Origin of the sequence: Paraburkholderia dinghuensis (assembly GCF_003837865.1) — a bacterium.
In the GTDB taxonomy this organism is placed as follows: domain Bacteria; phylum Pseudomonadota; class Gammaproteobacteria; order Burkholderiales; family Burkholderiaceae; genus Paraburkholderia; species Paraburkholderia dinghuensis.
The window spans coordinates 1-94794 of the sequence record NZ_RQIS01000022.1; the positions used below are offsets into that span (position 1 = coordinate 1).

Below are 94794 nucleotides of genomic sequence, written 5' to 3' on the forward strand. Positions count from 1 at the left end.
CATCGCTTGATGTCTTCTTCCATCTTCACGCTCATCGCCACGTTCCTTCAATTATGACTTGAGCAGGTTTTCACTGGGTCAATACACGCTCGCGTATTGCAGATTTCCGGCCTTCGGCAGATGCTGCGGCAGACTCCCTTTTGGCTGTACGAATGTCGATTGCAGCACCATCGACCAAGGGAGCCTCAACGCCAAGATAGAACCCAGCGTGGACAACGCAGCTTGCCGCAATCGCCATCGCATCAAACGCAGCCGCACCCTCGTTATTCCTTACATATGTAAGCGTGTGATCGACACGAAGCAATGCATGGGCATATAGCGTTAGCGCGACGGCCCGCTCCGGCCACTGCCGAAGCTGCCCCAGCAAGACGGCATTCCGCACTCGCCACTGACCATCGATGATGAATTTTCGCTGCTGAAGGTAATCGACGAGGTTATCCGCAACGCCGCCGGTGAGCGCGAGATATTCGTCCAGCGGGACGCCTTGGCGGCTGGCCCGTGTCTCCTCGTCGAGTACCGAAGCTGAAAAGGTCACAAGGTCTTCGACATCATCCGCTGTCAAATCAGGATGTCTGAACCGGAGGCCATGACCAATGGCGTTCACGAAATCTCGGATCGCTGGGCGGCTATCAGGGCGCAGGATAGTAAACGCGCTCGACGCGAAAGCGATGTTCTGTAGCAACGGTTCCACCTTATATGACTGGGTTTACAACGCTAGACGAATGCGAGCGCATCGATCCAGCTAACGGGCGATGGAGGTCAAAACTTTAGAGGTGGAAACAACGGGAGACGCCACAGAAAGCGCTTTTCGGTGGGGTAAATTCGCGGTGGGGTAAAAAGTGGGGTAAAAATCGACACAAAGAAAAACGGGTTACAGACTTTCATCTGTAACCCGTTGATTTCCTTGGTCGGGGCGAGAGGATTTGAACCTCCGACCACCTGCACCCCATGCAGGTACGCTACCAGGCTGCGCTACGCCCCGAGAGCTGAACAGTATAACAGAGCCTCGCCCCGATTCAAACTGCCGGCGAGGAGATTTGCAGCGGCACCATCAATGCCCGAGCAGATCGAGCACATGCAGCAATTCCTTGCGTAACTGATCGACATCGACCAGTGCCATCGTGTCTTGCTCCGCAACCTCGGTCTCCGCACTCACGGCCGGCGCGGCGTCGTCAATCACCGCTCCGCGGGAATCCAGACGGTTGCGCGCGCCATTGATCGTGAACCCCTGCTCATACAGCAACTCGCGTATGCGCCGGATCAACAGGACCTCGTGATGCTGGTAGTAGCGGCGGTTGCCCCGCCGCTTCACCGGCTTCAACTGCGTGAACTCCTGCTCCCAATAGCGCAGCACGTGAGGCTTCACGCCGCACAGCTCGCTCACTTCGCCAATCGTGAAGTAGCGCTTGGCGGGAATCGGAGGCAAGACGACCTTCTCGATTGTCTGTGTCATCGCCGGAGTGCTGTCGTGATGGTTGCGCAATATTGCGTCACCGTCGCCGCGCTGCCCGCCTCATTACCACCGCGTGCCACCGCGGCGGAGGCGTCGCATCGGGTCAGCGGCTGAAGCTCGCTTCGGCGCCGCTTTCCACCAGCGCCTTCAATTTCTGGCTCGCATGGAACGTCACGACGCGGCGCGCCGCGATCGGAATCGCTTCGCCCGTCTTCGGATTGCGACCAGGTCGTTGCGGCTTGTCGCGCAACTGGAAATTGCCGAAGCCCGACAGCTTCACGCTGTCGCCGCTTTCGAGCGCATCGCGAATCACTTCGAAGAACGCTTCGACCATGTCCTTCGCCTCGCGCTTGTTGAGCCCGACATTGTCGAACAGCAGTTCCGCCAGCTCGGCTTTGGTCAGCGTCGGCGTGTCCGTCGTGGCGCTCGACATGGAGGCAGGAAGATCGCGGGTCATGTGGCTACGCTGTGCCGCAAGAAGGGCTTCGAAATCACTCGAGTTCATTTCGTTCATCTATCTATGAAATGGCGCGCTTCCGGTAACAACCGCACTGCAACCGGAAGTCTCTCAACGCTAAGCGTCAGCCTTGGGTCTTATCCACGCAGCCGGGCGCCATACACTCGAGCCAGGCGATCCACCAGGGACTTGATGGCCGCATCGACCGTCTCGTCCTGCAGGGTCCCGCCAGTATCTTGCAGGGTCACCCGGAAGGCAAGGCTTTTCTCGTCTGCGCCAAGTCCGGAAGTATTTGATTTTGCACGAAATTCATCGAAAAGTGCAACCTTCTGAACAATCCGGCAGGCGTCGTCTTGCGCGCCCTTCTGGAACTCGTCCAGCAGCGCCTGAACCTCGATTTTCTGATCCACCACAAGCGCGATGTCACGTCGCACAGGCGGGAATTTCGAGACATCGGACGGAGCCGGCAGATCGCGGGCCATCAGCGCGTCGGCCTCGATTTCGAACAGCATCGGCGCATGCGGCAGATCATATTTCTGCATCCAGCGCGGGTGCATTTCACCGATCCAGCCCACAGCCTTGCCGCCCACTTCGACGCGCGCGCTGCGGCCCGGATGCAGTGCCGGATGTTCGGCCTTCACGAAGCGCGGCGCATTGGCCGCGCCCAGCGACGCGAAAAGCGCTTCGAGGTCGCCCTTCACGTCGAAGAAGTCGACGGCCCGCGCCGACGCACCCCACTGCTCCTCGAGCGCGGGACCATAGGCAAGCGCGCCGATCATCTTCGGCTGCTCCAGGCCTTCGACAGTCAACTCGCCCGCCCTGATCGACGGATCGTTCAGGAACACGCGGCCCGCCTCGAACACGCGCACGCGATCGGCGCGGCGGTTGAGGTTGTGGCGCAGCACATTGACGAGGCTGCCGAAGAGCGTCGTGCGCATGACCGAAAGCTGGCTCGCGATCGGGTTAAGGAGTCGCACGGGCGCATCGTTGCCGGCGAAGTCCTGCTCCCACTCTGCATCGACGAAGCTGAAGTTGACCGTTTCAGCGTAGTCGCGCGCCGCGAGCGCGTGACGGATCGCGTGAATCGAGCGGCGCGTCTCGTTGGTCGCGCGCATCTCGCTCTTTGCAACGGGCGGATTCGCCGGAATCTTTTCGAAGCCGTAAATGCGCGCGACTTCTTCAATCAGGTCTTCTTCGATTTCGATATCGAAGCGGTACGGCGGCGGCGTCACGCTAAACGTTTCGCCGTCGCGCTCGAACGCGAGGCCAAGGCGCGTGAAGATCTGCGCGATCTCGTCGGCGCCGATCTGCACGCCAATGATGCGTGCGGCGCGCGCCACGCGCATTTTCACCGGCTCGCGCTTCGGCACGTTGACGGTCTGATCGTCGATCGGGCCTGCTGCACCGCCGCAGATGTCGAGGATCAATTGCGTGATGCGCTCGAGGTGCTCCACGGTCGTCGACCAATCGACGCCGCGCTCGAAACGATGACCCGCATCGGTCGAGAAGTTGTAGCGGCGCGAGCGGCCACGAATGCTGTCCGGCCACCAGAAAGCGGCTTCGACATAGATATTCGTGGTGTCGAGCGAGACGGCCGTGCTGTCGCCGCCCATGATGCCCGCGAGGCTTTCGATGTGGCGGTCGTCGGCGATCACGCCGACGGTTTCGTCGACTTCGACGGTGTTGCCGTTGAGCAGCTTGAGCGTTTCGCCCTTCTTGCCCCAGCGCACGTCCATCGAGCCGTGGATCTTGTCGAGATCGAAAACGTGCGACGGACGGCCCAGTTCGAGCATCACGTAGTTCGAAATGTCGACGAGCGCCGAGATGCTGCGCTGGCCTGAGCGTTCGAGACGCTGGACCATCCATTGCGGCGTCTTCGCGTGCGCGTTCACGCCGCGGATCACGCGGCCCGAGAAGCGGCCGCACAGATCGGGCGCCGAAACCTTCACGGGCAGCCGGGCGTTGTCTCCGTCGAGCTTCACTTCGACCTGCGGATACACGGGCGCCGTGAGCGGCGCGCCGGTGATCGCGGCGGTCTCGCGCGCGACGCCGTACACCGAAAGGCAGTCGGCCTTGTTCGGCGTGAGCTTGATTTCGAAGATGGTGTCGTCGAGATTCAACGTTTCGCGGATATCCTGACCGATCGGCGTGTCTTCCGGCAGGATCAAGAGACCGCTGTGGTCTTCGGAGAGCTTCAGTTCGCGCGCCGAGCACAGCATGCCCTGGCTTTCCACGCCGCGCAGCTTCGAGAGCTTGATCGCGAACGGCTTGCCGCCTTCTTCGGCCGGAGGCAGTTCCGCGCCGACGAGCGCTACCGGCACCTTGATACCGGGAGCCACGTTGGGCGCGCCGCAGACGATGTTCAGCGTAGCTCCCGTGCCGGCATCGACCTGACACACGTTGAGCTTGTCCGCGTCCGGGTGCTTGACGACTTCGAGCACGCGGCCGACGACGATCTTCGACGTCGGCGGCGCAGCCGGGCTCAAGCCCTCGACTTCGAGGCCCGCCATGGTGAGCGCGTGGGCCAGTTCATCGGTCGTGAGCTTCGGATCGACAAAGCTTCTCAGCCAGGATTCGGGGAATAGCATTTCGTTTTACGTTCCAGACAGATTGAGACCGTCACGAAGCGGGTTCTCGCGCACCGTCATTCAGTGCCGCGTCCGTTTCGTGAAGCGCAGATGCGTCGAGTGCTTGGTCGGCGCGTCAGGCGAACTGGCGCAAGAAGCGCAGATCGCCTTCGAAGAACAGACGCAGATCCTGCACGCCGTAGCGCAGCATCGTCAGGCGTTCGAGACCGCTGCCGAACGCGAAGCCGATATAGCGCTCCGGGTCGAGGCCCATGTTGCGGATCACGGTCGGATGCACCTGGCCCGAACCCGAGATCTCGAGCCACTTGCCCGCGTTCTTGCCCTGCTCGAACATCATGTCGATTTCGGCCGATGGCTCCGTAAACGGGAAATACGAAGGACGGAACCGCACCTTGATATCGTCACGTTCGAAGAATTTCTTCAGGAAATCGGTGTAGACGCCCTTCAGGTCCGCGAAGCTGATGTTCTCCTCGATCCAGAGACCTTCGACCTGGTTGAACATCGGCGAGTGGGTCGCGTCGCTGTCCACGCGATACGTGCGGCCCGGCACGATCACCTTGATGGGCGGCGTATGCGTGCGCGCGTAGCGCACCTGCATCGGGCTCGTGTGCGTGCGCAGCAGCAGCGGCCGGCCTTCCGCATCCTTGCCGTCGACGTAGAACGTGTCCTGCATCGAACGCGCCGGATGGTTTTCCGGGCTGTTGAGCGACGTGAAGTTGTACCAGTCGGTCTCGATCTCGGGACCGTCTGCGACGTCGAAGCCGATCGAGCCGAAAATCTGCTCGACGCGCTCCCACGTTTGCATCACCGGGTGCAGGCTGCCCGTGCCGTATCCACGGCCAGGCAACGTGACGTCGATCGCTTCGGCGGCGAGCCGCTGGTTCAGGAGCGCGTCGGCCAGCGCCTGGCGGCGCGCGGTGAGCGCGGCCTCGACCTGCTGCTTGACGGCATTGATGCGCGCGCCTTCGGTCTTGCGCGTCTCGGGATCGAGCTTGCCCATCCCCTTCAGCAGTTCGGTCAGCGCACCCGACTTGCCGAGAAAGCGCGCTTTCTCGTTTTCGAGCGTGTTGACGTCAGGGGCGGCAGCGAAGGCGCTTTGCGCGTCGGCGACAATCTGGTCCAGATCCATTGATCCCATCTTTTCAGCGTCAGTGTTTGAGTCTTGTGCGATACCGCTCGCGCATGGCGGGCGACACAGCATGATAGCCACGCACGGAACGTACCAACAAAAACGGGGCTCGGTGAGGAGCCCCGTTTTTGTTGCAGCATCACCGAAACGACCGGAATGTCTGCTGCAACGAACCTGCGCAATACCTGTTCAATCAGGCAGCGACGGCGGCCTTCACCTGCTTGACGATCGCAGCAAATGCAGGCTTGTCGAACACCGCCATATCGGCCAGGACCTTGCGGTCGAGTTCGATCGACGCCTTCTTCAGGCCGTTGATGAACACGCTGTAGGTCATGTCGTGCTGACGCACCGCCGCGTTGATACGCGTGATCCACAGTGCGCGGAACACACGCTTCTTGTTGCGGCGATCGCGGTAGGCGTACTGGCCTGCGCGCATGACCGCCTGCTTGGCGATGCGATAGACGTTATTGCGACGGCCGCGGTAACCCTTGGCCAGGTTGATGATTTTCTTGTGGCGGGCCCGTGCGGTAACCCCACGTTTGACTCGAGGCATGTTTAGCTCCTATGAGTTGTCGGTTGAGGATTACGCGAACGGCATCATTGCGCGCACGGATTTCACATCAGCATCGTGAACGGCCGTGGCACCACGCAGATGACGCTTGTTCTTGGTGGTCTTCTTGGTCAGGATGTGACGCTTGAAGGCTTGACCGCGCTTGACGGTACCACCCGGACGCACCACGAAGCGCTTTGCAGCGCTCTTCTTGGTCTTCATCTTGGGCATGACGAAACTCCATTATTTGATGGATATGGGTGTGCGGCTGGCTCTCGCGCATTGTGTGATACACCCTGCGCTTCGCCCTATGACCGCCCTTCGAAACCCACTCCACTTGTTTTCGCAGCTGGCTGCTTCAGTCGACTGTTTCGACAGACTTCGCTCACCGCCGCTTTCAGGAAAAACGCCCGTCTGCCGCACGTGAGCGCACTCTCGTGCGGCGCGCGGGCGCCGTTCCGGAACCTGCTTTCCACCCCGGCCTTGAACGCCGCCGGAGCGCACTTCTCAAACCTGCTCACACTCGCCGCGCCGCCAGAGCGGTGCTACGTATGCTTACTTCTTTTTCTTCGGAGCGAGCACCATGATCATCTGGCGCCCTTCCATTTTCGGCATCTGCTCGACCTGACCAACCTCGTCGAGGTCGGTGCGCAGACGCTCGAGCATCCGCATGCCGATTTCCTGGTGGGCCATTTCGCGGCCCCGGAAACGCAACGTAATCTTCGTCTTGTCGCCGTCTTCGAGGAAGCGGACGAGATTGCGCAGCTTGACGTTGTAATCGCCGTCGTCGGTACCCGGGCGGAATTTGACTTCCTTGACCTGGATGACCTTCTGCTTGAGCTTGGCCTCGTGCTGCTTCTTCGCCTCCTGGTACTTGAACTTGCCGTAGTCCATCAAACGGCAGACCGGGGGCACTGCCTGCGGGGCAATTTCAACCAGATCGACGTCCTGTTGTTCCGACAGACGGAACGCATCGGCAAGTTTCACGATGCCGAGCGGCTCGTTCTCGATTCCGACGAGACGCACCTCGGGTGCAGTAATTTCACCGTTGATGCGATGCGGCTTTTCAGTAGCGATGTTACGTTTCCTCTAAAAATTAAAAAGAGCCGCCGACCACAGTGGCTGATCGAGACGACTAGCGGAACGTCTTCACGTCCTCGCTCAGGCGCTCGGAGAAGGCGCCGACGGGCATCACACCCAGATCGACACCGCCACGGGCACGCACGGCTACCGTTTGCGCTTCACGCTCCTTGTCGCCTACGACAAGCAGGTACGGGACCTTTTCGAGCGTGTGCTCGCGTATTTTATAGCTAATTTTCTCGTTGCGCAAATCAGCCTCCACTCTAACCCCTTGTTTTTGCAACGATTGGGCCAGATTGGCGGCATATTCGGCCTGACTTTCCGCGATATTCATCACGACAGCCTGCACCGGAGCGAGCCACGACGGCATCGCACCAGCATGGTGCTCGATCAGAATCCCGAGGAAACGCTCCATCGAGCCGAGGATCGCACGGTGCAGCATGATCGGGCGGCGGCGGCTGTTGTCCTCGGCCACATACTCGGCGCCGAGGCGCTCCGGCAGCACCATGTCGAGCTGCAGCGTGCCGCACTGCCACGAGCGGCCGAGCGCGTCCTTGATGTGGTACTCGACCTTCGGGCCATAGAACGCGCCCTCGCCCGGCAGCTCTTCCCACTGCAGGCAGCACGCCGTCAATGCGTCGCGCAGGCCCTGCTCGGCGCGGTCCCACGTCTCATCCGTCCCCGCGCGCGAGTCCGGGCGCAGCGACAGCTTGATGTCGATGTGATCGAACCCGAAATCCTTGTAGACGCTCATCGCGAGCGTGTTGAAGGCAATCGACTCGCTGATGACCTGGTCTTCCGTGCAGAAGATGTGCGCGTCGTCCTGGACGAAGCCGCGCACGCGCATCAGGCCGTGCAGCGCACCCGACGCTTCATTGCGATGGCACGAGCCGAATTCCGCATAGCGCAGGGGCAGATCGCGGTACGAACGCAGGCCGTGGTTGAACACCTGGACGTGGCCCGGGCAGTTCATCGGCTTGACGGCGTAGTCGCGCTTTTCCGACTCCGTCGTGAACATGTTTTCACGGTAGTTCTGCCAGTGGCCCGACGCTTCCCAGAGGGAGCGATCCATGATCATCGGCGTCTTGATCTCGTCGTAGCCGGCTTCGCGCAGACGGCCGCGCATGTACTGCTCGACTTGCTGCCAGAGCGTCCAGCCCTTCGGGTGCCAGAACACCATGCCCGGCGACTCGTCCTGCATGTGGAACAGGTCGAGCTGCTTGCCGAGCTTGCGGTGGTCGCGCTTTTCCGCCTCTTCGAGCATGTGCAGGTAGGCGTCCTGATCTTCCTTCTTCGTCCAGGCCGTACCGTAGATGCGCTGCAGTTGCTCGTTCTTCGAGTCGCCGCGCCAGTAGGCGCCCGCAACCTTCATGAGCTTGAAGACCTTGAGCTTGCCCGTCGACGGCACGTGCGGACCGCGGCACAGATCCGTGAACCCACCGTGTGCGTACAGCTTGATTTCTTCCGCGCCCGGAATCGACTCGATGAGCTCGGCCTTGTACTTCTCGCCGATGCTCAGGAAATAATCGACCGCCTCGCCGCGCGAAACAACGCGACGCGTGACCAGTTCATCCTTCTTCGCGAGTTCCTGCATGCGCTTTTCGATCTTTTCGAGATCTTCGGGCGTAAAGGGACGGCTGTAGGCGAAGTCGTAGTAGAAACCGTTGTCGATGACCGGTCCGATCGTAACCTGCGCTTCCGGATACAGATCCTTCACCGCGTAGGCGAGCAAGTGCGCCGTCGAGTGACGAATGATGTCGAGGCCGTCTGCGTCCTTGTCGGTGACGATGGCAAGCGATGCGTCGCGATCGATCAGCGTCGACGTATCGACCAGTTCGCCGTCGAGCTTGCCGCCGAGCGCCGCCTTGGCGAGACCCGGGCCAATCGAGGCCGCCACTTCGGCGACCGTCACGGGATGATCGTACTGTCGAACCGAACCGTCAGGCAGACGTATCGCAACCATTGCATTCTCCAAAAGAGGCTGGCTCGAGGTGAGCCAGTCGCACGTCGTACAAGCAGACCCTCGCCGCAAACCCCGGAGCGCTTGCGGCGAACTTGCGGCGAAAAAAAATGCGGCCCCGCTTTCGAGGGGCCGCATTCACATGATCAAACCAGACAGCAGGGCGAAAGTGGTCCTCGACTAGCGTCGTTCCGAAGTAGTTTCGGTGAACGTTCGCGGTGTCATAACCGTATCCGCCTTATAGCGCTTTGCGCCCTTACTGCAGTTGAAGCCTCGGTAATGCGAAAGCAACACCGAAAGCTTCGATTTCGTTGGTAGGCTCGATTGGACTCGAACCAACGACCCCCACCATGTCAAGGTGGTGCTCTAACCAGCTGAGCTACGAGCCTGAAGAAGCAAGATTGTATGATGCACTGGCTGACTTGGCAAGCAGTTTTTTGCGGTGCGGAAAAACGCCGCGCGAACTCGCCCCAATCAGGCCTTGCGTGACGCCTTCACCACACCGCCCACCTCGCCCAGCAGCACACAGGCACGCTGGATCTGGGCGGAAGTCGACACCTCAACCGTAAACATCATGTACGCCGCATTGCGCCGCGATTGGGTCTTCACACCGATCACGTTCATCTTCTCGCGAGCGAACACCTCCGAGATGTCTCGCAGAAGACCCTGGCGGTCGGTGGCCTCGATCGAGATGTCCACCGGGTAGACCGACTGTCCGCGCCCGCCCATCACGTCGGCGGACCAGGTGGTCTGCAACACGCGTTCGGGCGATCGGCCCGCCATGCGCAGGAACGTTGGACAGTCGCTGCGATGGATCGACATGCCCTTGCCGCGCGTGATGAACCCACTGATTTCGTCCGGGGGCGCCGGGCGACAGCAGCGTGCGAGCTGCGTGAGAAGCGCGTCGACGCCCACGACCAGCACGCCCGACGACGCCCCATGCGCCACGTTCGCCCCGCTCGCGCGTTTGGTGAGTTGCTCGGGCGTCTCTTCTTCCGGCTCGACGGCGGGCGCATCATGCAACGCCTGCTCGACCTGGCGCAGACTGAACTCTTCCTTGCCGACCACCGCGAAGAGGTCGTCAGGCGTCTTGAATCCGAGCCTGGTCGCAAGCTGATCCAGGCTGACCGACGTGCGGCCCTCGCGCTGCAAGGTCTTTTCGACCATCGCCCGGCCGTTCGCGATGTTTTCCTGCGCATCGATCGCGTTGAACCATGCACGCACCTTCTGCCGCGCGCGGTGGCTTTGCAGATAGCCGAGCTGCGGATTGAGCCAGTCGCGCGACGGACCGCCCTCTTTCACCGCGACGACCTCGACAGTCTGGCCGTTGCGCAACTGCGTGTTGAGCGGCACCATCGCGCCGTCCACACGTGCGCCGCGACAGCGATGCCCCAGTTCGCTGTGCAGGTGATAGGCGAAGTCGAGCGGCGTCGCCCCCACAGGCAGCGCGATCACGCGCGCCTGCGGCGTCAAGACGTAGATGTGGTCGTCGTCGAGCGTGGTTTGGCGCAGTTGCTCCCAAGGCTCACGGCTGTCCGCAACATCGTCCTTCCATGCGAGCAACTGCCGCAGCCACGCGATCTTCTCGTCATAGCTGCCGCTTGCACTGAACTGCCCGCCGTAACCCTTCGACCCCGCTTCCTTGTAACGCCAGTGCGCGGCCACACCGTACTCTGCGAACTGGTGCATCTCCCGCGTGCGGATCTGCACCTCGAATGCGCGAGCGTCGTCGCCGATCACGACCGTGTGCAACGACCGGTAGCCATTGGGCTTCGGCCGCGAGATGTAGTCGTCGAATTCCTTCGGCACCGGTTGCCACAGGTTGTGCACGATGCCGAGCACTGTGTAGCAATCCTTGATGTCCGGCACGATCACGCGGAACGCGCGAACGTCATAGAGTTCGGAGAAGTCGAGGTCCTTGCCCCGCATCTTCTTCCAGATGCTGTAGATGTGTTTGGGCCGCCCACTGACCTCCGCCTCGATGTGTGCCGCCGCGATCTCGCGCTGCAGTCGCGCGATCGCCTCCGAAACGTAGGACTCGCGCTCGGCACGCTTCTCGTCGAGCAGCTTCGCGATGCGCTTGTACGTGGCGGGTTCCTCGAAGCGAAATGCGAGGTCTTCGAGTTCCCACTTGAGTTGCCAGATACCAAGCCGGTTGGCGAGTGGCGCATAAATCTCGAGCGTCTCGCGCGACACTTCCGGCGCGGGCGTGATCTTCGCAGCAGCGTAGTAGCGCAGCGACTGCACCCGCGACGCGAGCCGGATCAGCACCACACGAATATCGTGAGCAAACGCGAGCAGCATCTTGCGCAGCGATTCGACCTGCGCGCGGCGCTCGGACTGCGCGTCGCGGCCCGTATCGGCCGCCGCGTTCTGGGCCGCGCGCAGGCTCACGGTGCCAAGACGCAGGAGCTTGCGCACATCGAAGACGAGCTTCGTCACATCCGGGCCGAAACGCGCTTCGAGCGTCGTTTCGGGGTCATCGAGATGCGGCGCGATATTGAACAGCGCCGCCGCAAGCACCGCAGGCGGATCGACGTTCAGTCCGCCCATGATCGCTGCCGTGCCCTGCGCGTGCTCGATGAGCATCTCGCCCGTAGACAGGCGTGCGTCGCGCGCGTGCTCGCGCACGAACGCAAGCGCGTCGTCGATCGACGGTAACGCAACCGGTACGGCGGGCAAGGGTAGGCTTTCGTTACTCATGAGACAGTGCCCTCCGGCGCACCGGACGGGCTACAACAAAACGGAATAAACAACCGTTGGACGCGTTACAGAGGGTTAGCTGCGCTGGGCAGCCACCACGACGATTTCGACGCGGCATTCTGGATTCGCGAGCTTCGCCTCGACCGTCGCACGCGGCGGCGTCGCGCCCTGCACGACCCACGTATCCCACACGGCGTTCATGCCGGGAAAATCCTTCATGTCCGCGAGATAGATCTGCACGGAGAGCAACAGCGACTTGTCGCTGTTCGCTTCGCCGAGCAGGCGGTCGATGTGACCAAGGACTTCGCGCGTCTGACCCGCGATGTCCTGCTTCGTGTCTTCCGCGATCTGGCCAGCGAGATAGACGGTGCCATTGTGGACCGCCGTTTCCGAAAGGCGCGGCCCAACGTGGTGACGAATGACTGCCATGAAGATTCCTGTAGAAGTTGGACGCGGGCATTGGCCGGGTCGCGTCGGGCAATCTCATATTATGACGCGTCGGCGTCCCCAGCGCACAGGAAACGCCGTGCCAGTGCGATCTGGTCGTCGGACAGAAACGCCGGCGCATGGCCAACGCCCGGGATTTCGACGCTCGACAGATCATGGCCCGCCTCGACCATTTTCGCGACGGTCTCGCGCGAGAGCAGGTCCGATTGCTCGCCGCGCACAACGAGCGCCGGCCCCCTGAACGCCGCCAGCGAACGCCACAGCAATTGCTCGCCCAGTTCGCTCTGTTCGGGCGTGATCGTCTTGAACGGCTCGGCGATGCGCGGGTCATACCGGAAACGCCACTCGCCATCCACTTCGCGCAGAAGCGGCGTGTTGATCTCGCGCCACTCGTCGTCCGTGAGCGGTCCGAACGAGGCAGCGAGCCGTGCCGCGCAATCGACGCCCGCCTGCAGCGACGGGAATCGCTCGTCGCGCCCGACGTATTCACCGATGCGTGCGAGAGCGCCTGGCTCGATGCGAGGGCCGACGTCGTTCAGCACCATGCGGCCAATCGGCGCGTCGGGCAACCCCGCGAGCGACATGCCGATCAGTCCGCCCATCGACGTGCCGAACCAGTCCACCTTCTCGACACCGGTACGCGCGATCAGCGTGACCATATCGGCGACATACTGCGCAATACCATAGCTGCGAGAGTCCACGAGCCACGACGACAGCCCCCGCCCGACGACATCGGGACATACGACGCGATACGCGGCCGACAACGCGGCGGCGAGCCCGTCGAAGTCGCGCCCCGAGCGCGTGAGCCCGTGCACGCAAACGAGCACGCGCGGATTGCCGGCGTCACCCCACTCCGTGTAAGCGATGCGATGCAGGCCCGAGGGGCTGACACACTGGACGTAGTGTTGACGTGGCACGGCGGACGGCAGGCTCATCGCTGGTTCCTCGTGGAAGGTTGTCCGGCGATTGTAATCGGCTTTGCGCCTCTGGATAGCCACGCGCCGCCCGGCGTAACGGTATCGGCAATCCACTGCACACCGCCGGAAACCGCGCACAGCAAGGCGGCGCACGCACGAGACCTGGCGTTCCGGCCTATGCCGCCCGGACGACGTTTCACCCGCGCCACGAAACGCGAAAATACACGTACCCAAACAAAACGGGCGAGACCGAAGTCCCGCCCGCCCAGGTCATGCTCCACCAGCTACAACATTCAGTTGACCGCGCTCACATCGAGCGCCGCGCCCGTCTTCGCCTTGATTTCGTCCACGGTCACCCCCGGCGCCAGCTCGGTCACCACGAGGCCTGCGTCCGTCACCTCGATCACGCCAAGATCGGTGATGATGACGTCCACTACGCCCACACCCGTGAGCGGCAGCGTGCACGTATCGAGAATCTTGTGCTGGTCGCCCTTCGCGACGTGCTCCATGAGCACGACCACGCGCTTGACACCCGCGACGAGGTCCATCGCGCCGCCCATGCCCTTGATCATCTTGCCCGGGATCATCCAGTTCGCGAGGTCGCCCTTTTCGCTCACCTGCATCGCGCCGAGGATCGCGAGATTGATGTGGCCGCCGCGAATCATCGCGAACGAGTCCGCCGACGAGAAAATAGACGAACCCGCCAGCGTCGTCACGGTCTGCTTGCCGGCGTTGATCATGTCCGCATCGACCTCGTCTTCGGTCGGGAACGGTCCGATGCCGAGCAGGCCGTTCTCCGACTGCAGCCACACCTCCATTCCCGCGGGTACGTGATTGGCCACGAGCGTCGGCAAGCCGATGCCGAGGTTCACATAAAAGCCGTCCTGCAATTCCCGCGCCGCGCGCGCAGCCATTTCGTCACGATTCCATGCCATGGTCGGTCTCCCTCAAGCGCGTACTGCAGCGCGCACGGTACGTTGTTCGATACGCTTCTCCGGGTGCGCATTGAGCACGATGCGCTGCACGAAGATGCCCGGCGTGTGGATCGCATCCGGATCGAGTGCGCCGTTCTCGACGATCTCCTCGACCTCGACGACCGTGATCTTGCCCGCCATCGCGCACATCGGGTTGAAGTTGCGCGCCGTGCGACGGTAGATGAGGTTGCCAGACTTGTCTGCCTTCCACGCCTTGACGAGCGCGACATCGGCCGTCAACGAGTGCTCCAGCACGTAGTGGTTTTCGCCGAACTGGCGCGTTTCCTTGCCCTCGGCGATCAGCGTGCCGTAGCCGGTATTGGTGAAGAACGCCGGAATGCCGGCGCCGCCCGCGCGCAATTTCTCGGCCAGCGTGCCCTGCGGCGTGAATTCAAGTTCGAGTTCGCCCGAGAGGTACTGGCGCTCGAATTCCTTGTTCTCGCCCACATAGGACGAAATCATCTTCTTGATCTGGCGCGTCTCCAGCAGCAGGCCGAGACCGAAACCGTCCACGCCCGCGTTGTTGCTGATGCAGGTGATGCCCTTCACGCCGGTGTCACGCAGCGCGCCGATCAGCGCCTCGGGAATGCCGCACAGCCCGAAACCGCCAACCGCGAACGTCTGGCCGTCCTTGACGATGCCTTCGAGCGCGGCAGCCGCGCTTCCATAGACCTTGTTCATCAGTGTGTCCCTTCCTCGAATGGAAATCCGGATTCCGGTGCTTGTTCCGGCTCGTTCCGGCCGTGCGCGGGGGTGCCCGTCACGTCCCGGGAAAGCCTCATTCTAGTCACGCGCCGACGGCGCCGCTGTCAAGCAGTTCGCCCCGGGCGATCGTGCAACCGGCCCTCTGATGGGTGCAAAGCGTACGCTGGGGCCCCGATGCGGCACAATACGCAAAACTACATAAAGCAATACCCGCATCGCCGCCATGTCCGACACGCCTGCCCGTTCCGCGCTCGACTACCAGACCGCCTTTCATCTTGCACCGATCGGCCTCGTGCTATCGCGCGAACGTATGATCGAAGACTGCAACGACCAGGTCGCGGCAATCTTCCGCTGCCCGCGCGAAGCGCTGATCGGACAGTCCTTTCAGGTGCTGTATCCGTCCGCAGACGAATTCGAACGCATTGGCGCACGCATTTTGCCGATCATGACTGCCCAGGGCAGCTACGCCGACGACCGCATCATGAAACGGGCCGACGGCGATCTGTTCTGGTGCCACGTGACCGGCCGCTCACTCGACCGCGCGACGCCGCATGCGGCGGGTATCTGGACGTTCGAGGATCTGAGCGCGACACGACGCGTCGCAATCGAATTGACGCCGCGCGAGCGCGAAATCGCCGCGCAACTGGTGACGGGAAAAACGAGCAAGCAGATCGGCCGGATTCTCGACATCAGCTCGCGCACGGTGGATGTCTACCGTGCGCGGTTGATGCGCAAGTACGACACCGGCAACGCGACCGAACTGTTGCAGCGGCTGCTCGGCCAATGACGGCCGGCGAACGCGTCCCGCCAGGCTCAGCCGGGGCGGCTAGCCTTGACGAGCGGAGCCTGCTCGATCGTGACGCGCAGCGTGTCGGGAATCGGCACGGATTTGCCGGCGGTGTAGTCGATCCATACGCAACGCGCATTGCCTCGCGCGTAGAGCGTTTCGGGATCGTCGGCGCGGCGTAGTTCGAAACCGGTGTCGAAGCTGCTGCGGCCCGGCTCGCCGACCGTCATCGTGCAAACGATGTCGCCCGGATAGTGCAATTGCCTCAAAAACTCCATCGATGCATTGACGATCACTGGCCCCTGCCCTTTGGCGTCGGGGCCGGCCATGTCCAGTTGCTCGAACCAGGAAATCCGCACCTGCTCCATGTAGCGAAAATAAACCGTGTTGTTCACGTGTCCGAAGGCATCCATGTCGCCCCAGCGGATCGGCATGGTCATTTCAAAAACGGGGTGGTAATCACTCATTACACTTCTTCTTGCGTCAATACGAGGCGCCGGGTCCCGGCCCCGGGCTCGCTCATGGGGCGAGCCCAAAGCCATCATCGGCGGAAATGATCGAGCCGTTCATGAAAGCGGACTCGTCGGCGGCCAGCAACAGCAGCAGGCCGTCCAGATCTTCAGGCGTGCCGACGCGATGACGCGGCAGCATCGAGATGAGCTTCTGGCCCTGTTCGGTCGCCCAGTGGTGATGGTTGATTTCGGTGTCGATGTAGCCCGGGCAGATCGCGTTCACGTTGATCCCGTAGCGGCCCCATTCGAGGGCCATCGACTTCGTCATATGCACGACGGCAGCCTTGCTGATCGAATAGAGGCCGATCTGCGGCAGCACACGCAACCCCGCCACGGACGCGATATTGATGATCCGGTACGCCGGCTTCGGGCCGCCGCCGTTACCGCGCATGATCATGCGCTTCGCCACTTCCTGCGCGACGAAAAATGCGCCGCGGGTATTGGTGTCGAACACGTACTCGAAATCGGCGGGCGTCACGTCCGCCAGCTTCTGCGTGGTCGAAACGCCGGAATTGTTGACGAGGATGTCGATGGTCCCCGCCTCGGTCTCCGCATGCGCAACGGCCGACCGGATGCTCTGGTAGTCCGTCACATCGAGCGAAACGACATGCGCGGCACCGCCGTCCGCCTCGATCTCGGCGCGTAGCTCCTTGAGCCGCTCGACGCGCCGACTCGCCAGCACGACCTTCGCGCCGGCCTGAGAGAGCACACGGGCAAAACGCTTGCCGAGCCCACTCGACGCGCCGGTGATCATCGCCACCTTGCCTTCCAGATTGATCGAGCGGCCCATTTGCGGTTCCTGTTCAAGTATGGAGAAACGCCCATGCCGGCTATCGGCGCCAGGCGGGCGTTTCTGGAAAAAATAGAACGGTCGTGCTAATGTCGGTATCTCCGGTTGCAGCCCGGGGTGGGTTACCCGACAATACGAACCCGAAAAAAGCATTCTAATGGCAAGAGGAGCACTGATGACCCCTGCAAGTCTTTTGGAGCAATACGGCCCGCGTGAGTCGATGGAATACGACGTGGTGATCGTAGGCGGCGGCCCGGCGGGCCTGTCGGCGGCGATCCGCCTGAAGCAGCTGGCTCAGGAAAAAGGCGTCGAGATCGGTGTCTGCGTCCTCGAAAAAGGCTCGGAAATCGGGGCGCATATCCTCTCGGGTGCGGTCATGGACCCGCGCGCGCTCAATGAACTGATCCCCGACTGGAAGGAACAGGGCGCGCCGCTCACCGTGCCTGTCACCGAAGACAAGTTCCTTTTCCTTTCGGAAACCGGCGCGAAAGCGGTGCCCAACTGGGCGTTGCCGGAGAACTTCAAGAACCACGGCAACTACGTCATCAGCCTCGCGAACGTCACCCGCTGGCTGGGCCAGCAGGCCGAGGCGCTGGGCGTGGAGATCTTCCCGGGCTTCCCGGCCGCCGAGGTGCTCTATAACGACGACGGTTCGGTGAAGGGCGTCGCCACCGGCAACATGGGCATCGGCAAGGACGGCGAGCCGACCGAGAACTTCCAGCTCGGCATGGAGCTGCACGCGAAGTACACGCTGTTCTGCGAAGGCTGCCGCGGACATCTGGGCCGGCAGCTCAACGAGAAGCTCAAGCTCGGCAAGGATTCGGATCCGCAGGTCTACGGCATCGGCATCAAGGAACTCTGGGAAATCGATCCGGCGAAGCACCAGCCGGGCCTGGTGGTCCACACGGCCGGCTGGCCGCTGGAATCGGACACCTACGGCGGCTCGTTCCTCTATCACATCGACAACAACCAGGTGATGGTCGGTTTCGTCGTCGGCCTCGCCTATACGAATCCGTACCTCTCGCCGTTCGAGGAATTCCAGCGCTACAAGACGCACCCGGCAATCCGCAAGTTCCTCGAAGGCGGCAAGCGCGTGTCCTATGGTGCGCGGGCGATCACGGCGGGCGGCCTGACGTCGCTGCCGAAGCTCACGTTCCCGGGTGGCGCGCTCGTCGGCGACGATGCGGGCTTCCTGAACGCCTCGCGCATCAAGGGCAGCCACGCCGCGATCAAGACCGGCATGCTGGCCGCCGAGGCGGCGTTCGACGCCGTGCAGGCCGGCCGCCAGCACGACGAACTCACGGCCTACCCCGAAGCGTTCCGGCAGTCGTGGCTGCACGACGAGCTGTACAAGGCGCGCAACTTCAAGCAGTGGATGAGCAAGGGCCTGTACCTCGGCACGCTGATGGTGGGCATCGAGCAGAAGCTCTTCGGCGGCAAGGTGCCGTGGACGCTGCATCACCAGCATCGCGACAACGAGATGCTGAAACCGGCGTCGCAGTGCAAGCCGATCGAGTATCCGAAGCCCGATGGCAAGCTCACCTTCGACCGCCTGTCTTCGGTGTTCATTTCCAATACGAATCACGAGGAAAACCAGCCGGCGCACCTGACGCTGAAGGATACGAGCGTGCCGGTCGATGTGAACCTGCGTACGTATGCGGGCCCCGAGGCACGATTCTGCCCGGCGGCGGTATACGAGTTCGTGAAGAACGACGACGGCAGCGACCGTCTGCAGATCAACGCGCAGAACTGCGTGCACTGCAAGACCTGCGATATCAAGGACCCGACGCAGAACATCGTGTGGGTCACGCCGGAAGGCGGCGGCGGGCCGAACTACCCGAACATGTAATTCGCCTGCAGTTCGGGCATCGACGCTGTTGCGATGCCCACGACGCTCTCCCCATAAAAAACGCCGCATTACGCGGCGTTTTTCATTATCGGCTCAAGCGTGGCTCATTCGTCGCTGGCCGCGATCTTCGGCGTCGTCACGACGACGTCACCGCACTGCGCACGATGGCGCAACGCATGGTCGATCAGTACGAGCGCGAGCATGGCCTCGGCGATCGGCGTAGCACGGATGCCCACGCACGGATCGTGGCGGCCGAACGTCTCGACGCTCGCGGCCGTACCCGCCTTGTCGATCGAACGGCGCGGCGTGCGAATGCTCGACGTCGGCTTGATCGCGATCGAGACGGTGATGTCCTGCCCAGTCGTTATCCCGCCGAGGACGCCACCCGCGTGGTTGCCGTGGAAGCCGTTGGGCGTGAGTTCGTCGCCATGGACCGAGCCGCGCTGCGCGACGCTCGCAAAGCCCGCGCCGATCTCGACACCCTTCACCGCGTTGATGCCCATCATCGCGTGCGCGATGTCGGCGTCGAGGCGGTCGAAGAGCGGCTCGCCCCAGCCCACCGGCACGCCCGATGCCACCACGTTGATGCGCGCGCCGATCGAATCGCCGTCCTTGCGCAATGCATCCATGTAGTCTTCGAGCTGCGGGACGATGTCGGCGTTCGGCACGAAAAACGGGTTCTCCGGCACGTGCTTCCAGTCGACGAACGGCACGTCGATTTCGCCGAGCGCCGCCATGTAGCCTCGCACTTCGACGCCAAAGCGCTCGCGCAGCCACTTCTTCGCCACGGCGCCCGCCGCGACAGTCGGCGCCGTCAGGCGCGCCGACGAGCGGCCGCCGCCGCGATAGTCGCGAATGCCGTACTTCTGCCAGTACGTGTAGTCGGCGTGGCCAGGCCGGAAGGTCTCGGCGATATTGCCGTAGTCCTTGCTGCGCTGGTCCGTGTTGCGGATCAGCAGCGCGATCGGCGTACCGGTCGTCGTGCCTTCGAACACGCCCGACAGGATCTCGACCTTGTCCTCTTCCTGGCGCTGCGTGACGTGACGCGACGTGCCGGGGCGGCGACGGTCCAGGTCATGCTGGATGTCGGCCTCGGTTAGCGCCATGCCGGGCGGGCAGCCGTCGATGACGCAGCCGATGGCCGGACCATGGGATTCGCCAAAGGTGGTGACGGTGAAAAGCGTACCGAGCGTGTTGCCGGACATGGCAGTCGTCCAAAGAAAATCGGGGAATCCAGCATTATGCCAGCCTGAGCGGCCCGCCGCCCGCGCTTCAGGCCGGGGCGGTCGGTGCCTCTTCCCTACCGCCGCGCCCCGCGCAATTCAGCGACGGTTTCCTGCAATCGTTCGAGCGTCACTTCGTCAGGCGCAATCGGCTCGCCCACCGCCAGCGTGAGGCGGCTAGCCAAAGCGCGCCGCGCCGGACGCGGCTGATCCGAAACCGCCCCGCGCGAAAACACGCTGCCCCACAGCCCGCGTAGCGCCATCGGCACGACGGGCACCGGCGAGCGCCTGAGCACCTCCGTCACACCGTGGCGGAACGGGTTCATATCGCCCGTCTTCGTGAGTTTGCCTTCGGGAAAGATGCAGACGAGGTCGCCGTCGGCCAGTGCCGCAGCGCACGCGTCATAAGCTGCCGTGAGTTGCGCGGCGTCCTCGTGCGCGGGCGCGATCGGAATCGCCTTCGCGTGCCGAAACACCCAGCCGAGGAACGGGTTCCGGAAGATCTGGTGATCCATCACGAAGCGGATCGGTCGCGGGCTTTCGGCCATGATGACGATCGCATCGACGTAACTCACGTGGTTGCAGACCAGCACCGCCGGACCCTTGACCGGAATGTGCTCGGCGTGGACGAGCCGCACGCGATAGAACGTATGCACGAGCACCCACGCGATGAAGCGCAGCAGGAACTCCGGCACGAGCGTATAGATGTACGCCGCGACGACGATGTTCAGAAGCGCAGTCGTGAGAAAGATGCCCGGAATGCCGACGCCCGCGTTGCTGAGCGCCATCGCCATCAGCGCGGACACGATCATGAAGAGCGCGTTGAGAATGTTGTTCGCGGCGATGATGCGGGCGCGATGGCTCGGCTCGCTGCGGCTCTGGATCAGCGCGTAGAGCGGCACGCTGTAGAAGCCGCCGAACATCGCGAGCAGGAACAGATCCGCGAGCACGCGCCAGTGCGCGGCGACGCCGAGAAATTCGCCGACCGACAGCAGATGCGGCGCCGCGGGCAGCGCATGACTCGCGAAAAAAAGATCGATGCCGAACACGCTCATGCCGATCGAGCCGAGTGGCACGAGCCCGATCTCGATGCGCCGCCGCGAGAGCCGCTCGCAGAGCAGCGAGCCGAGGCCTATACCCAGCGAGAACATGGCGAGCAGCACCGTCACGACGCCGGAGTCGGCCGACAACACGTCCTTCGCGAAATTGAAGAACGACGAGAGAAACGTCGCGCCGAAGAACCACAGCCACGAGATACCAAGGAGGCTCAGGAACACCGTGCGGTTGCCGTGGGCGAGTCGCAGGTTACGCCAGGTTTCGGAGACCGGATTCCAGTTGATGCGCAGTCCCGGCTGCGAAGGCGCACAGGGCGGCACGAATGCCGACGCCACGCGCCCGACGATCGCCACGCCAATGCACAACGCACCCAGCCACACGGCGCCGGCGGGCGTGCCGCCGCCCGCGCCGGCATCCGTCGCGCCGATTCCGGCCGCCACGCCACCGATAATCGTCCCAAGCAGTATCGCGACGAACGTGCCCATTTCGACGAGCCCGTTGCCGCCGACGAGTTCATCCGTGCTGAGATTCTGCGGAAGATACGCATACTTGACGGGCCCGAACACCGTCGAATGGACGCCCATCAGGAACGTGCATGCGTAGAGAAGCGGCGCACTATGCAGCCAGAAACCCGTTGCGCCGACCAGCATCACGGCGATCTCGAAAGTCTTGACCCAGCGCGCGAGCATCGCTTTGTCGTACTTGTCGGCGATCTGGCCCGCGGTGGCGGAAAAGAGCACGAATGGGGCGATGAAGATCGCCGAAATGAGGAATGCAACGGTTTTCGGATCGACGCCGGAAAACCGCGCCGCCTGATACGTGACGAGCGACGTGAAACCAATCTTGAACACGTTGTCGTTCATCGCGCCGAGGAACTGTGTCCAGAAGAAAGGCGCGAAGCGCCGCTCGCGCAGCAGCGTGAATTGCGACGCATGCCCGGTGCGTTCGCGCGTGGCGTCGCTCGTAGCAGGGATCGGACGATCGTTCATCGAAAGCAGCCCGGATCTGACAGAAGTTAAGGGGGCTCAGACGCGAAAAAGCGCGCCTGACGCGCGCTTTTTCATGTTCGAAGCGAAGAACGCTTGACGCCGATTATCGCGCCACGTGGCGCTCCTCCTCGGGCCAGTCGCGGATATACGCTTTCAGCAGACGATTCTCGAAGTCCTGCGCCTCCACCACCGCCTTCGCGACGTCGTAAAACGAAATCACGCCCATCAGCGCACGGCTCTCCATCACCGGCAGATAGCGCACGTGATGCTCGAGCATGATGCGGCGGACTTCGTCGACATCGGTTTCCGGCGTGCAGGAGATGGGATGATCGTCCATGACCTTGCGGATCGTCGAGGTGCCGACCGTGCCGCCGTTCGCACGCAACGTGAGGATAACCTCGCGGAATGTCAGCATGCCGACAAGATCGCCATACTCCATCACGACCAGCGAGCCGATGTCGTGCTCGGCCATGGTCGTGACTGCGTCCTGCAACAAGGTGTCGGGCGTGACGGTGAAGAGCACGTTGCCCTTGACCTTGAGGATGTCGCTCACGCGCATGATGTGTCTCCTGGAAATGCCGCGTAAATAGGGGGAGATGCTGAATAGATACCTACCTGTTTTCGATCCTAGCGGAAAGGCTGCCAAAAGGAAAGCAAACGGGCTGCGGCATGCAAACCTGATCAGAACCGCGCCACTAGCCCATCCGTCCCGAAAAATCCGCCACGCGGAACCCATCTGCAGGCCGTCGCGCGAGGAAAGCCCCTGGCCGCGCGCCCAAGCGATGTTACGATTGCCTCACCTGATCTCCGACGCCGGCCAGGCGCCGGCCGCGCCGCCACGATGCCCGATACCCGTTTCGATACGCTCGCGCTGCATGCCGGCGCGGCACCCGACCCCGCCACCGGCGCCCGTGCGACGCCGATCTACCAGACCACCTCGTTCAGCTTCCGCGATACCGACCACGCCGCCGCGCTCTTCAACATGGAGCGCGCGGGCCATGTCTATTCGCGGATCTCGAACCCCACGGTCGCCGTTTTCGAAGAGCGCGTCGCCGCGCTCGAGGGCGGCGCGGGCGCGATCGGCACCGCGAGCGGCCAGGCCGCACTGCATCTCGCGATTGCCACGTTGATGGGCGCGGGCGCGCACATCGTCGCGTCGGCGGCGCTGTACGGCGGCTCGCACAACCTGCTCGATTACACGCTGCGTCGCTTCGGCATCGAGACGACCTTCGTCAAACCCGGCGACCTCGACGCGTGGCGCGCCGCGCTACGCCCCAACACGCGACTTCTCTTCGGAGAGACGCTCGGCAATCCGGGCCTCGACGTGCTCGACATCGCCGCCGTCGCTCAGATCGCGCACGATCATCGCGTGCCGCTCCTCGTCGATTCCACTTTCACGACGCCCTGGCTGCTGCGCCCCTTCGAACACGGTGCCGACTTCGTCTATCACTCGGCGACGAAATTCCTCGGCGGCCACGGCACGACGATCGGCGGCGTGCTCGTCGATGGCGGCACGTTCGACTTCGAGGCGTCGGGCCGCTTTCCGGAGTTCACCGAACCGTACGCAGGCTTTCACGGCATGGTGTTCGCCGAAGAGAGCACGGTCGCGCCTTTCTTGCTGCGCGCGCGCCGCGAGGGCTTGCGCGACTTCGGCGCGTGCCTGCACCCCCAGGCGGCGTGGCAATTGCTTCAGGGTATCGAAACGCTACCGCTGCGCATGGAACGGCACGTCGCCAATACGCGGCGCATCGTCGAGTTTCTCGTCGCGAACGAGGCGGTCGAATCGGTCGCGTATCCCGAATTGCCGGACCACCCCGATCACGCGCTCGCACAACACATGCTGCCGCGCGGCGCAGGCGCCGTGTTCAGCTTCAACCTGCGTGGCACACGCGAGGCGGGCAAACGCTTCATCGAATCGCTGTCGCTTTTCTCGCATCTCGCGAACGTCGGCGACGCGCGTTCGCTCGTGATCCATCCCGCCTCGACGACGCATTTCCGCATGGACGCGACCGCCCTCGCCGCGGCTGGCATCACGGAAGGGACGATCCGCCTCTCAATCGGACTTGAAGATCCCGACGACCTCATCGACGACCTCAAACGCGCGCTCAAGGCGTCGCAGAAGGCCGCGTCCAGCGCACGCGCGAAGACGGCTGGCAAGGAGGTGTCATGATCGTCGATGTGCAAGGCAAGCCGGTCTACGCCTACACCGGTACGCGAGCGTTCGATGCGGCGCGGCCTGTCGCCGTGTTCGTCCACGGCGCCGAGCACGATCACAGCGTCTGGGGCCTGCAATCGCGCTACTTCGCGCATCACGGCTTTTCCGTACTCGCCGTCGATCTGCCCGGCCACATGCGCAGCGCGGGCCCCGCGCTCACGAGCATCGGTGCGCTTGCCGACTGGCTCGCCGCGCTGCTCGATGCACTCGGCGTGCGCGAGGCGTTCGTCGCGGGACACAGCATGGGCTCGCTCGTCGCGCTCGAATTCGCGGCACGCCATCCGGAGCGCGTGCGCCGCGTGGCGCTCCTCGCCACCGCGTTTCCGATGACGGTATCGCCGATGCTGCTCGATGCCGCCCGCGAGCGCGAGCCCGAAGCGATCGCGCTCGTGAACCAGTGGTCGCATTCGACGCTTGCTGCGAAGCCGTCCAGTCCTGGCCCGGGCTTCTGGCTACGCGGCGTGAACCAGCGGCTGATGGAGCGCGTTTCGGCGCGCGGCGAGCCGCAACTCTTCCATACCGATTTCGCGGCCTGCAACGATTACGCGGACGGACTCGCGAGCGCGGCGAAGGTGCGCTGCCCGGTGCGGTTCGTGGTGGGACGGCTCGACGCGATGACGCCGCCGCGCGCAGCGCGCGCGATCGCCGATGCGCTCGCACAAGCCGGCGTGCCGGTGGACACGGTAACGCTCGACGCGGGCCACGCGCTGATGACCGAGCAGCCGGACGCGACGCTCGACGCGCTCTACACGTTTGCCGTGCATCCATAGGCCATCGAGCACGGGAAAGCATGGAGGCGTGCGAGCCGCCAGGTCGGCTTGCGCCACCCGACAGATCGCCGGAAAATGGGGTTGCCTTGCAGGATGGTTGCCGCAGCGTCCGGACAGCGCGCGAAGCACGCCGCCGCACAAAGGAGGAGACGATGAATCACGCAACCCACACCGAGCACTTCGCAAATTTCGCGGAGTTCTATCCGTACTATCTGAGCGAACATCGCAATCTCACGTCGCGGCGCCTGCACTTCATCGGCTCACTGGGCGTGATCGGCTGCCTCGCCATGGCCATCGCCACCGGCGTGTGGCTCTGGCTGCCGGCGGCAGTCGTTTGCGGCTACGGGTTCGCCTGGGTGGGCCACTTCGCGTTCGAGAAGAACCGCCCGGCCACCTTTCGTCACCCCATCTACAGCTTGATGGGCGACTGGGTGATGTTCTCGGATATCTGCCGCGGAAAGATCTCGCTCTAGATCTACAGGCCGCCAGCACTGCGGCCGCGCAATCGCCGCAATCGCCGCAATCACATCAAGCCGCCTGATGCGGCATCGATGGACGCGGTTGCGCGCTCTCCTCTACCGCGCTGTCCGCCTCGGCGCGCGATGCTGCCAGCAGCGTGGCAAGCGAGACGGCGAGCTTATCGTTGTCGAGTGCGTCAAGCAGCGTGCGCGCGTCGATGACGCTCGACTTCGCCTTGAGCTGATACGCGAGTTCCTTTCGATCGATCACGAAGCGGTCGAAGAGTCTCGCCACCGGAATGGCCGCGGGATTCGCGATCAGCAGGTAGTGCGGTTTCGCCCCGTCATTTTCCAGACGCCCGACGAGCAAGTCCTGCTCCATGCGGTCGATGAGCCACGTCACGGTCGCAAGGTCGCGCCGTAACGTCTGCGCAAGCTGCTCTGCACTGCGCCCTGGCTGGCCCGCCTCACGCGAGTGGGCAAGCTGCGCCAGCAGTTCGAGCGCATCGAGCAGGTCACTGCCGGCAAAGCGCGGCCGGTCGAAACGCCCGGTGCGGATCTCCGGCAGGGCTGACGTGATCATCGCGCCCACGAGCGTGATGAACCAGCTCAGATACACCCAGAGCAGGAACATCGGCGCGGCCGCAAACGCGCCGTAGACAGCGGTGTAGCTCGGTATGCGCCGCACGTAAAAACCGAAGCCGCGCTTCGCGCATTCGAACGCGACGGCCGCCGCGATGCCGCCCACCAGCGCGTCGCGCCACGCGACGCGACAGTTCGGCATGTAGACGTAGAGCATCGTGAACGCAAGCGCCGTGAGCGGCAGCGTCGCGACTGCAAGCGCCCAGTCGAACAACCCGGAGACGTGCTGCTCGGTCGCGATGGCGAGCGAACGCGTGAAGAAGTACGACGAGATCGAGAGACTCACGCCGATGAGGATCGGACCGAGTGTGAGAATCGACCAGTAGACGAGCACGCGCTGCGCGAAAGGCCGTGACTTGCGCACGCGCCAGATCAGGTTGAACGCCGATTCGACCGTCATCATCGTCATCACCGACGTGACGAACAGCACGATCATGCCCATCGTCGTCAGGCCCTTGGCCTTCGACGCGAACTGGTTGAGGTACCGGAAGATCTGGCTGTTGATCTGCGCAGGCATCAGGTGATCGGCCAGAAAAGCCTGCAGCGAATTCTGGAACGACGCGAAGTCGGGAAACGCCGTGAAAAGCGCGAACGCGACCGTCGCAAGCGGCACGAGCGAGAGCAGCGTCGTGAACGTGAGGCTGCCCGCGACCTGCGGAATGCGATCTTCACGGCTGCGCCGCACGGCGAAGCGCGCGAGCCGCTTCACGATGTCCAGATCAATGCGAATCCTCGACAACACGTCCATCTGCCCGCCTTCCCGAAACGATGCGCCGCATGAGCGGGCAACCCAGCCTTATATAATATCGCGACCACCGACGAGGCCTATGAAACCCATCCTTGTGCTTTATTACAGCCGGCACGGCGCGACGCTCGACCTGGCGCGCGCGATTGCCCAGGGCATCGACAGCATCCCCGGCGCGGAGGCCCGCGTGCGGACCGTCCCCCCCGTTTCGACGGTCTGCGAAGCCACGCAACCCGATATCCCCGACGATGGTCCGCCCTACGCTGAACTGCGCGACCTCGAGGAATGCGCGGGACTCGCGCTCGGCTCGCCGACGCGCTTCGGCAACATGGCCGCGCCGCTCAAGTACTTCCTCGACGGCACGACGCCACAGTGGCTCTCCGGCGCGCTCGCGGGCAAGCCGGCCTGTGTGTTCACATCGACGGGAAGCCTTCACGGCGGCCAGGAGAGCACGCTGCTTTCGATGATGCTGCCGCTCCTGCATCACGGCATGCTGCTCCTCGGCATTCCTTATACCGAGAGCGCGCTCACGACCACGCAAGGCGGCGGCACGCCCTACGGCGCGTCGCACCACGCGCGCGCCGACGGCCGCGGCCACGGCCTTTCCGCCGATGAAAAAGCGCTTGCGTTCGCGCTCGGTGCACGGCTGGCGCGCACGGCGACCGCGCTGGGTGAGCAACCGTGAGCGGGCGCAGAGACGAATACGCGCACGACGACGCCCATGCGGCCGACTCGCCGCGCGCAGCCAGCGCACCCCACGCCACGCAATCGACGTACGACGCTGCCGACATGTCCAACGCCATTACGCCAAGCCGCCGCGCCGCGCTCGGCGCTTTCGTCACGCTCGCGGCGCTTGCACTTTTTTGCGTCGCCTGGGAATGGCGGCTTGCGCCGCTCCGTCCGGGTGGCAGCGCGCTCGTGCTAAAGGCGCTGCCGCTCATGATCGCGCTGCCGGGTGTGCTGCGCCGGCGCATCTATACGCTGCAGTGGGCATCGATGCTGGTGCTGCTCTATCTCGCAGAAGGCATCGTGCGCGGCATGACGGATCCGGCACCGGGCAACCGGCTCGGCTGGGTCGAAGTCGCCCTCGCGCTCGGCTTCTTCGCGTGCGCACTCGCCTACGTCGCACCGTTCAAGCGCGCAGCACGGCGCCGCAAGCGCGAAGCGGCATGAATGTGAACGGGTGTCAGCTGCACGGCCGCCGCGCCAACCGGCGAGGCGGCGCACCTATCGCACAGGTCGCACCGCCGGCACCGCCCGAACGCCGTCCCGCCACGGCAGCGGCCTGAGAGCGAGCGCACATAGGTCACGTCAGCCGTGTCAAACTGAAACATCTGCCCAAAGTTATGAGCGACGCTCGCGTTTCCCCGCCCCCGCCCGCAGCCCCGACATCATGACCAACACCGCCTTTCTCGAAGCCTGCGCCGCCGCGATCGGCGCGCAGCACGTCCTGACCGACGCCGACGATGCGGCACCCTACCTCGGCGACTGGCGCCGCCGCTATCAAGGCGCAGCGCGCGCCGTGCTGTGCCCGGCCGACACCGCTGAAGTCGCGGCCATCGTGAAGCTCGCTCGCGAGCATCGCGTCGCGCTGGTGCCGCAAGGCGGCAATACCGGCCTCGCGGGCGGCGCGACACCCGACGCGTCCGGCCAGCAAGCCGTGCTGAGCCTGCGGCGCCTGAACCGCGTGCGCGAGATCGATCCCCACAACAACACCATTACCGCGGAAGCCGGCGTGATACTCGCCGACGTCCAGACGCGTGCGCTCGAAGCCGGGCGTCTGTTCCCGCTATCGCTCGCGTCGGAGGGCAGTTGCACGATCGGCGGCAACCTCTCGACGAACGCCGGCGGCACGGGCGTACTGCGTTACGGCAACACGCGCGAGCTGTGCCTCGGACTCGAAGTCGTCACGCCGGAGGGCGAGATCTGGGACGGGCTGCGCGGCCTGCGCAAGGACAACACCGGCTACGATCTGCGCGACCTGTTCATCGGCGCCGAAGGGACGCTCGGCGTCATTACTGCCGCAGTGATGAAGCTGCACCCGCAACCGGCCGCGCGCGTCACCGCGCTCGCAGGACTCGGCTCTGCCTACGCCGCGCTCGATTTCCTCGCGCTCGCGCAGCGCCACGCCGGGCCGCTCCTGACCGGCTTCGAGCTGATGTCGGACTTCTGCATGCAGCTCGTCGGGCGCCATTTCCCACAGATGCGCTACCCGTTCCAGACGCGGCACGCGCAGGTCGTGCTGCTCGAACTCTCCGACAACGAGAGCGAGGAACACGCGCGCACGCTCTTCGAACGCCTGATGCAAACCGCGCTCGAAGAGGGCCTCGTGGAAGACGCCGTAGTCGCCGAAAGCCTCGCGCAATCGCAGGCGTTCTGGGACCTGCGCGAACACATCTCGCTCGCCCAGTCGCAGGAAGGCCTGAACGTGAAGCACGACGTCGGCGTGCCGATCTCGCGTATCGGCCAGTTCATCGAAGAGACGGACGCCGAAATCGCGCGCGAGGTGCCAGGTGCGCGCATGGTGACGTTCGGCCACCTCGGCGACGGCAACCTGCACTACAACGTGCAGGCGCCCGTTGGCGGCGATCCGAAGCGTTTCCTCGCGGAAAACGAGAAAACCTTGAACCGCATCGTCTACGACAGCGTGCAACGCCATCGCGGCACGATCAGCGCGGAACATGGTCTCGGGCAGTTGAAAGTCGACGAAGCAGCGCACTACAAGAGCGCAGTGGAGCTGAAATTGATGCGTGCGATCAAGGCGGCACTCGATCCCTTGAACCTCATGAATCCGGGCAAGGTGCTGCGCTGATTGCGCGCGCGGGAGGAATCAATCTGGAGACGACATCGTGAAAATCCGCGTGCTGTCTGACCTGCATCTGGAGAACGACGAGCCCGACACGATCCCGCATGCGCAGGCCGATCTCGTCGTGCTCGCGGGGGACATCCACAACCACGCGCTCGGCTTGCGCTGGGCGGCTGAAACATTCGATCCGCAGGTGCCGGTCGTCTACGTGCCGGGCAACCACGAGTACTACGACGGCGAGTTCGGTGCACTGGAAACGGCGATGCGCGACGCCGCATCCACCGTCGACCATGTCCACTTCCTGAATAACGCGGCGCTCGTCGATCCGGCGGGCGGCTGGCGCGTGCTCGGCACGACGCTGTGGACGGACTTCGCGCTCTTCGGCGCCGACGACGCGGCGCGCGCGGAGGCGATTGCCGCCGCGAAGCGCGTGATGCTCGACTTTCGCGGATTGATCCAGGTATCGTGGCCGGACCGCCCCGACGCACTGGCGCACGACTTCACGCCGCAGGACTCGCTCGCACTGCACGCGCACGCGCTCGCGTGGCTGAAAGAGGAGCTTGCGAAACCGTTCGCGGGCAAGACGATTGTCGTCTCGCATCACGCGCCTCACCGGCAGAGCCTTGCTCCGCGCTACGCGGATGATCTGGTCTCGGGCGGCTTCGTGAGCGACCTCGATGCGCTGGTGCGAGCGCCGGTTGCGCTATGGGTGCACGGACACACACACTCGTGCTTCGACTACGCGGTCAACGGCACGCGCGTCGTGTGCAATCCGCGCGGCTATCGCGATCGGCGCACCGGGCAGCCGGAGAACCCCACGTTCGCGTGGGACAAGGTCGTGGAGATCTGACGGGTGTCGACACAGCGAGTCGCCACCCGTCGGACAGGAACCCGCCGGGCCACACTCGCTGAAAGAAAGAAGAATGTTGGAGCGTGTCAGGGTGACAGCTTTAGACACCGTTCTGCCCGTCGTCACCACGACGCAACGCGCCGAGCCAGCGGCACGTTCAGCGCAAGCCTCGCGACCGTGCCGGTGCATCGTCTGCACGCCGTGAACGCAGCGACACGGGCTGAAGCCGCGAGCGGCGCATGTTCAGAAGATCGCGTGACGCGGCGATGCCGATCAGGCCCACCATCACGGCGATGCCGATCATCAGATGCGTATCCATGGAAACTCCGGGTCTGGCGAGAGTTGAACGTTGGCGGCAAAGAGTCCCGCTACGTTAGCAAAGCGCCGGAAGCCCGGGCGTAAGGAAGTGTTGCGATACGCGTCGCCTGTAACGGCCTGTCACAAGTCCAGTAGCCCGCGACGTAGCCCGAGCCACCGGCACGCACGCTGGCGCTGGGTTCAGGTACGCGCGAACTTGCGCAGTTCGGTCTGATCGTTCGCGAGCGTGACCGGCAGTCTCTCGCGCAGCAGTTCCACCCAGGTACGGATCTTCGCGTCGAGATACTGGCGCGACGGGTACATCGCGTACACATTCATCTCCTGCGATTTGTATTCGGGCAGGATCCAGACGAGTTCGCCGCTGCGCAGCCCGCCGATGGCCGAATAGATTGGCAAGAGGCCGACACCCATGCCCTCGCGCACCGCCACCGCCATTGCCTCGGCGACGTTCACCTGGAACGTCGCAGCGCCGAGGTTGATGGTTTCTTCGCCGCCGGGGCCGGTGAACTTCCATTGCGCAGTCGGGAAAACCGGCGTTACGAGTTGCAGGCAGGTGTGATTGGCGAGATCACTGGGTGTCTTTGGCACACCGCGGCGCTCCAGATACGCAGGCGCCGCACACGCGATACTGAACGCGCTCGCGATGCGCTGCGAGACGAACCCTGAATCGGGCAGGTCGGTGGCAAGAACAAGCGCCACGTCGTAGCCCTCGTCGAGCAGATCCGGCATGCGCTGCGCGAGCGTCAGTTCCACGCTCACATCCGGGTAGGCCTCCTGGTACGCGCCCACCGCCGGGACGACATAGTGCTGGCCGAAGCTCGTCATCGCGTGGATCTTCAGCTTGCCCGCGGGCTGCGCCTGCGCGTGGCCCGCCTCCGCTTCCGCCTCGTCGACATACGCGAGAATCTGCTCGCAGCGCTGCAGGTAGCGCTCCCCCGCCTCCGTGAGCGCGATCCGGCGTGTCGTGCGGTTCAAAAGACGCGTACGCAGATGCGCCTCCAGATCCGACACCGCGCGCGAAGCATATGCAGTCGTCGTATTCAGGTGTTGCGCGGCGCCCGTGAAGCTGCCCGCCTCGACCACCCGAACGAATACCCGCATGTTTTGGAGCGTGTCCATACCCATCCTTTTTTGACAGATGGATTGTTACATATTTTGCAAGGTCAATTGTCTCAGTTGTGGCAAGAATGCCTTGCATTCTTACCGGTTATTCGGGAATAGATCAAAAAATATAATGGCGCTCATTGTTCTATAGTCAAGACAGGGAGTAAATTGTGCGCCCTTCGATACCGCAAGGACTCGCAGCATCCGGAGTTCTTACGTTCTCGTTGATAATCGCAGGTTGCGCCAGCACTGGGGGCATCGCACCGCAAGCGACGCGGACCGATGCGTCGCAGCTCGACGCCGGATCGGCCATCCGCGCGGCCAACGCCGACGCCCAGTGGCCCGTCAGCGACTGGTGGCGAAGCTACAACGACCCGCAGCTCAACGCCTGGATCGACGCATCGGTGGCCGGTAACCCGTCGCTCGCGGCCGCACAGGCGCGCGTGCGCGAGGCGCGCTCGATGGCGGGCGTCGCCGCAGCGGGCCTCCTGCCGCAGATCAACGGCAACATGTCGATCCAGCGCCAGCAATGGGCCGATAACGTCTTCTACGGCCCCGGTCCGCTCGCCGGCACGAATACCTGGAACAACACCGCGACGCTCGGCCTCTCCTACCACCTCGATCTGTGGGGTCAGGGCAAAAACAGCGCCGAGCGCGCGCTCGACCTCGCCCACGCAAGCGCCGCCGACGCGCGTGCGGCCCAGCTCGAACTCGAAGTCAACGTGACGCGCGCGTACATCGGACTCTCGATGAACTACGCGTTACTCGATATCGCGCAGCAAACACTTCGCGAACAACAGAACATCCTCGCGCTCGCGCAAAGGCGCCTTGCAGGCGGCATCGGCACACAGCTCGAAGTCAGTCAGGCGCAAACACCGCTGCCCGAATACGAACGCCAGGTCGACGCGCTCGAAGAAGCGATTGCGCTCGGCAAGAACCAGCTTGCCGCGCTCGCGGGCAAGGGCCCCGGCGCGGGCGAGTCGATCGCGCGCCCGGCGCTCTCGCTCGCGAGCCCGGCGGGCCTGCCCTCGGCGTTGCCTGCGGAGCTGATCGGCCATCGCCCCGACATCGTCGCGGCGCGCTGGGTCGTGGCCGCGCAGGCGCGCGGCATCGACGTCGCGAAAGCCGAGTTCTATCCGAACGTGAACCTGCTCGTCTCGATGGGCGGCTACGCCGCAGCGGGCCCGCTGTTCCAGTTCCTCAAGTCGATGAGCGGCAGCTACACCGCCGGCCCTGCATTCTCGCTGCCGATCTTCGACGGCGGGCGCCTGCGCGCGCAACTCGGCGCGCAGTCGGCGGCCTACGATATCGCCGTCGATCAGTACAACCAGACCATCGTCACCGCGCTCAAGGAAATCGCCGACCAGGTCGTGCGCATGCGCTCGCTCGCGACCCAGGATGACGACGCGCATCGTTCGGTCGCGGCTGCACAGCGCAACTTCGATCTCGCGAAGGAAGGCTTCCGACGCGGTCTCACCGACTATGTGAATGTGCTGATCGCGCAGACGCAGTTGCTGCGCGCGCAGGAAGGTCTCGCGCGCATCGGCGCTGAGCGCCTCGCCGCGCATGCCACGCTGGTGGCGGCGCTGGGCGGCGGCGCGATCGATCCGGCCCAGGGCCCTGAAGCGCTCGGACCAGCCGACGCCGACCAACTGCCCGCACACGGCAAGAAGACTCGCGACGTGCCGCTCGCGCCCGCGGCACTGCTCGCGCCGAGGCTCCCCGATGCCGATGCGCCGGCCAGTCGCCCGGTCCAGCGCGACGAGTAAGGCCACGCGCATGCAGTCTTCCTCCTCGACATCCACGCGCGTGTCCGGCCCGCGTTTTGCCGCTGCCATCGCCGACTGGGCGCGCACCGACGGTCTCGTCTGGATCTATCTGTTCAAGGCGATCATCGCGGCGCTGCTTGCGCTCGGCATCGCGATGAAGCTCGACTTGCCGCAGCCGCGCACCGCGATGACCACCGTCTTCATCGTGATGCAGCCGCAAAGCGGCATGGTGTTCGCGAAGAGCACGTGGCGGATCTGCGGCACGCTCGTCGGCCTCGTCGTGATGCTCGGACTGATCGGTCTGTTCGCGCAGCAGCCTGAGCTGTTCATCGTGTCGACTGCGCTGTGGGTCGGCATCTGCACGGCCGGCGCCGCGCGCAACCGTAACTTCCGCTCTTATGGCTTCGTCCTCGCGGGCTACACCGCCGCGTTGATCGGCATCCCGGCCTCGCAGCATCCCGACACCGCGTTCATGTCGGCGCTCACGCGCGTCGCGGAAATCTCGCTCGGCATCTTGTGCTCGGGTCTCGTCAGCGCCGTCGTCTTTCCGCAATTCTCGGGCAACCTGCTGCGCACGACGGTGCGCAAGCGTTTCTCGTCGTTCGTCGATTACGTGTCGGGCACGCTCGCAGGACGCGTCGAGCGCTCGCAGATCGAGGCGACCAACGCACGCTTCGTCGCGGACGTGGTCACTTTCGAGGCAACGCGCAGCGGCGCGATTTTCGAGTCGCCCGAATCACGCGGCAGGGCCGGTCGATTTGCACGCCTGAACAGCGAGTTCATGACCGCTTCCACGCGCTTTCACGCGCTTCATCAACTGATGAACCGGCTGCGCAGCGAAGGCGCCTCGTCGACCGTCGAAGCGCTCGAGCCGTACTTCCACGAGATCGTGCCACTGCTCGCGAGGGGCGGCGAGCCGGTGCTCTCGGCGGCCGATGCCGTGCACGTTTCGCAGCAGCTGGAAGCATGGCGCGCAACACTCCCCAAGCGCGTACGCGCCACGCGCGCCGCGCTCGTTGCGAACGGCGCCGCGAATCTCCTCGAATTCGACACAGCGACCGAACTGCTCTATCGGTTCATCCACGAGATGCACGAGTACACGGACACCTATGCATCGCTCGCCGTCGACTCCCACGCGCGCGAAAAGTGGATCGCGCGCTACGTGCCGAAGACGAACTGGATCGCGGCGGGCGTCGCGGGACTGCGCGCGGCGGTCGTGATGACGCTGCTCGGCGCGTTCTGGATCGCCACAGCCTGGCCGAGCGGCACGAATCTCGTCCTCAACGCGGCGGCAACGAGCGCACTCGCGGCGTCATCGCCTTACCCGGCGCGCACGGCGAGCCAGATGGCCGTGGGCACCGTGCTCGCATCGTTCGTCGGCATGATCCTCACGTTCGGCGTGTTTCCGCACATCGACGGCTTTCCGCTGCTGGCTCTCGTGCTCGCGCCCACGCTCGCGTTCGGCGTATTCCTCACGACGCGCCCGAAGTACGCTGGCATCGGCATGGGCTATTGCATCTTCCTGTGCTTTCTCGCGGGCCCGGACAACGTGATGCAGTACAACCCGATGAGCTACATGAACGACGCGCTCGCACTCGTCGCGGGGATCGCGGTTTCGGCAGCGGCCTTCGCCGTGTTTCTTCCGCCCTCCACGCGGTGGCTGCGAAACCGTCTCTTCGCGGATTTGCGCAGCCAGGTCGTGCATGCCTGCGGCACGCGCCTGAAAGGCCTTCGCAACCACTTCGAGAGCGGCGCGCGCGACCTGATGTTCCAGATCAACGCGCTCGCGGGCGCCGACCACTCACTCAAGCGCGACACGCTAGGCTGGCTCTTTTCGGTGCTCGAAGTGGGCAACGCCGTGATCGACCTGCGCAACGAACTCGCTACGCTGCCGGCGCAACCTTGCTACGCTGCGGGCACGGCATGGCGCGAAGCAATCCGCGCGATGCTCGGTGCAGTGAGCGCGCTTTTCGCGCGCCCCGGCGAGCGCCGCTATCAGAACGCGCTCGCCGCCACCGACGCGGCCATCGTCGCAGCCCAGGCGTTGCTGCAAAGCATCGAAGCGCCGCGCGAAGAACGCCATCAGTTGCAGCGCATCCTCAGCCATCTGCATTTCATCCGTACCGCGCTCATCGACCCGCAGTCGCCGCTGTCGCCACACCAGGCACACCCGGCGCGCACGGCGAGCGAAGGCGCGCCGCAAGGAGCCAACCATGCCGCGTGACGTCGCGTTTCTTGACGCCTACATTCCGGCGATCGTCCTGCTGTTCATCCTCGGTTCGGCGATCACCTGGGTGCTCGACTCCGTACTGGCCCGCACGGGCATTTACCGCGTCGTCTGGCACCCCTCCCTATTCCGTGTGAGCCTGCTCGTGATTGTGTGCTGCGTGCTGGGCCTCGCCGTCTATCGTTGAACCGCCCAGTAGTCCGAACAAACATGACACTCCGAAACATCATTGGCTTTATCGCGACGGCGATTATCTTCATCGTCGCCATCCTGATCGGGCGCGTGCTGTGGGTCCACTACATGGACGAGCCGTGGACCCGCGACGGTCGCGTGCGCGCCGAAGTGGTCAACATCGCGCCCGACGTCTCGGGCGCGGTGGTCGAATTGCCCGCGCAGGACAATCAGTTCGTCCACAAGGGCGACCTGCTGATGCAGATCGACCCATCGCACTACCAGATCGCCGTGGAAGAAGCGCAGGCGGCCGTGGCCGCGCGCAAGGCGGAGCTGACGATGCGCCAGGACGATGCGAAGCGCCGCGCCGACATGGACAGCCTCGTCGTCTCGAAGGAAAACCGTGAAAACGCATCGCACACCGCGAACGCGGCGCAGGCACAGTACCAACAGGCACTCGCCGCGCTCGATGCTGCGAAGCTCAATCTGGAACGCACGCGCGTCGTCTCCCCCGTGGACGGCTACATAACGAACCTCCAGGTGTTCAAGGGCGACTACGCAATCGCGGGCCAGGCGAAGCTTGCCGTGGTGGACAGCCACTCGTTCTGGGTCTACGGCTACTTCGAGGAAACCAAGCTGCCGCACGTGAAGCTGGGCAACAAGGCCGAGATCAAGCTGATGAGCGGCGGCACGCTCGAGGGCCACGTCGAGAGCATCTCGCGCGGCATCTACGACCGCGACAATCCGCAAAGCCGCGAGCTGCTCGCCGATGTGAACCCGACGTTCAACTGGGTGCGACTCGCGCAACGCGTGCCGGTGCGCATTCACATCGACAAGGTGCCGGACGACATGATCCTCGCCGCGGGCACGACCTGCACGGTGATCGTGAAACCGGGAACCTGAACACGCCGCCCGAAACGCGATTTCCCTTTCATCGATAAGACAAAGAGCGCCCTCGGGCGCTCTTTTTTTAATTCAGCAAAACTTGTTCCGACAGAACAAATCCAGGTTATGCCAAGAGGTTTCAAATAATCTTCAAGTCCCGCTAAATTTGATTTGAATCAAGCCCGAATTCGGAGTGACCCAAGATTATTCTCATTCCCGAATCCGATGCCGATCCTCCAGCGTGAACCTGAACCCTATCCACGAAGCCCAACGCACCGCCTCGCCCACGCGCGAGCGCATCGTCGTCCTTGGCATCGGCAACACTCAGTGGGGCGATGCGGGCTTCGGCGTACGCGCAGTCGAGCGCCTCAAGGCGGACTGGCAATGCGCGGCGAACGTGGAAGCAGTCGTTGGCGGCACGCAGGGGCGTGCATTGCTGCCGCTCGTCGAATCCGCCGGCAGGCTGATCGTGTTTAACATCGCGGATTTCGGCGTCGCACCGGGCACGCTGCGTCTATGCGTCAATGACACCGCCCTCGACCACTTGCACACGCGCGGCGTAGGCGTGCATCAGATGGATTTCGCCGATGCGCTCGCCTGCGCCCGACTCAAGGGCCGCGCACCGCGCCATCTCGTGCTGATCGGCGTACAGCCGCTCGAACTCGACGCCTATGGCGCCGACCTCGACCCCGTCGTGCGTGCGAAACTGGACCCCGCCGTCGAAGCGGCCTGCCGCCAGCTGCGACGCTGGCGAGCAGCCCCGCGCCGGCGTGAAGCGCCGATGCGGGGCATGCGTACGGCCGCCTAGCTGCCCATTGCGGCCTCATACGTCGATACTGGCATCGAATAGATCGACGTCAAACAAATACGGGGCGCATCATGGAGAACCCGCGTTGTCCGTCTACGTTGCACTGCACTATCCTCAAAAATTCATGACGGCGATCCGGCCGCACGCTTTTTACATGGGACGGCACGAGGCGCCAAAGCGCCAGGTGTGGGCAACAGGAGGAGTGTTTTCATGCGCAGCTACCGCGACTTTCACCGCGAATCGATTGACGCCCCAGAAGACTTCTGGCGGCGAGAAGCGTCGCGCATCCATTGGGAAACGCCGTTCGACACCGTGCTCGACGGGTCGAATCCGCCATTCGCGCGCTGGTTCTGCGGCGGTCGCACGAACCTGTGCTTCAACGCGGTCGACCGGCATCTAGCCTCGCGCGCGCAGCAGAACGCGCTCGTCTACGTCTCGACCGAGACCGGCATCGAGCGCCGGTACACCTACGCCGAACTCCACGCCGAAGTGAACCGCATGGCCGCCGTGATGCGCTCGCTCGGCGTGACGCGCGGCGAGCGTGTGCTGATCTATCTGCCGATGATCCCCGAAGCCGTGTTCGCCATGCTCGCGTGCGCACGGCTCGGCGCAATCCATTCGGTGGTGTTCGGCGGCTTCGCGGCGCCGTCGCTTGCCGCGCGCATCGACGACGCAAAGCCCGTGCTGATCGTCAGCGCCGACGCCGGCGCGCGCGGCGGCAGGGTCATCGACTACACGCCGCTCGTCGACGAGGCCATGTCGCGCGCACAGCACGCCCCGCAGCACGTGCTGCTGATCGACCGGCAGCTCGCGCCCAATCGCCTGCAAGCGAGCTATTTCGTCAATTACGAGCCGCTGCGCGAGCAGTACTACGACGCGCAGATCCCGTGCGAATGGCTCGAATCGAACGAACCGTCGTACATCCTCTACACGTCGGGCACGACCGGCAAGCCCAAGGGCGTGCAGCGCGACGTCGGCGGCTATGCGGTCGCGCTCGCGGCATCGATGGAATACATCTTCGAAGGCCGCCCAGGCGACACGATGTTCACCGCGTCGGATATCGGCTGGGTGGTCGGGCACAGCTACATCATCTATGCGCCGCTTCTCGCGGGCATGACGACCGTCATGTACGAAGGCACGCCGATCCGCCCCGACGGCGGCATCTGGTGGCGTCTCGTCGAGCAGTACCGCATCAACCTCATGTTCACCGCGCCCACGGCGATCCGCGTGCTCAAGAAACAGGACCCGGCCCTCTTGCGCGCCGCCGATCTGTCGAGCCTGCGCACGCTGTTCCTTGCTGGCGAGCCGCTCGACGAACCGACTGCCACGTGGATCTCGGACGCGCTCGGCAAGCCTGTTGTCGATAACTACTGGCAGACCGAAACCGGCTGGCCGATGCTCGCGATTCAACGCGGTGTCGAGGCGCTGCCGCAAAAGCTCGGCTCGCCGGGCGTGCCTGTCTACGGCTACGGCCTCACGCTGCGCGACGAGAACACAGGCGAGCCGTGCGCGACGGGCGAAAAAGGCGTGATCACGCTCGATTACCCGTTGCCGCCGGGCTGCATGCAGACCGTCTGGGGCGACGACGCGCGCTTCGTGAAGACCTACTGGGAAAGCGTGCCGGGCCATCAGGTCTACTCGACGTTCGACTGGGGCGTGCAGGACACCGAGGGCTACGTGACGATCCTCGGCCGCACCGACGACGTCATCAACGTCGCCGGTCACCGCCTCGGCACGCGCGAGATCGAGGAAGCGATTTCATCGCATGCGGCGGTCGCGGAAGTGGCCGTGGTGGGCGTGGAGGATGCACTGAAAGGCCAGGCGGCGCTGGCGTTCGTCGTGCTGCGCGATGCGAATGCCGCCGCCGATCCGGCTGCGGCCAAAACGCTCGAAGCGGCGATCGCGGCGACCGTCGATCGCAATCTCGGCGCGATCGGGCGGCCTGCACGCGTGCATTTCGTCGCGATGCTGCCGAAGACCCGCTCGGGCAAGCTGCTGCGCCGTGCGATCGCGGCACTCGCCGAAGGCCACGATCCGGGCGATCTGCCGACGATCGAAGATGCTTCGGCGCTGGAGCAAATCCGCGAAGCCGTCGGAAATCGCGCGGCCTGATCCGCGCTTCGCTGCTGGCTGAGCGTCACACGTTCGCGACGCTCAGCCGACGCTTCGCCCGTCACGGCTTCACGAGCAGCGCTTCCGTATCAGCGCGACTGGGCAGCGTACGCAGCAAGGAAACGCTTGAGAATGCCCGTGGAATAGGTCCCGGCGATATCGGTGAGGAACGTGGTGAACGACGTGCTCGCGTGTTCATCCGCCGTGTCGGAAATCGTGCGCACCACGGCGCACGGCACGCCGTACTCGTGACAGACCTGCGCGATCGCCGCGCCTTCCATTTCGACCGCGAGCGCTTCGGGGTGCGCCTCGCGCAACCCGCCCACCGCCTGCGCACTGGCGACGAACTGATCGCCGCTGATCACGAGCCCGCGATGAACGCGCGGCATCGCCGTGTGAAAGTGCGCCGCGAGCGCTGTCCCCTCTTCCGTGACGAAGCGCTCGCACGCGTCAGCGAGCGTTGCTGCGAGCGCGCGGTCGGCGTCGAAGCGCGCACGCCCGAGCAGCGGAATTTCGAAGCGCGGAAAGAGCGGTTCGGCGTTCATGTCGTGCTGCAAGAGCGTCTCGCCGACCACGATGTCGCCGATATGCACCGAAGACCCGACACCGCCCGCCACGCCCGTGAACACGATGCCCTCGACATCGAATGCATGGATCAGCGCGCTCGCCGTGGCCGCGGCTGCGACCTTGCCGACGCGCGCCAGCGTCACGACGCACGGCACGCCGTGCACGGTGCCGACGTGATAATCGCGCTGCCCGAGCGTACGCGTCACGACGCCCGATTCCGCCTGCATCGCCGAGATGAGATCGCCGAGTTCCTGGGGCAGTGCGGCGAGCACACCGAGCGGACGCGCCTGGGCGCGGGACGTTGTATTCATCGCTGTATTTTTCCGTGAGGTTCAGTCAGGCCAGAGCGCCAGGTCATGCCCGGTCATTCCACCGGCTGCAGCTTCGCCACCGCGAGCGCGAGCCATTTCTCGCCGTGGCGCTTGAAGCGGACCTGCGCCTTCGCGTCGGTGCCACTGCCTTCGAGTGCCGTGATCGTACCTTCGCCGAATTTCGTGTGGAAGACCTGCTGGCCGACGCGAAAGCCCGTTTCGGCCGCGCGCTGCTCGTTGGCGAACGACGGCAACGGCGTGTTGTCCGCGACGTAGGCGTCGCGCTCGCGACCACCGCCATTGCCCCCACCCTGACGCGCGAACCAGTCGCGGCCCCAGCCCGCATTGTCGGAGCGGCCGCCCCAGCGCGCACCCGCCTCGACCTTCGGCGTGAGCCACTTGAGCGTCTCCTGCGGCAGTTCGTCGAAGAAGCGCGAGCGCACGTTGTAGCGCGTCTGGCCGTGCAGCATGCGACTCTGCGCGAACGACAGATAGAGCCGCTCCTTCGCGCGCGTGATCGCGACATACATCAGGCGACGCTCCTCTTCGAGGCCGTCTGCTTCCATCGCGCTGTTCTCATGCGGGAAAAGCCCCTCTTCGAGCCCGGTAATGAACACGGCGGTGAACTCAAGACCCTTCGCCGCGTGGACGGTCATCAGTTGCACGGCATCCTGGCCCGCCTGCGCCTGGTTGTCGCCCGCTTCGAGCGACGCGTGCGAGAGAAAGCCGGCAAGCGGCGTCATGACGTCGGGATTCTGCGCGGGATCCGTAATGGTCGGCGCGTCGAGCACTTCGATCTCACCGTCCTGCGACACGATCTCCAGCGCCGACGATGCACCCGGACGCAGCGGAATCGAGCGCGCGGGTGTGTCGAGCCCGTAGCCCTCTTCGCTCACAAATGCGGTGGCCGCATTGACGAGTTCCTGCAGGTTCTCCAGCCGGTCCTGGCCTTCTCGCTCGCCCTGATAGAAATCGGCGAGGCTGCTCATGCGCACCGTGTACTCGACCGTCTCCGGCAGGCTCATCTGCGCCGTTTCCGCGCGCATCTTCGCGATGAGATTCGCGAACGACGCGAGGCTCGATCCGGCCTTACCGGTGACATAAGGAATCGCCGAGGCCATCGAGCAGTTGTAGAGTCGCGCCGCGTCCGCGAGCTGTTCGATCGAGCGCGCGCCGATGCCGCGCGTCGGGAAGTTCACGACGCGCGCGAAGGCGGTGTCGTCGTTCGGATTGTCGATGAGGCGCAGATATGCGAGCGCGTGCTTGACTTCCTGACGCTCGAAAAACCGCAGGCCGCCGTACACCTTGTACGGAATCCCCGCGTTCACGAGCGTGTGCTCGATCGTGCGCGACTGAGCGTTGCTGCGATAAAGCACCGCGACCTCGTTGCGCGCGAGGCCCTGGTTGATCAGCGCACGGATCTCCTCGACGATCCAGCCCGCTTCCTGCGAATCGGTCGCCGCCTCGTAGACGCGCACCGGCTCGCCGTGGCCCGCGTCGGTGCGCAGGTTCTTGCCGAGACGGCGCGAGTTATGCGCGATCAGATGGTTCGCCGCGTCGAGAATATGGCCGTGCGAGCGGTAGTTCTGCTCCAGCTTGATCATGTGCTTCACGCGGAACTCGTTCTCGAAGTCGCGCATGTTGCCGACGTTCGCGCCGCGGAACGCGTAGATCGACTGGTCGTCGTCGCCCACGGCGAAGATCGCGTTGTTCGAGCCCGCCAGCAGCTTCAGCCACGCGTACTGGAGCTTGTTGGTGTCCTGAAACTCATCGACGAGGATGTCGCGAAAGCGCGCCTGATAGTGTGCGCGCAGCGGCGGATTGTGCGCGAGCAGTTCGTAACAGCGCAGCAGCAACTCCGCGAAATCGACGACACCCTCGCGCTGGCACTGCTGGTCGTAGGCTTCGTAGAGTTCGACGAACTTGCGGTTGAAGTTGTCCGTGACGTCGACGTCTTTCGGCCGCAAGCCCTGCTCTTTCGCGTTGTTGATGAAGTACTGGAGGTTCTTCGGCGGGTACTTCTCGTCGTCGACGTTCAGGCCCTTCATCAGGCGCTTGATGGCGGAAAGCTGATCGGCCGTGTCGAGGATCTGGAAGGTCTGCGGCAGGCCCGCGTCGCGGAAATGCGCACGCAGCATGCGGTTGCACAGGCCGTGGAACGTGCCGATCCACATGCCGCGAGTGTCGATGGGCAGAAGCGCCTGCAGGCGCCCCATCATTTCGCGCGCGGCCTTGTTCGTGAAGGTCACGGCGAGAATCGTGGCGGGCGACGCGAGCCCCTGCTGGATCAGCCAGGCGATGCGCGTGATCAGGACGCGCGTCTTGCCGCTGCCGGCCCCGGCGAGGATCAGCGCCGGTTCGTTCGGCAACGTGACGGCGGCGTGTTGTTCGGGGTTCAGGTTTGCAAGCAGGTCGGGCATGGGGTGCGCGGGCAGTAAGGATGCGCGCGCGGGTGAATGGAAGCGCGCGCCGATGAAAGGCCGACCGCCATTATAAGTCCCGCCTGTCCTGGCTATGGAGCCCACCCCGACCGCGACGCCCGCGGCTGGCACACCGTCGGCACGTCTCGAATGCACGCTTCGGACGCATCGCCGCACAGTGGGTGCGACCGCCGTTGTCCGCCTCATCGGCTTCATCCGCCACAGCGCGGGCGCTTCACGCGCCGCCCGGCACCATCGGGGCGGGCGGCATTCCCCTTATAATCGAAGGTTTCCGCATCCATTTAATCGGCAGATTCCACCCATGAGCGACAGCACGCTAGCGAAAAGCTTCGAGCCCCAGACGATCGAGGCCCAATGGGGCCCCGAATGGGAGCGCCGCGGCTACGCCGCCGCGACCTTCACGCCCGGCCGCAACAACTTCTCGATCCAGTTGCCGCCGCCCAACGTCACCGGCACGCTGCACATGGGGCACGCGTTCAACCAGACGATCATGGACGGCCTCGCGCGCTATCACCGCATGCTCGGCGAGAACACGCTGTGGGTGCCGGGCACCGACCACGCGGGCATCGCGACGCAGATCGTCGTGGAGCGCCAGCTCGACGCGCAGAAAATCTCGCGCCACGACCTCGGCCGCGAGAAGTTCGTCGAACGCGTATGGGAATGGAAGCAGCAGTCGGGCTCGACGATTACGGACCAGGTCCGGCGCCTCGGCGCGTCGATCGACTGGTCGCGCGAATACTTCACGATGGACGACAAGATGTCGGCCGCCGTGCGCGACGTGTTCGTGCGCCTCTATGAACAGGGCCTGATCTACCGCGGCAAACGCCTCGTGAACTGGGACCCGGTGCTGCTCACGGCCGTCTCGGACCTCGAAGTCGTGAGCGACGAAGAAAACGGCAACCTGTGGCACCTGCGCTATCCGCTCGCGGACGGCTCGGGTCATCTGACGGTCGCGACGACACGTCCCGAAACGATGCTCGGCGATACGGCCGTGATGGTCCATCCCGAAGACGAGCGTTACGCGCACCTGATCGGCAAAATGGTGAAGCTGCCGCTCACGGACCGCGAGATCCCCATCATCGCCGACGACTACGTCGATCGCGAATTCGGCACAGGCGTCGTGAAGGTCACGCCCGCGCACGACTTCAACGACTACCAGGTGGGCCAGCGCCACGGCCTGCCGACGATCGAGATACTCACGCTCGACGCGAAGATCAACAACAACGCGCCGCAAAAGTATCGCGGCCTCGACCGCTTCGAGGCTCGCAAGCAGGTGGTCGCCGACTTCGAGGCACAAGGTCTCCTCGAATCGGTGCAGCCGCACAAGCTGATGGTGCCGCGCGGCGACCGCACGGGCGTGGTGATCGAGCCGATGCTGACGGACCAGTGGTTCGTCGCGATGAGCAAGCCCGCGCCCGAAGGCACGTTCAACCCGGGCAAGTCGATCACCGAAACCGCACTCGACGTCGTGCGCAACGGCCAGATCAAGTTCGTGCCGGAAAACTGGACGACGACCTACTACCAGTGGCTCGAAAACATCCAGGACTGGTGCATCTCGCGCCAGCTCTGGTGGGGCCATCAAATTCCGGCGTGGTACGGCGATAACGGCGAGATCTTCGTCGCGAAGAGCGAGGAAGAGGCCCGCGCGCAAGCCGGGGCAAAGGGTTACACGGGCGCATTGAAGCGAGACGAAGACGTGCTCGACACGTGGTTCTCGTCGGCGCTCGTGCCGTTCTCATCGTTGGGCTGGCCTGCGGATACGCCCGAACTGAAGGCGTTCCTGCCGTCCTCCGTGCTCGTGACGGGCTTCGACATCATCTTCTTCTGGGTCGCGCGCATGGTCATGATGACCACGCACTTCACCGGCAAGGTGCCGTTCGAGACGGTGTACATGCACGGCCTCGTGCGCGACGCCGAAGGCCAGAAGATGTCGAAGAGCAAGGGCAACACGCTCGACCCGATCGATATCGTCGATGGCATCGACCTCGAAGCGCTGGTCGCCAAGCGCACCACGGGCCTCATGAACCCGAAACAGGCTGCGACCATCGAGAAGAAGACGCGCAAGGAGTTCCCGGACGGCATCGCCGCATTCGGCACCGATGCGCTGCGCTTCACGATGGCTTCGATGGCCACGCTCGGACGCAATGTCAACTTCGATCTCGCGCGCTGTGAGGGCTACCGCAACTTCTGCAACAAGCTGTGGAACGCGACGCGCTTCGTGCTGATGAACTGCGAAGGTCACGACTGCGGCTTCTCGAAGCCCGGTCCGTGCGAGCCGGGCGACTGCGCGCCAGGCGGCTACACGGACTTCTCGCAGGCCGACCGCTGGATCGTCTCGCTGCTGCAGCGCGTGGAAATGGAAGTCGCGAAGGGTTTCGCCGACTACCGCTTCGACAATGTGGCCAACGCCCTGTACAAGTTCGTCTGGGACGAATACTGTGACTGGTATCTGGAGCTCGCGAAGGTGCAGATCCAGAGCGGCACGCCCGCACAGCAGCGCGCCACGCGCCGCACGCTGTTGCGCGTGCTGGAAACGGTGTTGCGCCTCGCGCATCCGGTCATTCCGTTCATCACGGAAGCGCTCTGGCAGAAGGTCGCACCGCTCACCGACGCGTATCCGCAGAACGTGGCCGCAGGCGAAGCGTCGATCATGGTGCAGGCGTATCCTGTCGCTCAACCGAAGAAGCTCGACGAAGCCGCCGAAACGTGGGCCGCAGACCTGAAGGCTGTGATCGATGCATGCCGCAACCTGCGTGGCGAGATGAACCTCTCGCCCGCCACGAAGGTGCCGCTGCTCGCAACCGGAAACGCGGCGCGGCTCGCCACTTTCGCACCGTATGCGCAGGCGCTCGCGCGTCTGTCAGAAGTCCAGATCATCGCCGACGAAGCGGCGCTCGACGCGGCATCGGAAGGTGCGCCGGTCGCGATCGTCGGGACGGACAAGCTCGTGCTGAAGGTTGAAATCGACGTCGCCGCCGAACGTGAACGATTGTCAAAAGAGATCGCACGTCTGACTAACGAGGTGTCAAAATGCACCGCAAAGCTGAGCAATGACAGTTTCGTTGCAAAGGCGCCCGCTGCCGTCGTTGAGCAGGAGCAGAAAAGACTGGCAGAATTCAAAGTTACGTTGGACAAGCTGACCGCGCAGCTCGGGCGGCTGCCGGCCTGAGAGCCGATCCGGCAAACAGGAAGCGACGCGCGGCTACCGAAGCGGGAACCTGAACAGGAACTGAACAGGAACCTAAGCGGAAACCGCGCTGCCGCCAGGACCAGGACTAAAGACATGCTAAAAGTTACAAAAGCGGTATTTCCGGTGGCGGGCCTCGGCACGCGCTTTCTTCCGGCTACAAAGGCCAGCCCGAAGGAGATGCTGCCGGTCGTTGACAAGCCGCTTATCCAGTACGCCGTTGAAGAGGCCGTAGCGGCCGGAATCACCGAAATGATCTTCGTGACCGGGCGCAGCAAGCGCGCGATCGAGGACCATTTCGACAAGTCCTACGAGATCGAGGCGGAACTCGAAGCACGTGGCAAGGCGAAACTGCTCGAGGTCGTCCGCAACATCAAGCCGCACAACGTCGACTGCTTCTACGTGCGCCAGCCGGAGGCGCTCGGCCTCGGCCACGCGGTGCTCTGCGCCGAGAAGCTCGTGGGCGACAATCCGTTCGCCGTGATTCTCGCCGACGACCTGCTCTACGGCACGCCGCCCGTGATGAAGCAGATGGTGGAGGTGTTCGACCACTACCATAGCTCGGTGCTCGGCGTGGAAGAGATTCCGCCGTCGGAGACGCGCTCGTACGGCATCGTCGAAGGCAAGGAGTGGGAAGATTCGATCGTCAAGCTCTCGGGCATCGTCGAGAAACCGGCACCCGAAGACGCGCCGTCGAACCTCGGCGTCGTGGGCCGTTACGTGCTCAAGCCGCGCATTTTCAATCATCTGCGCTCGATCAAGCCCGGCGCCGGTGGTGAGATTCAGCTCACGGATGCAATCCAGTCGCTGCTCGCCGACGAGCAGGTGCTCGCGTACAAGTATCACGGCACGCGTTTCGACTGCGGCAGCAAGCTCGGCTATCTGAAGGCGACCGTCGAATTCGCGCTGCGCCACGCTGAAGTGGGGGCCGACTTCGCCGAGTATCTGCATTCGCGCAAGCCGGTGATGGAAGGCTAAACACCGCGCATTGCACGGCAAGCGCTGCAAACGAAATGGCCCGCGACGAACGCGGGCCATTTTTTTGTGTGCCGCTTTTCAGCAGCGGCAGTGCTGCGGCTTTCAGCGCCTGCGCATCAGGAATACAAACGTCTCATCCTGCCTGGAGCTTTCGACGATCTCGTTGCCCGTCTGCTTCGCGAACGCGGCGAAATCGCGCTGCGAGCCGGGGTCGGTCGCGCTGACCTTGAGAATCTGGCCGCTTTCCATATCGGCAAGTGCCTTCTTGGCGCGCAGGATCGGCAGCGGGCACTTCAGCCCGCGCGCGTCGACTTCCTTGTGAATCTGAATCTGCATCGGGGTAGGATCCTTCGGGCGGCGCGCCGGGCACGGCGCACACAATAGTCTCAATTTTACCGCAGGCGCGCCCGGATCGACGCGGCTCGATGGTCACAGTACGACGGCCTGCCCCGTGCGCATCGACTCGCGCAGCGCCTGGCCGATGCGCGTCGCCTCCAGCGCGTCTTCCAGCGTCGCGCCCTGCCCACCCATACCCGCGCCTTCGCCCATGCGCTCACGCACCGCCGCCACGAACGCGTGGGCCTCGACGAGAAACGCCTCCTCGAAGCGGTCGAAGAAAGTGGGCGTGCATTCGCTGCGCACGCCGTGCGCATCGTAGATCTCGACGCGGTTCGCGCTTGGAATATGTCCGATCGCGAGTGCGCCCGCCGTGCCGATCACCTCGCTCGACGTATCGTTGCCGTGCGCCATCGTGCGCGACGCGTAGAACATGGCGAGCGCGCCGCCCTCGAATTCGCAGATCGCGACGCCGTTATCGACGTCTCCCGCCGCTCGCAGTCCTTCGTGCAGCGCGATTGTCCCGCTCGCAAAGACGCGCGTCGCGCGCGGCTTGCCGAGGAGCCAGCGGGCGACATCGATGTCGTGCACGGTGCAATCGAGGAAGATGCCGCCCGACGTGGGCGCAAAGCGTACAAAAAAGCCTTCCGGATCGTTGAGGTCGCTGGTTTGCGAGCGCACCAGGAACGGACGCCCGATCGCACCCGCCTGCACTTTCGCGAACGCGTCCTGGTAGCTCGGATCGAAGCGGCGCATGAAACCGATCGTCACCTGCTGGCCCTCGTAGCGGCGCGACTCGGCCACCACGCGCTCGCACTCGGCAACGTCGAGCGAAAGCGGTTTTTCGCAGAACACGTGCTTGCCTGCGCGTAACGCGTCGATGATCTGCTGCGCGTGCAGCGACGAAGGCGTGACGAGACAGACGGCATCGAGCGCGTCGTCGGCCAGCAGTTGAGCGTAGTCCATGTGCAGGCGCGCGGCAGGCAACGCATCGCGTGCCCATGCGAGATCGTCTTCGAGCGGACTGCACGCCGCCACGAGCGTCGCATCCGGCACGCGGTACGCGAGATTCTTCGCATGCCGCCGCCCAAGCCGCCCGAGTCCCGCCACGCCCACGCGCAATGGCCGGGCCCGATCAGTCGCTTGCATCGTTCGCCTCCTTCCCGTGCTGCCTATGCGGCAAAAGTCCTCTGTACGATCCCTTACGCGTTTGTTGTGGGCGCCAGATACGCGCTCACTCGCCGAGCTTCACTACGCGCTCTTCACGCCACGACAACGCCGCCGCTTCCGCGAGTTCGAGCGCCTTCAACCCGTCCGCAACCGTCGTGCGCACCGGTGCGCCCTTCGTCACCGCGTCGTGGAAATGCGCCATCTCGAGCGCATACGCCGCGCGATAGCGTTCAAGGAAGAACGCCTCCGGCACGTCCTGCGATACAGCGCTCTTAGACCACGCGACCACTTCAGTAGGCTTCACGTTGCCCGCCTGGAGCATGCCGTCGCTGCCGAGAATCTCGAAGCGCTGGTCGTAGCCGTAGGCCGCGCGACGCGCCGTGTTGATCTGGCAAAGACGCCCGCGCTTCGTGCGGATCGTCACCGCCGTCGAATCGATGTCGCCGGCTTCCGCGATCGCAGGGTCGGAGAGACAACTGCCCGTGGCGTGCACGGTATCGGCTTCGTCGTCGAGGATCCAGCGGAAGATGTCGAAGTCGTGGATCAGCATGTCCTTGAAGATGCCGCCCGAGCGCCGGATGTACTCGACGGGCGGCGCCCCCGGGTCGCGGCTCGTCACGACGAGCATCTCCGGCGTGCCGATCTCGCCCGCATCGAGACGCGCCTTGAGCGCCGCGAACGTGGGATCGTAGCGACGCTGGAAGCCGATCATGGCGACCACGCCCGCACGCTCCACGGCCTGCGCGCACTCGCGCGCGCGATCGAGCGTGAGATCGACGGGTTTTTCGCAGAAGATATGCTTGCCCGCCGCCGCCGATTTGAGAATCAGTTCGGAGTGCGTATCGGTGCTGGAGCAGATCATGGTCGCGCCGATCGACGCATCGCCTAACGCAACGTCGATGTCGGCCACCTGCGCGCCATGCTGTGCGGCGAGCGCAGCCGCGGCCGCCTGATTCACGTCGATCACGTATTTGAGGCGCACGCCGCTCGCGCGCGCGAGATTCGCCGCGTGTATGCGGCCGATGCGTCCCGCGCCGAATACCGCCACGTCCAGCGTCGTGCCTACGTTTTCAGACATCGTATCCTCCTGTGTCGGTCGATTCTTCGACGTTCAGTTCGAGCCGGTACGCGAGCGCAATAAAGAGCGCCTGGCACAGGCAGAAAGTGCTGGTGAGCGAGCGGAATGCAAACGCGCTCCCCTCCTTCACATAGAGCTGCGCATTCGCGTGGCGCGCGAGCGGCGAAAGCTGGCTGTCCGTGATGACGAGCGTCTTCGCGTGATGCTGCTGCGCGAGGCGCAGGCAATATTGCGTTTCCTTGCCATAGGGCGCAAAGCTGATCGCGATGACCACGTCGCCCTTTTTCACGCTGCGGATCTGCTCGTGGTACATGCCGCCGAGCCCCGAGACGAGATGCACGCGCTTTCGCGTGTGCTGGAGCGCGTAGACGATGTAGCTCGCCACGGGAAACGAGCGTCGCACACCGACCACATAAATGTTGTCGGCCTGCTCCAGCATCTTCACCGCTTCGTCGAACTGCGCATCGTCGAGTCCCGCTTCGAGCTCGTCGAGCCCGCTTCGGCACGCGGCGATGAACTCGCGCGCCACCGCACCGCCGAGTTCCGGGCTCGTCTTGCCTTCTTTCGCGTCGATCAGTTGGCGGATGCGTTGCTGGTAGCTCACAGCCGTTGCGCCCTGACCCGCATACGCCTGGCGAAACACGGCCTGCAGGTCGGAGAAGCCCGAAAAGCCGAACCGCTGCGCGAAGCGCACCACCGCCGAAGGATGCACGCCGCAGCTCGCGGCAATGTCGCTCGTGCGGTCCATCATCACGCTCGCGCGGTGCTGTTCGATGTAGCTCGCGACGCTTTTCAACTGCCGCGGCAACGCCTCGTAGTCGTGGGCGATGCGCTGCATCAATTCGTCGACGCCCGCTACGGCATCCGTTGTCTCTTCCATCATGGCCTTATTTCCTTGCTGATTGCCGCAGCGCCGCAAACCCTTGCTGGGCAAGGGATCCGGAACATGCCGACGCTGCCGATTATAGGAAGGTCCACGCAGGATTGGAACATATTTTCCATTTTTATTTACGGTGAAATATCCATTGCATTTCACGTGAGGGCGACCTACTCTTGACGATGAGCGGGACGGCATGGAAAAAGGCAAAACCGTCCGGTTCATCCCCAAAAACGACAGACCGAGAAAGGTGGAGACAATGACTGAACGCAAGGGCAAGGCAATGCTCCGGCGGTTCGCCGCGACGCTCGCGCTCGCTGCCGGACTGGGCTCGCTGGCCATGCCGGCGGCGCAGGCCGACGAGCCGCACTTCGTGCTGATCAGCCACGCGCCGGATTCGGATTCGTGGTGGAACACCATCAAGAACGCCATCAAACAAGCGGACGAAGACTTCGACGTCGAGACCGATTACCGCAATCCGCCGAACGGCGACATCGCCGACATGGCCCGCCTGATCGAACAGGCCGCCGCGCACAACTACGACGGCGTCGCCACGACGATCGCCGACTTCGATGTGCTCAAGAGCGCCATCGGCAAGGTCACCGAAAAGAAGATTCCGCTCGTCACACTTAACTCCGGCACCGAGGAGCAGAGCGCGAAGCTCGGCGCGATCATGCACGTCGGACAGCCCGAATTCGTCGCCGGACAAGCGGCCGGCGAGAAGGCCAAGGCGGCGGGCGTGAAATCGTTCGTGTGCGTGAACCACTACGCGACGAACGCGGCGTCGTTCGAACGCTGCCGCGGCTTCGCGGAGGCCATCGGCGTCGACTTCAAGACCTCGACGATCGACAGCGGGACCGACCCGACCGAGATCCAGTCGAAGGTCAGCGCCTATCTGCGCAACCACCCGAACACCGACGCGATCCTCACGCTCGGACCGCTGTCGGCCGCGCCGACTCTGAAGGCCGTGCAGCAGATGGGCCTCGCGGGCAAGATCCGTTTCTACACGTTCGACTTTTCCGAGGACATTGCAGCCGGAATCCGCGCAGGCACGATCCAGTTCGCGATCGACCAACAACCGTATCTGCAGGGCTATATCCCTGTGGCCGTGCTCGCGATCGTGAAGAAGGAACACACGACCGATCCGAAGAAGATCCGCCAGATCCTCGAGGCGAATCCGAAGTTCAAGCAGCGGCTCGACACGTATGGGCTGCAGCCGTCGTATGGGCCGCGTGATATTCGGTCGGGTCCGGGCTTCATCACGAAGGAGAACATCGACAAGGTCGTGAAGTACGCGGGTCAGTACCGCTGATTCGCGGGTTTTCGTCAACCAGCTTTGCATGGGGCCTGGGCAAGTGCTGAGGCGCTAGCTCAGTGCCGACTGCTCTGCATGGGGCCCGAGTAAGTGCTAAAGCACTAACTCGGTGCCGACTGCTCTGCATGGGGCCCGAGTAAGTGCTAAAGCACTAACTCGGGCCGACACGCGGCAACGGTTCGCTCCTTGCGATCACCGCTTCGCCTCTCGCCCACCGCGCCGCGCGTTATTCACTGGTGCCTTGCTGCCGTTTGCGTCACGTTGCTTTCGTGCGCGCGGCGTGCGTCGGGCATCGGTAGCTGGATGGGACCGGAGTAAGGAGACATCATGGGTGTAGCTGGCAAGCACTTTCCCTCGCACGCACACGACGGCAACGCGCAAGACGCAGGCGCCACACCGCAGGCCCCGGCGGGAACCGGAGCCGCCGACGAACGCGTGCGCCGCGAGTCGCGTTTCGGCCATCTGCTCGGCCGCCCGGAATTCGCGGCGATTTCCGGCACCGTGCTCGTCTTCGCCGTGTTCGCCATCGGCGCGGGCGGCTCCGGCATGTTCGATCTCGACGGCGTGATGAACTGGTCGCAGGTCGCGGCCTACCTCGGCATCCTCGCCGTGGGCGCGTGTCTTCTGATGATCGCCGGCGAGTTCGACCTCTCCATCGGCTCGATGATCGGCTTCGCCGGCATGATGGTCGCGCTCCCGACCATGTACTTCCACTTGCCCATCGCGCTCTCGATCCTCTTCGCGTTCGTGTGCTGCGTCGCGCTCGGCGCGCTCAACGGCTATCTCGTGATGCGCACGCGGCTGCCGTCGTTCATCGTCACGCTTGCGTTCCTCTTCATCCTGCGCGGCCTCACGCTTGCCCTGTCGGTCATGTTCGCCAACCGCACGATCGTCTCCGGCGTCGGCGACGTCGCGCGAGCTGACTGGCTCGCCAACCTGCTCTTTCACGGCACCGCATTCAGGAGCCTCTTCGTCGCGCTCGCGCACATGGGCATCGGCAGGATGCTCGACAACGGCCAGCCGCTCGTACCCGGCGTGCCCAAGGTGATCCTCTGGTGGTTCGGGCTCACCGCAATCGGCGCGTTCGTGCTCGCGAGAACGCGCTACGGCAACTGGATTCTCGCCGTGGGCGGCGATGCGAATGCCGCGAAGAACGTCGGCGTACCTGTGAAGCGCGTCAAGATCTCGCTCTTCATGTTGACTGCGTTCTGCTCCTGCCTTTTCGCCGTGCTGCAGGTCGCCGACATCGGCTCGGCCGCCGCCGACCGCGGCATCCAGAAGGAATTCGAGGCAATCATCGCCGCAGTGATCGGCGGCACGCTGCTCACGGGCGGCTACGGGTCGGTGATCGGTGCCGCGTTCGGCGCGCTGATCTTCGGCGTCGTGCAGATCGGCATCACCTACACGAACATCGATTCGGACTGGTTCCGCGTGTTCCTCGGCGTGATGCTGCTGATGGCCGTGCTGTTCAACCACTACGTGCGCCGCCGCGTCGCGCAGTCGTAACCGGGAGACTGTCATGTCAGAACCGATCATCGACAAAAGCGCCGACACGATCCTCGCACTCGAAAACGTCAGCAAGTATTTCGGCAAGGTCATCGCGTTGAGTGGCGTCACGATGCGCCTGAAGCGCGGCGAAGTGCACTGCCTGTTAGGCGACAACGGCGCGGGCAAGTCCACGCTCATCAAAACGCTCGCTGGCGTGCACGCACCCTCCTCGGGCCAGTATTTCGTGGACGGCCAGCCCGTACAGTTCGAATCGCCGAAGGACGCGCTCGACCTCGGCATCGCAACCGTCTATCAGGATCTCGCGCTCGTGCCGCTCCTTTCCGTCGCGCGCAACTTCTTCATGGGCCGCGAGCCGCAGAAAAAACTGTTCGGGTTCCTGAACGTCATGGATCTCGATTCATGCGCGACAATCGCGAAGGACCGTCTCTCCGAAATGGGCATCAACGTCCGCGATCCGCATCAGGCCATCGGCACGATGTCGGGCGGCGAGCGCCAGTGTCTCGCGATTGCGCGCGCGATCCACTTCGGCGCGCGCGTGCTGATCCTCGACGAACCGACCGCCGCGCTCGGCGTCAAGCAGAGCTTCAACGTGCTCAAGCTGATCCACAACGCGCGCGCGAAGGGCATCTCGGTGATATTCATCACGCACAACGTCCACCACGCCTACCCCATCGGCGATTCGTTCACGCTGCTCAATCGCGGACGCTCGCTCGGCACCTTTACCAAAGAGACCATCAGCAAGAATGAGGTGCTCGACATGATGGCGGGCGGCGCGGAAATGCAGAAGCTGATCGCGGAACTCGACGGCGCAACTATCTGATCGCGTTCAGACACACGCATCGTTTTCACGAGGAATGCATATGGCAATGACCCGTTCCCCCTCGGCCACGGCCTCCCGCTTCGCTGCGAACAAGCGTCGCGACATCGCCTGCCTCGGGCGACTCGGTGTTGATCTCTACGCGCAACAGGTGGGCGCACGACTCGAAGACGTCACGACATTCGCGAAGTATCTGGGCGGCTCGTCGGCGAATATCGCGTTTGGCTGCGCGCGACTCGGTCTCGACGCGGCGATGCTCACGCGCGTCGGCGACGACCACATGGGCCGTTTTCTCATCGAAACGCTCGCGAAAGAAGGCTGCGACACGAGCCACGTGCGCGTGGACCCCGCGCGACTCACCGCGCTCGTGCTGCTCGGCCTGAAGGACCGCGATACGTTCCCGCTCATCTTCTATCGCGAGAACTGCGCCGACATGGCCGTGGATTCACACGACTTCGACGAGGCGTTCATCGCTTCATCGAAAGCCCTCTTGATCACGGGTACACACTTCTCCACCGAACAGGTCAACCGCACGAGCCTCGCCGCGCTCGACTATGCGCGCCGCAACGATGTGCGAACGGTGCTGGATATCGACTATCGCCCGGTGCTCTGGGGCCTCACAGGCAAGGCCGATGGCGAAACACGGTTCGTCGCAAGCGAGGGTGTCTCAGCGCATCTGCAGCGCATCCTGCCGCTCTTCGATCTCGTGATCGGCACCGAGGAGGAATTCCGTATCGCAGGCGGTAACGAATCGCTGATCGGTTCGCTTGCGCGCGTGCGCGAAGTCACGCAAGCGACACTTGTCGTCAAGCGCGGGCCGCTCGGCTGCCAGATCATCGAGGGCACGGTGCCCACATCGCTCGACGCGCTATCGATGCAACGCGGGGTCGAAGTGGAAGTGCTCAACGTGCTCGGCGCAGGCGATGCGTTCGCCTCGGGGTTCCTCTCGGGCTGGCTGCGCGACGCGCCGCTCGAAGACTGCGCGCGTGCCGCCAACGCGTGCGGCGCGCTCGTCGTATCGCGCCATGGCTGCGCACCCGCAATGCCGACGCCCGCCGAACTCGACTACTTCCTGCGCGAAGCCGCCGCCGATCCCGAGCGCATGCGCCGCCCGGACCGCGACGCGACACTCGCACGCCTGCATCGCGTCACGCCCGCACGCACACCGCGCGACGAAGTGCTGGGTTTCGCGTTCGACCACCGCAACCCGTTCTTCGAACTCGCCCAGCAAACAAGCGCCGAAGAGTCGCGCATCGTCCAGCTCAAGAATCTCTTCGTCGAGGCCGTCGCGCAGACCGAACGCGAACGCGGCCTGCAGGGACGCATCGGTGTCCTTATCGACGACCGCTATGGACAGGACGCACTGAACGCCGCGACCGGGCGCGGATGGTGGATCGGCCGCCCCGTCGAGCTGCCGGGCTCGGTTCCACTCGTGTTCGATCATGGACGCTCCATCGGCACGACGCTCGCAAACTGGCCTCGCGAGCACATCGTGAAGTGCCTCGTGCAGTTCCATCCCGACGAACCAGTCGAGCAGCGCATCGAGCAGGAATCGCAATTGCGCGCGCTTTACGACGCGGTGCAGGCAAGCGGCCACGAACTGCTGCTCGAAGTGATCCCGCCGAAACTGGGCGGCGTGCCTAACGCGGCCGATACCGTCTACCGCGCACTCAAGCGCCTTTACAACATCGGCATCTATCCTGAGTGGTGGAAGCTCGAACCGATGGACGCCGCGCAATGGCGCGCCATCGACGCACTGATCGCCGAGCGAGACCCTTACTGTCGCGGCGTCGTGCTGCTGGGCCTTTCGGCGAGCGTCGAGCAACTGCTGGAGGGCTTTCACAGCGCGGCGCAATCGTCCACCTGCCGTGGCTTCACCGTGGGCCGCACGATCCACCACGATCCGAGCCTCGCGTGGCTCGCAGGCGAGATCGACGACAACGAATTGATCGCGCGCGTGCGCCGCACATTCGAAACGCTGATCGCCGCCTGGCGCGCTGCGCGCGCCAATGCCCATCCAGGTGAAGCGGGCGATGCCGCGATGCACGCGCACGAGGAGAAAGCAGCATGAACCAGCGCATTGCCCCCGCTGCGAACGAAAACCACCCAGCCGCGGCACACGGGCCCACCGTGCGCCTCACGGCCGCACAGGCCCTGGTGCGCTACCTCGCGGCGCAACGCGTCACCTGCGAGGACGGTTCGGGCCGCACCGAACCGCTCTTCGGCGGTGTTTTCGCGATCTTCGGCCACGGCAACGTCGCCGGGCTCGGCGAGGCGCTCTACCACTGGCGTCACGAATTGCCCACGCTGCGTGCACACAATGAACAGGCGATGGCTCACAGCGCGATCGCTTTTGCGAAGGCGCATTTGCGCCGCCGCATGATGGCCGTGACGACGTCGATCGGTCCCGGCGCGACGAACCTCGTCACGGCCGCGGCGCTCGCACACGTGAACCGCCTGCCGCTCTTGCTCCTGCCGGGCGACATCTTCGTTTCGCGCGAACCCGATCCGGTGCTGCAGCAGGTCGAGGACATGCACGACGGCGGCGTCTCGGCCAACGACGCGCTCAAACCGGTGTCGCGCTACTTCGACCGCATCGTCCATCCCGCGCAGCTCCTCACGGCGCTGCCGCGCGCGCTGCGCGTCCTGACCGACGCCGCACAGTGCGGCCCCGTCACGCTCGCGCTGCCGCAGGACGTGCAGGCCACGGCGTGGGACTACCCCGCCAGCTTCTTCACGCCGCGCCTCGTGAACTTTCACGCGGCCGCGCCCGTGCAGGTCGAAATCGACGCCGCGCTCGTGCCGATCTTCCGCGCGAAACGACCGCTCATCATCGCAGGCGGCGGCGTGCTGTATTCCCGCGCGTCGGAAGCGCTCCAGGCACTGGCCGCCGCACGCGGCATTCCGGTCGCCGAAACGCAGGCCGGCAAGGGCTCGCTCGCATGGGACGATCCGCTTAACGTAGGTGCGATCGGCGTGACAGGCTCCCCCGCCGCCAACGCGCTCGCCGCCGACGCCGACTGCATTCTCGCGATCGGCACGCGGCTGCAGGACTTCACGACAGGTTCGAATTCGCTGTTCCGGCACGCGCACGTGATCGGCGTGAACACCAACGGCTTCGACGCGATCAAGCACGATGGCCTGGCCGTCGAGGCCGACGCCCGTCTCACGCTCGCCGCGCTCGGCGGCGAGCTTGGCAACTGGCGCGCGGACGCGAACTGGACCGCACGCGCGCTGCAACTCGCGAGCGCCTGGCGCGAGAGCGTCGAGCATTTGACGCACGCACCACAGGACCGCAACTGCCTGCCCTACGACGCCGATGTGATCGGCGCGGTGCAACGTTCGTCGAGCCGCTCGCCGACCGACGACATCGTCGTTTGCGCCGCGGGCACGCTGCCTGCGGAGTTGCACAAGCTCTGGCGTGCGGGACGACCGGGCGCCTATCACGTCGAATACGGCTACTCGTGCATGGGCTACGAAATCGCGGGCGGGCTGGGTGCGAAACTTGCGCGGCCCGATCGCGAAGTCATCGTGATGGTGGGTGACGGCAGCTATCTGATGATGAACAGCGAAATCGCGACTTCCGTGATGCTTGGCGCGAAGCTCATCATCGTCGTGCTCGACAACCGCGGCTACGGGTGCATCAACCGCCTTCAGCAGGCGTGCGGCGGCGCGCCGTTCAACAACCTCTTCGACGACTGCGCACAAGGCCCGCTCGGCGCGCCACGCATCGACTTCGCGTCGCACGCGCGGTCCCTCGGCGCGCAGGCCGAGCACGTCGGCAACATCGCTGAACTCGAAATCGCGATGCAGCGCGCGCGCGCCTCGATGCGCACCTACCTCATCAGCATCGACACCGATCCGGCGCGCACGACCGAGGACGGCGGCTGGTGGTGGGAAGTCGCGGTGCCCGAGGTCTCGTCGCGCGCTACGGTGCGTGTGGCGCGCGAGCGCTACGACGAGGCGCTCGCCGCGCGCGGGGGCCGCGAGCCTGGGCGTGGCGCTCACGAAGCCGCGCATGCAGAGGACAACGCCGCCGACGAGACGCAAGACGATCCTGGCAATGAGGAGCCGACATGAGCGCATTTGAAGTACGCATCGGCATCAATCCGCTTTCGTGGATGAACGACGACCTGCCGTCGCTCGGCGGCGAAACACCGCTGGCCCTTGCCCTCACCGAAGGCCGCGAGATCGGTTACGAGGGGTTCGAACTCGGCAACAAGTTTCCGCGCGAGCCCGAGGCGCTCAAGGCGCTGCTCGCGCAATACGGGCTCGCGCTCGTGTCGGGCTGGTACTCGGGGATGCTCGCGCGGCGAAGCGTCGAAGAGGAAATCGCCGCTGTGGACAAGCATCTCGACCTGCTCGCGCGGAACGGCGCAACGGTGATGGTCTACGGCGAAGTCGCCGATTCGATCCAGGGCGCGCCGCGTCCGCTTTATCAGCGGCCACGCTTTTTCACCGACGCGCAGTGGGACGCCTACGCCGCACGCGTCGACGCATTCGCGCGGTATACGCTCTCGCGCGGCGTGCGCCTCGCGTATCACCATCACATGGGTGCCTACGTCGAAACGAGTGCCGACGTGGACATGCTCATGGCACGCACGAGCGACGCCGTGGGTCTTCTGTTCGACACGGGCCACATCACGTTCGCGGGCGGCGATCCCGTGGCGGTTCTCGACAGGCACATCGCACGCGTGTGTCACGTGCATTGCAAGGACGTGCGCCCTGCAGTCGTCAAGCTCGCGCGCAACCGCAACTGGAGCTTTCTCGACGCGGTGCTCGCGGGCGCGTTTACGGTGCCCGGCGACGGGGCGGTGAATTTCCCGGCCATCGTCGGTCGCCTGAAACGCCACGGCTATCGCGGCTGGTTCGTCGTCGAAGCCGAACAGGATCCGGTCGTCGCGCCGTCGTATGCCTATGCGCAGAAGGGCTTTCGCACGCTGCGCGCGCTCGTTGACGCGCCGATCGACGCTACGAAGCTTTGCATGGAGCCTGAGTAAGTGCTAAAGCACTAACTCAGGCCGACAGGAGGCAGCATGACTCTACTCGTGAAAGCCGCGCGCGAAGGCCAGACGATCGCGCGCGTCACACCCTTGACGGCCGGCTGGCACTATGTCGGCTTTGCCGCATACCGGCTGTCCGAAGCCGACGTTGTCTACGTGTACGACAAGGAGCGCGAGAGCTGCATCGTCGTGCTCACGGGCGCTGTGGATGTCGAAGCGGACGGCGAGCGCTGGTCGAGTCTCGGCTCGCGCGACAGCGTGTTCGAAGACGCCGCGCCGTTCGCGGTGTACGTGCCGCCCGGCGTCAAGGCCACGGTGCGGGCCGCTCGCGACGCCGAAGTGGGCGTCGCGAGCGCACCCGCGAAGGGCACGCTCCCGGTGCGCCTGATCGAGCCCGCGCAGATGAAGCGTTCGACGCGCGGCAAGAACCAGAATACGCGCTACGTCTGCGATATCCTGCCCGAGACGGCGCCTGCGGAATCGCTGCTCGTCGTGGAAGTGCGCACGCCCTCGGGACATTCGTCGAGCTATCCGCCGCACAAGCACGACGCCGACCGCCTTCCACACGAAAGTGTGCTCGAAGAAACGTACTATCACCGCCTGAGTCCGCCGCAAGGCTTCGCGTTCCAGCGCGTCTACACCGATGCGCGCGACCTCGACGAAACGATGGCCGTCGAGGATCACGACATCGTGATGGTGCCGCGCGGCTACCATCCCGTCGTCGTGCCGTACGGCTACGACTCGTACTACCTGAACGTGATGGCCGGGCCGCGCCGCGAGTGGCACTTCTACAACGACCCCGCGCATGAGTGGATCATCGAGCGCGATGCGAAGTAACCGCCCGAAGTGACCATTAATACGCTCAAAGCAGAAGCGCCGCCCGAGGGCGGCGCTTTCTTCGTCACGATTCGTCACAAACGGGCGCGCGCGACGCTCACGCGAGCCTGAACGTCCCGACAAGCCGCTTGAGCGTCTTCGCCTGATCGTCGAGCGACTGCGCCGCCGCGGTCGCCTCTTCGACGAGCGCCGCGTTCTGCTGCGTGCCGGCATCCATCTGCGTCACGGCGCGGGAGATCTCCTCGATGCCCGCGCGCTGCTCGTGCGACGCCGCCGAAATCTCGCCGATGATGTCGTTCACGCGCTGCACCGCCTTCACGACTTCGCCCATCGTGTGGCCCGCGTCCTGCGCGAGCGTCGAGCCGTTGGCCACGCGCGTCACCGAGTCGGTGATCAACGCCTTGATCTCCTTGGCCGCCGCCGCGCTGCGCTGGGCGAGGTTGCGCACCTCCGCGGCCACGACCGAGAAGCCGCGCCCGTCCTCACCCGCGCGCGCCGCCTCGACGGCCGCATTGAGCGCGAGAATGTTGGTCTGGAACGCAATGCCCTCGATCACGCCGATGATGTCCGCGATGCTCTTGGCGCTGTCGTTGATCTCGTTCATCGTCGCGACCACGCGGCCCACCACGTTGCCGCCCTGCTCCGCGATCTCGGAAGCGTTGCCCGCGAGCGTGCTCGCCTGCGCCGCGTTTTCGGCGTTCAGACGCACGGTCGAGGTGAGCTGCTCCATGCTGCTTGCCGTGCGCTCGAGCGCGACCGCCTGCTGCTCGGTGCGATGCGAAAGGTCGAGATTGCCGGTCGAAATCTGGCCCGACGCCGCCGCGATGGCCTCGGCACTCGCGGCAATTTCGGAGACGGTCGTGGCAAGGCCGCTCTGCATGTCGCGCAGCGCGCCGAGCATGCTGGCCGCGTCGCGCGCATCGACCTTGACGGGCTGCGCGAGGTCGCCGACTGCAATGCGGCTCGCGATCTCCCTCGCCTGCGCGGGCTCGCCGCCCAACTGCCGCGAAATACGTCGCACGCCCCACTCGCCCATGACGAACGCGAGCACGAAAAGCGCGACCGCCGCGCCCGCGATCATCACGAACGACGACTTGAAGATGAACGCAGATTTGTCGATGGTGGCTCTCGCGGCGGTGCCGCGCTGCTCGACGAGCTGGTCGACGAGCTTCTCCAGCTTCTCCGTTTCGACGAGCAGCGACACGTCCTGCGTGCCGACCTGCCAGTTCATCTGCGAGAGATCGAGCGGCTGTGCCTTCACGAGCGTTACGAAATCGCGCAGATGGCCGCTCCACGTCGACGCCGCAGCCGCGAACTTCTTCTGCAGGTCGAGTGCATCGCCGCCGGACTGCGCCGAGTATTGCTCCAGTGTGGCCATCTCGCGCGTGAGCCCGGCGAGGTCGCTCTCGACGCCGGCGCCGAGTTCGTCACGCTCCTTCGCGGTCGTGGCGGTGAGCAGCATCTTCTGCGCGCGGCTCGCACGCAGTACGTGGCCGCGAGCTTCCTCGGCGGCCCGGCTCGCCACATAACCCTGTTCGTAGATCGATTGCGTCGAGTCGTTGAGCCGGCTGATCTGCGCGAGCGAGAACACGCCCATGGCGAGTGTGCCGATCAGCAACGCGATGAACGCGATGCGCAACGTCGCCTTCACCGTGAGCGGTCTGCCGGCGCGAATGTTCGTGGCGGACTGGCTGGTGATCCCGGCGCCCAGCGGTACGACCCCTGCGTGCTGGCTGGCTTGCGATACGGCTTTCATGTATTGACAGTTTCCTTCTTGTTGTAGAGGGCCCGGACGAATCGATCCGATCCGCTTCAGCCCGGCCTGCGGTGCGCCGGCGCGCTGTGAATGCTTTCTCGCGCGCCGCTCCTCCGCAATCCGGCCCCGTGGCGCCGCGCCTCGTGGGCGGGGGCTCTGGCGGGTTATACCCGGCCAAAATGACGGAACCAATAAGCCTTCCGGAGGTGTTGCGCGCACGCCGCAGCCCGCGCACGGCCATCGGTGCCCGATTCACACCCAACGCATGTCCGATTCTCGACAAAAAATGTCCGAACCGTTCGGTCGAGACACATTAAACTCCGCTCATAACTCTTATACATGTCCATGTGTGCCGTCGCCTGCGCCCTTCCAGCGTGGTGCCCGCACGCACTCTCCTGCGATCAACAACATGCAAACGAGCATCAAGAACGGCGCCGTCGCGGGCGCCACGGCCGGAACGTCCCCCGTTCCACCACGCACGGTCTATCCGGTCCTCGGCGCGATCAGCTTCTCCCACATGCTCAACGACATGATCCAGTCGTTGATCCTCGCGATCTACCCGATGCTCAAGGACAACTTCGCACTGTCCTTCACGCAGATCGGTCTCATCACGCTGACTTACCAGATCACGGCGTCGCTGCTGCAACCGCTGATCGGCATGTACACGGACAAGCGTCCGATGCCGTATTCGCTGCCCGTCGGCATGGGCTTCACGCTGTGCGGCCTGCTGCTGATGTCAGTGGCACCGAGCTTCGCCGTGCTGCTCTGCGCCGCTGCGCTCGTCGGCTGCGGCTCCTCGGTGTTCCATCCGGAGTCGTCGCGCGTGGCGCGCATGGCGTCGGGCGGTCGTCACGGGCTCGCGCAATCGCTCTTCCAGGTGGGCGGCAACGCAGGCACGTCGCTCGGGCCGCTGCTCGCCGCCGCGGTCATCATCCCGCACGGCCAGCGCAGCATCGCGTGGTTCTCGGCCGCCGCGCTCGTCGGGATCGTCGTGCTCTCGCAGATCGGCCGCTGGTACAAGGCGCATCCGAACATGAAGAAAAAGCGCGCCGAAGTTCCGCACGTCGCCCTCTCGCGCGCCCGCGTCCAGACCGCGATCGTCATTCTCGTGCTGCTCGTGTTCTCGAAGTACTTCTATCTCGCGAGCATCAACAGCTACTTCACGTTTTACCTGATGGACCGCTTCCACCTGCCCGTGCAGGCCGCGCAGATCCACCTGTTCATCTTTCTCGCGGCTGTCGCGGCCGGCACGATCATCGGCGGCCCTGTGGGCGACCGCATCGGCCGCAAGTATGTGATCTGGGGTTCGATTCTCGGCGTGGCGCCGTTCACGTTGCTCCTGCCTTACGCCAACCTGTTCTGGACGAGCGTGCTTACGGTGATCATCGGCGTCGTGCTGGCGTCGGCCTTCTCGGCGATTCTCGTCTACGCCCAGGAACTCATTCCGGGCAAGGTCGGCATGATCGCGGGCCTCTTCTTCGGCTTTGCGTTCGGGCTCGGCGGCATCGGCGCGGCCGTGCTCGGCCAGATCGCGGATGCCACGAGCATCGGCTTCGTCTACAAGGTCTGCTCGTTCCTGCCGCTCATTGGCGTGCTGACCGTGTTCCTGCCTGACATCGAGGGCAAACTCGCGAAGAAACGCGCCTGATCTATCGCGCTTCCAGCGCAAACGACGGCCGACGCCCCTGGGCGCCGGCCGTTTTGTTTTGCGGGGTATGCGGTGTGCGGTGTACGGCTCGACTATCGTGCTGAAACCGTCGCCTGGATCGATACGCTGCGAGCGTCGCGCGAAGCTTGAGCGAGAGCCGGTTCGCGCGAATAATAGGCCAGACTGCGCGTCGCCCCCCAGCCCGGTGAGGCGGCGCGGGAAACGAAGGCGCGCGTGCCACGCGCCCGGAGCAGAACCGCAGCCACCGCCGGGCCACCATCTGCGCAAAGAGGTCCTCCATGCAACTGTCCACGGTAGAGATCGTCAAGCCCGAGGCCGCCAACTTCATCCTCGGCCAGTCGCACTTCATCAAAACGGTCGAGGATCTGCACGAAGCCATTTACGGCACCGTGCCGGGCATCAAGTTCGGGCTCGCGTTCTGCGAGGCGTCGGGCAAGCGGCTCGTGCGCCGCTCCGGCACCGACGACACGCTCGTCGAACTCGCGACGGACAACGCGCTACGCATCGGTGCGGGGCATAGCTTCATCGTGTTTCTCGGCGACGGTTTTTTCCCCGTGAACGTGCTGAACGCGATCAAGGCCGTGCCCGAGGTGTGCCGCGTGTTCTGCGCGACGGCGAATCCGACCCAGGTGCTCGTCGCGGAAACGGATCAGGGCCGCGGGATCGTCGGCGTGGTGGACGGCTTTCCGCCGCTCGGCATCGAGGCCGAAGAGGACGTCAAGTGGCGTCGCGACCTGCTGCGTGCGATCGGCTACAAGGCCTGAACGGCGATGCCGATCGTTGCCCCGGAACCCGCCCGGCTTCGCGCGGCCATCGCCGAGCACAGCAAGCATGCGCTGCAATGCGGCGCACTGCTCCCGATCGACACGACGCGAACGCTGATCGACGACAGCGGCGTGCGCTTCGTGGTGCGCGAAGTATCGAGTCTCGCGCGCAAGGACGCGGGCGCGCACACATCGCGTGCCGCCGATCCGTTCCTGCCGTATGACTCCGATCTTTTCGTCGCCGATCTCTCCGGCACGCACGTTGCGCTCCTGAACAAGTACAACGTGATCGACCGTCATCTGCTGATCGTGACGCGTCGCTTCGAGCCGCAGGAAGCACTGATCGATCGCGCGGATTTCGAGGCGCTGTGCGTCGCGCTGCGCGCATTCGACGGGCTCGGCTTCTACAACGGCGGACCCGAGGCAGGCGCGAGTCAGGCACACAAACATCTGCAGGTGGTGCCTTTACCACTCGACGAAAGCACGCCGCACGTCCCGATCGAAGGACTGTTCGATGCGGTGAGTTTCGTTCACGGCATCGGGACCGTGCCGGGGCTGCCTTTCCGGCATGCTTTCGCCTGGCTCGATATGCTGGCCGAAGGCGCGGCGCAGAGCGCGACCGAGTGCTATCGCGCACTCATTGACGCTGCAGGAATCGGTACGCGCGACGAGCAAGGCATCGCGAGTCAAGCCACGCCGTACAACCTGCTCGTCACGCGGCGCTGGATGCTCGCGCTCCCGCGCGCGATGGAGCGCGTAGAAGGAATTTCGGTCAACGCGCTCGGATTTGCCGGATCGTTCTTCGTACGCGACGCGGCGCAACGGCAAGCCCTCGTGCAACTTGGACCGATGGCGGCTCTGGCGCGCGTCGCGCTGCCATAAAAGCGCTTCCTGCCACCGCCGCAGCCTCAGCCGATGCCGAGCCACTCGCGCACAACATCATCGCGCGCGGCGAGTTCGTGCGGCGTACCGTCGAACACGATACGCCCATGCCCCATCACGGCGACACGATCGGCCAGCTCGGGCGCGAGCGCGAGCCGCTGCTCGATCAGCAGCACGGCGACGCCACGCTCGCGCAGCATGCGCAGGCAGTCGCCGACGCGCGCCGTCATCTGCGCGGCGAGACCTTCGGTCGGTTCGTCGACGATCAGGAGTTCGGGATTTCCGACCAGGGCGCGAGCGAGCGCGAGCATTTGCTGCTCGCCACCCGAGAGCACACCGGCGCGCGCGGCACGCCGCTCGCGCAGGATGGGAAAGAGCGACCACGCGTCGTCCATGCCGAACCGCGCGCTGCGTGCGTGCGGTGCGACGCCTAACTGCAGGTTCTCCTCCACGCTCAACGTCGGGAACACATCGCGCTGCTCCGCGACATAACCGAGCCCGAGCCGCGCAATCTCGAACGTTCGCAGACCGTCGAGCGGACGCCCCGCGAACGCGCGCGCACCTTCGGCTCTCACCATCGACATCAGCGCCTTTGCAAGCGTCGAGCGCCCCGAGCCGTTGCGCCCCGCGAGCGCGACGATCTCGCCCGCGCCGACACGCAAATCCACGCCGTGCAGCACCTGACTTGCGCCGTACCACGCCCGCAGGCCCGCGACTTCGAGCAGCGCGCTCATTGACCGACTCCGCTGCCGAGATAGGCTTCGCGCACGGCGGCGTCGGCGCGAATCGCTTCGGGCGTGCCGGTCGCGATCACGCGGCCCTGCACCAGTACCGAAACGCGGTCGGCAAGACTGAACACCGCGTCCATGTCGTGTTCGATGATGAGGAGCGTCTTGCCCGCGCTCACCGAACGGATCAGTTCGATTGCCCGCGCGCTTTCTGCTCGATTCATGCCGGCGGTCGGTTCGTCGAGCAGCAGTGTGTGCGCGCCGCCAGCCAGCGCGAGACCCAGGTCGAGTGCACGTTGCTCTGCATAACTGAGCATGCCTGCCGCGTGCTCTGCGAACGCCGAAAGACCAATCGCTTCGAGCACTTGCGTAGCACGCGCGTCGACGTGCCGCGAGCCGATCCAACGATCGACGCAACCGCCCCAACCGCGACGCGAAGCCAGCACCGCACAGCGCATGTTATCGAGCACGGAAAGTCGCGCGAACACGCTCGTCGTCTGGAAGCTGCGGGCGAGCCCGCGCCGTGCCAGCGCGGCGCACGAGAGGCGCGTCGTGTCTTCGCCCATCAATTCGATGCGGCCCGCACTCGCGCGCTGCGCTCCCGCGATCAGGCTGAACAGCGTCGACTTGCCCGCGCCGTTCGGACCTATCAGCGCATGGCGCTCACCGGCGCGCACGGCGAGATCGACGTCACGCAGAACCGGCGTAGCACCAAAACGCTTTTCGATGCCGCGAAGCTGGAGCGCGATGCTCATCGTTTGTCCTCCCACGCATCGAACACGCCTGCAAGCCGACGCGCGTGATACGCGAAGCAAACGGCCAGCACCGCCAGCGCGACGATCGACGCCGCAAGCCACCACGCCTCGTGTGACGTCAGCGTCGCGAGCCACGCGGAGGGATCGGTATCGCGCAAACGCACGGCGTAAGCCCATTGCGTCGCGAGCACGAACGCCAGCGCGCCGCACGCGGCAGCGAACGCGCCCGGCGCCCACACACGCACACCGCGCCGCCAGCCATGCCGCGCAATCCACGCACGCTGACGCGTGGCGAAGCCGGCGAGACCATCCGGCGCGTCGAGCACGACCACGATGAAAAAGAGCCCCACGTAAAGCATCCAGGCGCGCGTGACGCTCGCCACGCCGACACTGAACGCGACCCATACGAGCGCGCCGAGCGCCGGCCCGAAAAACGACGCCGCACCGCCCGTGACGGTCGCGATCAGCACGGCGGCCGAGCGCATCATGCCGACGCTCTCGGCGGCGGCCAGCTCGATGTTGATGAGCGCGAGCGTGCCCGCCACGCCCGCGAAGCCCGCGCCCCACACGATCATCGCGGCCCGGACCCGCGCAGGCGCGACGCCCAGCGCCGCTGCGCGCACCGGATTGTCGCGCACGGCGTTGGCCAGGCGCGCGAAAGGCGCGCGCGAAAGCGCGAACATCGCCGCGCTCGCCACGATGCACCAGGCGGCGATCACACAGTACGCCTGACGATCGGAGCCGAAGGTCCAGCCCGCCCACGCGGGCCCGCTCGCGCGGTCGATGCCGACGCCCGCCTCGCCGCCAAACCAGCCGGGCAAGGCCCATGCGGCCGCGGCGACGAGTTCGCCGAGACCGAGCGTAATCATCGCGAACGCGGTGCCCGCGCGGCGCGCGGCGACGAGCGCGGTCAACACGCCGAAAGCCGCACCGCCAAGTCCCCCCACTAGCGGCAACAACGGCAGCGCGATCGCGTACCGGTTGAACAGATGCGCGGCAACCAGAGCGCCGAGCCCCGCGGGTGCGGCGTGGCCGAACGAGAGCAGCCCGGTCTCGCCGAGCAACAGGTTGTACGAGAGCGCGAAGACGATCATCGTCGCGGCCTGCGCGAGCGACGCGAGCAGCCAGCCTTGCGGCACCCCCTGAGGCGACGCGAGCGCCGACACCAGCGGCGGCACGACGAGCAACGCAACGAGCGCGAGCCATGGCGCGCACGCACGCCAGCGCGGGGCCGGGCGACGGGATATCACAGTGACGACCGGTTCACGCATCGTCGCCGCGTTGTCCGAAGAGGCCGCGCGGACGCACTGCGAGCATCGCCACGAGCAGCAGATATGGCAGGAGCGGCGCGGCCTGCGCGAGCGTGAGCGCGCTCCACCCCGGCGCGATTGCGACGCCCCAGCGCGCGGCCATAGCGCCGAGCGACACATCGCTCGCTGCGGCAAAGGTCTGCAGACAGCCCACCGCGAGCGACGCGACGAACGCGCCGGCGAGCGAGCCGAGTCCACCGGTCACGACGACCACGAACACGATCGAGCCCACGGATTCGGCCATCGCCGGCTCGACGACGAACATCGGCGCCGCGACCGCGCCCGCGAGCGCCGCGAGCGCGGTGCCGAGCGCGAACACGAGTGTTTGCACGCGCGGCACGTCATGGCCGAGTGCCTCGACGGCCTGCGGGTGTGTGAGCGCCGCGCGCACGATGAGGCCCGTCTTCGAGACGCGCAGCGCGATCCAGAGCGCACCGAGCATGGCGAGCGCGACGGCCATCGTGAACGCGCGATAGCGCGAGAACACGGCGTCGCCGAGCATGAAGAGCGGACCGTCGAGCACAGCGGGCATCGGCGCGGAAAGCGGCTGCAGCCCCCATGCGAGCTTCATGAGTTCCCCCATCACGTACGCGGCACCGAACGTGAGCAGGAGCGCATTGAGCGGTCCGCCCGGCCTCACGCGCCGCAAGAGCGTACGTTCGAACCACGCGCCCGCAAACCCGGCGATGACCGGCGCGAGCACGAGCGCCCAGCCGAAGCCGAGCGTCGCGGCGAGCGTGACGCCGAGATACGCGCCGAGCATGTAGAAGCTCGCATGCGCAAAGTTGAGCACGCCGAGCATGCTGAAGATCAGCGTGAGCCCGGCGGACAGCATGAAGAGCAGCAGGCCGTAGCTGATGCCGTTCAGTGCGTCGATGGCTAAGGCCTGCACGGGAAGCCCCCTTTCACGCGCGGCGCGGGTGGGCGCGAGTGGGGCGCTCAGCCACGTGGCACGGCTGACGTGGCCGAAGCGTTGTCACCGCCCGTCGTCACTGCGAGCGGCGCGAGCGCGGCATGCAACGCAGCAGGCAGCGCGCCGACCGGTCGCCGCGTCGCGCGGTCGACATAGACATGCACGAAGTGGCCCTGCGCGGCGGGCTGCGTCTCGCCCTCGCGAAAGAGCCCGACTTCGTAGCGCACGCTCGACGAACCGAGCCGCGCGACCCGCAATCCCGCCTCGACACGGTCCGGAAACACGAGCGGCGCGAAGTAACTGCACTGCGTTTCGACGACGAGCCCGATCGTCGTGCCGTGCTCGATGTCGAGCGCGCCCGCGCGGATCAGATACTCGTTCACGACGGTATCGAAGTAGCTGTAGTAGACGACGTTGTTCACGTGGCCGTAGACGTCGTTGTCCATCCATCGGGTGGTGATGGGCAGAAAGTGGACGTAATCGCTACGTGCAATGGCGACGGGTCGGTTCATCGGATATGAGGGGTTGGGTTTGGAGTGAGGATCATGGCGTGCGCGGCTGGCGTCACTGGCCGGGCCGCTCGACAAATTCGAACGGCAGGCCACGCCGGCGCATCCACTCGCCGAGCGCCTGGCCGGTACCCGCGCGCCACGGACGCAACATTGCGGGTTCAACAAGCCGGTATTCGAGCAGTTCCGGCGAAAGCGCAATCGTGCCCGTCGCGCGGACGTGATACGCGATGATCAGTTCGTTCTTGCGGATGAACTCGTAGACGCCAATGAGTTCCGTGCTTTCAACACGCAGCGACGTTTCCTCCATGACCTCACGCGCGATGCCCTCCTCCGGTGTCTCGCCGTTTTCGAGGAAACCGGTGATGAGCGCGAACACACCCTCGGCCCAGGCCGCATTGCGCGCGAGCAGGACACGCCCTTCGTACTCGACGATCGCGGCGACAACAGGCAGCGGATTGTCCCAGTGAACGTAGCCGCAGGCGAGGTCCGGGCAGGCGAGCCGCACGCGGCCGCCTTCGTGGGCCGGGTCAGCGCGCTCGGTGAGCCGCGACGCGCAACGAGGGCAAAACTGGTATTCGCTCATGGATGGTCAGGTGTGGATCGCGTGGATTCGGGCGCGCCCGCTCGCCCTTTTCGTCAGGCGACGAGGGGCTATTTTAGAGCGGTAGAGCGTGATCGGGGCGGCGGTCGGTGGGCGGTGCGCACCTTGACGTGGTCCGGTGGCGGTCACGTTGAATCGCCGGGCGATACCGATATCCGCGGCGCAGCGAACCTCACCCGGCGCATCTGGCGCATCTGGCGCATCTGGCGCATCTGGCGCATCTGGCGTGTCTGGCGTGTCTGGCGTGTCTGGCGTGTCTGGCGTGTCTGGCGTGTCTGGCGTGTCTGGCGTGTCTGGCGTGTCTGGCGTGAATGGCGTGAATGGCGTGAATGGCGTGAATGGCGTGTCGGGCGTGTCTGGCGACACCACCTTCGCCGCCATCAGCATCGTCCGATGCGCCGCCAGCGCACGTCACGCGCTCGTCTGACTCCGGGCGTGCCTCGAAACGCGCGTGCGCCACACGAGACCCGCCGCGCCGGTAAGCAGTGCACCAGCGGCGAGTCCCAGCGACGGCGAGAACGAACCCGTCGATGCCGCGAGTGGCGCGGCCACGAGCGGACCCGCGATCTGGCCGATGCCGTAGGCGGCCGTCGCGTAGCCCATCAGGGCCGCCGCGCGCTCGCCGCGCAACAAACGCGCCTCGCGCATCGCGAAGAGCGTGATGGCCGTGAACGGCAGGCCGATCAGAACACTGCCGAGCGAGAAACCCACCGCGTTCGGCCAGACGATGCCGAGCGCGATACCCACTGACTGCAGCACGTAGCAGCCCGCGAGCATCAGCCGGTTGTCCCAGTGCTGCGGCAGGCGCGCGGCGCCCAGCGCGCCCACGATCAACGCCATGCCGAACATCGGCCAGAACAGGTCGGGCCAGGCTGAGCCCGGCAACGCATGGCGCGCGATCACCGGCAGGAAGGTCGCGGTGATGATGTAGCCGAAGCCGGGCACGCCGTAGAGCAGCGTGAGCCAGACAATATCGGCGCGGCGGTTGTCGGCATGCGCCTGCGCCGTTCGCGGCTGGCCGGAGCGCGTGCCGTCGGCCCTCGTGCCTTGCTGCGAACCGCTGCCGCCCGACGCGGCTGCCTCGCGCGGCTTGGGGAGTTCGTCGCCGAAAACCGGCCAGACGAGCGCCGCGAGAATCGCGCAGATCACGCCGAAGCCGATCCATCCTGCCGCAGCGCCCAGCCCGCCCGCCGCGCTGACGAGCAACCCCGTCGCGATGATGCCGAGACCCGGCCCCGTGTAGATCACGCCGCCCCACGCGGGCGCGCTCAGTTCGGTGAGCCGCCGCAGGCCCCACTGCGACGCGAACACGAAGGTCCACGCGCTCACCATGCCCGCCACGAAACGCACTACCGCCCAGATCCAGAACTGCCGCGTGAGCCCCATCGCGATAGTCAGCAGCACCGTCGTGACGAGTCCCGCGCGGACGATCTTCGCGTGCGGCAGCCGAAGCACCACGCAGCTCACCGCGCCGATGAAGTACCCCGCGTAGTTCAGCGACGCGAGCCACCCGCCGTGGCGCAGATCGAGGCCGCCGCCATGCAGCATCAATGGCAGGAGTGGCGTGAACGCAAAGCGCCCGACGCCGAGCGCCACCGCCAGCGTGACCATACAGGCGAGCGCGGTGCGGCGTGCGGGATCGGGACCGCGCAATCCGGTGCGCGTAGCGGTTGGGCGGGAGGCGAAATCGTTCATGGTCGGCGGAAAAAGGGGAACGCGCGGCCCCCGGGCGCGAAGCCGCATCCGACCATCTTAACCAACGGAATCGTTCACGAAAAATGAATTATGATGAACCAATTCATTCCGGAGAGAGAATCATGGATCTCGCCGCACTCGCAATCTTCCGGGCGGTCGTCCGTGAAAACGGCGTCACCCGGGCCGCCACGAAGCTGAACCGGGTGCAGTCGAACGTGACGACGCGCATCAAGCAACTCGAAGCGCAACTCGGTGCCGAACTCTTCACGCGTGACGGCCGGCGCCTCGTGCTGACGCCCGCCGGTCACACGCTCCTGCCCTACGCCGAGCGGCTCCTGGCGCTCGCCGACGAAGCGCGCCACGCGATGAAAGCCGGGAAGCCTTCGGGGCGGCTGCGTCTCGGCACGATGGAGAGTACCGCCGCGAGCCGCTTGCCCGGCGTGCTCGCCCGCTATCACCAGGCGTGGCCCGATGTCACGCTCGAACTGGAAACCGGCACGACCGGTTTTCTGCTCGAACGCGTGCGGGAATTCGAGGTGGACGCCGCGCTGATCGCCGAGCCACTCGACGGTCCGCCGGAGACCGAGGTGTTCGAGTCCATGCCGGTCTACCGTGAAGAACTCGTGATGCTGACCCCGCGCGGCCATCGCCCGATCCACGAGCCCGGCGACGTCGCGCTTTCGACGCTCATCGCGTTCGAACGCGGCTGTACCTACCGGAGCTGCGTCGAGAAGTGGTATCTCGAACACGGAATCCGGCCGACCCGGGTGCTCGAACTCGCTTCGTATCACGCGATCGTCGCGTGCGTGGCAGCGGGGGCGGGCGTCGCCGTCGCGCCGCGCTCGGTGCTGGAACTGCAGCGCAATCTGGACGACGTGGCCGTGCATTCGCTCGGCAAGCGTGGGCAGATCGACACGCTGCTCCTGTGGCGACGCGGGCATTTTTCGCCGGCATTGGCGGCGTTGCGCGACGCGTTGCTGAAGAACAGCAATCTCGCCGCGGCAGAAAATCAGACACTCGACGTGGCTGCCGGATCAGCCGTGGATGCGCCGCACGCCTGAACCGAAGCGCAAAGTACGGAGCGTTCCGTACTCGCGCCGGTTAGACGCTCTCGCACACTTCATCGACGAGCGTGGACTCCTCGTCGCGGACCGCATCGGCGGTGACCTGCTCGGGCTTCGTTGCATGCGAAACCAGACGGGCTTTGAGCCGGTCGGGATCGAGCACGCGAATCCGCTTTCCGTGGGCCTCGATAATGCCGTCCCGTGAGAGCGCTGAAATCACGCGGCACACGGTTTCCAGCGTCGTGCCCAGATAGTTTCCGACCTCGGCGCGCGTCATATACATCGTGAACTCTCTCGACGAAAAGCCACGCATTGCGTTGTTTTCCGCCAGTTCGATAAAGAAACCCACGACGCGCGCCTCGACCGATTGCATGCACGCACTCAGCCTTCCGTTCGCGACCTGCACAAGCTGGCGCCCCATTATTTCGAAGAGGCGCTGCTGAACCGCCGGCATCTCGTTGCACATCTGCCGGAACTGGTTGTACGGAATGAGGCAGACCGTCGTGTCATGCAGCGCTACGGCGTCGAACGCGTACGTGCCCGTCGCCAACCCGTCCAGCCCGAGCGCGTCGCCTGGTCGATGGACGCCAACGATCTGCTCTCGCCCGTCGCGAGTCCGCGCCATCGTCTTGACCGCGCCGGAGCGCACCGCGAACAGGTAACGCGCCTCATGGTCGGAACTGTAGACGTACTGACCCCGGCGCAGCGACCTCGCGCTTTGAATGAGCTTCTCGAGGCTGCCAAGTGTTGCCTTGTCGACATTCCGTGGCACGCACAGCGTCTGCATGGCGCAGATGGAGCATCGCGCAATATCGCTCCGTCTCGCGGGCGAGCCGTCGTCGATCGAATTGGGGGAAGCGAGCTGGCTCATGGTACGCACTCCGTAGTTGAATCTGGTCGGATGGCTGTGCAGAGTAGCCGCTACAGTCGTCGACTTCTCCGGCGCCGTCTCACTTCGAATATTGGGACAGTCAACGCAAATTCAACTTCCACTTCGGCCACGGAGCAGGTGCTTCCTGATCCGTGACCGAATCCACACATCGTGTTGCGATAGCAACTTTCGTCGCTGGCGGCACCTCCGCGTCATGTGTGCCGCCACAACTTTCCTCGCGAACATCAGTGGACCAGCACGGGTATGACCACTGCGGTTTTTTTACCCGACCCCGCATCCGGGCCTCGGCCTTGTGCAACAGGTAAGCGCAGGTTTTCTGGCCGAACAGACAATTCAGTACTACTTCAATTAGCCCGCACTGATACCAGATCCGGAAATATCGATGGCAAGTCTGATGCGGCGGGTAGCCCGTACCTACCAGGCTATGCCACGCGGTATCCCTGCAGATCACCCAGATCACAGCATCAAGAACAGCGCGTGCGTCGACCGGCGGACGCCCCCTGCCTCTGTTCCTCCTCGGCTGCAAGAAGGGATACAGTTCGACGACAAGGCCCCACTGTTCCGATGTCATCCGGACAAAATTCAGCGCATTGGTGTCCACCGCGCCGAGTAACGAAAGCCCGGGTCGGGAAGATTCCCCCGTCGAACCATCACTCCCTGGATCCCCTTGGCCGTATCCACTCACTGGTAAGCGCATTGGATGATCCCTCCTTGCTCACAATCGTTGAAGCGTCAATCTCACTGGTTCCGCTGGCCGCGCACGTCAATCGTCACGCGCCGGTTCGGTGCGAGGCGGTCGATAGCGACTGCCGTTCGTCCCTCCGGGCGGCCCGTCGTCACAGGGTCCGCCTTGCCTATCCGGCTGACCGAACTGTCCCCGGTTTTAACGCCGCGGCTGACGAGACAGTCCCGAACGCCCGCTGCACGGGCCGCTCTTCGCTCCAGACGAGTCGATATGCCTGGTTCATTCCGATGCCACCCAATCCACAAGCAATCCCAAACCTGGTGCAATGCTGCCGACTTCGACAGGAAAGCTGCGCGTGCGTCGCCTCTCGTCACGTAAGACGAACCCACCTACTGGGTGCGCGCACAAGCTGTGTAATTCACTTCGGCATCCGTAAGTAAATTCTTAATACGTTTAAGCAGTATCTCGGATTTCTCCTATTTACACCCGTTAAACATATTCAAAACAGAGACGCCCCGGTCCATGGATTTGATATGCATCAAATCCATGGACCGGGCAAGATCACTCGCCGGCTCAAACGCGAATGCATTGCACTACAGATAATTGTTAAATAATATTGGATTGCTTATCAACTCGTTGCGTTGTCAGGCAATTCCGCGGAGTCGAATAAAGAGATAGCGCACCAGAACGAAGCGCGAGATGGAGGAAGGAATGATTGCAGGGACATTCAATCGCACGCCCTGAAGCGAGGGGATGTGTGATGGTCGATCACGCGGCCGTCGCGGATCCATCAGGTCTGTTTGCCAGCTTCGCGATCATTCGGTGAGACCTGACACGCCACCCGAAGCAACTGTTACGCAGCATCCCGCTGCTGCGCTTCCTTTAGCGCTGGAGCGCGCGCAGGCCAAGCTGATCGCTTGGCAGCCGTGAGTGCGCGGACAAGATTGACGCCGTCCGGAAGCGCTCTTGTCAGATTCGTCCATGCGTGGACGTCATCGGGATCACGTGCGACCGCCGCTTCCAGCAACTGCATTCCTTCGGCGTCGGCCGCATCGCGCTCCATCAGCGACGCGGCAAGGTCAGCGATTCCGGCTCGAACCAACGTGCTACGGCGACGACAAGCTCGAGCAGACATCGCCTGACACGCCGCAGCGGAGCGTCCGAACCGTTCTTAATCCTTACTGCTGGACCGTCGCGCCCCTCGACAGCGACTCGGTCAGTTGCGTGACCGCCTGCTCCTGTGCCTCCGCCTCCAGTTGCTGCCGGATATCACCTGCGATCTGATTGAGCGCCGGCGCCTTCATTGCGCGCTTCGAGTCGAGCTTTGCCACGAACCACACGTCGCCTGCGTGCACCGGCTCAGGCGTCACTCCGCCAACCGGCAGGGCCACGATCGCCTGCGCGAGCGGCAGCGGCAAGCCCTGTGTCTTGCCCTCGGTCAGCGGTTGCGGGAAGCTGACCCACGGCATCTCGCCTCCCACACCCTTGGACGGTGCGGTGCTGTACTCGAGCGCAACCGCCCCGAAATCCTGCCCCGATTTCAAATCCGCCATCGCACGCTGCGCTGCCGCTGCGTCCCTCACCGTGATGAGGCGCCACTTGTATTCCACCGGCCCCAACGTGGCCACGGCCGCGTCATAGCGAGCCTTCACCTGGGCGTCCGTCACGGGTGCCGGGCGAGCGTGATCCCGGACGTACAGTTGCGTCTCGACATCCACTGCCGCCGCGTGCGCGGCGTCCTGCACTTCCGGGCGCGTGCCATAGCTTGCCTTTTCGGCCGCCTGGCGCAGCACCTCACGCACGATCAGTTGCTGCCTGGCCGAGTCACGTAGATCAACGGTGACAGGCTGCCCTGTGCGTAACGCCAGCGCCTGCGCAAGCGCGTCGAGTTGCGTCTGCGGCAGCGCGACGCCATTGACCACCGCAAACGCTCCGGCAGGCAGACTGCCACGCGATGCTTCCACGGCGTCCGAACTGGCCGCGTGTGCCAAAACAGGCACGGTCGCAGCGATCGCCACCGAAGCGAAGGCCACCGCACAGGCTGCGCGGATCATCGTGGTGCTGCGCGACCGGACTTTGAGCCTGGTGCTTCCGTCGAGATGAAATTTCACTTGTTTCCCCGCCATTTCAATGAATTGCATGTATATGCAACTGTCTCAAATTGAGCACTCCGACGCACGTCAGACATAGTCAAATCATCGTCACAGCGGAATCAAAACTGATGGTCATCAAATTCCCCCGGCATCTCAATAAATCAAATAAAAAGGGCCGCCCTCGCGAGCAGCCCTCATTGACATCGACCGGGAAATCGGTTGCGCGTTACAGCTTCGTTTCGATTACCTCAAGTAAGGAATCCTTCCAACACACCCTGTATGCCGAAGGCGCCTACTTCTGCCCTAGCCGTTTCGCCAGCTTGTGCAGATTGCTCGCATCCACGCCCAGCGCTCGCGCCGCTGCAGCCCAATTACCGTCGTGCGCAGCCAGCGCCCTGGCAATGTACTCGCGCTGTGCGTGGTCGACCACCTCTCGCAGCGTCAGCCCCGCGGGGACAGACACGACGGGACCGGATGCGGCGGCATCGAGTACCGGGCTTTCGCTGGCCGGCGCAGAAAGCTCGACGTAGTCGAGGTCCAGCACGTCCGTTTCCAGCGTGACGATGTCCTTGCGGTCCGCGCCCCGGCTCACGGCCTTGAGCGCGGCGCGGCTGATCACATGTTCGAGCTCCCGCACATTGCCCGGCCAGTCGTAGCGCCGGAATGCCTGCTCGGCGGCGGGCGACAGGCGCAGGCTGCGCAGACCAAGCCGTGCCCGGTTCAGCTCGAGGAAACGACCAGCGAGCAACAACACATCATTGCCGCGTTCGCGCAGCGGCGGGATGGGGATCGGGTAGACGGACAGCCGATGGTACAGATCCGCGCGAAATGCACCGTCACGAACGTGCTCGCGCAGGTTGCGGTTGGTGGCGGCGATCACGCGGACGTTCACACGGCGTGGCCGGTCGGAGCCGAGTCGCTGGATCTCGCCGTTCTGCAAGGTCCGCAGCAACTTGGCCTGGATCGGCAGCGGCAATTCGCCGACTTCGTCGAGGAACAACGTTCCATCGTCAGCGGCCTCGATGCGGCCCGGCCGATCGGCAGTGGCGCCGGAAAAGGCACCGCGTACATGGCCGAACAGTTCGCTCTCGGCCAGCGTCTCGGGCAGCGCGGCGCAATTGACGTGCACCAGCGCGTGCTTGCGTCGCCGCGACATGGCATGCAACCGGTGCGCGAACAGCTCCTTGCCGACGCCGGTCTCGCCCAGCAGCAGCACCGGTAGCTCCGAGTCCGCCACCACTTCCAGTTCGTGCAGCAGCCGGGTTATGGACGGGTCCTGCCCGACGATGTCGCCCTCTTCTACAACCGCGCCGGCGACCGGAACTTCGTTGCGCGTCAAGCGCAGTGCGCGCAGTTCAGCTTCGAGGCGGGTGGTGCGGATGGCGGCCTCGACCAGTACGGAGAGGTGTTGCAGCTCGGCCTGCGCCGCCTCGTCGAACGTGCCGACGGCGAGCGCATCGAGTGTCAGCACGCCCCACGGCTCGCCTTCGATCTGCAGGCTCGTGCCCATGCAGTCGTGCACGGGCAGTGGCTCGCCGACGTGGGTGTTGATCAGTCCGTCATACGGATCGGGCAAGGCGCTATCGTGATGAAAGTGGGTCACGCCTCGACGCGACAGGATCGCCGCCAGCCGCGGATGCAGCGACACAGCGAAGCGGCGGCCGAGCGTGTCGCGAACCAGCCCGTCGACGGCGACCGGCCGCAAGTGTTCCTCCTCGAGTCGCAGGAGTGCCACAGCGCCGCAGCAGAAGTGCGCCCGCAACGAACTGACCAGCCGCTGCAAGCGCACCGCCTGCGGAAGATTGGCAACGAGATCGGCGAGGAGCAGCGCATCCATCATGGTGATTTTCACCGTCCGCGGTAAATAAGACCACTATCTGCAAAGGGTGAATCTTACCATGCGTGCGCTATCCAATTGATTCATATAGGGCTGGAAGCTGGCACGCGACTCGCTAAGGATGATGGCCTTCTCAAGTACGGAGTAACAGCATGACTTTGCAGGACCAGACACTCGGCCAGCTCGCCCGCCAGATTCCGGGCGCCACGCATATATTCCACGAGTTCGATCTCGACTTCTGTTGCGGCGGCAAGATCACGCTGCGCGAGGCCGCCCAGCAAAAGGGACTGGAAGCCGATGCCATCGGCGCGCGACTGGCGGCACTGAAGGCGGAACGTGAGCCGGGCGACCGCGACTGGGGCACGGCCAGCCCGTCCGAACTGATCGATCACATCCTCGTGCGCTTTCATGATCGCCACCGCGAGCAGCTTCCCGAGCTGGCCCGACTGGCGCGACGCGTGGAGACCGTCCACGGTGACCGGCCCGACTGTCCGGCGGGTCTCGCGGACCACCTCGATGCCATGCGCCAGGAACTCGAAAGCCACATGCAGAAGGAAGAGCAGGTGCTGTTCCCCATGATCAAAGGCGGCATGGGCCCCATGGCCGGCGGACCGATCCAGGTCATGCGCATGGAGCACGACGGCCACGGTGAAGCGCTGCAGCACCTTGCCGAGCTAACCAACAACATCACGTTGCCGCAGGGGGCCTGCAATACCTGGCGTGCGCTCTACGTCGGTCTGCGCGCGCTGCGCGAAGACCTGATGGAACACATCCATCTGGAAAACAATATTCTGTTCGAGAACGCCGAACACGCCTGAGCGCGACCGGCACACGTTGTGGGGCAACGGCGCTGTCCCTGCCGCTTTGCACACGATACTTGACGGACCAAACAAAAGGGCTGCCCTCACGGGCAGCCCTTTTTGCTTACCTGAACCCGAAAACCGGTTCGTGCGTTACAGCTTCGCCTCGACCCAGCCCTTCACACCCGCGAGCGCGGCCGGCAGGTTGGCCGGCTCGGTGCCGCCCGCCTGCGCCATGTCAGGACGTCCACCGCCCTTGCCGCCCACCTGCTGCGCGACGAAGTTCACGAGTTCGCCGGCCTTGACCTTCTTGCTCGCCTCGGCGGTCACGCCCGCGATCAGGCTCACCTTCCCGCCTTCGACGGCCGCCAGCACGATTGCTGCGCTCTTGAGCTTGTCCTTGAGCTTGTCGACAGTCTCGCGCAGCGTCTTCGCGTCCGCACCTTCGAGCGTCGCCGCCAGCACATGCACGCCACCGACTTCGATCGCCTGGCCCGCGAGTTCGTCGCCCTGGCTCGAAGCGAGCTTCGACTTCAGCGCACCGAGTTCCTTCTCGAGCGACTTCACCTGGTCCTGCACCTGCGCGATGCGCTGAGTGAGTTCGGCAGGCTGCGCCTTGAGCGCCGCCGCCGCCGCGTTGATACGCGCGTCGAGATCCTGAACGAAGCGCACGGCGTTGTCGCCGGTGATCGCTTCTACACGGCGGATACCCGCGGCCACGCCGCCTTCCATCACGATCTTGAAGAGGCCGATGTCGCCGCTGCGCGCGACGTGCGTGCCGCCGCAGAGTTCGCGCGAGAAGCCGAGGTCGAGCACGCGTACTTCGTCGCCATACTTCTCGCCGAACAGTGCCATCGCGCCGCCCTTCACCGCTTCGTCGAACGGCATCACGCGCACGATGCCCGGCGCGTTCGCCAGCACTTCGGCGTTGACGATCTGCTCGACGCGACGGATTTCATCATCGGTCATCGGCGCGTTATGCGCGAAGTCGAAGCGGGTCTTGTCGGCGTCGACGAGCGAGCCTTTCTGCTGCACATGCGAGCCGAGCACTTCGCGCAACGCCTTATGCATCAAGTGCGTCGCCGAGTGGTTGCGCTGCGTGCGGGCACGGCGGATAGCGTCGATCTCGGCCTTCACGACGTCGCCCACCTTTAGCGTGCCCTGTTCGAGCGTGCCGTGGTGGCCGGTCACATCGGCCTGGACCTTGAGCGTATCCGCGACCGCGAAGCGCACGCTCGCATTCGCGAGCACGCCCTGATCGCCGACCTGGCCGCCCGATTCCGCGTAGAACGGCGTGTGGTCGAGCACGACCACGGCGTCCTGGCCGGTCTTCACTTCATTGACCGATGCACCATCGACGTAGAGCGCGACGACCTTCGCGTCGTCGAACACGATCTCTTCGTAGCCGTGGAACGTGGTCTTCGCGCCGGAGTATTCGAGGCCCTGCGCCATCTTGAACTTGCCGGCCGCGCGCGCCTGTTCGCGCTGACGCGCCATCGCTTCGTCGAACGCGGGTTCGTCGACGGTCACGTTGCGCTCACGGCAAACGTCCGCCGTAAGATCGAGCGGGAAGCCATACGTGTCGTGCAGCTTGAACGCGAGTTCGCCGTCGAGCACCTTGCCGCCCTTTGCGTCGAGATCAGCGAGTGCGCCTTCGAGGATTGACATGCCGTGCTCGATCGTCTCGAAGAAGCGCTCTTCTTCCTGGCGCAGCACGTCGGTCACGCGCTGCTGTGCTTCGGCGAGTTCCGGATAGGCAGCGCCCATTTCCGCGACGAGATCCGCCACGAGCTTGTTGAAGAACGCGCTCTTCTGGCCGAGCTTGTAGCCGTGACGGATCGCGCGGCGCACGATGCGGCGCAGCACATAGCCGCGGCCTTCGTTGCCGGGAATCACGCCGTCGACGATCAGGAACGAGCACGCGCGGATGTGGTCGGCGATGACCTTCAGCGAGTTGTTCGTGAGGTCGGCCGTGTGCGTTTCGCGCCCGGCCGCCTTGATGAGCGTCTGGAACAGGTCGATCTCGTAGTTGCTGTGCACGTGCTGCAGCACCGCTGCGAGACGCTCAAGCCCCATACCCGTGTCGACGCACTGCTTGGGCAGCGGCGTCATATTGCCCTGGGCATCGCGGTTGAACTGCATGAACACCAGATTCCAGATCTCGATGAAGCGGTCGCCGTCTTCTTCCGGCGATCCCGGGGGGCCGCCCCAGATTTCCGGACCGTGGTCGTAGAACACTTCCGAGCACGGACCGCACGGACCGGTGTCGGCCATCTGCCAGAAGTTGTCGGACGCGTAGCGCGCGCCCTTGTTGTCGCCGATGCGGATGATGCGCTCGACAGGCACGCCGATTTCCTTCGCCCAGATGTCGAAGGCCTCGTCGTCTTCCTTGTAGACGGTTACCGTGAGCTTGTCGGCCGGCAGCATGTAGACCTTCGTCAGCAGCTCCCAGCAATAGTGGATCGCGTCGCGCTTGAAGTAGTCGCCGAACGAGAAGTTGCCGAGCATCTCGAAGAACGTGTGATGGCGCGCCGTGTAGCCGACGTTTTCGAGGTCGTTGTGCTTGCCGCCCGCGCGTACGCTGCGCTGCGCGGTGGTCGCGCGCGAGTACGGACGCGACTCGGCGCCGAGGAACACGTCCTTGAACTGCACCATGCCCGAGTTGGTGAAGAGCAGGGTCGGGTCGTTGCCCGGCACGAGGCTCGACGAGCGCACGATCGTGTGGCCCTTCGATTCAAAGAACTTGAGGAATTTCTCGCGGATTTCGGCGGCTTTCATGGCGTGCTTTGGATGCGTCCTGTGCGTATGTCCTGACCCCGGAGCCGGCAGGCCGCGCACGAAGGCGCCGGCGAGACGGCGGGACAGTCCTGGTTGGGTTCTTGCGAAGTCTGTCCGGGGTTCGTTCCGGTCCGATCAGCGGCTATCCGGGCGCTAAACGAACCGTTCACGCCCGCATCGGTCGCTGCGGAATCGATCGATTATACGGGATCGACGCACCCGCGCGGCGCCGCGGCCCGGCTGACGTGCGATTGCGCGACATCGCATGCCATTTCGCACCGGTCCGCGCGGAGCGAAGGTGCGGAATCGGAGCGCCATTGTTCCGCTAAGCGAAACATCGTACCGAAAATTGGCCGATGATCACGGGATCGCGTAAGATGCCGACATCCACCGAGCGCCAGGTTTTCTTGTACGCCCGGCCAGCCGCACAACAACATTGGACGACACCGTATGGGCGCTCTCAGCCATATCCGCGTACTGGACCTGACCCGCGTGCTCGCGGGGCCCTGGTGCGCGCAGACCCTCGCCGATTTCGGCGCCGACGTGATCAAGGTCGAGCGCCCCGGCGCCGGCGACGATACGCGCCACTGGGGCCCCCCGTACCTGAAGACGCCCGACGGCCAGGACACCGCCGAGGCGGCCTACTACCTCGCCGCGAACCGCAACAAGCGTTCGGTGACCGTCGACATCTCGACGCCCGAGGGCCAGCGCATCGTGCGCGAACTCGCCGCGCAAAGCGACGTCGTGATGGAGAACTACAAGGCCGGGCAGTTGAAGAAGTACGGCCTCGACTACGAATCGCTGCGCGCCGTGAAGGCGGACATCGTCTACTGCTCGGTGACGGGTTTCGGCCAGACCGGTCCCTATGCGTCGCGCGCGGGCTACGACTTCATCGTCCAGGGCATGGGCGGCTTCATGAGCATCACCGGCGAGCGCGACAACCTGCCGGGCGGCGGTCCTCAAAAGGCTGGCGTCGCAATCGCGGACCTCATGACGGGCATGTACGCGACCATCGCCGTGCTCACGGCGCTCGCGCACCGCGACCGTACGGGCGTCGGCCAGTACATCGACATGGCGCTGCTCGACGTGCAGGTGGCGATGCTCGCGAACATGAACTCGAACTACCTCGCGAGCGGCAAGGCGCCCGTGCGCTGGGGCAACGCGCATCAGAACATCGTGCCCTACCAGGCGTTCCAGACGAGCGATAGCTGGATCATCCTCGCCGTGGGCAACGACGGGCAGTTCCGCAAGTTCGTGGAAATCGGCGGCCAACCCGCACTCGCCGACGACGAGCGTTTTGCGACGAATCCCGAGCGCGTGCGCAACCGCGACACGCTCGTGCCGATCGTCGCGGACATGATCCGCTCGCGCACGAAGGCGGAGTGGATCGCCGCGCTCGAAGCGGCGGGTGTGCCGTGCGGGCCGATCAACGATCTGGCGGAAGTCTTCGCTAACGAACAGGTGATCGCGCGCGGCATGCAGGTGGACGTGCCGCATCCGTCCGGCGGGACGGCGCGGCTCGTGCGCAACCCCATCAACATGAGCGAAACGCCGCCGCGCGTGGAGCGCCATCCCCCGACGCTCGGCGAACACACCGATGCGGTCCTGCGCGAGGTGCTCGGCTACGACGCGGGCCAGGTCGCGGCCCTTCGCGACAAGGGCGTGCTTTGAGGGCACGCGAGGGCGGCATGCCGCCCTCGCTTCAGTGCCCCATCGACTGGAGCCATTCGAGACCCTGCGGCCAGTCGCCGAGGCCGCTTTCCGCGTTGATGTGTCCGCGTGCGCCTATCCCAATGCAGCGGCTGCCCCACGCCCTGGCGCAGCGTTCGGCGAAAGGCACGCCACCGTAGGGGTCGTCGCTGCTCGCGACGACGATGCTCGCGAACGGCAGCGGAACGAACGGAACCGGGTCGAAGCCGTGAGCATCGGCGGGAAAGTTGGGGCCATGCGGGTCCGGCACCGCGACGAACAGCACCCCCGCCACCCGCGCGAGCCGCGCTGCGCTGGCGCCCCGCGCGGCCCAGTGGGCGACGGTCAGGCACCCGAGGCTGTGGGCCGCCAGCAGCACGCGGCCGCCCGCGTCAGTCGCCGCGCCCACTGCCGATTCGAGTGCGCGACACCAGGCGTCGCATTCAGGATGGTCCCAGTCGGGCATCTGCACGCGCGAAAAGCCCGCGTGGGCGTCTTCCCAGCGCGTCTGCCAATGTCCCGGGCCGGAATTCATGTAGCCCGGCAACACCAGGACCTTTTGTTGTTCTTTCATCGCTGCTCCCCTGTCCTTTCCTTGTTTGGGACGCCGTTCAGGCTCCCGTTCACCACCGTTGCATCCGCGCCATCCGCAAGGGCTGCCTCGGCCGGTTGCGTCAGGTAGAATGGAAAACCACTACCCGGGCGTGCGGATTCCTTCGAAATCGCGCCCTCGAACGATCTTCCTCTTTTCGCATGAACATCGAACGCAAAGACGCCGAGCGCAACGACGCGCCCGCGGCCTCAAATTTCATCCGCAATATCATCGACGACGACAACCGCTCGGACAAGTGGGGCCAGCGCGTAGAGACGCGCTTTCCGCCTGAGCCGAACGGCTATCTGCACATCGGCCACGCGAAGAGCATCTGCCTGAACTTCGGCGTCGCGAAGAGCTACGGCGGCGTGTGCCATCTGCGCTTCGACGACACGAACCCCGAAAAGGAAAGCGTCGAATACGTCAACTCGATCATCGACGCGGTGACGTGGCTCGGCTTCGAGTGGAAGAAGGACGACAACGAGCACCTCTACTACGCGAGCGACTACTACGACAAGCTCTACGAATTCGCCGAATTGCTGATCCAGCGCGGCAAGGCTTATGTGGACAGCCAGTCACCGGACGAGATGCGCGCGAACCGCGGCTCGGCCACCGAGCCGGGCAAGAACTCGCCGTTCCGCGACCGGACGGCCGAGGAAAACCTCGACCTCTTCCGCCGCATGAAGGCCGGTGAATTCGCGGAAGGCGCACACGTGCTGCGCGCGAAAATCGACATGGCGTCGCCGAACTTCAACATGCGCGACCCGGTGATCTACCGCATCCGTTTCGCGCATCACTATCGCACGGGCGACAAGTGGTGTGTGTATCCGATGTACGACTACACGCACTGCATCTCGGACGCGCTCGAAAACATCACGCACTCGCTCTGCACGCTGGAATTCGAAGACCATCGTCCGCTCTACGACTGGGTGCTGAACGAACTCGCCGACGCCGGCGTTTTCACGCGCCCGCTCCCGCAGCAAATCGAGTTTTCGCGCCTGAACCTCACGTACGCGATCACGAGCAAGCGCAAGCTGCTGCAGCTCGTGAACGAAGGTCACGTCGACGGCTGGGACGATCCGCGCATGCCCACCATCGTCGGTGTGCGCCGTCGCGGCTTCACGCCCGAGGGCATTCAGCTGTTCTGCGAGCGCATCGGCGTGACGAAGGTCGATTCGTGGATCGACATGAGCGTGTTCGAAGGCGCGCTGCGCGATGACCTCGACGAGAAAGCGCCGCGCACGACCGCCGTGCTCGACCCGCTCAAGCTCATCATCGACAACTATCCGGAAGGCCAGACCGAGGACTGCACGGCACCCGTGCATCCGCACCATCCGGAGCGCGGGCTGCGCACGTTCCCGATCTCGCGCGAGCTGTGGATCGAGCGTGAAGACTTCAACGAAACGCCGCCCAAGGGCTACTTCCGGCTGTTCCCGGGCAACAAGGTGCGTCTGCGCTATGGCTACGTCATCGAATGCACGGGCGCGGACAAGGACGAGAACGGCAACGTAATCGCCGTCCACTGCAACTACTTCCCGGACAGCAAGTCGGGCACCGAAGGCGCGAATAACTACAAGGTGAAGGGCAACATCCACTGGGTGAGCGCGTCGCACGCGTGCCCCGCGCAAGTGCGTCTCTACGACCGCCTATTCCGCGAACCGCAACCCGATGCAGGCGGACGCGATTTTCTGGAGGCGATCAATCCGGATTCGAAGCGCGTCGTCGAGGCGTATCTCGAACCGGGCGCGCGCGACGCCGCCCCGGAAGACCGCTATCAGTTCGAGCGCCATGGCTACTTCGTCGCGGATCGCGTCGATTCGAAGCCTGGTCAGCCGGTGTTCAACCGCATCGTCGGCCTGCGCGACAGCTGGGCGAAATAAGCCCGCGATACCTGGCACCCGGAACATCGGGCACGAAAAAAAGCCGCTGAGCGACTCGCGCAGCGGCTTTTTTGTTGGCCGGGCGTCGACGCAAAAACGCGCCGCGACATATTCACAGCATGCGATGCAGTTGCGCGAGCGAGAGCGTCGTCTCGAAGAGCCGCGTGAGACTGCGGCTTGCGTACTGCGCGACCTCGGCAGGAGCGATCCAGCGCCAGGCGTCCATCTCCGGGATCATCACACCGTCCTCGCGACGCGGGAACATTGACGTGCAAACGCAACGCGAAAGATCAAGTTCATCCTGCAAGGCGCGCGCGACGAACAGGTGCAGATCCTTGTCGCGTCGATAGACATAACGCCCCAGATCCGTGAGCCGCGACGGATCGAGCGCGATGCCAGTCTCCTCGACCATCTCCCGCAACGCGCTTTGAGCCTCGGTTTCACCGGGCTCGCCCTGCCCTTTCGGAATGTCCCAGTGGTTCGTGCCCGTCGCGTGCGCGAGCAGCACGCGACCCGCGGGATCGAGCAGCACGGTACCGCACGAAACGATCTTCCCCGTCACCACGCTCAATGCGGCTTCTGATAGACCCACGTGCCCGTCCCCTGGCGGCAGAAATGCGGACGCAGCGTCATGGACTGCCCCTTCGCGTTGATCACGACCTCCGTTGAGCGGCACGTTTTGTCACCATCCTTATCGGTTTTCGTCACCGTGATAGTCGCGTCGATCTCCACGCTATTGCGCGACCCTTCGTTTGTCCATGTCGTGCTCTCACCGTCCTGCTTCTCGTCGACAGCCGCGCGCACTGCCTTCCTGAGCGAGTCGTAGTCCGCCGAAGTCATATACGAGGCCGGCGTGTTATTCAGAAAGCCAAAATTGCTGGCGCTGGCGACACTCGCGCTAGTGGCGAGCAGCAGTGCCACGCTTAAACCGCACAGGATTCGTGTGTACGTCGGCATCGCGTGTTCTCCTTGACGGGCAATCGCAACTCAATCGGATCTCAAAAAGGATATCACGGGCCCTATTTTCATTACCTCTCGGTGACTGCCCTCCCGGAGCACGAGCACCGACTTCGTTTTCAGACCCATCCGATAGCGCCATTCATCGTCGCCCCTTACGCTCTACAGGCTCTACTCTTACGCCGACGAAGGGCGTTTCCGTCATGGACTACTTCACTGCGCTACGATTCTTCGCCTTTATGCTTGCACTTATCGGTGCCGGCCTGATGGCGATCGTCGCGCATTTCGTGAGCGGACCATACGCCGTCGCACCGGACCAAAATATCCCGCATGCTTCCATATCGCACATGCCTGCAGCGTGGCCGCGCAATGGCGCAAGATACATCGTCGTCTCGTTCGTCGCTTTCGCCATCGCATGCAGCGTGGTCGTTTACGCGTGACGACTGAGGCCCTCAGCGGGCCACTAGCAGTCCTGGTGTTTTCCTGGCGGACGCCCTCAGCGCGTTAGCGCAACGCGCGGCAACGCCGAAGCAAGCGTGCTATGGCTTGCGCGGCGTGAACGCATGTAGTCGGTATTCGCGAGAACGTGCGTAGTCCCACGCGCCAGCCTCCCACGAACGACATGGCTCATCGACGTTCGACCTTCATACAATCGGAAAGTAGTTGCTCGTCACCTGCCAACGTTAGGATTGGTATCTCTGAAACCAGCCCTTCAAGGTATGGATACTGAAGAAATGTCGCCGCTGCGCCCGTCTCACGCCAGCCGCGTTTTCGAGGTTCTTGTCGCGTTCCTCAGGCTTGGGGTAACGAGCTTTGGCGGCCCGATCGCCCACATCGGATACTTTCGCCGCGAGTTTGTCGAGCGCCGCCGCTGGCTCGACGACGAGACGTTCACCGATCTCGTCGCGCTCTGCCAGTTCCTGCCGGGACCGGCCAGCAGTCAGACAGGCTTTGCGATCGGGGTGCTCAGGGTGGGGTGGGCCGGTGGACTGGCGGCCTGGTGTGGCTTCACGCTGCCATCGGTGTTCGTCATGCTGGCCTTCGCGGCCGTAGCGCCCGATCTGGGCGGACCGATTGGCGAGGGGACCGTTCACGGTCTGAAACTCGTAGCGGTTGCGGTCGTTGCACAGGCCGTATGGGACATGGCGCGGCGTCTGTGTCCCGACCGTCGCCGCGCAGCAATCGCGCTCGTCTCGCTCGCGTGGCTGTCCCTTCTGACGACCGCATACGCGCAACTTGTCGTGATCGGCTCGGGTGCATTGCTCGGTCTCGCGCTTTGCCGAACGAATAGCACCGAGGCGCCAGGCGTCGTGCGTTCGCATACCGACGAATTTCACGTGTCGCGAACGGCGGGCATTGCCGCGTTGATTGCCTTTTGCGCGCCGCTTTTTGGCCTTCCCGTGTTCGGTGAAGGCGTTGTCGCGCAGGGCGTGCGCGTGTTCGAGGCGTTCTATCGGTCCGGCGCGCTCGTCTTCGGCGGCGGGCATGTCGTGCTGCCCTTGCTGCAGCATGAGACCGTCGCTACGGGCTGGGTCGCGCCAGGTGACTTTCTTGCCGGCTACGGAGCGGCGCAGGCCGTACCTGGGCCGCTCTTCACGTTTGCGGCCTTTCTCGGCTGGATGAGGGCCGAGCCGCCCAATCACTGGAGTGGCGCGCTGCTGGCTACTGTTGGGATCTTTCTGCCGGGCTTGCTGCTCGTCGTTGCAGCGCTGCCATGGTGGCAGGCGCTGCGAGCGCGACCTGCAATGTCGGCGGCGCTTGCCGGCGTGAACGCAGCGGTCGTGGGTCTGCTGGCCGCCGCGCTTTATTCGCCGGTCTGGACAAGCGCAGTCCGGTCGCAAGCGGATTTCGCCATCGCATGCCTCGGGTTCCTCCTGTTGACGCGATGGAAGGTGGCGCCGCTTTGGGTCGTCGTCTTCTGTGTGGTGACGGGGATCGCGGAGAGCATCCTTCGGTAGGCGATACGGCCGGCCATCCAAAACGAAAAAGGGTTGCAGGCAGAATGCCGTGCAACCCTTCGGAAGCCTTGGTGCGACAGGAGGGGCTCGAACCCCCGACCCTCGGCTTAGAAGGCCGATGCTCTATCCAGCTGAGCTACTGTCGCGTAAGCCCGCCCCACTTGGCGCGCCAAGCGCAGGAAGACGGGCGTGGATTATACCGCGATCGACTCGCGCCGGCCCTGCCCCGTACGCGCCGCGTCAAACCGGCTGCTGATGCAGCATGAACCAGCCGAGGCAGATTGCACCTGCAATCACACAGTACACGCCGAACGATGCGAGGCGCCCGCGGCCCTCGAAATAGCGCATCAGGAAACGCACGCTGAGCCACGCGGCAATGCCCGTGAGCACGCCGCCGACAACGGCCGTCATCAGCTGGTCACGCGCATGAAAAAGTTTGGGCAATTCAAGCAGCCCCGCGGCGAAGATGATCGGCGTGCCGAGCAGGAACGAGAACTCGGCGGCCTTCTCGGTCGTGAGGCCTGCGGCGTTGCCCGCGATCATCGTGAGACCGCTGCGCGAAAACCCCGGAACCAGTGCGCCGATCTGTGCGAGCCCCACTAGAAACGCCTGACGGAACGTGAGCTTCTCGGGCGCACGATGCATGCGCGCGCGCTGCAAGCGGTCGCCAAACCACAGCAGCACGCCGTTGATCATGAGCGCGGCGGCCACGATGCGCAGATCGTGAAAGAGCACCTCGATGCGCTTTTCGAGCACGAGCCCAACGAGACCCGCCGGAATCGTGCCGATGATGAGCGCCCACATCATGTGGCCATCGTCGCTCTTGTGGCCTGCCAGCGAACCGAAAAAGCCGCGAATCAGCGCGACCCAGCGCTCGCGGAAATACCAGAGAAGCGCAACCGCCGTGCCGAGATGCAGCGCGACGAGAAACGGCAGCAGTTGCGGCGCATGCTTGTCCATGTGCATGCCGAAGAGCGCCGGCACGAGCAGCGTGTGGCCAAGACTGCTCACGGGGAAGAGTTCGGTGACGCCCTGCAGCACGCTCAGGAACAGTAGAAACCAGAGACTCACGCGCGGATCCTCGAAATGGGTGAACGTGGCGCCGGACCGCAGTCATGCTGTCGCGGCGAAGCGCACCGATTATGCCGGGGCCGCCTTGCAGCGCCAAGTATCGACACGAAATTGTCGGGGAATTTACGGCGTCGCAACAAGTTCCTGGCCGAGCGAAAAACGGGAACCGCTGGAGGTCGACGGAGCGTGATCGCGGAAAATGGGACCGGACGGATGTGCCAAAGGGTGGGAGACTCGAGCGCGTAGGCGCCCGGAACGCTGGGCTCAGCGAGTCATCTTGTAGAGAAAATATGCGCTGCCACCGACGAAGAGTCCGAACAGGGCCGTGCTCATTGCCATGGCGAGATCCATGGAAGCCTCCTGCAAAATCACCGTGCGCCTCCGCACAATGAGGGCCGATTATCCGCCCCGAACATCCTCCGCCATACCCAAGCTTTCCCGACGAGGGTTATCACGCATCGGGAACGGACGCCGGACTCGCGTTCACGGCTCCTCCGCCCTCTTTCCCACCGCCTTCGTACGATGTCACGGGAATGAGCCCCCAGCAGAACATTCTCGACGTCTCCAGAGGCGCATTCGCGTGGACGCCCTCACCGGAAGCTCACACGTCACATCTCGTAATGCGCCGCGCTCACCGACATGCAGCCGAATCGGGGGCGCAACAACGTCCGCGCGGGCGAACCCGCTAAAATCAGACCTTTTGCCGACGCGGCACCACCGCCCGGCAGCGTCTAGCGAGGTTCAATGTTGGCTTCAGTGTTGACAAAGGGAATGAGAGGGATCGCCTATGCAGCGTTGGTTGTGCTGCTCGCCGCGTGCGGGTTGCCGCCGGTCGGGCCGGGTTTCTACCGCGTGGAGCGTGGAGACACGTTAAACAAAATTGCACGCGATAACCGCCAGTCCGTGCAGAGCATCGTGCGCTGGAACGGACTCTCGAACCCCGACGCCATCGAAGTCGGGCAGGTCCTGCGCGTAGCACCTCCTGCTCGCACGTCAACATCGACGGCGGCCGCAACCAGCAGCCCGCCGCGCGCGCGCCGTCCGGCGCCCGTCGCAGCCGCGCCCGACAATACGCCCACGCCAGCGGCCGTGCCCGCTGCGTCGATCTCGCTTGTCTGGCCAGCAAACGGCAAGGTAATTCGCGGGTTTGACGGAAAGGATTCGAAGGGAATCGACATTGCCAATGCAGAAGGTACGCCTGTGGTCGCGGCAGCGGCAGGGAAGGTCGTCTATGCAGGCAACGGCCTGCGCGGCTATGGCAACCTACTGATCATCAAACACAACGGCGATTACCTGACGGCGTACGCGCACAATCACGCGCTGCTCGTTAAGGAAGGGCAGACGGTCACTCAAGGTCAGCAAATCGCGCAGATGGGCGGCACCGACAACGACCGCGTGATGCTCCATTTCGAGTTGCGCTACCAGGGCCAGTCGGTCGATCCGGCGCGCAATCTTCCGCCACGTTGAGCGCGCTCGCGCAGGTCCAGGCAGGCGAAAAAAAAGCCCGGCGTTTCGCCGGGCTAACGGGGGTTTGGCGCATATCGGCAAAGGACCGGTTTACCATGCGCCGATCTGGAATCTATCAACGGCCTCAGGGCGATGCAATCACTTAATTCGATCGAAAATGTGTCGCGGCGCACCGATTATGGAACGCTCCGATTTTCAGCATCGATTCAGGATGCCGAAATAACTGCAGAGATACCTGCCGGGAACACCTCGATCATTGCTTACAGAAGCAATACAAATCATTGAGCGCCTTGATAGGCGCGCCGTTCATCGTGACTCGAGCTTACAGTTGCTGCACCATCGACGTCCGGTTTGAGCTGCATCGAGATGCGCCTGTATTGCGGCTTTGCTGGAATTAGCATTTGGTGCGCAAACGCACGAATGAGACCATTTAACTAACGCGAGTCAGCCGGACTGAAACGCCTTTATAGATTTATGGTTTTCTACGATTAAAGCGGGAATAGATTCAGTATTAATATTATTGTTCGATCTGCCGGGCGCAGCACGCGTCCACGCTGGCAACGCCCGCCCGATCGTTTATAGTATCGGCCGCAACTGTTCCCCCACGACCATGACTACTCCCGACGCCACGCCCAGTCCCCTTTACGCCAAGCTGCTTGGCGAGACAGCAAAGATCGACTGGCAGGATCTAGAACGTTTCTTTGCGCAAGGCAAGCTGCTTTGGGTAGCGCGCGATCTCGATCTCGTCAGTGTCGCCGAGGCCATCTCTAACGATGAGACGCCACGCGTCACCCAATGGCTATCGGCGGGGCTCGTCGAGCGGATGCAAGCCGCCACCGCAGCCGACTATGCAGCACGCAACCCGGAGTTGTGGGCGGTCGTCGTATCGCCGTGGGTCTGCGTGCAGGAACGCGGTTGAGCGATCGCCCCGCCCTTCCCGCGCACCGCGGCTGGCATCGCCGTGTACTGACGCTCGCGTTTCCCATCGTCCTCGCCAACCTCACCCAACCGATTCTCGGCGCTGTCGATACTGCCGTAGCCGGACATCTGGGCAGCGCAGCAGATCTTGGCGGTGTGGCACTCGGCGGGCTGTTCTTCAACTTCGTGTTCTGGGGCTTCGGATTCCTGCGCATGGGCACAACCGGGCTCGTCGCCCAGGCGCTCGGCGCTGGTGACCGCGACGCGTTGCGCGCCAGTGTCGTCCGTGCGCTGATGCTTGCGTTCGTAATCGGCGGCATCATCCTGCTCGTGCAAGGGCCGCTGATGCGCTACGCACTCGCACTGATTGGCGGAAGCGGTGAGGTGCAACGCATCGCCCGGGCGTACTGCCAGGCGCGTGTTGGCTCGGCGCCGTTCGCGCTCGCGAACTATGTCGTGCTCGGCTATCTGCTCGGTACGCAACGCGTACGCGTCGCGCTCGCGACACAGATATGCATCAACCTCGCCAATGTGATTGCGGTGCTGCTGTACGTGTACGGTTTCGGCTGGGGTGTCGAGGGCATCGGCGCAGCGACGGCCACCGCCGACGCGCTCGGCTTCGTATTCGGCGCGGTTGTGCTCTGGCATCTGCGCCCTCGCGGATTGGCACCATTTCGTGTTGGCACCATGTTTGAGCCCGCAGCGATCAAGCGGCTCATCACGATCAATCGCGACATCTTCCTGCGCACGATTTGCCTGCTTGGATCGTTCGGATGGTTCGTGCATCTCGGGGCAAAGCAAGGCGACGCGATCCTTGCCGCCAATGCGCTGCTTCTGAATTTTCAGACGTTCATGGCATATGGACTCGACGGCTTCGCGCATGCGGCCGAAGCCCTCGTCGGCGCGGCCATCGGCGCACGCGACCGACAGGCGTTCCGACAGGCGGTGAGAGTCAATCTGCTCTGGTCAGTGCTCGGGGCGTTTGGATTTTCGCTGGCGTATTGGGGCACGGGAAGTTGGATCATCGAGCAACTGACCGATCAGACCGCCGTGCGAGTGGCCGCGGAACGATTCCTACCTTGGGCGGCGCTGTCGCCGCTCATATCCGTTTGGGGCTTTTTGCTCGACGGCGTGTTCATCGGCGCGACGCGAACGCACGAATTGATGCGCTCAATGGCAATTTCGCTCGCCATATTCCTGGCCGCGTCGTGGGTACTGGTCGGCCCGTTCGGCAATCACGGGCTGTGGGCAGCCCTACTGATCTTTATGGCCGCACGGGGATTGACGCTCTCGCCACTAGTGCCCCGAATTGCCAACGCTATCCGCCCTGCTGCCGCTCAACTTCAGTAAGACGATCTGCGCCGTTACTCAGCCGGTGGGAGATTGTCGATCATCATCGGTGGGCGGTCGTCGGTCGGAACGCCGTGGTAGTCCGGCGGATCGTGTGGCGGCGGTCCGTTGTGCCTGCTCGCCCTATCGTCGGCGGCGCACGCGGAAAGCAACGCGGCCAGTGCGACCGCCAGAACAACTCGAAGCATTGGGCCCAATCCTTTCAAACTGCTGCCGTTTCACGTTCGGCGCGCCGTGGCGCGATCCTGCTCGCCCGCCACCGAGTATTTTTTCCTGCGCACCGCTGACCTAAGATAGCAACATGGCTGCAACCGAAGGAGGCTGCCATGGATGCCGAAAGTATTGCGGGCCTGATTGGCCTCGCCGTGGGTCTACTGGTGCTGGTAGGGCTTTCGATTTTCGAATCCCGGGCTTACCGAAAAGATCACGACGGCGAAGGCATGATGCATCACTGGCTGGCCGAGCATCATGTGCTCGACCGAGTACGCCGCAGGCACTGAGCCCCCGCACGCGAGTCGCCGACTCGCGGCTTGCCTTCCGTCAACGCGATCTGCGGCACGGGTCGCGGGAGTCGACTCGTGGAGTTGACTCGTAACCCCACGATTTCTGCATACGAAAGCAAAAACCCCGGCTTTTTAGGGCCGGGGTTTTGCTGGGTAAGGAGCCTGACGATTACCTACTTTCACACGGGCAATCCGCACTA

The 94794-nt window shown here is 64.5% G+C and carries 83 protein-coding genes and 3 tRNA genes; 38 read left to right on the forward strand and 48 right to left on the reverse strand.

Annotation, left to right across the window (positions count from 1 at the left end):
- Window positions 1-70 precede the first annotated feature (70 nt).
- The 16 genes from D1Y85_RS23235 to D1Y85_RS23315 form a co-directional block, all read right to left on the reverse strand.
- A complete protein-coding gene (locus tag D1Y85_RS23235; protein ID WP_185219096.1) occupies window positions 71-682 on the reverse strand; it encodes a hypothetical protein in 612 nt (203 codons plus the stop codon).
- A gap of 223 nt (window positions 683-905) precedes the next feature.
- Window positions 906-982 (reverse strand) — tRNA-Pro (locus D1Y85_RS23240).
- A gap of 69 nt (window positions 983-1051) precedes the next feature.
- A complete protein-coding gene (locus tag D1Y85_RS23245; protein ID WP_124153432.1) occupies window positions 1052-1453 on the reverse strand; it encodes a MerR family transcriptional regulator in 402 nt (133 codons plus the stop codon).
- A gap of 103 nt (window positions 1454-1556) precedes the next feature.
- The gene (locus tag D1Y85_RS23250; protein ID WP_124153433.1) at window positions 1557-1967 is read right to left on the reverse strand and encodes an integration host factor subunit alpha; all 411 of its coding nucleotides are present in this window, start codon (window positions 1965-1967) and stop codon (window positions 1557-1559) included.
- A gap of 80 nt (window positions 1968-2047) precedes the next feature.
- Window positions 2048-4498, reverse strand: a complete 2451-nt coding sequence (gene pheT / locus D1Y85_RS23255; protein WP_124153434.1) for a phenylalanine--tRNA ligase subunit beta — start codon at window positions 4496-4498, stop codon at window positions 2048-2050.
- A 115-nt stretch (window positions 4499-4613) separates the two neighbouring features.
- Window positions 4614-5627, reverse strand: coding sequence for a phenylalanine--tRNA ligase subunit alpha (gene pheS, locus D1Y85_RS23260; protein ID WP_185219097.1), 1014 nt, complete (start codon window positions 5625-5627; stop codon window positions 4614-4616).
- 193 nt (window positions 5628-5820) lie between these two features.
- Entirely contained in the window at window positions 5821-6180 is a 360-nt protein-coding gene (gene rplT, locus D1Y85_RS23265; RefSeq protein WP_124153436.1) for a 50S ribosomal protein L20, read from the reverse strand.
- A 30-nt stretch (window positions 6181-6210) separates the two neighbouring features.
- Window positions 6211-6408, reverse strand: a complete 198-nt coding sequence (gene rpmI / locus D1Y85_RS23270; protein ID WP_124153437.1) for a 50S ribosomal protein L35 — start codon at window positions 6406-6408, stop codon at window positions 6211-6213.
- A 324-nt stretch (window positions 6409-6732) separates the two neighbouring features.
- The gene (gene infC, locus D1Y85_RS23275) at window positions 6733-7254 is read right to left on the reverse strand and encodes a translation initiation factor IF-3 (RefSeq protein WP_124153438.1); all 522 of its coding nucleotides are present in this window, start codon (window positions 7252-7254) and stop codon (window positions 6733-6735) included.
- 58 nt (window positions 7255-7312) lie between these two features.
- A complete protein-coding gene (thrS, locus tag D1Y85_RS23280) occupies window positions 7313-9220 on the reverse strand; it encodes a threonine--tRNA ligase (RefSeq protein ID WP_124153439.1) in 1908 nt (635 codons plus the stop codon).
- A gap of 309 nt (window positions 9221-9529) precedes the next feature.
- Window positions 9530-9606 (reverse strand) — tRNA-Val (locus D1Y85_RS23290).
- A gap of 85 nt (window positions 9607-9691) precedes the next feature.
- Window positions 9692-11920: a RelA/SpoT family protein gene (locus D1Y85_RS23295; protein ID WP_124153440.1), complete on the reverse strand. Its 2229-nt coding sequence runs from the start codon at window positions 11918-11920 to the stop codon at window positions 9692-9694.
- Window positions 11921-11995: 75 nt separating this feature from the next.
- Window positions 11996-12349 carry a RidA family protein gene (locus D1Y85_RS23300; protein ID WP_124153441.1) on the reverse strand — a complete coding sequence of 118 codons (354 nt, stop codon included), beginning with the start codon at window positions 12347-12349 and terminating at the stop codon, window positions 11996-11998.
- Window positions 12350-12408: 59 nt separating this feature from the next.
- Entirely contained in the window at window positions 12409-13302 is an 894-nt protein-coding gene (locus tag D1Y85_RS23305; protein WP_124153442.1) for an alpha/beta fold hydrolase, read from the reverse strand.
- Window positions 13303-13577: 275 nt separating this feature from the next.
- On the reverse strand, window positions 13578-14219 hold the full coding sequence (locus tag D1Y85_RS23310) for a CoA transferase subunit B (RefSeq protein ID WP_124153443.1): 642 nt from the start codon (window positions 14217-14219) through the stop codon (window positions 13578-13580).
- 12 nt (window positions 14220-14231) lie between these two features.
- The gene (locus tag D1Y85_RS23315) at window positions 14232-14939 is read right to left on the reverse strand and encodes a CoA transferase subunit A (RefSeq protein ID WP_124153444.1); all 708 of its coding nucleotides are present in this window, start codon (window positions 14937-14939) and stop codon (window positions 14232-14234) included.
- Window positions 14940-15186: 247 nt separating this feature from the next.
- On the opposite strand from D1Y85_RS23315, the gene D1Y85_RS23320 reads away from it, so the two are divergent.
- Complete coding sequence (locus tag D1Y85_RS23320; protein WP_124153445.1) at window positions 15187-15750, forward strand: LuxR C-terminal-related transcriptional regulator; 564 nt, start codon at window positions 15187-15189, stop codon at window positions 15748-15750.
- 26 nt (window positions 15751-15776) lie between these two features.
- On the opposite strand, the gene D1Y85_RS23325 is transcribed toward D1Y85_RS23320, so the two are convergent.
- Complete coding sequence (locus D1Y85_RS23325; protein ID WP_124153446.1) at window positions 15777-16217, reverse strand: acyl-CoA thioesterase; 441 nt, start codon at window positions 16215-16217, stop codon at window positions 15777-15779.
- Window positions 16218-16269: 52 nt separating this feature from the next.
- Window positions 16270-17052 carry an SDR family oxidoreductase gene (locus D1Y85_RS23330; protein WP_124153447.1) on the reverse strand — a complete coding sequence of 261 codons (783 nt, stop codon included), beginning with the start codon at window positions 17050-17052 and terminating at the stop codon, window positions 16270-16272.
- Window positions 17053-17227: 175 nt separating this feature from the next.
- On the opposite strand from D1Y85_RS23330, the gene D1Y85_RS23335 reads away from it, so the two are divergent.
- Entirely contained in the window at window positions 17228-18901 is a 1674-nt protein-coding gene (locus D1Y85_RS23335) for an electron transfer flavoprotein-ubiquinone oxidoreductase (protein WP_124153448.1), read from the forward strand.
- A 104-nt stretch (window positions 18902-19005) separates the two neighbouring features.
- Here D1Y85_RS23335 and aroC read toward each other — a convergent pair whose 3' ends face one another.
- The 3 genes from aroC to D1Y85_RS23350 form a co-directional block, all read right to left on the reverse strand.
- Entirely contained in the window at window positions 19006-20106 is a 1101-nt protein-coding gene (gene aroC / locus D1Y85_RS23340) for a chorismate synthase (RefSeq protein WP_124153449.1), read from the reverse strand.
- Between the two features lie 95 nt (window positions 20107-20201).
- Window positions 20202-22169, reverse strand: a complete 1968-nt coding sequence (locus tag D1Y85_RS23345) for an MFS transporter (RefSeq protein WP_124153450.1) — start codon at window positions 22167-22169, stop codon at window positions 20202-20204.
- Window positions 22170-22272: 103 nt separating this feature from the next.
- Complete coding sequence (locus D1Y85_RS23350; protein WP_124153451.1) at window positions 22273-22728, reverse strand: CBS domain-containing protein; 456 nt, start codon at window positions 22726-22728, stop codon at window positions 22273-22275.
- Window positions 22729-23010: 282 nt separating this feature from the next.
- Between D1Y85_RS23350 and D1Y85_RS23355 the strand changes: the two genes are divergently transcribed.
- The 3 genes from D1Y85_RS23355 to D1Y85_RS23365 all read left to right on the forward strand — a co-directional run bounded on the left by D1Y85_RS23355 (window position 23011) and on the right by D1Y85_RS23365 (window position 25627).
- On the forward strand, window positions 23011-24339 hold the full coding sequence (locus D1Y85_RS23355; protein WP_124153452.1) for an O-acetylhomoserine aminocarboxypropyltransferase: 1329 nt from the start codon (window positions 23011-23013) through the stop codon (window positions 24337-24339).
- The gene (locus D1Y85_RS23360) at window positions 24336-25154 is read left to right on the forward strand and encodes an alpha/beta fold hydrolase (RefSeq protein WP_124153453.1); all 819 of its coding nucleotides are present in this window, start codon (window positions 24336-24338) and stop codon (window positions 25152-25154) included. Before D1Y85_RS23355 ends, D1Y85_RS23360 begins: the two co-directional genes overlap by 4 nt.
- Before the next feature lie 152 nt (window positions 25155-25306).
- Window positions 25307-25627: an Mpo1-like protein gene (locus tag D1Y85_RS23365; protein ID WP_124153454.1), complete on the forward strand. Its 321-nt coding sequence runs from the start codon at window positions 25307-25309 to the stop codon at window positions 25625-25627.
- A 55-nt stretch (window positions 25628-25682) separates the two neighbouring features.
- Here D1Y85_RS23365 and D1Y85_RS23370 read toward each other — a convergent pair whose 3' ends face one another.
- On the reverse strand, window positions 25683-27002 hold the full coding sequence (locus tag D1Y85_RS23370; protein ID WP_185219098.1) for a YihY family inner membrane protein: 1320 nt from the start codon (window positions 27000-27002) through the stop codon (window positions 25683-25685).
- A 79-nt stretch (window positions 27003-27081) separates the two neighbouring features.
- Here D1Y85_RS23370 and wrbA point away from each other — a divergent pair, with 79 nt between their 5' ends.
- From wrbA to D1Y85_RS23390, 4 genes are all read left to right on the forward strand, one after another.
- The gene (gene wrbA / locus D1Y85_RS23375) at window positions 27082-27684 is read left to right on the forward strand and encodes an NAD(P)H:quinone oxidoreductase (RefSeq protein ID WP_124153455.1); all 603 of its coding nucleotides are present in this window, start codon (window positions 27082-27084) and stop codon (window positions 27682-27684) included.
- Window positions 27685-27788: 104 nt separating this feature from the next.
- On the forward strand, window positions 27789-28172 hold the full coding sequence (locus D1Y85_RS23380) for a DUF2069 domain-containing protein (RefSeq protein ID WP_124153507.1): 384 nt from the start codon (window positions 27789-27791) through the stop codon (window positions 28170-28172).
- 220 nt (window positions 28173-28392) lie between these two features.
- On the forward strand, window positions 28393-29811 hold the full coding sequence (locus D1Y85_RS23385; RefSeq protein ID WP_124153456.1) for an FAD-binding oxidoreductase: 1419 nt from the start codon (window positions 28393-28395) through the stop codon (window positions 29809-29811).
- A gap of 37 nt (window positions 29812-29848) precedes the next feature.
- On the forward strand, window positions 29849-30655 hold the full coding sequence (locus D1Y85_RS23390) for a metallophosphoesterase (protein WP_124153457.1): 807 nt from the start codon (window positions 29849-29851) through the stop codon (window positions 30653-30655).
- A gap of 157 nt (window positions 30656-30812) precedes the next feature.
- Here the strand turns inward: D1Y85_RS23390 and D1Y85_RS27230 are convergent, their stop codons facing one another.
- On the reverse strand, window positions 30813-30974 hold the full coding sequence (locus D1Y85_RS27230) for a hypothetical protein (RefSeq protein ID WP_185219099.1): 162 nt from the start codon (window positions 30972-30974) through the stop codon (window positions 30813-30815).
- Window positions 30975-31153: 179 nt separating this feature from the next.
- The gene (locus tag D1Y85_RS23395; RefSeq protein WP_124153458.1) at window positions 31154-32092 is read right to left on the reverse strand and encodes a LysR family transcriptional regulator; all 939 of its coding nucleotides are present in this window, start codon (window positions 32090-32092) and stop codon (window positions 31154-31156) included.
- A gap of 155 nt (window positions 32093-32247) precedes the next feature.
- Between D1Y85_RS23395 and D1Y85_RS23400 the strand changes: the two genes are divergently transcribed.
- From D1Y85_RS23400 to D1Y85_RS23425, 6 genes are all read left to right on the forward strand, one after another.
- A complete protein-coding gene (locus D1Y85_RS23400; protein WP_124153459.1) occupies window positions 32248-33846 on the forward strand; it encodes an efflux transporter outer membrane subunit in 1599 nt (532 codons plus the stop codon).
- A gap of 10 nt (window positions 33847-33856) precedes the next feature.
- Window positions 33857-36070 carry an FUSC family protein gene (locus D1Y85_RS23405; protein WP_124153460.1) on the forward strand — a complete coding sequence of 738 codons (2214 nt, stop codon included), beginning with the start codon at window positions 33857-33859 and terminating at the stop codon, window positions 36068-36070.
- Window positions 36060-36260 (forward strand): DUF1656 domain-containing protein, encoded by a 201-nt coding sequence (locus D1Y85_RS23410; RefSeq protein WP_124153461.1) that lies wholly within the window; start codon window positions 36060-36062, stop codon window positions 36258-36260. The genes D1Y85_RS23405 and D1Y85_RS23410 overlap by 11 nt, the downstream gene beginning before the upstream one ends.
- 23 nt (window positions 36261-36283) lie before the next feature.
- Window positions 36284-37147 (forward strand): efflux RND transporter periplasmic adaptor subunit, encoded by an 864-nt coding sequence (locus D1Y85_RS23415; RefSeq protein ID WP_124153462.1) that lies wholly within the window; start codon window positions 36284-36286, stop codon window positions 37145-37147.
- Window positions 37148-37370: 223 nt separating this feature from the next.
- Window positions 37371-37937, forward strand: a complete 567-nt coding sequence (locus D1Y85_RS23420) for a HyaD/HybD family hydrogenase maturation endopeptidase (protein WP_185219100.1) — start codon at window positions 37371-37373, stop codon at window positions 37935-37937.
- Between the two features lie 210 nt (window positions 37938-38147).
- Window positions 38148-40049: a propionate--CoA ligase gene (locus D1Y85_RS23425; protein WP_124153464.1), complete on the forward strand. Its 1902-nt coding sequence runs from the start codon at window positions 38148-38150 to the stop codon at window positions 40047-40049.
- Between the two features lie 89 nt (window positions 40050-40138).
- Here the strand turns inward: D1Y85_RS23425 and D1Y85_RS23430 are convergent, their stop codons facing one another.
- A complete protein-coding gene (locus tag D1Y85_RS23430) occupies window positions 40139-40927 on the reverse strand; it encodes a 5'-methylthioadenosine/adenosylhomocysteine nucleosidase (protein ID WP_124153465.1) in 789 nt (262 codons plus the stop codon).
- A gap of 53 nt (window positions 40928-40980) precedes the next feature.
- On the reverse strand, window positions 40981-43347 hold the full coding sequence (locus tag D1Y85_RS23435) for a UvrD-helicase domain-containing protein (RefSeq protein WP_124153466.1): 2367 nt from the start codon (window positions 43345-43347) through the stop codon (window positions 40981-40983).
- A 322-nt stretch (window positions 43348-43669) separates the two neighbouring features.
- Here D1Y85_RS23435 and D1Y85_RS23440 point away from each other — a divergent pair, with 322 nt between their 5' ends.
- Window positions 43670-46537: a valine--tRNA ligase gene (locus D1Y85_RS23440; RefSeq protein WP_124153467.1), complete on the forward strand. Its 2868-nt coding sequence runs from the start codon at window positions 43670-43672 to the stop codon at window positions 46535-46537.
- A 114-nt stretch (window positions 46538-46651) separates the two neighbouring features.
- The gene (galU, locus tag D1Y85_RS23445; protein WP_124153468.1) at window positions 46652-47533 is read left to right on the forward strand and encodes a UTP--glucose-1-phosphate uridylyltransferase GalU; all 882 of its coding nucleotides are present in this window, start codon (window positions 46652-46654) and stop codon (window positions 47531-47533) included.
- A 102-nt stretch (window positions 47534-47635) separates the two neighbouring features.
- On the opposite strand, the gene D1Y85_RS23450 is transcribed toward galU, so the two are convergent.
- From D1Y85_RS23450 to D1Y85_RS23465, 4 genes are all read right to left on the reverse strand, one after another.
- Complete coding sequence (locus tag D1Y85_RS23450; RefSeq protein ID WP_124153508.1) at window positions 47636-47863, reverse strand: sulfurtransferase TusA family protein; 228 nt, start codon at window positions 47861-47863, stop codon at window positions 47636-47638.
- A 99-nt stretch (window positions 47864-47962) separates the two neighbouring features.
- A complete protein-coding gene (locus D1Y85_RS23455) occupies window positions 47963-49018 on the reverse strand; it encodes a Gfo/Idh/MocA family oxidoreductase (RefSeq protein WP_124153469.1) in 1056 nt (351 codons plus the stop codon).
- Window positions 49019-49103: 85 nt separating this feature from the next.
- A complete protein-coding gene (iolG, locus tag D1Y85_RS23460) occupies window positions 49104-50117 on the reverse strand; it encodes an inositol 2-dehydrogenase (protein ID WP_124153470.1) in 1014 nt (337 codons plus the stop codon).
- Window positions 50110-51000 (reverse strand): MurR/RpiR family transcriptional regulator, encoded by an 891-nt coding sequence (locus D1Y85_RS23465; protein WP_124153471.1) that lies wholly within the window; start codon window positions 50998-51000, stop codon window positions 50110-50112. The genes iolG and D1Y85_RS23465 overlap by 8 nt, the downstream gene beginning before the upstream one ends.
- Window positions 51001-51253: 253 nt before the next feature.
- On the opposite strand from D1Y85_RS23465, the gene D1Y85_RS23470 reads away from it, so the two are divergent.
- From D1Y85_RS23470 to iolB, 7 genes are all read left to right on the forward strand, one after another.
- Complete coding sequence (locus tag D1Y85_RS23470; RefSeq protein WP_124153472.1) at window positions 51254-52306, forward strand: sugar ABC transporter substrate-binding protein; 1053 nt, start codon at window positions 51254-51256, stop codon at window positions 52304-52306.
- Between the two features lie 330 nt (window positions 52307-52636).
- Complete coding sequence (locus tag D1Y85_RS23475) at window positions 52637-53815, forward strand: ABC transporter permease (protein ID WP_124153473.1); 1179 nt, start codon at window positions 52637-52639, stop codon at window positions 53813-53815.
- A 13-nt stretch (window positions 53816-53828) separates the two neighbouring features.
- Window positions 53829-54638: an ATP-binding cassette domain-containing protein gene (locus D1Y85_RS23480; RefSeq protein WP_124153474.1), complete on the forward strand. Its 810-nt coding sequence runs from the start codon at window positions 53829-53831 to the stop codon at window positions 54636-54638.
- Between the two features lie 40 nt (window positions 54639-54678).
- Window positions 54679-56706, forward strand: a complete 2028-nt coding sequence (locus D1Y85_RS23485) for a bifunctional 5-dehydro-2-deoxygluconokinase/5-dehydro-2-deoxyphosphogluconate aldolase (protein WP_124153475.1) — start codon at window positions 54679-54681, stop codon at window positions 56704-56706.
- Window positions 56703-58715, forward strand: a complete 2013-nt coding sequence (gene iolD, locus D1Y85_RS23490; RefSeq protein WP_124153476.1) for a 3D-(3,5/4)-trihydroxycyclohexane-1,2-dione acylhydrolase (decyclizing) — start codon at window positions 56703-56705, stop codon at window positions 58713-58715. The genes D1Y85_RS23485 and iolD overlap by 4 nt, the downstream gene beginning before the upstream one ends.
- Window positions 58712-59635, forward strand: coding sequence for a myo-inosose-2 dehydratase (gene iolE / locus D1Y85_RS23495; protein ID WP_124153477.1), 924 nt, complete (start codon window positions 58712-58714; stop codon window positions 59633-59635). The genes iolD and iolE overlap by 4 nt, the downstream gene beginning before the upstream one ends.
- A gap of 36 nt (window positions 59636-59671) precedes the next feature.
- Window positions 59672-60475 carry a 5-deoxy-glucuronate isomerase gene (gene iolB, locus D1Y85_RS23500; RefSeq protein ID WP_124153478.1) on the forward strand — a complete coding sequence of 268 codons (804 nt, stop codon included), beginning with the start codon at window positions 59672-59674 and terminating at the stop codon, window positions 60473-60475.
- Window positions 60476-60572: 97 nt separating this feature from the next.
- On the opposite strand, the gene D1Y85_RS23505 is transcribed toward iolB, so the two are convergent.
- Entirely contained in the window at window positions 60573-62231 is a 1659-nt protein-coding gene (locus D1Y85_RS23505; RefSeq protein ID WP_124153479.1) for a methyl-accepting chemotaxis protein, read from the reverse strand.
- Between the two features lie 409 nt (window positions 62232-62640).
- On the opposite strand from D1Y85_RS23505, the gene D1Y85_RS23510 reads away from it, so the two are divergent.
- The 3 genes from D1Y85_RS23510 (at window position 62641) to D1Y85_RS23520 (ending at window position 65546) form a co-directional block, all read left to right on the forward strand.
- The gene (locus tag D1Y85_RS23510; RefSeq protein ID WP_124153480.1) at window positions 62641-63879 is read left to right on the forward strand and encodes an MFS transporter; all 1239 of its coding nucleotides are present in this window, start codon (window positions 62641-62643) and stop codon (window positions 63877-63879) included.
- A gap of 299 nt (window positions 63880-64178) precedes the next feature.
- On the forward strand, window positions 64179-64664 hold the full coding sequence (locus D1Y85_RS23515) for an adenosine-specific kinase (protein ID WP_124153481.1): 486 nt from the start codon (window positions 64179-64181) through the stop codon (window positions 64662-64664).
- Between the two features lie 6 nt (window positions 64665-64670).
- Window positions 64671-65546: an ATP adenylyltransferase family protein gene (locus D1Y85_RS23520; protein WP_124153482.1), complete on the forward strand. Its 876-nt coding sequence runs from the start codon at window positions 64671-64673 to the stop codon at window positions 65544-65546.
- 26 nt (window positions 65547-65572) lie between these two features.
- On the opposite strand, the gene D1Y85_RS23525 is transcribed toward D1Y85_RS23520, so the two are convergent.
- The 6 genes from D1Y85_RS23525 to D1Y85_RS23550 are packed head-to-tail and all read right to left on the reverse strand — an operon-like array spanning window position 65573 to window position 70347.
- Window positions 65573-66280, reverse strand: a complete 708-nt coding sequence (locus D1Y85_RS23525; RefSeq protein WP_124153483.1) for an ABC transporter ATP-binding protein — start codon at window positions 66278-66280, stop codon at window positions 65573-65575.
- Complete coding sequence (locus D1Y85_RS23530) at window positions 66277-67029, reverse strand: ABC transporter ATP-binding protein (protein WP_124153484.1); 753 nt, start codon at window positions 67027-67029, stop codon at window positions 66277-66279. Before D1Y85_RS23530 ends, D1Y85_RS23525 begins: the two co-directional genes overlap by 4 nt.
- Window positions 67026-68300: a branched-chain amino acid ABC transporter permease gene (locus D1Y85_RS23535; RefSeq protein ID WP_124153485.1), complete on the reverse strand. Its 1275-nt coding sequence runs from the start codon at window positions 68298-68300 to the stop codon at window positions 67026-67028. Before D1Y85_RS23535 ends, D1Y85_RS23530 begins: the two co-directional genes overlap by 4 nt.
- The gene (locus D1Y85_RS23540; protein WP_124153486.1) at window positions 68293-69231 is read right to left on the reverse strand and encodes a branched-chain amino acid ABC transporter permease; all 939 of its coding nucleotides are present in this window, start codon (window positions 69229-69231) and stop codon (window positions 68293-68295) included. The genes D1Y85_RS23535 and D1Y85_RS23540 overlap by 8 nt, the downstream gene beginning before the upstream one ends.
- A gap of 47 nt (window positions 69232-69278) precedes the next feature.
- A complete protein-coding gene (locus D1Y85_RS23545; protein WP_124153487.1) occupies window positions 69279-69764 on the reverse strand; it encodes an acyl-CoA thioesterase in 486 nt (161 codons plus the stop codon).
- 52 nt (window positions 69765-69816) lie between these two features.
- Window positions 69817-70347 carry an NUDIX domain-containing protein gene (locus tag D1Y85_RS23550; protein ID WP_124153488.1) on the reverse strand — a complete coding sequence of 177 codons (531 nt, stop codon included), beginning with the start codon at window positions 70345-70347 and terminating at the stop codon, window positions 69817-69819.
- 307 nt (window positions 70348-70654) lie between these two features.
- Between D1Y85_RS23550 and D1Y85_RS23555 the strand changes: the two genes are divergently transcribed.
- A complete protein-coding gene (locus D1Y85_RS23555; RefSeq protein ID WP_221410333.1) occupies window positions 70655-70792 on the forward strand; it encodes a hypothetical protein in 138 nt (45 codons plus the stop codon).
- On the opposite strand, the gene D1Y85_RS23560 is transcribed toward D1Y85_RS23555, so the two are convergent.
- Window positions 70777-72060, reverse strand: a complete 1284-nt coding sequence (locus tag D1Y85_RS23560; protein WP_246025032.1) for a YbfB/YjiJ family MFS transporter — start codon at window positions 72058-72060, stop codon at window positions 70777-70779. The two genes, D1Y85_RS23555 and D1Y85_RS23560, sit on opposite strands and share 16 nt — an antisense overlap.
- Window positions 72061-72182: 122 nt before the next feature.
- Between D1Y85_RS23560 and D1Y85_RS23565 the strand changes: the two genes are divergently transcribed.
- Window positions 72183-73121, forward strand: coding sequence for a LysR family transcriptional regulator (locus D1Y85_RS23565; RefSeq protein WP_124153489.1), 939 nt, complete (start codon window positions 72183-72185; stop codon window positions 73119-73121).
- A gap of 40 nt (window positions 73122-73161) precedes the next feature.
- On the opposite strand, the gene D1Y85_RS23570 is transcribed toward D1Y85_RS23565, so the two are convergent.
- The 4 genes from D1Y85_RS23570 to norR all read right to left on the reverse strand — a co-directional run bounded on the left by D1Y85_RS23570 (window position 73162) and on the right by norR (window position 78634).
- Window positions 73162-73995, reverse strand: a complete 834-nt coding sequence (locus D1Y85_RS23570) for a cyclic nucleotide-binding domain-containing protein (protein ID WP_124153490.1) — start codon at window positions 73993-73995, stop codon at window positions 73162-73164.
- Window positions 73996-74095: 100 nt separating this feature from the next.
- A complete protein-coding gene (locus D1Y85_RS28145) occupies window positions 74096-74713 on the reverse strand; it encodes a transposase (protein WP_124153491.1) in 618 nt (205 codons plus the stop codon).
- A 1166-nt stretch (window positions 74714-75879) separates the two neighbouring features.
- The gene (locus D1Y85_RS23580) at window positions 75880-76812 is read right to left on the reverse strand and encodes a peptidylprolyl isomerase (protein ID WP_185219103.1); all 933 of its coding nucleotides are present in this window, start codon (window positions 76810-76812) and stop codon (window positions 75880-75882) included.
- A 274-nt stretch (window positions 76813-77086) separates the two neighbouring features.
- Complete coding sequence (norR, locus tag D1Y85_RS23585) at window positions 77087-78634, reverse strand: nitric oxide reductase transcriptional regulator NorR (RefSeq protein ID WP_124153493.1); 1548 nt, start codon at window positions 78632-78634, stop codon at window positions 77087-77089.
- 149 nt (window positions 78635-78783) lie between these two features.
- Between norR and ytfE the strand changes: the two genes are divergently transcribed.
- Window positions 78784-79449, forward strand: coding sequence for an iron-sulfur cluster repair protein YtfE (gene ytfE / locus D1Y85_RS23590; RefSeq protein WP_124153494.1), 666 nt, complete (start codon window positions 78784-78786; stop codon window positions 79447-79449).
- 135 nt (window positions 79450-79584) lie between these two features.
- Here the strand turns inward: ytfE and alaS are convergent, their stop codons facing one another.
- Complete coding sequence (gene alaS / locus D1Y85_RS23595) at window positions 79585-82209, reverse strand: alanine--tRNA ligase (RefSeq protein ID WP_124153495.1); 2625 nt, start codon at window positions 82207-82209, stop codon at window positions 79585-79587.
- A gap of 450 nt (window positions 82210-82659) precedes the next feature.
- Between alaS and D1Y85_RS23600 the strand changes: the two genes are divergently transcribed.
- Window positions 82660-83880, forward strand: coding sequence for a CaiB/BaiF CoA transferase family protein (locus D1Y85_RS23600; protein ID WP_124153496.1), 1221 nt, complete (start codon window positions 82660-82662; stop codon window positions 83878-83880).
- Between the two features lie 31 nt (window positions 83881-83911).
- Here D1Y85_RS23600 and D1Y85_RS23605 read toward each other — a convergent pair whose 3' ends face one another.
- Window positions 83912-84472: an RBBP9/YdeN family alpha/beta hydrolase gene (locus tag D1Y85_RS23605; protein WP_124153497.1), complete on the reverse strand. Its 561-nt coding sequence runs from the start codon at window positions 84470-84472 to the stop codon at window positions 83912-83914.
- 179 nt (window positions 84473-84651) lie between these two features.
- Here D1Y85_RS23605 and D1Y85_RS23610 point away from each other — a divergent pair, with 179 nt between their 5' ends.
- Complete coding sequence (locus D1Y85_RS23610) at window positions 84652-86370, forward strand: glutamine--tRNA ligase/YqeY domain fusion protein (RefSeq protein WP_124153498.1); 1719 nt, start codon at window positions 84652-84654, stop codon at window positions 86368-86370.
- A 112-nt stretch (window positions 86371-86482) separates the two neighbouring features.
- Here the strand turns inward: D1Y85_RS23610 and D1Y85_RS23615 are convergent, their stop codons facing one another.
- A complete protein-coding gene (locus D1Y85_RS23615) occupies window positions 86483-86962 on the reverse strand; it encodes an NUDIX hydrolase (protein ID WP_425466977.1) in 480 nt (159 codons plus the stop codon).
- Entirely contained in the window at window positions 86938-87327 is a 390-nt protein-coding gene (locus D1Y85_RS23620; protein ID WP_124153499.1) for a hypothetical protein, read from the reverse strand. The genes D1Y85_RS23615 and D1Y85_RS23620 overlap by 25 nt, the downstream gene beginning before the upstream one ends.
- A 203-nt stretch (window positions 87328-87530) precedes the next feature.
- Here D1Y85_RS23620 and D1Y85_RS23625 point away from each other — a divergent pair, with 203 nt between their 5' ends.
- Together D1Y85_RS23625 and chrA are read left to right on the forward strand one after the other, a co-directional pair.
- The gene (locus D1Y85_RS23625) at window positions 87531-87767 is read left to right on the forward strand and encodes a hypothetical protein (RefSeq protein WP_124153500.1); all 237 of its coding nucleotides are present in this window, start codon (window positions 87531-87533) and stop codon (window positions 87765-87767) included.
- A gap of 279 nt (window positions 87768-88046) precedes the next feature.
- Complete coding sequence (chrA, locus tag D1Y85_RS23630) at window positions 88047-89285, forward strand: chromate efflux transporter (protein ID WP_124153501.1); 1239 nt, start codon at window positions 88047-88049, stop codon at window positions 89283-89285.
- Window positions 89286-89354: 69 nt separating this feature from the next.
- Here chrA and D1Y85_RS23635 read toward each other — a convergent pair.
- Together D1Y85_RS23635 and D1Y85_RS23640 are read right to left on the reverse strand one after the other, a co-directional pair.
- Window positions 89355-89431 (reverse strand) — tRNA-Arg (locus tag D1Y85_RS23635).
- Between the two features lie 94 nt (window positions 89432-89525).
- On the reverse strand, window positions 89526-90356 hold the full coding sequence (locus tag D1Y85_RS23640) for an undecaprenyl-diphosphate phosphatase (protein WP_124153502.1): 831 nt from the start codon (window positions 90354-90356) through the stop codon (window positions 89526-89528).
- 771 nt (window positions 90357-91127) lie between these two features.
- Here D1Y85_RS23640 and D1Y85_RS23645 point away from each other — a divergent pair.
- The 4 genes from D1Y85_RS23645 to D1Y85_RS27235 all read left to right on the forward strand — a co-directional run bounded on the left by D1Y85_RS23645 (window position 91128) and on the right by D1Y85_RS27235 (window position 94591).
- Window positions 91128-91823 carry a peptidoglycan DD-metalloendopeptidase family protein gene (locus D1Y85_RS23645; protein ID WP_425466978.1) on the forward strand — a complete coding sequence of 232 codons (696 nt, stop codon included), beginning with the start codon at window positions 91128-91130 and terminating at the stop codon, window positions 91821-91823.
- A 610-nt stretch (window positions 91824-92433) separates the two neighbouring features.
- Window positions 92434-92742: a DUF2288 domain-containing protein gene (locus D1Y85_RS23650; RefSeq protein WP_124153504.1), complete on the forward strand. Its 309-nt coding sequence runs from the start codon at window positions 92434-92436 to the stop codon at window positions 92740-92742.
- A complete protein-coding gene (locus tag D1Y85_RS23655) occupies window positions 92739-94091 on the forward strand; it encodes an MATE family efflux transporter (RefSeq protein ID WP_185219105.1) in 1353 nt (450 codons plus the stop codon). The genes D1Y85_RS23650 and D1Y85_RS23655 overlap by 4 nt, the downstream gene beginning before the upstream one ends.
- Window positions 94092-94417: 326 nt before the next feature.
- On the forward strand, window positions 94418-94591 hold the full coding sequence (locus D1Y85_RS27235; protein WP_185219104.1) for a hypothetical protein: 174 nt from the start codon (window positions 94418-94420) through the stop codon (window positions 94589-94591).
- Window positions 94592-94794: the final 203 nt, after the last annotated feature.

What these genes read in the sequence shown, in the direction of transcription:
- D1Y85_RS23475 (WP_124153473.1), top strand. Translation starts at nt 52,637, where the DNA reads ATGGGTGTAGCTGGCAAGCACTTTCCCTCGCACGCACACGACGGCAAC.
- D1Y85_RS23545 (WP_124153487.1), bottom strand. Translation starts at nt 69,764, where the DNA reads ATGAACCGACCCGTCGCCATTGCACGTAGCGATTACGTCCACTTTCTG.
- D1Y85_RS23440 (WP_124153467.1), top strand. Translation starts at nt 43,670, where the DNA reads ATGAGCGACAGCACGCTAGCGAAAAGCTTCGAGCCCCAGACGATCGAG.
- D1Y85_RS27235 (WP_185219104.1), top strand. Translation starts at nt 94,418, where the DNA reads ATGGATGCCGAAAGTATTGCGGGCCTGATTGGCCTCGCCGTGGGTCTA.
- rpmI (WP_124153437.1), bottom strand. Translation starts at nt 6,408, where the DNA reads ATGCCCAAGATGAAGACCAAGAAGAGCGCTGCAAAGCGCTTCGTGGTG.
- D1Y85_RS23300 (WP_124153441.1), bottom strand. Translation starts at nt 12,349, where the DNA reads ATGGCAGTCATTCGTCACCACGTTGGGCCGCGCCTTTCGGAAACGGCG.
- D1Y85_RS23510 (WP_124153480.1), top strand. Translation starts at nt 62,641, where the DNA reads ATGCAAACGAGCATCAAGAACGGCGCCGTCGCGGGCGCCACGGCCGGA.
- D1Y85_RS23385 (WP_124153456.1), top strand. Translation starts at nt 28,393, where the DNA reads ATGACCAACACCGCCTTTCTCGAAGCCTGCGCCGCCGCGATCGGCGCG.
- D1Y85_RS23480 (WP_124153474.1), top strand. Translation starts at nt 53,829, where the DNA reads ATGTCAGAACCGATCATCGACAAAAGCGCCGACACGATCCTCGCACTC.
- D1Y85_RS23645 (WP_425466978.1), top strand. Translation starts at nt 91,128, where the DNA reads ATGAGAGGGATCGCCTATGCAGCGTTGGTTGTGCTGCTCGCCGCGTGC.
- D1Y85_RS23620 (WP_124153499.1), bottom strand. Translation starts at nt 87,327, where the DNA reads ATGCCGACGTACACACGAATCCTGTGCGGTTTAAGCGTGGCACTGCTG.
- galU (WP_124153468.1), top strand. Translation starts at nt 46,652, where the DNA reads ATGCTAAAAGTTACAAAAGCGGTATTTCCGGTGGCGGGCCTCGGCACG.
- ytfE (WP_124153494.1), top strand. Translation starts at nt 78,784, where the DNA reads ATGACTTTGCAGGACCAGACACTCGGCCAGCTCGCCCGCCAGATTCCG.
- D1Y85_RS23315 (WP_124153444.1), bottom strand. Translation starts at nt 14,939, where the DNA reads ATGAACAAGGTCTATGGAAGCGCGGCTGCCGCGCTCGAAGGCATCGTC.
- D1Y85_RS23455 (WP_124153469.1), bottom strand. Translation starts at nt 49,018, where the DNA reads ATGCAAGCGACTGATCGGGCCCGGCCATTGCGCGTGGGCGTGGCGGGA.
- alaS (WP_124153495.1), bottom strand. Translation starts at nt 82,209, where the DNA reads ATGAAAGCCGCCGAAATCCGCGAGAAATTCCTCAAGTTCTTTGAATCG.
- D1Y85_RS23350 (WP_124153451.1), bottom strand. Translation starts at nt 22,728, where the DNA reads ATGCGCGTGAGCGACATCCTCAAGGTCAAGGGCAACGTGCTCTTCACC.
- D1Y85_RS23405 (WP_124153460.1), top strand. Translation starts at nt 33,857, where the DNA reads ATGCAGTCTTCCTCCTCGACATCCACGCGCGTGTCCGGCCCGCGTTTT.
- D1Y85_RS23430 (WP_124153465.1), bottom strand. Translation starts at nt 40,927, where the DNA reads ATGAATACAACGTCCCGCGCCCAGGCGCGTCCGCTCGGTGTGCTCGCC.
- D1Y85_RS23335 (WP_124153448.1), top strand. Translation starts at nt 17,228, where the DNA reads ATGACCCCTGCAAGTCTTTTGGAGCAATACGGCCCGCGTGAGTCGATG.
- D1Y85_RS23550 (WP_124153488.1), bottom strand. Translation starts at nt 70,347, where the DNA reads ATGAGCGAATACCAGTTTTGCCCTCGTTGCGCGTCGCGGCTCACCGAG.
- D1Y85_RS28145 (WP_124153491.1), bottom strand. Translation starts at nt 74,713, where the DNA reads ATGCGCTTACCAGTGAGTGGATACGGCCAAGGGGATCCAGGGAGTGAT.
- D1Y85_RS23485 (WP_124153475.1), top strand. Translation starts at nt 54,679, where the DNA reads ATGGCAATGACCCGTTCCCCCTCGGCCACGGCCTCCCGCTTCGCTGCG.
- D1Y85_RS23310 (WP_124153443.1), bottom strand. Translation starts at nt 14,219, where the DNA reads ATGGCATGGAATCGTGACGAAATGGCTGCGCGCGCGGCGCGGGAATTG.
- D1Y85_RS23305 (WP_124153442.1), bottom strand. Translation starts at nt 13,302, where the DNA reads ATGAGCCTGCCGTCCGCCGTGCCACGTCAACACTACGTCCAGTGTGTC.
- norR (WP_124153493.1), bottom strand. Translation starts at nt 78,634, where the DNA reads ATGATGGATGCGCTGCTCCTCGCCGATCTCGTTGCCAATCTTCCGCAG.
- D1Y85_RS23380 (WP_124153507.1), top strand. Translation starts at nt 27,789, where the DNA reads ATGTCCAACGCCATTACGCCAAGCCGCCGCGCCGCGCTCGGCGCTTTC.
- D1Y85_RS23415 (WP_124153462.1), top strand. Translation starts at nt 36,284, where the DNA reads ATGACACTCCGAAACATCATTGGCTTTATCGCGACGGCGATTATCTTC.
- D1Y85_RS23245 (WP_124153432.1), bottom strand. Translation starts at nt 1,453, where the DNA reads ATGACACAGACAATCGAGAAGGTCGTCTTGCCTCCGATTCCCGCCAAG.
- D1Y85_RS23525 (WP_124153483.1), bottom strand. Translation starts at nt 66,280, where the DNA reads ATGAGCGCGCTGCTCGAAGTCGCGGGCCTGCGGGCGTGGTACGGCGCA.
- D1Y85_RS23570 (WP_124153490.1), bottom strand. Translation starts at nt 73,995, where the DNA reads ATGAGCCAGCTCGCTTCCCCCAATTCGATCGACGACGGCTCGCCCGCG.
- D1Y85_RS27230 (WP_185219099.1), bottom strand. Translation starts at nt 30,974, where the DNA reads ATGGATACGCATCTGATGATCGGCATCGCCGTGATGGTGGGCCTGATC.
- D1Y85_RS23600 (WP_124153496.1), top strand. Translation starts at nt 82,660, where the DNA reads ATGGGCGCTCTCAGCCATATCCGCGTACTGGACCTGACCCGCGTGCTC.
- D1Y85_RS23435 (WP_124153466.1), bottom strand. Translation starts at nt 43,347, where the DNA reads ATGCCCGACCTGCTTGCAAACCTGAACCCCGAACAACACGCCGCCGTC.
- D1Y85_RS23530 (WP_124153484.1), bottom strand. Translation starts at nt 67,029, where the DNA reads ATGAGCATCGCGCTCCAGCTTCGCGGCATCGAAAAGCGTTTTGGTGCT.
- wrbA (WP_124153455.1), top strand. Translation starts at nt 27,082, where the DNA reads ATGAAACCCATCCTTGTGCTTTATTACAGCCGGCACGGCGCGACGCTC.
- D1Y85_RS23520 (WP_124153482.1), top strand. Translation starts at nt 64,671, where the DNA reads ATGCCGATCGTTGCCCCGGAACCCGCCCGGCTTCGCGCGGCCATCGCC.
- thrS (WP_124153439.1), bottom strand. Translation starts at nt 9,220, where the DNA reads ATGGTTGCGATACGTCTGCCTGACGGTTCGGTTCGACAGTACGATCAT.
- D1Y85_RS23425 (WP_124153464.1), top strand. Translation starts at nt 38,148, where the DNA reads ATGCGCAGCTACCGCGACTTTCACCGCGAATCGATTGACGCCCCAGAA.
- chrA (WP_124153501.1), top strand. Translation starts at nt 88,047, where the DNA reads ATGGATACTGAAGAAATGTCGCCGCTGCGCCCGTCTCACGCCAGCCGC.
- D1Y85_RS23295 (WP_124153440.1), bottom strand. Translation starts at nt 11,920, where the DNA reads ATGAGTAACGAAAGCCTACCCTTGCCCGCCGTACCGGTTGCGTTACCG.
- D1Y85_RS23610 (WP_124153498.1), top strand. Translation starts at nt 84,652, where the DNA reads ATGAACATCGAACGCAAAGACGCCGAGCGCAACGACGCGCCCGCGGCC.
- D1Y85_RS23650 (WP_124153504.1), top strand. Translation starts at nt 92,434, where the DNA reads ATGACTACTCCCGACGCCACGCCCAGTCCCCTTTACGCCAAGCTGCTT.
- D1Y85_RS23470 (WP_124153472.1), top strand. Translation starts at nt 51,254, where the DNA reads ATGACTGAACGCAAGGGCAAGGCAATGCTCCGGCGGTTCGCCGCGACG.
- D1Y85_RS23565 (WP_124153489.1), top strand. Translation starts at nt 72,183, where the DNA reads ATGGATCTCGCCGCACTCGCAATCTTCCGGGCGGTCGTCCGTGAAAAC.
- D1Y85_RS23465 (WP_124153471.1), bottom strand. Translation starts at nt 51,000, where the DNA reads ATGATGGAAGAGACAACGGATGCCGTAGCGGGCGTCGACGAATTGATG.
- iolE (WP_124153477.1), top strand. Translation starts at nt 58,712, where the DNA reads ATGAGCGCATTTGAAGTACGCATCGGCATCAATCCGCTTTCGTGGATG.
- D1Y85_RS23535 (WP_124153485.1), bottom strand. Translation starts at nt 68,300, where the DNA reads ATGCGTGAACCGGTCGTCACTGTGATATCCCGTCGCCCGGCCCCGCGC.
- D1Y85_RS23320 (WP_124153445.1), top strand. Translation starts at nt 15,187, where the DNA reads ATGTCCGACACGCCTGCCCGTTCCGCGCTCGACTACCAGACCGCCTTT.
- D1Y85_RS23250 (WP_124153433.1), bottom strand. Translation starts at nt 1,967, where the DNA reads ATGAACGAAATGAACTCGAGTGATTTCGAAGCCCTTCTTGCGGCACAG.
- D1Y85_RS23395 (WP_124153458.1), bottom strand. Translation starts at nt 32,092, where the DNA reads ATGGACACGCTCCAAAACATGCGGGTATTCGTTCGGGTGGTCGAGGCG.
- D1Y85_RS23355 (WP_124153452.1), top strand. Translation starts at nt 23,011, where the DNA reads ATGCCCGATACCCGTTTCGATACGCTCGCGCTGCATGCCGGCGCGGCA.
- D1Y85_RS23365 (WP_124153454.1), top strand. Translation starts at nt 25,307, where the DNA reads ATGAATCACGCAACCCACACCGAGCACTTCGCAAATTTCGCGGAGTTC.
- D1Y85_RS23560 (WP_246025032.1), bottom strand. Translation starts at nt 72,060, where the DNA reads ATGAACGATTTCGCCTCCCGCCCAACCGCTACGCGCACCGGATTGCGC.
- D1Y85_RS23515 (WP_124153481.1), top strand. Translation starts at nt 64,179, where the DNA reads ATGCAACTGTCCACGGTAGAGATCGTCAAGCCCGAGGCCGCCAACTTC.
- D1Y85_RS23360 (WP_124153453.1), top strand. Translation starts at nt 24,336, where the DNA reads ATGATCGTCGATGTGCAAGGCAAGCCGGTCTACGCCTACACCGGTACG.
- D1Y85_RS23410 (WP_124153461.1), top strand. Translation starts at nt 36,060, where the DNA reads ATGCCGCGTGACGTCGCGTTTCTTGACGCCTACATTCCGGCGATCGTC.
- pheT (WP_124153434.1), bottom strand. Translation starts at nt 4,498, where the DNA reads ATGCTATTCCCCGAATCCTGGCTGAGAAGCTTTGTCGATCCGAAGCTC.
- iolG (WP_124153470.1), bottom strand. Translation starts at nt 50,117, where the DNA reads ATGTCTGAAAACGTAGGCACGACGCTGGACGTGGCGGTATTCGGCGCG.
- iolD (WP_124153476.1), top strand. Translation starts at nt 56,703, where the DNA reads ATGAACCAGCGCATTGCCCCCGCTGCGAACGAAAACCACCCAGCCGCG.
- aroC (WP_124153449.1), bottom strand. Translation starts at nt 20,106, where the DNA reads ATGTCCGGCAACACGCTCGGTACGCTTTTCACCGTCACCACCTTTGGC.
- D1Y85_RS23330 (WP_124153447.1), bottom strand. Translation starts at nt 17,052, where the DNA reads ATGGGCCGCTCGATCAATCTGGAAGGCAAGGTGGCGATGATCACCGGC.
- D1Y85_RS23325 (WP_124153446.1), bottom strand. Translation starts at nt 16,217, where the DNA reads ATGAGTGATTACCACCCCGTTTTTGAAATGACCATGCCGATCCGCTGG.
- D1Y85_RS23505 (WP_124153479.1), bottom strand. Translation starts at nt 62,231, where the DNA reads ATGAAAGCCGTATCGCAAGCCAGCCAGCACGCAGGGGTCGTACCGCTG.
- iolB (WP_124153478.1), top strand. Translation starts at nt 59,672, where the DNA reads ATGACTCTACTCGTGAAAGCCGCGCGCGAAGGCCAGACGATCGCGCGC.
- pheS (WP_185219097.1), bottom strand. Translation starts at nt 5,627, where the DNA reads ATGGATCTGGACCAGATTGTCGCCGACGCGCAAAGCGCCTTCGCTGCC.
- D1Y85_RS23345 (WP_124153450.1), bottom strand. Translation starts at nt 22,169, where the DNA reads ATGAACGATCGTCCGATCCCTGCTACGAGCGACGCCACGCGCGAACGC.
- D1Y85_RS23625 (WP_124153500.1), top strand. Translation starts at nt 87,531, where the DNA reads ATGGACTACTTCACTGCGCTACGATTCTTCGCCTTTATGCTTGCACTT.
- D1Y85_RS23370 (WP_185219098.1), bottom strand. Translation starts at nt 27,002, where the DNA reads ATGGACGTGTTGTCGAGGATTCGCATTGATCTGGACATCGTGAAGCGG.
- D1Y85_RS23605 (WP_124153497.1), bottom strand. Translation starts at nt 84,472, where the DNA reads ATGAAAGAACAACAAAAGGTCCTGGTGTTGCCGGGCTACATGAATTCC.
- rplT (WP_124153436.1), bottom strand. Translation starts at nt 6,180, where the DNA reads ATGCCTCGAGTCAAACGTGGGGTTACCGCACGGGCCCGCCACAAGAAA.